We start from the raw sequence: 114002 nt of genomic DNA, 5'->3' as shown, positions 1-114002 counted from the left end.
CTTCACCATCGCCAGCTTGTCGAAGCTGAAGACGCCCGCGTTCAGCGCCGCTTCCAGTCTGAGCGGCAGCCCACTCGGGGCAACCGCCTTGGCTATCAGCTCGTAAGCGGCGGTCAGTTGGTGCTCAGGGTCGGTGGTCTCCGCCAGCATCAGGTTCAGCTGGTCGGCGAGGGCACCGATGTCCGACTCGACGCCGTACTGTCGCTCCAGGGCGTAGAGCAACACGGGGTTGATCTCCGGAGTGTCGGAGAGTTCCAGCGTGAAGTCGTTCTCCGTCGCCGTTCGGCTGTCCAGTGCCATTTGATGCAGGATCAACGGCGCCCGGAGCGCCGGCATCCGTGCGGAACCACGGGTGTACGGACCAACCATGCAGAGCAGGCCCCGAGCCACCCAACCAGCCTGGATGCCCTGCTCCTCCTCCAGCTCGACCAGCTTGCGGCGGAGAGCGCGCGCAGCCTTGCAGGCGGCGTCGTGGCGCGCTTGATCGGGGAAGAGTGTCCGCAGCCGGACCTTCTGCCCGCGAAGGAGATCCGCGATGCCCTCGTCGGCGGCCTCGGCGAGGTCGAGCGTGGTGGCCTGCCGGTCCTTGAAGTAGAGCAGTGTGTTGCGTTGGCCGAAGTCGATCAGTTGGTCGGCCCACTGACCGGCGGCGTGCTGGACGCGGCTGAGCACATCCGGTTGGATCATCACCATTCCGTCTCCATATCGGTCGACGCGAGCAAAGCGACCCGCCGGACCAGGGGCCCGAGGTAAAGCCCTTTAGGATAGGGCGTCAAGCGCGCTCGGCAGTGCGTCGGATTTCCGACAACAGGGCGGCCCGCGCCACCAGCCAAGGGCCAACGGCTCGGCGCGCTGCGTCTCGTGGGTTTCGGCCGGGGCGACGCTTTACGACCAGGCGGTGCCGTCTGGGATCTTGCGGCCGCCCTCCGTGTTTGGGGTGAAAGACCGCGTCGGTATCGCGTCCGCCGGAGGCGCTGGCGGTGACGCTAGCGCTGGCGGTGGCGCCGTGCCAGTAGCGGGCCCTGCTGCCCACGGACATCGGCTAGCGGCACGCGGCTAACCGCCTCGGGCAGGTCGGTGTCACGGACGGTGGCTGAAGATCCGATGCAGAACAAACTGCGGAGCCAAGCACCCAGACAATCCCCGGCATCGGAGATGCCAACCACGGACGATTCACTGCGTGCGGCTGCCGCTGGCCTTGAGGTGGCTGGTAAAGGCAGTCCACGCGGTGAGATTGAAGCTCAGCGTCTCAACGGTGCGCGCCTTAGAGTCGCGGACGTCGACCTGGGTGCCCCGGTCGCGTACCTCGACGCACTGACCGTTGCTACCGGAGCGGCTCGACTTACGCCAGACGTTGCGCTCCATGCTTGCTCAGCTCCTTGATGAACTTGACGGACTCGGCCGGCGACATGGCCAGTGTCTTCAGATTGTCGTACGCCGCCGACAGTCTCGCCAGGTCGAGCTTTGACTCAAGGAACAGTTCGCCGGCCAGGGTCTCGACGTAGCCGAGCGGTGGATCGTCCTGCGCGAAGGTCATGTAGGCGAAGCCGCTGCTGTCCGCGAGGTGCGCGCCGGCCTCGAAGCGCAGCACCTGGATCGTGACGTTGGGCAGCCGGCTCAATGTGACCAGGTGGTCGAGCTGCTCACGGAGGACGTCCGGACCGCCAACCTCCGTCCGCACGGACGCCTCGGACAGGATGGCGTGCATCCGGAGCGGGATCGGCTTCCGGTGCAGCACCTCCTGTCGGGTCATGCGAGCGGCGACCCGCTGCTTGACGGTGTCCGGGTCGGTCTCCCGACCGACCATGTTGACCTCGCGGGCGTACCGCTCGGTCTGCAACAGTCCGGGCACCAGCATCGGCTCGAAGTTTTTGAGTTCGACGGCCTCGATCTCATAGGCGATGTACGTCGCGTACTTGCCGCCGAGCCGCTGCCACCAGCCGTCCTCACGCAGCTCGCGCGCCTGCTTCAACAGGCCGCGACCCGGCTCCTCGTCGAAGCTCACGCTGTACGCGACCAGCAGCTCCATCACGTCGCCGGCCCGCGGTTTGATCTCGCCGGACTCGATCCGGCTAATCCGTGACGTCGAGCAACGAACAAGCTTCGCGGTCTCCTCGCCGGTCAGTCCTTTGGCTTCGCGGAGCTTGCGCAGCTCCCGGCCGAGCCGTCGGGAGCGTGGCGTCGCTGGCGTGAATCGAGGCATGTCGTGATTCTGCACCAATCCCGGCGGCTCGTCTGCCCCTGAACACATGCGTCTCTCGTATTGATCATGCGCACTCTCTTGTTTTGCATCACTTGATGCGCGACTCTGTTCGGAGCACACCGAGCAAACCCGCAGCGTGTGCGCCGGACGTGCCGATCACCGTCGGTGGCGTCGCCAGCAGAAATTTGTCAGACCTCCCTCGCACAGTGGTACCGGCCGGGGGTCGTGGGCGCGGCAACGCCCCGACCCCCGGCCATGCCAGAAGGTGAGAGCGCCCGTGCTCCTCCGAGTCGCGCTGACCGTGCTGGTCGGCCTGGTGCCCGGATTCCTGATCGGACTGTTCGCGTTCCGGGTCAAGTCACGCTGGTGCCCGCGCTGCGGCGCGACCACCCACACCCTGATCCGGACGACCCGCCGATGACCGCCCCCGATACGCGGGCCGCCGCCGACCTGCCGATCGGCCGCCGGGTGGCCCGACTACGGACCCGGCTCGGCATCAGCCAGCAGGTCTTCGCCGACCGAGTCGGCCGCTCGGTGAGCTGGGTCGACAAGGTCGAACGTGGCGTCCGGCGACTCGACCGGGTCTCGGTCATCGAGCTGGTCGCGCAAGCCCTCGGCGTCACCCCGGACCTCCTGCTCGACCAGGACCCCCGACCCGAGCCGGCCACCGGCACCGCCGCCGCCGTGGACCGCGTACGAGCGGCCCTGGCCTGCTACGACCCACCCGGCGCCCACCGCGGACCGCCACCACCGGCCACACCGGAACTCGCCGACCAGGTCGGCTACGCCTGGGCGGCCTACCGGCACGCCCAACACCCGCAGGTGCTGCGCCTGCTGCCCGACCTGCTCACCGCCGCCCGCCGCACCCCACGGTCCGCACCCACCACCGACCCACTGGTACGCGTCTACCGCCTCGCCGCGCACGTACTGGTCAAACTCGGCGAGCCGGACCTCGCCTGGCTCGCCGCCGACCGCGCGATCGGCACCGCCGTGTCCGACCCCCACCGGACCGGCCTGGCCGTGATCCCCCTCGCCCAGGCGCTCCGCAGCCTGGACCGAGGCCGCCTGGCGCTGGCCGCCACCATCACCGCCGTACACCGTCTCGCGCCGCCGCCGGCGCGCGAGCCCGCGCCGGCCGAGGCCGCCCTGGCCGGCACCCTGCTCGTCCAGGCCGCCCTCGCCGCCGCCGGCTGCGGCGACGCCAGCAGCGCCCACGAACTCACCGTCCGCGCCACCGACCTCGCCCACGGGTACGGGGACAAGCTCGACCACGACGGCGCCGACGAACTCGGGTTCGGGCCGACCGTCGTGGAGATCGCCCGCGCCCTGGTCGCCCTCGAACTCGGCGACAACGAGCGGGCCATCGCCACCCACCTTGAGGTGACCGGCAGCGACCGCTGGCCGCGCCTGCCCGCCGAACACCGGGCCGCCCACCTCATCGACATCACCCGCGCGTACCTCAACGTCGGCGACCACCGTGCCGCCGGCCACGCCCTGGTCACCGCCGACCGCCTCGCCCCCGCCGAAACCCGCCTCCGCCCGGCCGCGCGCACCGCGCTGGCGGCCGTCCTCCGGGCCGGACCGGCCCTCGCCGACGTCACCGGCCTCGCCACCGCCGTTGGTCTGATGCGACAGTGACGGCGCTTTTTCGTCGCCGCGACTTGGGACGTCGAGCCGGGACCATGACACAGGTGGTCGGGCACGGGCAACGGTTTCGGGTTCGGCGGGACTCGCAACTCGCCGAACACGGAACGCGACCTTGGCTCACACGTAAAGTAAGGTGGGCAGCACCGGTTCGGTAGCGAAGGTGGGAGACGGTCGTGGCTTACCCCGAAGCGTTGACAGCAGCGCTCGGTGGGGTGACAGTCCACCAACTTCGCCGCTGGCGGTCGGGGGCATCACCGATTCTGGCCCCCGAGACGAGTTCGACCAGGCCGATCCAATACAGCTTCAGGGATCTCATCGCGATCCGTACGGTCGCGGCGCTCCGAGCCGAGTTCTCGCTACAGAAAATCCGGAAGGCGCTGGCCAACCTGCAGGACCTCACCGACGTCGACCACCTCGCCGACTACCGGCTCTTCGGCGACGGACGCACCATCGTCTGGGCCACCGAGGGCGAGCAGGTCGACATCCTCAACCGACCGGGCCAGACCCTGCTCATAAGCATGAAGGACGTGCTCGGGGAGTTCGAAGGATGGACGGGAGCGCGGATCGTCCCGCTGCGCAGACCGAAAGCCGGCATCGAGATCGACCCGGACGTGCTGCACGGCTTCCCGGTCGTTGAGGACACCCGCATCCCCTACAGCACGATATCGAGCCTTGCGACGGACGGCCTGGCAGTCGCGGACATCCGCTACTTCTACCCCTCGGTCCACGAAGCGGGCGTGACCGGCGCGGTGGAGTTCGACCGCTACGTCCGGACATACAACAGGCGGGACGCCAACAAGCGGACGGCATGACAATTGAAGATACTGCTTGACGAGCAGGTGCCAGAGCCTGTGATCGAACCGCTGCGCCACATGTTCAGGTCCCGTCACACCGTCGACCACGTCTAGTCGATCGGCTGGAAACGCAAGAAGGACGTCCACCTCCTGCCCGACATGGCCGCTCGAGGGTACGAAGCGCTGGTGACCGCAGACCTAAACCAGCTCTACCACGAGAACGAATGCAAGTTGATACGCAAGCACGGCTTCCACCATGTTCGCTTCCAGCAGGTCGGGACCGGTGCCGCGGCAACCGCGAGCGCGATAGCGACGGTTGTCGTCGGCCTGACGGCCGCTCTTCCGGAGCTTGAGGCCGCTTGCGGCCAAAGACTGGTCCTGCTCAAGTCCGTGCGCAGCAACAAGAGCCAGTTCGAGATCGTGGACCCCGTGGTCAACCCGCCGCCGTACTGGCCGGGTAGGGGCCAACCCGGTAAGCCATCAGCCAGACAGACCCCCCGGCAACGAGGAAAAACTCCTACCGAGAGCCCGCGCCACCCTCGTTGATGACCACAATTCGGCTTCGGGGTCTCCAGCAGCCGGCTGCCGCCATTTCGGCAATTGGCCCCTCGGCGACCTGCCGTTGGCCGAATGCGCCAGTTCAGTCGTCGGCGGCCTGCACCGCGGCGGCGATCGGTTCGAGCCCCGCCATCAGCTCGTCGAGTTCGTCCGAGCTGAGCACGTCGTACGCCGGCGCAGCCAGTTCGTCGGTGCGGGCCTCGATCCGTTCCTTGACCTCCCGGCCGGCGTCGGTGAACTTGCCGGCGTCGTCCACGAGGCCGCGGCCGCGCAGCCCGTCGACGACAGCGGCCAGCTGCGCCTTGGGCAGGTGGTGGACCCGGCCGAACTCCTCCGCCCGCATCCCGAGGGACAGTGCGAGGAGGACGTGAGCCTCGGTGCCGCCGATGCCGTGGGCGACGAGGGCGGCGTTGTGGCCGTCCCCGCGGTGTTCCCGCAACAGCGTCGCCGCGTGCCAGAGCCTGGCCACCGGCTCCTCGGGCACCTTGAGCGCTCGGAGCCCGGCGTACAGCACCCGGCCCTCGATCGGCGCGCTGACCGCCGCGCGGGTGGCGAGGTCGGCGACCCGCACCAGACCCGGGGAATCGGCGAGTTCCCCCATCTTCTGCCGCAGCGTCGCGGCGCTGGCCCGCTCGCGTACGGCGATCGCCTCCTGCGGGGTGATCTTTCCCCAGACCCACGGGATGTGCCGAGCCACCTCGCCGTCGGCGAAGTTGTAGAAGACCGCGTGCACCACCTCGGCCGGTGCCAGCCCAAGCGGCGCGGCCCGACCCGCGAAGTATCCGTCCCAGTAGTTGCGCATGCCGAGAGCCAGGAACGCCTCGTTCGGCCCCTCGGACAACGTGACGGTGGCGATGGGCTCGATGAGCTCGAACATGCGGTGGACCTGGGCCTGTGGGTGCCGCATCGGTCGGCCTCTCCTGTGGTCGTGACAGTGCCTGCGTGGACTGCCTATCACCCTCGCAACGAACAGCGCGTCCCGGATTCGACAGTTCCTCAGCGGGAGGTGTCAACGTTGGACGTCATCAGGGTTACCGCGCTCTCGGAGTGCTGTCAGGTCCGGCAAGCCTGCTGGCCGAGGGATTTCAGGCCGACCACGGCGGTTCGTACACCGCCTGGCCAACCGGCATTCTGACGGATGCCGGACCGTTTTGACGCTGACCTTAAGGACCTCGTCGATGCCTCCATCGCGTACTCTCTGGGCGACGCAGCGTTATATCGGGGGTGCGGGGTGCCGGACAGCGGGAAAGATCTCGGCGTTGATCGTTATCGGCTCTGGCAGGCGGGCTCGAAGGACTGGCCGATGGTCGCGTCGCACTACACCAAGGCCGGGCACAGCCTCGACGAAGCACTGCACGGGCTGGCCCAGGCGTTCCTGCGGTCGCCTCGGCTCGGCGGCCCGTACGGTCCGGCCTACGAACCGTGGCGGGCGTTGCGGGACGAGATGCGCAAGATCCTGACGCAGACCGCCTCGAATCTCGAACTGACCGGGGATGCGCTCTGCATCGCCGCCGAGAACTACGAGCGCAGCGACACGGCCGCCGAAGCGGAGTTCAACCGGCTCCGGAACGGCGGGTAGCGACAGCTCGCACCTGAACTTCGACAAGGGACGATCGAGCCACCACGGGGAGGCTAACGGTGAGCTTCGACCAGTTGATGCAACACGCCCGCGACATTCAGCAGAAGGCAATCATGCTGGCCAAGGCCGACGCCGACGCGCTGTCCATCGGCAGTTTCACCGGGCTCGACCGAGACAAGCACCCGCTACAGCGGGCGAAGGTTCACCAGCGGATCGAGGAGAGCTTCGCGGACGTACCGTCCATTTTCGAGCCCTTCGCCGAGATGCCCGATCCGGGCGCGTTCGGCGGCCTCATCGACCCTTTGAAACAGGCGTTGCAGAGTCTGGCGCTCGACTCGGAGAGGGATCCGATAAGCAACGTGGTGTATCCCGGCGACGCGGTCATGGGGAGGATCTCGGCCTCGGGGAGCTTCATCGGGGAGTGGACCGGCAAGGCGGCGAGGGAGTTCAAGGCCAATTTCGTCGATCCGTTCCCGGTGATGGCCAAGAGTCAGTTCGTGATGATCGCGGTACTCAGATCCGCCCTGGAGGCCGAGCGAGAGATCTGGACGAACGCCCGCAATGACATCGACAACGCAGCCCACCAGGCGCTGGAAGCGTTGGACCGTATCAACGAGTGTGGCAAGAACGAGTGGAACCTCGCCTTCACCGTCGCCGCCTCCGTCGCGGCGATCGGCGCGTTGCCCATGGCCGGCAGCGCCTTGACAGCGGTGACCGCGGTCGGCGCGGCATCTCAGGTCGCCGCGGCGGGCACCTCCAAGATGAAGGATTCCGAGAAGCTCCAGTTTAGCGGGGAGAGCCCGGAGGCAGTCATCCAGGAACTCCGGGTGGCCGCGGACAAGCTGGCCACGTTGATCGACGAGCAGGAAACAATCATCGCGCGGGCGATGATCAGCAACCAGCAACTCGTCTCGGCCCGAATGGACGACATGGTCGCCAACCGTCCGGCCTTGACCGGAATGACGCAGAGCAACGTCGCGTCGCCCGAATACATGGGCTACAGCACCTGATCAGGAGGTCCGATTCCATGGGTGTCTTCGCTGATCGGATGGACAGCATGCGGGTTCGAGCCGTGTTTCCGGGTGGTCACCTCGCGGGTGAACTGCGGGGGCGCAGCGACGTCGTCGTCTCGTTCACGCCCGGCAGCTACGCCCGGTTCGACGAGCGGGAGATCGAGCGGCAACTGGCCAGCGTGGCCAAGCTGCTCTGGACCGCGCGGATGAAGGAGTACTACCGCGCGGTCAGCGAGTCGGTAGGGCAGGAGGTGACCCAGGAGCCACCGGCCGTGGGCCGGCAGGACCAGGAGTACTACGCCGCCCGCGACGACCTCGTCGCCGAGGGATGGTCGACGGATGGTCGGGTGCGGATCGTCACTCAGGGCATGCTGCGATGGTCGGTCACGGTCGCGGACGGCACCCTTCGGACATTGACCGAACAGGAGTTCGCCGACCGAGTTGGAGAGGCCGCCGCGCGGCTGATCGCCGATCAGATGGCGAAGATCCGGGTGCTGAAGGATCGCTGCTACGGCCGGGAACTCCACCGATACGTTGTCGAGGCATTGGTGGTTGACCGGTGACCGGACCCGTTGACAGCCGGCCGAGTCGATCTCGCAGACGCTGGCCGCTCGTGCTGGCCGGCGTGATCGCCGTCGCCATCGCGGCCTCGATCGCGGGCGCCGCGCTGACCCGGGCGGCGCGGTCACCGGCTCCGGCATCCTCCTGTCTACGGCCTAATGCGCCGTCGACCGCAGACTCGAAACCGGCAGCCCAGGCACCCGACAGCGGTGGCATCCAGGTCGCTGAGCAAGGCTTCACCCAGATCAAGGAATCGAAGCCCTTATTCTCCGACAGGTGGGTGAGCATCGGTGCAGTGCTGGCGAACACCAGCGCCCACGTCGCCTATCGCACTCATGTCGTGGTGCGGATGCTGGACAAGGAGGGTAGATCTGCACTCGCCGAGACCGCGGCTCCGGTCGCCAACCTGGACATCCCGCTGATCATGCCAGGGCAACACATCGGCCTCGGGAGCAGACTGCCGGTGCATGAAGACGACCGTGGCAGGTTGGCCAAGGTGGCCCGAGTCGAAGTGACCCTTGGCAGCACGCACTGGCTACCGAGCACGGGCGACCAGGGACTGGCCCAAGTCGCTGCTCATCACGTGCGTACTGAACGCGACTCGGAATATCCGACAGATTCGATGACGTACTACTCGATCGAGTCCACGTACTGTGAAAAGTTGTTTCCGCGCGGCGTCTCGGTCGTCTTCAGAGACGCTACCGGCAGGGTCGTAGGTGGCAGCTTCGACGGCGCCAGCAGCCTTCGATGCGATCCAGGCGCCAACAAGGGCCAGGTCTCCACCGCGGATGTTTTGCCACCGAATTTCGACGGCCCCAAGACCACCGTCTCGGTCTATTGCGACCTCCAGCCAAGGGACCGGACGATCTATATCCAGCCGACAGGCCAAACCGTCCCACTCCCGAGCAGCGAACCGTTCAACTGATTCGCTCGATCGTGCGGGAGGTTCTGCCGGTGGTTGGCACCATCCTGCCGGTGACGCGGCACCGCCCGACCGGACACGCTCCGCTATCGTTATCGATGAGGTTCGTGACGTCGTGAACGGGGAGACGGTTTCATGGCAGAGGTGACCGACGGCCTGGAGATCCGGGTCGAGACGGCCGACCTGCGGGACGTCGCGGGCCGGTTACGGGGTGACCGGGCGGCCACTCTGTATCCGCGCTCCGCCCAGGTCAACGCCGACTTCGCCGGTGATCCCCCGTTCGGCGGCAACTCGGCCAGCGGATACGTCTTCGTCGCAAAGACCGTCTACGCGCAGGCGTTGCGGCGGGCGCAGGCGACGGTGGCGGCGTACACCGCCGAGGTGGACCGGATCGCGGGCGCGACCGAGGCCGCCGCCGGCAACTACGACCAGGTCGACTCGAATGCGGCGCTGCGGGTGTCCAGCCGCGCCCCGGAAGTCGCGATTCCCGCGCCACGACAGGACGACTCCGGCAGGGCGTCCGGCCCGGGAGCTTCTGGCGCCACGGTAGAAAGGCCGGCTGGAGCCGCCCCGGCTTCGGTTGCTGGCTCGGAAAGTTTCGAGCGGCCGGCGACGTGGTGCGTGAATTGGGACGCCTACGACATCAACGCGTTGTGGGCGATGGTCCAGGGTGACGACATCGCGGCCGGGCGCAGGCAGGTGCAGACCTGGGCAGCGGTGGAGTCGGCGCTGACCGATCAGCTCGCCCGGCTGAAGAGTTATCGGCAGACAATCGAGGCCGCCTGGCCACCGGAACGCAGCCCAGCCGCGAAACAGTTTATGGAGCGCCTGGACGACTTAACCGCCAACATGTTGGAGACCGCGGCCGCAGCGGGGCGCACCAAGCACGCCGCGAACGGCATCATGGATGCCCTGGAGACCGCGCGTACTCAGTTGGAGCCACTGGTGGTTGAGTACAGGGCATCGGCAAACGATCTCATTCCGCGTCAGCTCGACGGCTCCGAGGACGACATCAATGTCAAGGGCCGCAAGATCATGGCCGAGGCCGAGTCGGCCGTCGGCCACCACAGCGCCGGAATTACCCCACCGCCGTACTTCGGGGCAGGTCCTGGTGACTACTCGGGCGGTGGCGATCAAGGGTTCGGCCATGGCGAGCAGCCAAAGCCGAACGCAAACGCTGGCCAATCCTGGTCGGGACGCTCCATGGTGTCGCACAATCCACCTGCGCCGCTTCCCGGTGTGAATCCGATGATGCCCGATGGACAGCATTGGACGCCCGGCGGCGCCGGAACCTCCGGGCCGATCCTCAGCGGGATCGGCAACGGCACGGTTCCGTCCTCGGGCCTGCCCGGTGGCGGGACTGGTTCAGGTCCGGTCACTCCGGGCGCTGGTGGTAGTGCGTCGCTCGGTGGTGGTCTGCTGGGTGTGCTGCCCGGCGCGGGTGCTGGCCGGAATGGAGTGCCAGGTGGCTACGCTCGTGGAGTGCCGTCCAGGGGTGCAGGTGTCCCCGGAGTCGGCGAGGGCACGCCCGGCCGCGGATCCGGCACGGGCACGGGACGCCCGGGTGCGGGCCGGATAGGAGCACCGGTCAACGGAGTGATCGGCGGTCAGCCGACAGGAGGAATGGGAGCCAGCGGACGCGGACGACGTGGGCGCGACGGCTCCGACCGGCTAGGCGATCCAGACGTAGTCTGGGAGGTGGCGGAGGGTGTGGTCCCGGTGATCGAGGCGGGACCGGAGCCCCGGCACGACCTCGGACCTGGTGTCATCGGGATCGACCGGTGACCCAAAAATTTCCCACCCGTTCGGCCGGGCGGACGCTGATCGCTGCATTAACTGCCCTGACCGCCGTGACCATCGCCGCCCCACCCGCACTGGCCGACGCGACCCGCGATGCCCAGTGGCATCTAAAGTTTCTGAAGGTCGCCGAGGCTCACCGAATTACACAGGGAGCCGGCGTCACCGTCGCGGTCATCGACACCGGAGTGGACGCCACCCACCCCGACCTGATCGGGTCGGTGCTTCCTGGTAAGGACTTCTCGATCCGCAAGGCCGACGTGCCGGACGGGCGCACCGACACCGCCGGGCACGGCACGGCCATGGCCGGGCTGATCGCCGCCCACGGACACGGCAACGGCGCTGGTGCGCTCGGCATCGCGCCAGCAGCCAAGATCCTCCCCGTTCGCTATCACTCCACCATAGAGGGCATGTCTCAGGACACACCGGCAGCCATTCGCTGGGCGGTGGCCCAGGGCGCCAAGGTGATCAGCATGTCCTTCGGGGGCGAGAATGAAATCGAACTGCAGGAGGCGATACTCGCAGCGCGGCGGGCCGACGTGGTACTCGTCGCCGCGACCGGCAACCGTCCAAGGGATCGACAAGTGGGCTACCCAGCAGCGTATGACGGAGTGCTCGCCGTCGGCGGGGTCGACCGGAACGGCAACCACGCCGACATATCTGTCACCGGTCCGCAGACCGCCATCTCGGCACCGGCAGTCGACACCCTTTCCACCGACACTCGCGCCAACGGTGGCAGTGGCTACAGCACCGAAACGGGCACCAGCGGTGCCACCGCGATTGTCGCCGGGGCCGCCGCGCTTGTACGTGCCAAATACCCCACCCTGAGCGCGCCCGAGGTCATCCACCGGCTCACCGCCACCGCCACCGACAAGGGCGCACCCGGCCGCGACCCCGAGTACGGCTACGGCGTACTCAATCTCGTCGCGGCCCTGACCGCCGACGTGCCGCCGATACCCGCGGTCAGCAAGCAACCCGTGCCGGACCCCGACGCCACCTTCACCCGGCCCGGCCCGGCCCCCAACGCCCAACCCGACGGCGGCAGCCGGCAGTGGCCGATCGGCGGTCTGGTCGCACTCGGCGCCGGCTGCCTGCTCTTCGTCGCCGCGGTCGTCGGCGGCGGCATCTGGCTCATCCGCCGCAATCGGCGCACCTGACGACCCGGCTCACCGGGCACCGTCAGGGCGCGAGTCGGATCGGCCACCTCCATCAGCGTCCGCCAGCCAGGTGCGCAGGGCCCACCACCAGCGCAGCGTCACCGACACCGGCCAGCGCCCACCCGGTTCGGCCACCGTCGGCGGCAACCCCACCAACTCCTGCAGCCGCCGGATCCGGTACCGCACAGTGTTCGGATGCAGGTGCAACGCCGCCGCCGTCTGATCCAACCGCTGCCCGCAGTCCAAGTAGGACAGCGCCGTGACAGCAAGCTGACGGTGGAACTCGTCAGCAGGGTCGAGGTCCGCCAGCAGGGTCGTACTCAGAAGATTGGCCAGCGCCGGTTGGGCCGCCAGCGCGGTCTCCCCCGCCAGGTCGACCAGGTCGCGCTCGCCCCGGAGGCCGGTGGCCGCGGCGACCCGCAGCGCGGCGACGCAGAGCGGGTGCAGCGTGGGCAGCCGGTCCAGCGGCCGGGCCGGCGCCGTGATCGCGAGCGTGCCGGGTTCGAGCGCGCCGGCCGGCAGCCGGCCGGGAGCCAGCCCGGTCAAGCGGTCGTCGACCGTGCCGAACAGGGCGCCGCAGCGGGTCAGGCTCCGTTCGGCGGTACGGATCCGAGCCGGGTCGGTCACGTCGGTGACCACGCAGTGGTAGCGGCCGTCCGGGCGCAGTCCGAACCGGAGCAGGTCCTCCCGGTCGGCGGAGCCGTCGGCGAGCAGCCGGCGCAGCACCCGGTTGCGGGCGTCCTGCTCGGTACGGCTCAACTCCCGTTCGGCCGCGTGGTAGCCGTCGACCAGGGCCCGTTCCAGGGCTCCCGCGTACCGGTCGAGGTCGAGCAGGCCCTCCAGCAGTGCGGTGTCCGGGATGCCGGCGGCCCGGCCGCGGCGCAGCGCGGCCTCCACCACGACCCGCCGGCCGGCCTGTACGCCCTGCAGCAGCGCGGTCACCGAGATGCCCTGTGCGGCGCGGGCGGCGCCCAGCCGGCGGGCCTCGGCGAAGTCGCGTTCGCTCGGGTCGGCGAGCAGCTCGAAGGAGGACAGTCCGGCGGTGAGCAACGCGGCGACGTGCCGGCGGTTCTCCGCCCGGGGCAGGCGGGCGATCTCGGGTGACCCGTCCCGGGCCGCCTGCACCATCTCGTCGACGATCCGCGGGTCGGCCGCCATGTCGCGCAGCAGCTCCCCGAGGGAGACGGTCCGTTCCGGCAGCACCATGGGTCCGCTCCTCGGCGGCGGCTGTAGCCGGCACACAACGAGCCGCCCGGGTCTTGGCCCTCGGCGCCTACCGATGGGCCGTGTCCGACTGCTTCCCTTTTGTTACCGCAAAGTAACACCGTGCCGCCGCGAGCGGAATGCCGGCACGGCACCCATCGGTCAGGAGCGGTCCATGACAGCAGTCAGTCTCCCATCCCCGCGCGCCCGTGGTCGCCGTCGCTGGTACGGCGCGACCGCCGCCGCCCTCGCCCTCGTGGTCACCGCCGGGCCGGTCCCGGCCGGTGCGGCCGGACCGAACGGTACGACCGGTACGGCCGGCGCGGTCAACAGCACCGCCCTGCGGGAGGTGATGTTCGTCGGCAACAACTGGGACGGCACCGTCGACGTCATCGGGTCCCGGCGCGGCTACGCCAAGCTCGGCCGGATCAACGTTGTCCCGGACAAGGCCCAGCGGCTCACCGAGATCTACCTGAACCCGATCCGGCTCGCCTTCTTCCTCGGCATCCGCAGCGGCGTCGGCGAGGGGCACGACCAGTTGGTCGACGACATGTACACCACGCCGGACGGCACGGCCCTGGTCGCGTCCCGGCCGAGCTTCGCCGACGTGGTCTCGATCGACCTGGCCACCGGCCGGCTCCGCTGGCGGTTCCCGGTCTCCGGGTACCGCTCCGACCACATGGCGGTCTCCCCCGACGGCACCCGGGTCGCGGTGTCGGCGTCGCTGAGCAACAAGGTGCACGTGCTCGACATCCGCACCGGCCGGGAACTCGGTTCGTTCGCCACCGGCGACAAGCCGCACGAGAACATCTTCACCGCCGACGGCCGGATCTGGAACATGTCCATCGGTGACGTGAACACCGCGCTGGACGGCCCCGAGTGGGACTGGACCAAGGGCGACCGGAAGATCACCGTGGCGGACGCGAACACCTTCGCCGTGGTGAAGACCATCGACATGCGGCCCCGGCTCGACGCCGCCGGCCGCAGCGATCTCTCCGACGCGGTACGGCCGGCGGTGTTCACCCCGGACGGGAGCAAGCTCTACTTCCAGGTGTCCTTCTTCAACGGCTTCGCCGAGTACGACGTGGCCGGCGACGCCATCACCCGGATCGCCACCCTGCCGAAGAACCCGAACACCAGTGAGGACCGGACGACCTGGGTGAACGACTCCCGGCACCACGGCCTGTCGATGAGCCCGACCGGGTCGAAGATCTGCGTGGCCGGCACCATGGACGACTACGCCACCGTCGTGGACCGGGCCACGCTGGCCAACGGGCCGCTGGTCCCGGCGAGCAAGCCGTACTGGGCGACGGTGAGCGGCGACGGGCGGGACTGCGTGATCTCCGAGTCGGGCGCCGACCAGGTCACCGCGATCGACTTCGCCACCGGTCAGAAGGTGGCCAGCATCCCGGTCGGTAACCATCCGCAGCGGGTGCGGATCGGGCACGTACCGGATGGTTGGACCCCGCCCGCCGGCTGACCCCCCCCCGGTGCCGGTGCTCCCCACTGGTTCCTGTGGGGAGCACCGACACGGCCGGCCAGTCGCTGATCCGTACGTCGTCTGGTGCCATCGCCGCCCCACGTTCGGGGGCCCGGTCGGCGCGGGCCGGGGCGGATAAGCTGCCGCCCATGTCGCTGAAGATCCGGACCGCGTTGCCCGAGGATTCATCGGCGGTGGCGCCGCTGCTGGCGGAGCTGGGCTATCCGCAGCAGGTGGACACGCTGCCGGAGCGCATCGCACAACTGGCCGACACCCCCACCGACGCCGTGCTGGTCGCCGAGCTCGACGGTCGGGTCGTCGGGGTGGCATGCCTGCACGTCACGGTCTTCTTCCACCTGCCCGGTGCCGGCCGGGCCCGGCTCACCGCACTGGTCGTCGAGTCGGCGTACCGCGGCGCGGGCATCGGTGCCCGGCTGCTCCGCGCGGCCGAGACGGCGGCGGGGGTGCGTGGCTGCAGCGCCCTGGAGCTGACCAGCGCGGCCCACCGGGAGGCGGCACACCGCTTCTACCGCACCGCCGGATACGAAGACCTACCGCACCGCTTCATCAAGCACCTGAACACCGGATGACACCCGTGGCGGCCAGCCGCCGGTTGAGGTAACGCTGCTCGGGCAGGCTCGCGGTCAACCCGGCGGCCCGCCGGTAGTTCTCGGCCGCGCCCGCCCGGTCGCCGCCCAGCTCCAGCAGGTGCGCGCGCACCGCGTACAGCCGGTGGTGCCGCCGCAGCGCCGGGTCGGCCAGCAACGGGTCGAGCAGGGCCAACCCCGCCGCCGGGCCGTACGCCATGGCCACGGCGACCGCCTGGTTGAGCGTGACGAACGGCGTGGGCGCGACCCGACTCAGCATGTCGTAGAGGATGCTGATCTGCCGCCAGTCCGTGGCCGGGTAGGTCGGCGCCTCCGCGTGGACGGCAGCGATCGCCGCCTGGAGCTGGTACCGGCCCACGTGCCCGCGCGGCAGGGCCTGGTCGAGCAGCGCGACGCCCTCGTCGATCAGCTCGCGGCGCCACCGCGACCGGTCCTGCTCGGCCAACGGTACGAGATCACCGCCGGCGTCGGTCCGCGCGGGCGAGCGGGCGTGGGTGAGCAGCATCAGCGCCAGCGCGCCGGTCACCTCGTCGTGGTCGGGCAGCGCGACGTGCACCTGCCGGGTGAGCCGGATCGCCTCCTCGGCCAGTTCGACGTCGACCAGCGACTCGCCGGCGGTCCGCGTGTAGCCCTCGGTGAACACCAGATGACACACGTCGAGCACGGCGGCGACCCGGTCCGGCAGTTCCGCCGCCGACGGCATCGCGAACCGGGCACCGGCTTGCCGCAGCGCGGTCCGCGCCCGGCTGAGCCGCTGCGTCATCGTCCGGGCCGGCACCAGGTACGCGGCCGCGATCTGCTCCACCCCCAGGCCGGCGACGACGCGCAGGGTCAGCGCCACCTGTGACGGGCGGCTCAGGGCCGGATGGCAGCAGAGCAGGAACAGCCGGAGCGTGTCGTCGGTAGCCGGTCCGGCGATGTCGTCGGGGGCCGGTGCGACGTGGGCGTCGTCGGGGCGGCGCGTCGCGTCGAGCGCCTCGCGCCGGGTGCGGGCCGAGTCGGCGCGTACCCGGTCGATCAGGCGTCGGGACGCGACCCGGATGAGCCAGGCCCGCGGATCGTCGGGAACACCCGCGGTGGGCCATCGGCCGGCGGCGGTCTCCGCCGCGTCCTGCAGCGCGTCCTCGCAGTCGCCGAGGTCGCCGTACCGGCGCAGCAGCGCGCCGAGGACGTGCGGCGCCTCGCGGCGCCACACGTCCGTCAGGATCGACCCATCCCTACTGATCGGGACCGCCCGACCACATCACCGGGCGCAGCTCCACCGTCTCCCCGGGGCCGGCGAACCGCGCGGCGACCTGCTCCGCGCGGGCCCGGTCCTCGACGTCGACGAGGAAGAAGCCGGCGAGGTGTTCCTTCGCCTCGGAGTACGGCCCGTCGCTGGCCAGCGGCGCGCCGTCGCGCCACCGGTAGAGCCGGGCGGCCGCCGGGTCACCGAGCGCCTCGCCGCCGATCAGTTCGCCGTTGGCCTGCAACTCGGTCATCACCTGCTCGAAGTCGGCGTTCAGCCGGTGGCGTACGTCCTCCGGCAGCTCCTGGTGGGCGGCCAGGTAGTCGGCCGTCGGGTGCCCCCACGGCTGCGGGTTGGAATGGATCATGATCACGTATTTCACGGCTGTCCTCCGGGTGGTGCGCCGGTCCGTCCGTCGCTCCACAGGAACGTCGGAGCCGGATCGCCCATGTCTACATCCGGAGGCTCGGCCGGCGCACCACCACTCCCGGACGGAGTCGGCGGCCCGTGCCGCCGACCCGAGGGGCGGCCGTCGTCCGGGCCCCGCCCGTGCCGGCCGGCACGGTCAGGTGGTGACCGTGAGGTGGACGAGCCACGGAACCTGCGGTGACGGACACGGCGTGGGCTGGTGCAGGCATGCGCCGTCCGTCTTGGTGGTGACGTCCGCGCGTCCCAGCGCCGCCGCCTGGTAGCGGGCCACGAGCGGCTGGTCGGTCGGGTAGCCGCCGGTGACGTCGCGCTGCACGAGGACTCCGTCGGGGGCGACCTTCGGCGGCTGGTAGTCCCTTGGCAGGCTCACCACGAGCGTGTCACCGACCCGCAGCGCGACGTCCCGCTGGTTGTCGGCCCGGGTGACCGTGACGGTCCGCCCGGTGCCGGTCGGCGACACGTCGACAACCCTGACGTGCACCGTCCACAGGAGGGTGGGGAGTGCGCACGGCGGTACGGTGTGCCGGCAGGCGTAGTCCGTGTGGCTGGTCAGGTCGACGGTGCCGGTGGTGACCGCGCGGTACGTCGCGGCGAGCGGCTGTCCGGTCGGGTAGCCGCCGCTGGTCGCGACGTTCACCAGGGCCGGCCCGCTGACCGCGGGCGGGACGAAGTCGGCTCCCAGTGCCACGCCGAGTCGCTGCCCGACGAGCAGGGTGACCGTGCGCTGGTTGTCGGCCTGGGTGACGGTGACGTCGGCTCCGCCGGGCGGCGTCGTGGCGGGTGACCCGGAACCGGTCGGCGCGGTGGCGTCACTGACGCAGGTCGGCGCGGGCACGGGCGCCGTACCGGAGAGCTGCACCCCGAAGCTGGTCGCCGCGCCCGGGGCCAGCGCCCCGTTGTGCGCGGCGTTGGTCGCGGTCGCGGTGGGACCGGTCGCGCTGACGGTGGCGTTCCAGGCCGACACGACCTGCTGACCGTCGCCGAGCGGCCAGGTCACGTTCCACCGGGTGGCGGACGCCGTCGAGGTGTTGGCGACCGTGATGGTGACGATCTGGCCGCCGGTCGCCCCGGCACCCCATTGCGAGTCGATGTGCGCGGTGGCGTCGCAGGCGCCGGCCAGGGTGGCCCCGGCGGGCGCGCCGCCCGCGACCGCCGGCGTCACGGCGGCCAGCAGGCCGGTGCCCGCCACGATCCCGCAGACCGTCAGGAGGGAACGTCTGGAAACCGTCATGACACCCCGTCCTCTCCGTCCGGGACGAACCTTCCCGGCGTGCCTCGACCTCGGCCGGCAAGCGGGCCGCCGGCCTACCCGACCGAGTAGGACCCTAGGGCCACCAGGGGCGACCCGTCAATAGATGAACTTCCATCTCTATGGTGCATCGTCGGGGCCGGTCGGCGCCCGCGCGGCGCCGACCGGCCCGACGTCGCGGCGTGGCCGACCGGGCGGGGAACCGTCAGCCGGCGCGCTGGTAGCTCCGGTACGCCCGGGTCACCAGCCAGCCCATCACCACCGCCAGGACGAGCAGCAGCGCGAGCCGGTCCCGCACCAGTGCCCAATCCGGGTCTGCGCGCAGCGCCTCCCGGCTGGCCACGGCAGCCCAGTCCACCGGGTTGAACCGGGCCACCCGGCCGACCCAGGCGGGCATCAGCGCCGGCGCCATCATCACCGAGGACAGGAAGGTCAACGGCAGGACCAGGAACTGCGCCACGGCGATCAGCGCCTCGTTCTGCCGGACCAGCAGCGCCACCGCGTCGGACAGACCGGCGAAGACCATGGCGAGCAGTACCGCGCAGGTCAGCACGACCAGCACCCCCCGGGCGCCGCCCGGGTAGCGGGCACCGGCCAGCAGTCCGGTGCCGAACACGATCAGCGACTGCACGACGGTGAGGACCGTCTGGTACGCCAGCGACCCGTTGACCAGTGCGGCGCGCCGGACCGGCGAGGTGAGCGCGCGGTCCAGCACCCCCCGTTCCATGTCCTGGATGATCGACGTACCGCTCCAGCCGGCGGACATCATGGCGGTCATCACCACCACGCCCGGGGTCAGGTAGGCCAGGTACGACCCGTCGCCGAAGCCGGGCAGCTCGGCGACGCGCCGAAACAGCTGGCCGAACAGCAGCAGCCACACCATCGGCTGCACCAGGGTGAAGAACAGGTACGCCGGCTGGCGGGACAGGGTCCGCAGGGACCGGGCCGACAGCAGGCGGGTGTGGGTCAGCACGGTGGTCACGACCGCACCTCCTCGCGTACGGCGCTGGTCCGGTCCGCGTCGGCGAAGCTGCGGCCGGCGTGCCGCAGGTAGACGTCGTCGAGTGACGGTCGGGCGACGCTGACCGCGGTCAGCTCCACCGCCGCGGTGTGCAGCGCGGCCAGCATCGCGGGCAGGGCGGCGGCCCCGTCCGCGACCCGGGCCCGCAGCACGGCGCCGTCGGTGTCAACCTCGGTGACCGCGGGCAGCCCACCCATCGCCCGGTGCGCCCGCGCGGCCTGCGTCCGATCCGCCAACCCCAGCCGTACGGTGTCCCCGGCCAGGTCGTTCTTGAGTTGGTCCGGGCTGCCGGCGGCGACGACCCGACCGGCGTCGACGATCACCAGTTCCGCCGCGAGCTGGTCGGCCTCCTCCAAATAGTGCGTGGTGAGCAGCACGGTCAGGCCGTCCTGCCGGGTCAGGCCGGAGATCTGGGTCCACAGTTCGCGCCGGGCCTCGGGGTCCAGGCCGGTGGTGGGTTCGTCGAGGAACAGCACCCGGGGCCGGTGCATCAGGCCCATCGCGATGTCGAGCTTGCGTTGCATCCCGCCGGACCAGGTGCCGGCGGGCCGGCGGGCGGCCGGGGCGAGGTCGAACCGGTCCAGCAACTCACCGGCCCGTCGGCGGGCCGTCGCGGCGGACGCGCCGTGCAGGCGGCCGTGCAGGACGAGGTTCTCCAGCCCGGTGCCGACCGGGTCGAACGCCGGTTTCTGCGACACGTACCCGATGAGCCGGCGGACCCGCGCCGGATCGCGTCGCACGTCGACGCCGGCGACGCGGGCCTGCCCGGCCTCGGGGCTGGACAGGGTGGCGAGGATTCGGACGGTGGTCGACTTGCCGGCGCCGTTCGGGCCGAGCAGCGCGAAGACGATGCCGGGGCGGACGGAGAAGGTCACCCCGTCCAGCGCCCGTACCTTCCGGGCAGCCCTGCCGTACGTCTTGACGAGGTCGACCGCTTCGATCGCGCGGTCCGGTGCGGACATGCGTACTCCTTCTGAACGGCCCGGCGGGTGTGGCCGGGCGGAATGGTGGAAGGAGTCGACGGTCCGGGCGGCGGGTGGGCTACCGTTTCGCTTGCGGGCACGCACGGCAGGACCCGGCCCTCGCCGGCCGGCGACTCCGGGGTGTGTCACCCCGCCGTGGCCGCGGTGTTGGCGCACCGCGGCCACGGCTCGCGGTCAGGGCTGCGGGACGAACAGCATCCGGGCGATCATGAGCATCATGGCCACGAACCCCGCGACCACGGCGAGCCAGGACCAGGCCCAGCCGATCGTCAGGGTCAGCACCACGAACGCGGCGGCGACCAGCAGCCAGGTGCACACCACGTACAGGCCGAAGCGCGCCGCGGCGGCCGGGTCCCTGGTGAACCGGTCCCCCACCGCGGCGTGGGACGCCTGCATCCGCACCACCCAGTCCTTGTGCCGGTTGGTCTGGGTGGCGCCGAGCCAGGTGAACAGCGCGGCCGAGGCGACCACGCCCATCCCGCCGGCGACGAGCCAGGGCAGCTCGGACTCGCGCAGGTAGAGCCAGCCGGCGCCGAGGCCGGCCACGGCGAGCAGCGCGCCGACGCCGTACCCGATCGCCCGGCCGGCCGGCATCGGATGGTTGCCGGTGGTCTCCTGGCGCAGCGCGTCGGCGGTGACCGCGCCGGCCACCAGCGCGACGACGGCGACCGCGGCGACCTGGCCACCGAGCGGTACGGCCAGCAGCGTGGCGGCCAGCGCGAGCACCGCCAGCCCGACCACGGCCAGGGCCGACAGCAGGACCGTGCGGACCAGGAACGCCGGCGCGGGTCGCACCCGCTCGGACAGCCAGGCGGCAGTGGCGGCGTCGGGCGTCGGCGGCAGCCCGTCGAGGATGTCCCGTACGTCGCCCAACTCCTGGACGGCCTGCCGGGCGGCCCGCTCGGGCGGCACCCCGGCGGCCGTCAGCTCGGCCACCCGGGCGACCAGGTTGGCCCGCATCTCCTCCTTGAGGTCCTGCCGGTCCTGGTCCATCTCGACACCGGCGAACGCCTCGTCGAGCAGGCGGTGCACGTGCATGTCGTAGCCGCCGCGGGTGGTGTCGTGGGGAATGGTCATGATGACCGCCTTCCGGATGCCGGGCCTGCGGACCCGGTGCGCTTGTCCAGACCGAGCAGTGCGTCGATGACGTCGCGGGTGGCCGTCCACGCCGCGACGTTGCGGCGGTAGACGGCGCGGCCGGCGTCGGTGATGCGGTAGTACTTGCGGCGGCCGCCCTGGCTCTCGTCCCCCCAGTACGCCTCGATCAGGCCGTCCTTCGTCAACCGCCGGTACGTGGCGTAGAGGGTGGCTTCCTTGATCTCGTAACGCCCGCCGGTGGCGTCCCGGATCTGCTTGAAGATCTCGAAGCCGTAACTGTCGTCGCCGCGCAGCACCCCGAGCACGATCGTGTCGGTGTGCCCGCGCAGCAGGTCGGCGGCGAGGACGTCCGCGCCCGACGAGGTGTTGCCCGACCCGTTGTCAACCATGCCCAGTACTGTATCAGGCACAGTAGTTTGCGTGGTAGCCCTACCGGGAGTTTCCGGCATGCTGCGCCACCGTTGCCGGCTCGGCCTTGAAATTCTTGGTTATCGATATGACACTCATGGATTGTTAACGCTAACAGGCCAGCACCATGGAGACGACCCGACCAGACCAAGGAATGAGGCCATGCCACCCCATCCACGACCCCCCTCCTGGCGCCGCCCGCTCGTGCTGATCCAGGCGAGCCTGTTGACCCTGCTGACGATCGGACTGGTGGTGATCGGACATTCCTCGTCGGAGGCCGCTCCCAACAACGTCGTGACCACACCGCCCATGGGCTGGGCGTCGTGGAACACCTTCGCCGCGAAAATCAACTACAACGTGATCAAGGGACAGGTCGACGCCCTGGTCTCGTCCGGCATGAAGGACGCCGGCTACCAGTACGTCAACATCGACGAGGGCTGGTGGCAGGGCACCCGCGACGCCGCCGGCAACATCACCGTGGACACCAACGAGTGGCCCGGCGGCATGCAGGCCATCGCCGACTACATCCACAGCAAGGGCCTCAAGGCCGGCATCTACACCGACGCCGGCCGCGACGGCTGCGGCTACTACTACCCCACCGGCCGGCCCGCCGCACCGGGCAGCGGCAGCGAAGGTCACTACGACCAGGACTTCCTCCAGTTCTCCCGCTGGGGCTTCGACTTCGTCAAGGTGGACTGGTGTGGCGGCCAGGCGGAGAAGCTGAACCCGCGGACCGCGTACCTGGCGATCAGCGACGCGATCGCCCGCGCCACCGCGCAGACCGGCCGGCCGATGGTCCTGTCCGTGTGCAACTGGGGCGTCGACAACCCGTGGGACTGGGCACCCGGCATGTCGACCATGTGGCGGACCAGCCAGGACATCATCTACTACGGGCAGAGCCCGGCGATGAGCCGCGTGCTGGGCAACTTCGACTCGGCGCAGCACCCGGCCGCGCAGAGCCCGGGTCACTACAACGACCCGGACATGCTCGTGGTCGGCATGCCGGGCTTCTCCGCCGCGCAGAACCGCAGCCACCTGAGCCTGTGGGCGATCTCCGCGGCTCCACTGCTGGCCGGCAACAACCTGGCCACGATGAGCGCCGAGACCCGGGCCATCCTGACCAACCGCGAGGTCATCGCCATCAACCAGGACCCGCTGGGTCGGCAGGGCACCAAGGTGGCCGAGGACCGGTCCGGACTGCAGGTCTACAGCAAGGTCCTGAACGGCACCGGCCGCCGAGCCGTGCTGCTGCTCAACCGGACCGGCGCCGCCGCCAGCATCACCGCCCGCTGGTCGGACCTGGGCCTCAGCGGTACGGCCACCGTCCGCAACCCGTGGACCGGCACCGACCTGGGCACCTCCGCGTCCAGCTACACCACCTCGGTACCGGCGAACGAGGCGGTGCTGCTGACCGTCTCCACCGGCAGCACCACCCCACCGCCCACCACACCGCCGCCGACCACTCCCCCGCCCACCACACCGCCGCCGACCACGCCGCCACCCACGACGCCGCCACCCACGACGCCGCCGGGCCAGTCCGGCTCCTGCGCGGTGGACTACGCGGTCAACGCCTGGAACACCGGCCTCACCGCGAGCATCAAGATCACTAACCGTGGCACGTCGGCGATCAACGGTTGGACGCTGTCGTTCACGCTGCCCGGCGGGCAGACCATCACCAGCGGGTGGAACGCCACGTACTCGGGCAGCGCGGGTCCGGTGACGGCCCGCAACGTCGCCTACAACGCCACGCTGGCCCCCGGTGGATCCACCGACATCGGCTTCCAGGCCACCCACACCGGCAACACGGCCGAACCCACCTCCTTCACCCTCAACAACACCCCCTGCACCCTCACCTGACCCCGACCGCCCCCACCCCCACCGGGTCCGAGTCCGCGTCGCGTCGCGTCGCGTCGCGATCCGCGCAATGTCCCCGGACTTTGCTGCCTCCGGTCGCCATCGAGGCAGCAAAGTCCGCGACATTGCGCGGATCATGGCGCGGGGCGCGCGGCGCGGACCGCAGGACGGGCGGGGCGCGAGACGCTGGGCGCGGGCGCGCGGCGCGAGGCACTGGGCGCGCGGCGCGAGGCACTGGGCGCGGGCGTGAGGCGCTGGGCGCGCGGGGGCCGGCCGCTCGGTGGGAGCGGCCGGCCGTCGGCGGTCGGTACGTACCGGTCCGGGTGGCGGGCCGGTGGCGGATCTCAGCGGGTCAGCCGCGGACCCACTGCTGGTTGCTACCGCCGTTGCAGGTCCAGATCTGTACGGCGGAGCCGTTGGCGGTGCCCTGGCCGTTGACGTCCAGGCAGAGCCCCGAACCGACCCCGACGATGGTGCCATCGGCGTTCAGGCGCCACTGCTGGTTGCTGCCGCCGGTGCAGCTCATGATCCGCGCGCGGCTGCCCGACGCGGTGCTCGCCACGTCGAGGCACTTGTTGCCGTAGACGGTGAGTTGGTTGTTCGTGCCGGCCGACCACTGCTGGTTGGCCCCGCCGTTGCAGTCCCAGATCTGCACGACCGCGCCGTCGGACTGGCTGGCGCCATTGACGTCCAGGCACCGGTTGGAGGCCGCGCTGCGGATCTCTCCGGTCGGGTTCGGGTTCCCGGAGCCGTCGCCGGGGGTGATGGAGAGGTTGTCGAACTGGGCGGTGACTCCCTGGCCGGTGCCGTAGCCGATCTGACCGGCGACCCAGGTGGAGTCCGTCGCCCGGCCGACGGTGGTGCCGTCGACGGCCGCGGTGAGGGAGCTGCCGTTGAGCGTCAGCGCCAGGGTGTGCCAGCGGCCGGTGCCCAACGCCGAGGTGTTGCCGCTGGCCAGGGTGCGCCAGTTGCCGCTGGTGTTGTTGCTCAGGATGGACCAGGCTCCACCGTCGGTGACCCGGAAGTAGTAGCCGTTCATGTTCTGCGGGCCCTGGTGGTTGTAGGTGTTACCGCGCCCGATGAGCTGGACGTAGCCGGGCTTCTCCAGCAGGACGTCCGAGGAGACAGTGTAGTTGCGCCAGGTCAGGTCCCCCAGCAGCGTGAACGGCTCGGCGTGGCCGGACGTCCAGTAGATCGGCGTCTGGTCGGACATCTGGCGTACGCACTGGCCGGTGCGGCCGGCGGCGCAGCCGGCGATCTCGAACGAGCCCTGCTGGTCCATCAGGTACTTGGCCTCACGGCCGGTGGCGTAGCCGTCGAAGTTGTCGCTGTACGGCAGCTGCAGGTTGCCCTGCGGCGGGCTGACCGCCGTTCCCTTGCCCTGCCCGCTCGTGGTGGTGATGCTGTAGACGTAGCCGGGTTGGACGGTGAGCGAGAAGCGACCGCCGTTCGGCGTGACGTCGTTGCCCCGGACGAAGAAGTCGGCGCTGTTGTTCGACCGGACGTTCGTCGACCAGACGTGCACCGTACCGGTGGACAGGCCGCCGGTGACGGTGAAGTCCAGCGTCTGCGCGCCGCCCGCGTCCATCGTCTCGATGATGGTGCTGTAGTCGCTGTTGTTGGTGGACTTGAGCGAGACGTAGCTGCCGTTGTTGCGGTTGCCGCCGAGGTAGCCGCTCGACGAGTCGAGGTAGCGCCAGCCCGGTGCGGTGAACTGGGTGGTCTGCCCCATCACCCACGCGCTCTTGCCGATCGAGTAGTTGCCGGACCAGGGCTGCTGGGCGACCGCCACGCCGGTGGTCGCCCAGGGGATGTTGGGAGTGATGGCGGCGAGGACCGGCCAGTTGATGTAGCCGGTCATCTTGCCGTCGATGTAGTCGCGGTTGATGCCGCGGGCGAGGGCCTGCGCACCGGCGTTGTAGTCGTCCGAGCCGTTCTCGCTGGCCCACAGCGACTTGCCGGTGGAGATGGCGTTGTTGGAGCTGGGGCAGTTGTTCTGGGCGCTGCGGTAGCCGCAGACGTAGTGGCTGCCGAAGACCTGCACGGCGTTGGCGAACGCGGGATCCCGGAGTGACTCGTCGGCGGCGCCCCAGCCGAAGTCGTCCGAGGCGACGATCTTCACGTTGCCGTAGCCGTGCGAGTTGAGGGCGGAGCGCAGGTTCTTGTACCAGGTGGCGTTGTAGCCCTTCTCGTTCCAGCCACCGAGGTAGTTGATCGTCAACCCGTGCGTGCCCGCGCAGTCCAGCCAGGCCACCAGGTAGTCGATCGAGTCGTTGGACCAGAAGTTGCCGTTGCCGATCCAGCCCGGCGCTCCCCAGGCAAGGCCGGCCAGGGCGATGTTGGCGTTGCGCGCCTTGGCCTGCTCCATCAACCACCACTCGTAGCCGCGGTTGCAGTTCACGCTGCCGCGGGTGTGTTCGTGGCTGGGCTCCGCGCCGGAAGTGGAGTTGGTGTCCCCGCCGATCTCCACCTTCAACAGTTGCATGGCCGCGCCGTAGCCCGGCTTGAACAGGTAGTCCAGGATGTCGCTGCGCTGCGGCTCCGGGTAGTCGATCAACAGCCTGCTGTTACCGCCGCCACCGCTGACCGCGCCGATGCCGTCGAGCGCCCGGCCGCCGGACCCGCCGTTGATCGTGATGGCGGTCGCCGCCTGCGCCGGAGCGGCGAACCCGGTCAGCACGGCCGCGGCCGTGGTCATCGCGGCCGTCACCGACACCGCGATCCGGTGCGGACGCCACCCGGTCCACCACGACCGGCGGCGTACCCCACCGGTGCCGTCACTGCGCGGATGACTCACTCTGCTGAACATCTGATCCGCCTCCCAGCCGGTTTCCGGCCCCGAAGCCGAACGGCACACGTCGAGCCGCCCAGGCCTCGCGCAGTATTACTTCGATGATCGTCAATGATCGGACGTCATATGTTAGGCACGCTAATGGTGGACGGTCAACGCCCCGGCCGGACGGCGATCCCGATCTCGGGGCCACATCATCGGTGCCGTAGCTACTACTTGCTCGATGTGGCGCGAGAATCGGGACCGCCGGCCGCACGGCCGTAGAACGTGGTGCCGGTCAGTCCGGCAGCGTCACCTGCGCCGGGGTCGACCGGGCGGTGGTGGTGCCGTCGCCCAACTGCCCGGACATGTTGTTGCCCCAGCACCACAGCCCACCGTCGGTGCGGACGGCGCAGGTGTGGTAGGTGACCGCGAAGCCGTCGGTCCAGGTGGTGGCGGTGCCCACCCGGACCGGGGCGGACCGGTGGGTGGTGGTGCCGTCGCCCAGCTGTCCCGACATGTTGTTGCCCCAGCACCACAGGCTGCCGTCGGTGCGGACCGCGCACGTCGAGTCGACACTCGCGTCGACCCGGGTCCAGGTGTTGGCGGTGCCGACCTGGACCGGCGAGGTCTGGAAGCCGCCGGCGACGCCCAGTTGGCCGTACCCGTTCTCGCCCCAGCACCACAGGGTGCCGTCGGCGCGGACCGCGCAGGTGTGCGCGTACCCGGTCGTCACGCCGGTCCAGGTGGCCGTGCCCACCTGGGTCGGCGTCGCCTTGTAGCCCAGGATGCCGAGACCGAGCTGCCCGTCCGTGCTGTCGCCCCAGCACCACAGGGTCCGGTCGGTACGGACCGCGCAGGTGTGCGCGTAGCCGGTCGTGACGCTCGCCCAGTTGGTCTCCGTGCCGACCCGCAGCGGGGTCAGCGCCCGGTACGGGGACGCGCCGACGCCCAGTTGGGCGTTCCGGTTGAAGCCCCAGCACCACAGGCTGCCGTCGGTCCGGATGGCGCAGGTGTGGTTGGTGCCGGTACTGACGCTGGCCCAGTTGGTGGCGTCACCGATCCGCACCGGGCTGGTCCGGTTCGTCATGGTGCCGTCGCCGAGCTGCCCGTTGTAGTTGCCGCCCCAGCACCACAGCGACCCGTCGGTCCGGACCGCGCAGGTGTCACTGGTGCCGCCGTCGATCCGCGCCCAGGTGGCGGTGGTGTCGCCGATCCGCACCGGGCTGGTCCGGCCCGTGGTGGTGCCGTCACCGAGCTGGCCGCTGTAGTTGTCGCCCCAGCACCAGAGCGCCCCGTCGGTGCGGATCGCGCAGGTGTGGGTGTTCCCCACCGCGATCCGGGAGACCGTCGACGCGGCGAGCGCGGCGTCCAGCGCGCCACGCTGGGCCGGACCGACGCCCGCGGCGGCCGCACCCGCCGCGCCACCGATCGCGGGTACGGCGATGGCGAGGGCCGCCACCGCGGTGGTGGCGACCGTTCTGAGTCTGCGCCGCCAGCGGGACCACAGCCGACCGTCCTGATGTCCGTTCATGTGCTCTTCTCCCCGGAAAACATCGGTTTCTGCATGGTGGAGGCGGCATTGCCCCGGCAGGTCGAGCATCGACCCATCACTTCATAGCATTGATTAAGGTCAATGTCATAACCTGCCGGGGCGCCGTCCTGCCATGCCGTCCGGAGAATCAGCCGCGGGTCCACTTCTGACCGGCCGCCCCGGTGCAGTCCGAGATCTGGGTCCGCGTGCCGTTGGCCGTACCGTTGCCGACCACGTCCAGGCACCGGCCCGAGCCGACCCCGGTGATGGTGCCGTCGGCGTTGAACCGCCACTGCTGGTTGGACTGCCCGTTGCAGTCCCAGATGATCACCGAGCTGCCGTTGGCGGTGCTGGCACCGTTGACGTCCAGGCACTTGCCGCCGTAGACGCGCAACTCCTGGGACGCGGTTGCGGTCCAGCTCTGGTTGCTCTGCCCGTGACAGTCCCAGATGATCGCCGCAGCGCCGTTGCTCTGCGACGCGCCGTTGACGTCCAGGCAGCGGCCGGAGGCGGTGTTCCGGACGGCCGAGGTCCCGCCCGGCGGCGGGGTGGTCGGACCGGCGGTGGGCGAGGTGGTCGGCGAGGTGGTCGGGCCCGGGCCGGAGCTGTCGAACTGGGTGAAGAACCGCCACACCTCGCCCTTGGTCCAGGTCCGGACCCCGCTGTCACCGCCGCCGTCGACCGGGCCGGGGGTGTGACCGCCGTCGAACGCGGCCCACACCACCGGATAGCCGGCCCGGCAGCCGGAGTAGGTGGTGGTGATGTGCGTCAGGCTGCCCGACCTCGGCTCGGGCGGGTTCTGCGCGGTGCACCCGTTGGCCCGTACGAAGGTGTCCCGCAGGGAACGGCCGGCGGAGATGTTGAGCACGGGGTCCCCGATGCCGTGGATCCCCATGTACGCGATGGGTTGCGTGCCACCGCTGCAGCCGCTGAGCTGCCCGCCGGAGTAGACCGCGACGGCCCGGAAGACGTTCGCCCGGGAGCAGGCCAGCGAGTAGCTCATGCCGCCGCCGTAGCTGAAGCCGAGGGCGAACAGCTGGGACGTGTCGACGCACAGATCGCCCTCGATCAGCCGGATCATGTCGTCGACGAAGGTGACGTCCTGGCCGCCCGGATTGGCCCACCCGTTTCCGTTGCCCTGCGGCGCGACGAAGATGGTGCTGTTGTTGGCCTGCGCCCGCAGCCCGTAGTACGACCAGGCATCCCGGTCGGACCCGCCGGAGTCGACGTCGTTGGCGGTCCCGCCGTTCCAGTGGAAGCCGAAGATCAACCGGTAGGGGTGGTTGCGGTCGTAGTTGTCCGGGATCCGCAGGATGAAGCTGCGGTTCTGGCCGCTGCTCTGGATGGACCGCTGCCCGCTGGTCAGCGTGGGTGCCTTGCCGCACCCGGCGGTCGCCGCGGCGGTACCGACCTGCGCGGCCGACGCGGTTCCGTCCAGGCCACCGGCCAGTGCCGTCGCGGTCGTGGCCACGACGAACACCGCCACGGCCGCGAGGGGTCCGAAGATGGTTCTGCGCCTTGTCATGATGCGGTTCCTACTTCCTCGTGTGAGTGCCGTCCCGCAGGATCCATCGCTGGTCGACCTGCCCATGGCCGGACCAGACGATGAGTCGATTCGACTGCTGCACAGGCGGCCAGCAGCCCTTCGGGGCGGACGTACCGAGGAGTATCGAACCGATTCGGTCGGACTTTATGGCGTCCAGTGAGGCATGTCAATGTCGTGGCCATCTGACACCGTCGTCCGCCCGCTCTGCGGTGCGCGTCGTGCTGGTGCGCCACTTGTATCCTCGCGTGGTGACCATCGGTGCCGGGCAGCCGCTGGACGCCGCCCCGCGACGCGATCCGGCCATCGGGTCGGCCGAGTCGGCACTGCGCGCCGGGCGGCACGACGAGGCGCTGCGCCACCTCGCGGAGCTGCCGCCGGACACCCCGCTGCCCGCGGCGCTGGCCTGGCGGCTCGGCGTACGCCTGCACCAGCGCGGCGAGTTCGAGGCCGCGGAGTCGCTCTACGCCCGGGCCTCGTACGACGCCGACACCGACCCGACCGTCCCGACCGACCCCGCGGATCCGGCGATCGGCGCCGACCGCGTGGACCCGGCGGACCGCGTGGATGCGGCAGATCCGGCCGACCCCGCGGACCGCGCGGATCCGGCGCCCGGGTCGCGGGACCGGGCCCGGGTGCTGGCCGGGTGGGCGGCCGCACGGTGGGCCCGGGGTGACCGGACCCGGGCCCGGCTCCTGGCCGACGAGGCGGTCCGGGTGGCGGAACGCAGCCGGGACGACGCCGCGGTCGCGGCGGCGTACCTGGCCCAGGCGCTTGTCGCGTTCAGCGAGGGCGACCGGGCCGCCAACGAGCACGCGTACGCCCGCGCCCTGGCGGCGGCCGAACGGGCCGGCGACGTCGAGCAGCAGTTACGGATCCGCTCCAACATCGGGTCCCGGCTGCTGGAGGAGGGACGATTCCGGGCGGCCGTGGACCAGCTCACCGCGGCGATCCGGCTCGGCGGACCGACCGGGCAGCCGACGCTGCTGGCGTTGGCGCTGCACAACCGGGCCGAGGCGTGGCTCGGGTTGGGCGACCTGGCCGCGGCCCGGGCCGACGCCGACGAGTCGCTGACCCGCTGGCAGCGGGACGGCTCCCCGCTGGCGGCGCTCGGGCTGCTCACGACCGCCCGCGTGCACCAGGCCCGTGGCTCGGCCCGCCAGGCGGCCGCGGCCTACCGGGAGGCGGTGGCGATGGCCGAACCGGACGACAACACCCAGGTGCTGGTCCCGGCCTGGGCCGGGTTGGCCCGGACCTGCCACGCCGACGATCCGGTCGCGGCCCGACGGTACGCGCACCGGGCCCTGACCGTGCCCAGTGCCGCCGGACCGGTCGTCGGGGAACTGGCCGCCGGCTGGGTCGCGCTCTGCGACGGCGACAGCGGGACCGCCGGCCGGCACGCGGACGCGGTGCGCGCGGAGGCCGGTCGCCGCCGCGACCCGATCGGTCTCGCCGAGGCGCTGGAACTGGCCGCGCTCGCCGCCTACCGCACCACCACCGCCGACAGCTCGGGCCGCACCACCACCGACGCCGGCAGCTCGGGCCGCACCACCGCCGCCGGCAGTTCGGGCCGCGCCGCCACCGACGCCGGCAGTTCGGGCCGCGTCGTCACCGGTACCGGTCGGAGCGCCCACGGCGGTACCGGCCGGGGTGTCGGCCGGTTCGCGGCCGGACTGATCGAGGCCGCCGCGATCTGGGCCGACGCGGGCAACGAGGTCGCCCTGGCCGTCAACGCGCTGCTGCGCGCCCGGTGCGGGGGCGACCCGCTGGCCGAGGACGTGGCCCGGGACCGGTTGCACCGGCTCGGCGTACGCGAGGACGCCTGGCAGATCGCCGGCCCGCTGGCCGCCCTCGGGCCTCCCCCGGTCCCCGAGGTGGCGGTGCAGACGTTGGGCCACTTCGTCGTACGGCTGGCCGGGACCCCGGTGCCGGCGGCGAGCTGGCAGTCCCGCAAGGCGCGTGAGCTGGTCAAGGTGCTGGCCGGGCAGTTGGGCCGGCCGGTCGGCCGGGACACCCTCGCCGTCCTGCTGTGGCCGCAGGCGCGCCCGGAGGTGGCGCACCGCCGGCTGTCGGTGCTGATCTCGACCGTACGGGCGGTGCTCGACCCCGACCGGCGTCGGCCCGCCGGGCACTACCTGGCCACCGACCCCGCCACCGTACGGCTCGACCCGGCGCACGTGGCACTGGACACGCACCGCTTCCACGAGGCGGCCCGGGCGGTCGTCGCCGCGGACGCGGCGGCGCCGGCGGACGGCCGCGACCCGGCGGCCGGCGTCGAGCTCGCGGGCCGGTTGGAGGCGGTCGCCGGTCTCTACACCGGGGACTTCTGCGCCGACGGCGAGGCCACCGGCGAGTGGAGCGACCGCCCCCGGGCGACCCTTGCCGAACTGCACCGGGACGTCCTGCGCCGGCTCGCCCGCCGGAGTCTGCGGCTGGGCCGGCCGGAGGCCGCCGCCGGGTGGTACCGGCGGTTGACCGTCGAGGACGACTACGACGAGCCGACCCACCTCGGGCTGGTCGCCGCGCTCTCCGCCGCCGGTCGGCACGGCGAGGCCGGCCGGCGCTACCGCGAGTACGTCGAGCGGATGCGGGAGATCGACGTCGAGCCGGCCCCGTTCCCGCCCGCCGGCACCGCCTCGGTCTCCGCCCGACCGACCCCCTGAACAGGCCGGTCGGGACGGCCCGGTCCACACCGCGCACGACGGCCCGCGGTCCCGGGGGCCGCCCGGGCGTCGACCCGCGGTCGAGACGGTCGCCGGCGGTGCGTCGCCACCGCGCGGCCGGACGCCTGAACAAAACCGGAACAGGTCCCGAACACGCCCGCCGATGATGTTGTCGCGGACGGCGGCGGCCGCCGCGTGGGGGCGGCTGAACGGGACGGCGGATGACGACGAGACGACCGTGGCGGCTGGTGATCGCGACACTTCTGGTCGTCGGGACCGTGGGGTGCGACGCCGGGCCCGGTGCCACCACCGCCGAGCCGGACCGGACGGCGGCGCTGACCTACGGCACCGGACCGGTGCGGGACGGGTCGGTCACGTACCAGCCGGACGTGGTTCTCGTCGAGGGTGGACCGGCGGTGATCCGCTCGGCGAGCGGCAACGGTCTGACCTGGACGATCGACGGCCGGGCGCGGGGTGCGGACGGTATCGCGGTCGGCCGGGTCGTCTACGTCACCAGCCGCGCGGTGGGCCGGGTCGTCGACCTGCGGCCGGTGGGCGGGGACCTGGCCGTCACGCTGGCGCCGGTGACGCTCACCGAGGTCTTCCGGGACGCGCACTTCACGTTCGACCGGGAGGTCGACGAGGACGCGCTGCGCTACCAGGAGGTCCCCGACCCGCCCGGGGCGGTCACCGTACCGACCGGGGCGGCACGGTCGGACGGGCTGGTGGCGGTGCGTCCGATCCGGCTCGCCGCGCCCGGTGGCGACCTGCCGCCGGTCCGCGAGGGGAACGCCACCGTCGGTGTGGCCGGCTGGGAGGCGCAGCCGTACCGGAACCCGGGGGTGTTCGGCCTGAAGTTCGGACGCCAGGCGGGCGACGCGCTCAAGGTCTTCGTCGACGTCGCGGTGAAGACCGACAAGCCGCGCGTGCGACACGACGTACGGATAGCCGGCGGTCTGGTGGACCCGTCCTCCACGGTGGCGCTCGACGGGCTGCGCGGCATCGCGGTCAGCATCTCCGCCGGCGCCGCCAACGGGGCCGACGACAACCGGAAGATCCGGTTCGAGGTGCCGATCGAGATGACCGCCCCGGTGCCCGGCACGCCGTTCGCCTTCAGCACCAGCTGGAAGATCATCGTGGCGACGGCCCTCAGCGGGAGGAACACCACGGTCACCGCCGGTGGCGAATGGCGCGTCGACGGCGCCGTGGGGCTCGTCCGGGGCAAGCCGGCGACGCCGGGATTCAGCGTGACCAAGAGCATCCTGGACTCGATCGGCGGGCTCTCCGTCGGGGTCAGCGGGGTGGCCGTCGCGATCGAGTTCAAGGTCCAGTTGGGCGTCGGCGTCCCGGGCGCCCTGGCCGGCCCGTACGTCAAGCTCGTCGTCGACGTCGGCGTCACCAACGGTTCGGCGCTGGGCGCCCCGGTGGCCCGGTGCGTCGGCGCGACGCTCGACGGCCGGGTGGGCGCCGGCGTCGGCATGACGTTGTCGTCCACCGTCGCCGATGCGCTGGCGAAGCTGCTCCGGAAGGCGAAGTTGGAGCTCGAGAAGGAAACCCTGTACCCGTTCGTCCACAAGCAACAGGTCCGACCGGACGTACCGCTGTGCCGAGCCTGACGAAGGAGACCGTACCGATGAATCCGCACCGTGGTCGATCGTTGTCGACCGTCGCCGTCCTGACCGCGCTGGCGGTCGGTGGCGTCGCCGGCTGCGGCGCGCCCGCCACGCCGGCCCCGGCCGCCGGCGGCGCCGCGACGGACGCGCCGGCGCCCACGGACACCGCCCCGGACCCGACCGACGCGAGCCCGTCGGCCACCGCCACGGCGCCGGACCCGTGCGCGCTGGTGTCCCGGCAGGAGGCACAGCGGTTGGCCGGCACCCCGCTCAACGCCGGCAACCCGGTCCGGGACACCTGCACCTACACCGGCCCGGTCTCCGGACCCACCGCCCAGGTGGAGGTGTTCGTCGGCGACGGCGCGAAGAAGTACCTGGACATCGAACGCGACCTCGGGCATCCGCTGCGGCCGCTCGCCGGGATCGGCGACGAGGCGTACGCCGAGGACGACGCGGTCTTCGTCGGCAAGTCCGGGACCTGGGTGTCGATCAGGCTGGTCCGGCTCAACGACCCGGCGCAGAACCGCAAGCCGCTGGAGGAGCTGGCCCGGACGGTGGCCGGCCGGTTCTGACCGGCCGAGAGAGAGTGGGGTGACTCTGGTGAGTACCGGATTGGCGTTCCTGGCCGTGCTGGCGTTGCTCGCGGTGGCGGTCGTCGGCTGGGCGGTGGCCACGTACAACCGGCTGGTCCGGTTGCGCACCCAGGTGCGGGCCTCCTGGGCGCAGGTCGACGTGCAGCTCAAGCGGCGGCACTCGCTGATCCCCAACCTCGTCGAGACGGTACGGGGCTACGCGGCGCACGAGCGCGGCACGCTGGAGGCGGTGACCGCGGCCCGGAGCGCGGCGGCGGGCAGCGCGGGCCGGGACCCGGGGCAGCGGGCCGGCGCGGAGGCGGCTCTCGGTCAGGCGCTGGGACGGTTGTTCGCGCTGGCCGAGGCGTACCCGCGGTTGCGGGCCAACGAGAACTTCCTGGCGTTACAGTCCGAACTGTCCGCCACCGAGGACAAGATCGCCTACGCCCGGCAGTTCTACAACAGCGCCGTACAGTCGCTCGACGTCGCCGTCGGGTCGATCCCGACCAACATCGTCGCCGGGCTGGGCGGCTTCCACGCCGAACCGTACTTCGAGGCCGTCGGCGACGAACGGGTCGACGTGCCGGTGCGGTTCTGACCGGGCCGGGGCGACGTCATGCGGGATCTGCTGGTGGAACTCGGCCTGCCGGTGGCGAGCCTGGCGGTGTGGCTGGCCGCGTACGCGGGCGCCCGGCTGGCGACCCGGCCCGCCGGGGTGCCGGCCGAACCGGCCACGATGGAGCTGCCCGGCGCCGAGTCGCCGGCCGTGGTGAGCCTGCTGGCCAACGGGTGGCGGGTGACCGTCGACGCCGCCGAGTCCACCCTGCTCGACCTGGCCGCGCGGGGCCGGGTCGAGCTGCGCCAGGCCGGCCCGGATCCACGGCACACCACCGTGCACCTCACCGGGCGTCCGCCGACGGACCTGACGCCGTACGAGAAGCAGGTGCTCGACCGGGTCGAGGAGCGCGCGGTCGGCGGGGTGGTCCCGCTGACCGCCCTCGGCTTCGCCGACCCGAAACGGTCCGCCACCTGGTCCCGGCGCTTCCGGACCGCGGTGGTCGCCGAGGCCCGGCGGGCCGGCCTGTCCCGGCGGCGGTTCTCGCCGGCCGTGGTGACCGCCCTGTCGGTGCTTGCCGGTTTCGCGGCGGCCGGCGTCACCGCCGGGGCGGCCCATCACCTGTGGCGCGACGACGGGGACCTCGGTGCCGCACCCGGGCTGTTCCTGGTGGTCACCGCGGCGCTGTGCGGGGTGGCCGGCCGGGTCGGTGGCGAGCGGGACACCCCGGCCGGCCGGGCGGTCGCGGCCCGGTGGCTCGGCGTACGCGGCTGGCTGACCGGGCACGAGTCGTTCGCCGACCTGCCACCCGCGGCGGTGGCCGTGTGGGGCCGGTACCTGCCGTACGGCGCCGCGCTCGGCGTCACCCGGGTGGCCAGCCAGGTCATCGACCTCGGGATGGCCGACCGCGAACGGCTCTGGTCGGCGTACACGGGGCAGTGGCGCCGGGTGTCGGTGTGCTACCCGCGCCTGCTGCCCCGGTACGGCCAGCGGTTCGGTTGGATCCTGTTCCGGGCCGCCATCGGCGCCCTGCTCGGCTGGACCTTCGCCGCACCCCGCGACCTGCCGGGGCGGCTCTCCGACGGCAGCCCGGTCACCCTGGTGTTCACCCTGACCGGTCTCGCGCTGCTCGGCTACGCGACCTACACCGTGGTACGGGTGCTGCTCGACGCCGTCGCGCCGGTGACGGTCACCGGCGAGGTGCTGTGGCACCAGGTGTGGCGGACCCGCGAGGTGGGCGGCGACAGCAGCCGTCGGCACGTGCCGGACCTGTACCACCTGGTCGTCGACGACGGCCGGGCCGACCGTACCCGGGCCTGGGCGCTGCCCGCGACGCTCGCCGACCGGTGCCGGGTCGGCGAGCGGGTCACGGTCCGGATCCGGCCGTGGACCCGGCGGATCGTCGAGGTCGCGGCGCCGGTCAGCGCCGGTGTTGCGGCAGGACGAGCAGCGTGATGGAGTTCGCCGGGTACGTGGCGTCGACGCCGCCCCGGGTCACCCGCAGGTCCGCGCCCCGGACGATCGAGCTGAGGTCGGCCGGGCCGTAGGTGTACCGCTGCGCCTTGTCCCGGTCGCCGCACCCGGCCAGCGACAACCGTGAGGTCAGGGCGGTGCCGGTCTTGTTGACCACCATGACGGTCAGCGCCTTGTCGGACGAGCGCTGCGCGGCGTAGACCGCGAGCTGCCCCTGGTCGCTGCTGACCGCCGACACGCTCACGTCGCCGAACCGGCTCTTCGCCCCGTCGTAGTTGCGGTACATCCGGAACGCGTACGCGGCCGGGTCGGTCGGCTTGGGCTCGCCCCAGATGGTGGCCAGGTCCAGACCCTCGCGGCCGAAGATGCCGAGCACGTCGGCCTGCGCCAGCGCGCCGTTGATGTCGTCCAGCGCGCCCCAGTTGTACTCGGTGATGGCGGTCTTCGTACCCGGGTAGTACTGCGCGATCCAGGCCTTCATCTGGCGGATGAACTGCAGCGGCGGCGCGTTCACCCCGCCGGCGCCGATCCACGACTCGTCCTGGTACGTCGGGTCCCACAGCGACCGCGTGGACCGCAGCCGCAGCGCGTTGGAGTCCGGGTCCTTGCCGCCGCTGATCTGCGGGTAGTAGTGCTGGTCGAAGTAGTCGAGGAAGCGCTTCCCGCCGTGCGCGGCGCTGAAGTCCCTCATGTTCTTCAGGTACCACTGGGAGAGGTTGAGGCCCCCGTGCGCCGCCGCGTCCGCGCCCGGCCCGCAGCCGTCCACCCCGGACGCGACCCACTCGCAGTAGCCCCAGCCCGACGGGCCGAGCACCGCGGCGCGCGGGTCGGCGGCCTTGACGGCCGCGGCGGTCGCCGTGCCCTTGCCGCCGAGTTCGTCGTAACTCACCGGGTCCGGGTGTACGTCCCGGTGGGTGGAGTTCCACAGCACCGGCTCGTTGTCCAGCTCGTAGATCGGCACCCCGCCGCGCCCCGCCGGGCCGAACTGGTTCACCAGGTGCGACACCTCCTCGCCCGCGAACGCCGGGCCGACCGGGATCGAGGTGTCGGTGGGGTCCGCGCCGGTGATGTTCGCGTCGGCGTGCCGGCCGTTGCCGCAGTTGGGGTCCCACTGGTCGAACGAGTCCTGCTGCGGGAAGCGGGTCGCCGGGAACCCGCAGGCGAACGGGTGCTCCGCGGGCGAGTCCTTCGCCACCCACCCGCTCAACGGCAGGGTGACCACCTGCTTGCGGCCCTGGTTGCGCTGGACGAACGCCTCCAGCGTGTTGTCCGGACCGGCCACGATGTTCTCGAAGTACCAGTCGCTGCCGGTGTTGTAGGTGTGGTTCTTGAAGTTGTACCGGCTGGTGGCGTTGCCGCCCCAGCGGGCCACCGGCGTGCCGAGTTCGGCGACGAGGGCGGGGTCACCGCCGTTCATGCCGTAGATGTCCGGGCTGATCGCGTGCCGGGCGGCGGTCACGTCCACGGACAGGGTGAGCGGGTCGGCGGCCATCGCCGGGACGGCGGCGGCCTGGGCGGTCAACAGCCCCACCACGAGAGATCCGGCCACCCCGACGACCGTGGCCGATCGTGGCTTGCGCCGTCGTTGAACACCCATCAGAGACTCCCACCGTCCGACCGGCCCGGAGAACACCGGGCACGATCCTGGATATTAGTCTCTATCTATCTTTAGTCAATCGGTACGGACCACGACAACGGCGAGGTTCACCCAGACCGCTGACACTTTTTCGGTCGTCCCACCGGCGTGTCGTACCGGAAAAGCGCCAGCGTCGGCCGATGACCGGAGCGGGTCGACGTCCTCGGCGACGCCGGGACGTCGACCCGGTCCGACGGGTCAGTCGGTCTCCGGTGCCGGCAGGTACGCGCCCGGCACGTTCTCGGGCGCGAAGATCCTGTCCTCGCCGGGGTACGGCTTGGTCCAGCCGCTCGTCTGGTACCAGGTGAGGTGGTTCAGCTGGGCGGGGTTGGCGAAGTCCGCCCTGGCGTTCGGCCCGGAGAGCCGCTGGTGCGCCTTCCAGGCGTCCCACTTCGCCGCGAGCTGCTGCTTGTCCGCCGGCACGGTGGCCGACGGCACGGGCGCGGCGTTCGGGTTCGGCGGTGCCGGGTTGTCGGCGCCGCACGGTGGCAGGGTGGCGAGGCCCGCCGTGAGCGAGGTCCGGTTCGGCAGCGCGTTGAACGCCGTGAGGTTCGGCTGCCGGGTGAAGGCTCCGGTCATCGGACTGGCCGCGCTGTCCTTCTGGTTCATCGGGTGGATCCCGAGGATCTGCTCGATGGTCCGGATCATCGTGATCTGCGAGTAGTAGCGACTGTCCACGACACCACGCCGGGCGTACGGGCTGATGATCTGGATGGGTGCGCGGTGGCCGTCGACGTGGTCGAGGCCGGCCTGCGAGTCGTCCTCGACGATGAAGATCGCCGAATCCTTCCAGTACTTGCTGTGCGAGATGGTTTCCACCATCTTGCCGACCGCGAGGTCGTTGTCCGCGACCTGGGCGGCGGCGTTCGGCGGACCACCGGTGTGGTCGCTGGACAGCCAGAACATGTTCAGGTTCGCCGGACCGTTCCTGACGAAGTCACGCTTCCAGATCTCGTACCGGTAGATGTCCGGGACATCCGTGTCGAACTTCGGGAAGGCGTGCACCGACACGTCGTTGAGCGACGGGATCGGCGAGGACGAGATCATCGGGTACGCGGTGTCCTGGCCGGTCCCCGCCATGTGCAGGGTGTCGCAGTACAGGTTCTGCCAGGTGGCACCCGCCGGCTTGGTGAGGAACTGGTGGAACTCGCCGAAGTTGCGCACCGACCGGCCCGCCGCCTGGGCGCCGGTCCAGAGGAAGCCGGTCCGCTGGTGACCGAGCGCGTCGTCCTCGGTGTCATAGCTGCGGATGTACTCACCGGCCGAGGACTCGGTGTATTCGGGGTCGTTCGCCTGCATCAGCCAGTTGTGCCCCTCGGCCGAGTTCGTGCCGATGTCGTACGTGTTGTCGTACAACCCGAACTGCTGGGCCAGCGCGTGCTGGTTCGGCGTCACGTTCTCCCCGAACTGGGCGAGCGCCGGAGCGCCGTTCCCGCGCGCCACGTCGCCGAAGACCTGGTCGTACGTCCGGTTCTCCTTGACGATCAGGAACACGTGCTTGATCGTCGAGGGGTCGCCGAGCCGGGCCGGCACCGGCACCGGCTTGGCCCTGCTCCGGCCCTGGGCCTGCTTGACCGAGCCGGCGGTCCAGCCGTTCTGGTCGAAGACCACGCGGGTCTGAGACTTGATCACCTTGTCGCTCGGCAGCCGGAACCGCTGCAGGCTCGACGTCGTGTCGTGCGTGCCGTGGCCCTGGTTGGTGGTGGGGCGGCGGGCGTCGATGCCACGGGTGTTGGCGACCAGCACGTCGCGGCCGACGGTGGTGATCTCCGCCGGGAAGTAGTCCGTGGGGAGCAGACCGACGTAGCTGACCGGCTCCTGCGCGGTGGTGTACCGGTAGACGGCGACCGCGTTGGCTCGGCCCAGGGTCACCAGCAGGTGGCCGTCGGCGGTCAGCGTCACCGCGTTCGGTTCGTAGCCGACCGACGCCTCCGGCCACGGTTGGGTGGCGATGGTCTGCACGACCTTGTCGAGGCTCGGGTCGATGACCGAGACGTCGTTGGTGGCGGTGTTGGTGACGAACAGCGCCCCGCCGTGCGCGTACAGGGCGGTCGGGTGCAGGCCGACGGCGATGCTGCCGACGGCGGCGGCCGGGTTCGCCAGGTCGATGACGCTGACGGTGCCGGTGGTGGTGGCCCCGGTCACCGGGTCGGCCGGGACCTGGGTGTTGTAGGAGTTGAGGGTCGGGTCACCCGGTGCCGCCGGCCGGCCGCCCTCGTTGCTGACGTACAGCTTGCTGCCGACCACGGCGAGGTCCCGGGGGGCGTTGCCCACCGGCCAACTCCGCGTGACGGCTCCGGTCGCGGCGTCGAGGGCGACCACCCGGTTCTGACCGTTGAGCGCGGCGTAGACGGTGGACCCGTCGGTGGAGAAGACCGCGCCGCTCGCCAGCGCCCGCTTGGCACCGTCCGCCGGGATACGGACGAACGCCGGGTTGGCCAGGGTGCCGTCCGGGTTCACGGTGAAGGTCCGGTAGCCGTCGGCCTGGCCGAGCCACAGCCGCGAACCGTCCGGCGCGTACGTCGGCCCTTCCTGGCCCACATCGTTGCCGCTGATTCGCAGGTCCGCCGCGGCGTTGTTGCCGACGAGCTGCTGCAGCTGCCAGGTCCGCAGGTCCAGGATGGCGAGCGCCATCCCTCCGTCGGCCAGCGAGGCCGCCACGTGTGACCCGTCGGGGCTGACCGTCGAGGACATGATCTTGCCGTTGTTGACGACCAGACGCTCACCGATCGGCTTGACGTACTGGTCGTCCGAGACCACCAGGCCCCGGCCGGTCACCTCACCGACCCGGTCGGTGCCGAACTGGTCGGTCTTCGCGACCCCGACTCCGGCGCCGGCGACCACCACCACGGCGGTGGCACCGGCCGTCAGGAGCGGCAGTCTGCGGCCGATGCGCCGGCCGAGGTCGGACCGACCCCGGTCGACCCGCCGTCGGCGTGTCACCTGCATTGAACCTTTTTCAACCTCCCCTTGCGGGCCGTCGTCGGCCGAGGTCGAAGGCGGTGCTTGCGCGCCGCGCGGTTCAGGTTGAAAAAGGTTCATTGGCTCATCCCTTCGACGTCGCCGACAGCTCGACGTTGCCGTCGAACTGCCACAGCGGGTTCGACGCGTCCCCGGTCGGGGTCCGCACCACGAAGTAACCGTTCACTTCCTTCGGCCCGTCGCCGTCGGCCATGTACCGTCCGTCGGGCGCGACGTCGAGCTGGTAGATGGCCTGCCCGGTGGCGGCGACGCCGGGCAGCCGCCAGGACACGACGCACCGCCAGTCGTTGCCCGGCCCCTCGGCGGCGACCGTGCCGCCCCCCTTGGTGCAGGCCGCCGTGGTGGCCAGTTGCGCCTCCGTGACGTCGGGGCGGTGCAGCTGCCGGGTCTGCAGGCGGTAGAGATGGGCGAAGGTGGTGGCCACCGACCGTTGCACGGCGTCCTGCCGGATCCCGGATCCGGTCGTCGTGCCGGTCGCGGCCAGGACCGCGACCGTCGCGGTGGCCAGCCCGGCGAGCGGCAGCGCGCCGACGGTGAGCGCGCGACGACCCGACCGGTCGTCGGTGGGGTTGGTGAAGTCGCGGCGCAGGAAGAGCCGGTACGCCGCGGCGGTCGCGGTCACCGTCCACAGCAGACTCGCCACGAGCCCGGCCAGGATCGGACCGGCCTGGGCGGGGGCGGTGAACAGGCCGGCCCAGGCGGTGAACAGGTAACCGGGTAGGGCCAGCCGTACGGCGACGGGCAGCGGCAACAGCTGGGCCAGTTGCATCGCGAACGCGACCAGGGCGGGCAGCAGCAACCCCATCGGCGACCTGCCCAGCGCGACGGACCCCAGCAGCCCGATCGCCGCCAGGGCGAGGGTCGGTGCGAGCGCACAGGCCCAGGCCAGCAACACGGTGCGCGCGGCATCGCCCGGAGCCAACAGGTGACCGTCGAGGCCGACCAGCGCGTGGTTGCCGACCGCCGCCAGCCCGCCCGCCGTGCTGGCGCAGGCCAGCCCGGTCACCATCAGCAGTACGACGGTGACGGCGGCCAGCGCCTTCGCCACGAAGATCCGTCCCGGTGACCGGACCGCGACCAGCAGTTGCCGCCAGGTGCCCAGCCGATCTTCGGTGGCGAACACGTCCCCGGCGACCACCGAGGTCAGCAGCGGAAGCGCCCAGGTGCCGGCGAAGCCGAGTATCACCAGCGGACCGGCCCAACCGGTGGCGTGCATCCAGCGGCCGAACAGCGTGTCGACCGGGAGGGTGCTCTGCTGGCTCACCGCGGCGACGAACAGGGCCGGCCCGATCCAGCAGGCGCCGACGAGGACCCGTACCCGCCACTGGGAGACCAGTTTGACCAGCTCGAAGCGGTAGCCGCGGGCCACCGAGCCGCGCCGGAGCGCGGGAGCGCGGTCCGCGGCGACGCTCGCGGTCATCGGGCCACCTCCCGTTGCCCGGTCAGGGCCAGGAAGGCCGCCTCCAACGGCGACACCACGGGAGCGAGTTCGCGCACGGCGACGCCCGCGTGGACGAGCCGGACCACGAGGTCGTCCAGGGCCGGGGTGCGGGCGGTCACGGTGAGCACCTCGGTGTCGTACCGGGTGATGACGGTCGTGGTGACGCGGACGCCGGCCGCGTCCGCGGCGAGCCGGCGGGCGGCGTCCGGATCCGAGGTGACCAGCCGGTAGTCCAGTTCCCGGTGCTCGGTGGCCAGCTTGCGCAACGGGCCGGAGAAGACGACCCGGCCGGTGGCCAGGATGGTGACCTCGGAGCAGAGCGCCTCGACGTCGTCCATCCGGTGGCTGGAGAGCAGGACGCTGGTCCCGGCCGCGGCGAGCCGGGTGAGGACACCGTGTACGTGTTTCGCGCCGGCCGGGTCGAGCCCGTTGGCCGGTTCGTCGAGGACGAGCAACCGGGGTTCGCTCAGCAGGGCGGCCGCCAGTCCCAGCCGTTGCCGCATGCCGAGGGAGAAGCCGCGGGTCCGGTCGTCGGCGACGTCGGTGAGGCCCACCTGGTCGAGTACGTGGTCGAGCTGGGCCGCCCGGACCCGCCGACCGTCCAGGTCGGCCAGGGCGGCGAGATTCTGCCGAGCGGTCAGTGAGGGATAGAAGGCGGGGCCGTCCACGAACCCGGCCGTCCCGTCCGGGGTGGCGAGGGCCCGCTCGACCGGCGTACCGAGAATCTCCAGGCTACCGCCGTCGGCGACGGCCAGGCCCAGCAGGAGGCCGAGCAGCGTCGTCTTGCCGGCGCCGTTGGGCCCGACCAGTCCATGGATCTGTCCCGGCGCCACGTCCAGGTCGACGCCGTCGAGTGCGACGACCGCACCGAAGCGCTTGGTGAGCCGACGAGCCCGGATCGCGTGCGTTTTCGCCACCGTTCCCTCTTCCTGCCGCTAAGGAATCTAGGGAGGAGAACGGACATGGATGGCGACCGCCGGTTGAACTTTGATGAAACTGAATACAACGGGCGCATCGGCCTTGCGCCGCCGGGCCCGCCGGTATCCGCCCGGGCCGCCCGGCGTCCCGCGGGGACGTCCGCCGGACGGGTTACGGCGGCGGCAGGAACGAGACGGTGAAGGTGACCGGCGCGCTCTGCCCCGACTCGTTGCCGGCGGCGTCCACCGCCAGCACGGTGACCGCGTGCGTCGGGCCGCCGGGCAGGCGCAACGTCACGCTCGTGGTGTCACTGGTGGCGAGGAGCGCGCCGCCCTCGTAGAGCCGGAAACCCGCCGGCGGGTCGTCGCCGGCCGGCTGCGTCCAGGACAGCGTGACCGTACCGGTGAAGTCGGAGTTGGGGGTGTTTCGCGCGACGGTCAGGCCGGTGGGTGCGGCCGGGCGGGCCGCCGGGCCGGCGGGGGTGCCGACCGTCAGCGGGTCGCTGCGCGGCGAGGACCCGCAGGCGGCCGTCGTGGCGACCACCGCGTAGCCGGCGGTGCTGCCCGGCGGGAGGCCGCTGATCAGGGCCGAGGTGGTGCGGGTCGTGGCCACCGGTCCGAGCGGCAGGCCGGCGCCCGCGACCCGGTAGACGGTGTACGAGGTGGCCGCGAAGTCCTGCGTCCAGGACAGCACCACCGACGAGGACGCGGTGGCGACGGCGGTCAGCGCGGTGGGCGCGTCCGCCCGGCCCGGCGGGTCCGGGCACGGCTGGGTGCCGGTCTGCACCGGGGCGGAGTGCGTGGACTCGTTACCGGCGCCGTCCAGCGCGGCCACCGTGAACTCGTACCCGGTCTCCCGCCACAGGCCGGTCACCCGGGCGGCCGGGCCGGTGGTGGTGGCCACTCGCGTGGCACCGGAGTAGACGGCGTAGCCGGCGGCCGGGGCCGCGCCGGCGCCCGGCGCCCAGCTCAGCTCGACCGTGGTCGCGGTGCGCGCGCCGACCGTGACCGCGCCCGGCGGCGCGGGCCGGGCGGCCGGTCCGGCGCCGGTGGTGAAGGTGACCGGTTCACCGGGGTGCGACTGTCCCACGCAGTCGCGCCGGGCCACCTGGACGGTGTGGGTCGAGCCGGGGGCGAGGCCGCCGATCCGGAACTCGTCCATCGTGGTCTGGGCGACCGCCACCGAGTCCAGCAGCACCAGGATGGTGCCGGCCTGGTCGTAGTAGGGGACGGCGTTGGACCAGGACAGCGACGCTGCCGAGGCGGTCACGGCGGTCACCGACAGCCCGCTCGGGGCGGTGATGCCGCAGGCCATCGGCCCGCCGATGAAGGCGCGCCGGGTGACCGGGGCGCTGGGCGCCGACTCCCGGCCCGCGCGGTCGACCGCCGTCACCCGGTACGTGTGGCTGCTGTTGAACGGCAGGTCCGGGACGGTGACGTGGGTGGTCGTGTTGCGGGCGACCACGGTGGACCCCTCGTACACCCGGAAGCTGGCCGGCCGGGTGCCGGCCGGCGGCTGACGCCAGGTCAGGGTGATGGACGAGGCGTTGTTCGTCGCCGACAGTCCGACCGGCGTCGCGGGGGCGGGGGCCGCGGCCTCGGCGACCGACGCGGCGACCGGGACCGCCGTCCCGAGCGGGACGACCGCGAGCGTGGCGACCAGCAGGAACCCGGCGCGTCCGATGTGCCGCATCGACACCTCCATCGACAGAGTTCGATAATAGGCTCACCATACCGCGTCCCGCGCCCGCAGAGAAATCCATCTGTACGCCCTGACGCACCTCCCCCGCCGGCCGAAGCTCGGTGGAGATTGGTTGGCCGGTTACCGCCGATTGTCCCGCAGCGAATGTCGCCGCGTCTTGGGTGAAAATACCTAAAGGCGATGTGGTACGCCCTCGGTATGCCACGTCCCGCAACGACCGGCATTACCACAAGGCCAGGCAGTTCGGGTTAGTGGTGACTTCCGCTATCCATTCCGGGCACGTCAGTCAGCACGCCAACACCGGTTCCAAAGGGTCGCCGAAAGGCGCCGGTGGGAGCCGAAATGGTCCGGACTGAGCAGGAATGAGGAGAACGCGGATTCAATGACCCAGCGTTAACAGATTATTAACTGCTCGCCTCGTCTTCAGGTCACCCAGGGTGAGAGTCCCGGAAGATCGTCCAAGTCCAAGCGCCCGATTCGACTCACTCGTCGGGCAAAGACATGGGCATTCATCGATATGTCTCCTTCGACCGATTCGGTGGAATGCGCAGCCGGAAAGCTACCGCAAGCACTCAATTATTTCCGCGCCCTCCCGGGCCGGCAGCGCAACAGGAATTGACCGGTTGACATGAAGGAGCAATGAATCAGAATCATCTTCACCGCCGCACGGCGGAAATGATCAATAGGTCCTCGAGGAGGATGTGTTGAAGCTATCCAAGCGTCTCGCGGTGCTGACCATGGCCACGGCCATGGTCAGCACGGCGCTGGTCACCGGCGCCGTCTCCACCGCCCAGGCCACCACCACCGGCGGGGTCTCCACCGCCCAGGCCACCACCGACGCCAGCCTGACCAGCGGAACGGCCCGGCTCTCCGCCGACGTCGCCAGCACCGTGAAGGGCTCCGGCGTCGAGGCCCAGCAGCAGGCGCTGGCCGCGTACTGGAGTCCGGAGCGGATGAAGAGCGCCCACCCGGACAGCGAGCTTCCCTCGGTGAAGCGGGCGGCCGCCGCGGCCCACCCGTCCGCCGCGTCGGGCACCGCCACGCAGGGCTCGCAGGGTCCGGCCACGTCGATTCCGGCCGCGCCGCCGGTGACCCAACCGAAGGCCACCGCCGGATCGGACGCGTCCACCGCCGGATCGGACGCGTCCACCGACTCGTTCTACCCCAACTACCCGGTCGGCCACCCGGTGGCCCGCACGAACGGCAAGGTGTTCTTCACCAGCCTCGGGCTGAACTACGTCTGCTCGGGCGCCATCGTCAACACCGAGGGCAAGTCCACCGTGTGGACCGCCGGCCACTGCGTCTCCGACGGCGGCCAGTGGAACACCAACTGGATCTTCGTGCCGAACTACGCCAGCGGTTCCGCGCCGTACGGAAGCTGGTCCGCGTCGGCGCTCTGGACCACCAGCGCGTGGTTCTACAACAACAACGACTTCGCCAACGACGTCGGCGCGGCCATCATGTACCGCAACAGCGCCGGCTACCGGATCACCGACTACCTCGGCGGCCAGGGCATCGCCTGGAACTACGCGGTCGGCCAGTACGCCTACGCGTTCGGCTACCCGCAGGCGTCCCCGTACAGCGGGTGCTGCCTGGTCGAGGCGACCGGCACGGCGCCCAGCGGTGGGACCAACATCATCTACATGGCCAACGACATGACCGGCGGCGCCTCGGGCGGCCCCTGGCTGATCAGCTTCGACGGTAACTGGGGCTACATCAACGGTCACAACGACTTCAAGTACACCAACCAGCCGCAGTACATGTACTCGCCGTACTACGGCAACCAGGTCAGCAGCCTCTACAACCAGGTACGGAACATCTCGTCCTGACCTCGCCGGCGGGGACGACCCCGCGGGTGATCAGGTGCCGGGCGCGCGCTCGAACGCGCGCCCGGCACCCGGCGTGTCCCGTCCTCGTCCAGGCCGATCAGCCGCAGGTTCCAGTTGTGCACGGTGAACCTTTTTCAACCTCCCCTTGCGCTCCGGCGTCGGCCGAGGTCGAAGACGCCGCTTGCGCACCGCGCGGTTCAGGTTGAAAAAGGTTCAGTGGCCAGCCCGATCTCGCTGGGCGGGTCGAGTGGGGCGGGGCTGCTGCCCCGGCACGACGTCCGCTCCGGCCCGATGTCGAGGCCCGCCGAGGCGGCGTCACGGGACGGGCGCGGCGAGCCGGCTGAGCCGGTTGGTCATCGCGGTCCGGGACCGGACCCCGAGTTTCGCGAACACCCGGGACAGGTGCGACTCGACGGTGCGCCGGCTCAGGTGCAGGCTGGCGGCGATCTCCTGATTGCTCAGGCCGGTCATGACCAGCTCGGCGATCTCCCACTCCCGGCTGGTCAACCCGGTGTCCGCCGGCGACCGCCCGGCAGCGGTCGGCTCCGGCGGAACGGCCGCCAGGTCGCGGGTCAGCACCCGGGACAGCCAGGTGGCGCCGCACCGCCGGTAGCCGACCAGGGCGCGCTGGTAGGCCGCGCGACCCGGCCGCGGCGCTCCCGCCCGCAGGTGGGCGGCGCCGGCCAGGTGCTCCGCGAGCGCCGCCTCGAGCGGGGCGCCCGCGGCCAACAACCGCGTCGCCGCCGCACCCGCCCGGTCGGTCGCCTCCTCGTACCGGTGCGCCCGGGCCGCCACGTGCGCCCGCGCGTATCCGGCGAGGCCCAGCTCGTACCCCAGACCGGTGTCGACGGCGACGGCCTCGGCCCGGTCGGCGGCCGCCCGGGCGGCCGCGCCCTCACCCAGGCGGGCCGACGCGATCGCCCGCAGCGTCTCCCGGAACACGGCGATCGAGAGGTTTGCCGGCCACGCCGTCGCGGGCCCGGCCAGTACGTCGAGGCAGGCGCGCGGATCGCCGGCGACCAGCCGGGCGACGGCCAGGTTCAGCCAGCCGACCCGCCGCCACATCGCCGACCGGGGCCGGTCCTCCCCGGCGAGCCGCCTCGCCACGGCAATCGCGGTGTGCGGGCCGGCGGTGAACACCAGCGGGAGGATGCGCACCGCGTCCGCCATCGCGCGCATCTCGGCGCTGCCGACCGGTTCGGCGGCCGCGGCGGCCTCGTCGGCGAGCACCACCGCGGAGCTCAGCCGGCCGGTCCTGGCGTGCAGCGTGCTCGCCACGACCAGCAGGTACGGCAGGGCACTGCTGTGGCCCATGCTCTCCGCAATCTCCCGGGCGCGGACCAGGTGCCGGTCCGCCGCGGAGAGCAGGCCCAGCTGGATCTCCACCCAGGACAGCGGTCCGAACAGCTCGACGTGCGGACGCAGCGCCGCGTCCCCGGTCCCGTCCACGATCCGGGCAGCCGTGGTGATGTGGTCGTGCGCGGCCGCGACGGCACCGCCGTAGAACGCCCCGAACGCCCGCAGCGCCTGGGCGGCGGCGGCCAACGCGGGACGTTCGGCGTCCAACAGGGCGAGCGCGCGGCTGGCGTGGTCGACCGCCGCGGACCAGTCCTCCCGTAGGGCGCCGACGGCGGCCAGTTGGACGCGGAGTTTGCCCTCCGCCGCGGGGTTCGGCGACCCGCGTCTCAGCCGGGTGTCGAGCACCGCGGCCGCCTCGTCGATGTCGCCGCGCAGCCGGGCCACGACGGCACGGAACGCCTCGGCCTCGGTCCGCACCGGCTCCTCGGCGTGGTCCAGGTCGACCAGCGCGGCCCGGGCCGCCTCCAGATCACCGCCGAGGCCCAGGGCCCGCGCGTACCAGAGCTGGACGGTGGGCCGCCGGGCCTGCAGCGGGCCGCTCTCCGGCATGATCCGCAGAGCGGTACCGAGCCACCGGGCGGCCTGCAGCGGCGCGGAGCAGGTGAACGCCTGGCCCGCCTCGATGAGGGTGGCCGCCGCGAGCCGGTCGCCCGGCCGCGCCGACCGTTCCGTGTGATGGGCCCGGATCTGCAGCGGGGCGTGCCGCTCGTGCAGGTGGGCCGCGGCCCGGGCGTGCACCTCGATCTGTCCGGCCGGCCCGGTCAGCGCGCGCACCGCGGCCCGCATGAGCGGATGCCGGAACCGGCACCGGTTCCCGTCCACCTCCACGTGCCCCAGCCCGTGCAACTGGTCGACGGCCCGGATTACCTCGGCCGGGGGCAGCCGCGCCACGTGGCCGAGCAGATCCATGGTCGTCTGGTCACCGATGACGGCGATGGCGAACGCGACCGCCTGCGCGGCCGGGTCGAGGGTGAGGATCTCCGAGGCGGCACCCGCCAGAATGTGCTGCCCCGAGTCGCCCGCCCAGGGCCGGTCGTGGCCGGGCCCGCCCGCCAGGGCCGCGAGGGCGTCGTCCGGCAGCCGGGACAACACCTGGACGTAGAGCGGGTTGCCCTGGCCGGCCCGCAGGATCATCGCGCGGCGCCGGGCGGTCGCGTCGGCCAGCCACGGGGCCAGCTCGGCGGGGTCGAGACGGGACAGGTCGATCCGCAGGGCCGCCGGCCCGTGCCGGGCGATCGCGTCGAGCAGCCGGGCCGGCGGCCGGGCGTCCCGGAACGCCACCCCCACGACCATCGGGATCCGCGGCGGCTTGCGGATCAGGTACTCGGTCAGCTCGAGCGAGGCCTGATCGGCCCAGTGCAGGTCGTCCAGGAGCAGCACCGCGCCGGGTCTGGCGTCCTCGGCGAGCAGGCGACGGACCCCGGCGTAGACCCGACACGAGTCGACCCGCCGGCTCGACGCGCCCGCCTCCGGCTGCGCGTCCGGCCGGCCGCGCAGCGCCGCGACCGCGATCCGGACGTCGTCATGGCACCCGGGACGCTCGCCGCCGAGGAGCGGGTCGAGCGCCTCGGCGTACATGCCGAACGGGACCTCCTGCTCGAACTCGGTGGGATGGCCGGCGTACACGGGCAGCCCGGCGGTGCTCGCCCGCGCGCCGAGTTCCCGCAGCATGCGGGTCTTGCCGATGCCCGGTTCGCCGCAGACCGCCACCACGGCGAACCCGCCGGCGGACGCCTGCGCCACGGCGCGGTCGAGAAGGGCGACCTCCCGGTCGCGCGCCAGCAACGGCGTCGCGGCGGACGGCGGTGTCCCCATCGGCGGCACTGCCTGGCTCGATGATGTCTGCGCGGTCGGGGGTGAGACGATCATGGCGCCCTCCGGACATCCGGCCGTCGCGGTGTCGGCACGGGCGCGTCCACCGCCGGGTGATCTCCGTCGAACTCCCCTCAACCACCGTGGCCGCACCGCGTCCCATCCTCGCACCGATCACTCCGGTCGCCTAGAAAGGTCTTTACGCACATCGATCAAGATGGGACGGATGCCGATGGCGCGACCGCCCCACCCCGGTGACCGGGGCGGGGCGGTGGGGGGACCGGCTGGCTGGTCAGCCGCCCCACTTCCAGGTGTAGGTGTGGTCCGCGTACAGGGTGACCGTGATCCACGGGTAGTCGTTGGTGCACGGGATGGCGGGGATCGAGCACTGCTTCAGGTGCCGCTGCACCGTCGAGGTCGTCCACGCCCGCGGGGTGGCGCCCTGCACGTTCTGGACCAGCTCCAGGAACTCGACGGTGCCGTCCGCGATCCGCAGGAAGTCGCGGCGGGAGAGGAACCGGGTGACGTTGACGTTGTCGCTGCACGCCTCGACGTGGTGCCACCACTGCCAGATGATGTTGCCGAGAATTGAGATGTACTGGACGCCCACCTCGATGGCACCGGCGCAGTTCTCGGCCAGCAGCGCCACGCCGTTCGTACCGGTCGGACCCGCCTTGCCGGTCGGGGCTCCCGCGCCGGTTGCCAGGGTGAAGCCGGTGGACCGGACCGACACGGTGGGTCCGGCCGGGTCCGGCACGGTGCGGGCGATCTCCGGCCGGCTCCTCACCAGCGCGAGGTCGGCGGCGCTGTGCCGGTGGTTGACGATCCGGCCGGCTGCCGCCGCGACCTGGGCCGTCGTCGCCGACGGGGCCTTGGCTGCCGCCGCGGTGCCCGGCGCCGACAGCAGCGCGGCCATCGCGACAAGCGCGGTGAGCAGTACGTTCCTTCGTCTCACGACGATCCTCCCCGGTCGTGGGTGCTGGCTGATTGCCTGCCATCGATCGTCCTGGGGAGGATGTCGCCGCGTCTTGCGTGGAAACACCTAACCGGACACGGAACGAAAAGGGGGGCGCTCCGGTCCGGAGCGCCCCCCTTTCTCACCGGTGCCTCAGCCGGGCTGGACCACTCCGTTGACCTTCAGGGTGTACGGGGCGTACTGCTGGACCTGCTCGGTCGGCTCGTCGTAGGCGACCACGGCGACCACCTTCGGGAACAGGTAGAGCAGCGCCAGCTGCAGCGGACCCAGCGACACGCTGGACTTGCCGTCGAACTCCAGCTGGAGCGCGACCGAGTGCTTCTCGTCCAGGCCGATCAGCCGCAGGTTCCAGTTGTGCACGGTGGCCGGCTTGATCTCGCTGGGCGACTTGAACGGGGCGAGGCTGCTGCCGTCGCTGACCGTGCTGCCGCCGACGGTGACGTCGTCGATCAGCAGGCCGCCCTCGTTGACACCGCCGTCGCTGACGTAGCGGAAGCCGAGCAGGATGTTCTTGCCGGCGTACGCGGACAGGTCGTAGGTGTGCGGCTCGAACCCGTCGGTGGTGCCGTTCAGCCCGGGGCCGAGCGGACCGGCGACGGTCTTGTCGCCCGGGATGGCGGTGTAGGTCGCGCCGCCGTCGGTGGAGACGGTCACGTAGCCGTAGTCGAAGCCCGCCTCGGCACCGTACTTCGCGAGGAAGCGCAGCGTCGGGTCGGTCGTCGGCACGGTCACCGGGGTGACCGCCGCGGCGTCGGTGTTGTTGGCGTTGCCGGAGAACAGCACCGGGTTGCCGGGCCGGTCGGGGTCGTTGTTGACGACGGTCCAGGCCAGCGGCAGCGACGGCAGGGTCTTGGCGCCGGTGAACGACAGCGACCGCAGGTCACTGCCGCGCAGCACCTTGCCGGCCGCGTTCTGCAGCGGGACGAAGTCGGCCCCGTTGGGCGCCGCGCCGGGGGTGGCGTAGGCGGCCAAGTTGGCCAGGTTCACCGTCGAGCGCAGGCTCTTGGCGGTCACCCGGCTCTTCGGTACGCCCAGCATGACCCCGGTACGCGAGTCCCCGACGATCTTGTCGACCAGCGTCATCGTCTGGTAGTCGTGGATCACCTGGTACATGTTCTTCGCGCCCTCGGCGGCCAGCGCCGCCTGCAGGCTGACCAGGCCCTGCCGCGCACCGTCGCGGTGCAGCCGGGACAGGATGTCCGCGCCGAACCGGTCGAGCAGGAACTGCATGAACGAGTACGCGTTGCCGTAGTCGGCGAGCACCGCGTTCGGGTTCGGGCTCTCGCCCCACAGGGTGAGCGAGTTCTCCGGCCCGCCGCAGTCGCGCGGGTTGGTGTTGTACGGCGTCTGCACCGTGCCGAAGCCCTGGTAGCAGTAGAGGTGGCTGTCGGCGCCCCGGTCGTAGACGGTGGCCGCGGGGTCGACGTAGCCGACCAGCGTCTGCGCGTAGTCCGACAGGCCCTCGTTGATCCAGGACGTCTCGAACGGGTCGGTGTAGTAGTGCGCCAGGTGCTGCCACTCGTGCGCGAAGGTGCCCTCGTACGTGTGCGGGCGGGCCGGGCGGCTGGTGCACAGGTCGTCGGTCGGCTCGTTCGGCGGGTTGGCGCCGGTGCGGTGTGCCCAGTCGAACGCGTCGATGGTCATCACGTTCCGGTCGAACAGCTCGTTGAGCTGCGACGAGAAGAAGCCGGCGATGTAGGTCGGGGCGGCCGGGAACTGGTAGTAGTTGTCGTCCCGTACGTTGTCGACCAGGGTGACCGTCTTGTTGCCGCCGCCGGTGTAGTCGCCGCCGTTGCCGTTGGCGTCCGGCCCGAGCAGCGCGTTGCTGCCGTCGCGGTCCGGCGGCGTGCTGAAGGCCACCGTCTCCTTCGGGTACATGTTGTTGTCGAACTCGTTGGCCAGCGCCACCGCCTGCGCGTCGGTGACGTCGGTCGAGCCGGGGATCTGGGTGCGGCAGTCACCGGCGGGGAAGGCGAGGTCGTTGGCGACCCAGACCTCGATGTTCTTGCCGACGGCGCGCAGCGTGTAGTTCTTGCGGTAGTACGAGCCGTTGAAGTCGTCGAGCCCGAGCCACTGCCGGACGGTGCCGACCGGCGGGGTGTTGGCCGCCGCCTGCCGCTGCGACCGGTTCTGCGCCCGCGGCTGGTACCGGGACGGGGTGTCGACCTTCTTGCCGTCGACGGCGAATTCCTTGCGGGGCAGCTCCCGGACGTCGCTGGTCCGGGACTGCTTCGCCGCGGCGGGTGCGGCGGGCGCGGCCACCGCGGCCGACGCCGGAATGACGCTGAGTAGCGGTACGACGAGCGTGACGGCGGCTGCGCCGGCGATCCGGCTGCGTGCCATTAGGCCCCCTTAGGGTGAAGTCGGTCCGATCCGCCGGGAAACTGCGTCCGCCCGGCCGGAAACGCTGGTCACGTTCGTACTGCCAAAAAGTGTCCTTGGCAACATCGACGCCGGGCCAATCTCACCGGCGCAGGTGGACGCGGGTGCCGCGCGCGGCGTGGCCGCATTGATCACGTGGGTAGGCTGGGTCCTACCGCGACCGAGGCGCCGATCCGAGGAGAAGCCACGGGTGAGCACCCATTCGACGTTGTTGCTCGTGCTCGCCGCCGTGGCCGTCATCATCGTCGTACGGTGGGTGGCGGGCCGCACCGGGCTGCCGGCGGCCGCGCTCCTGCCGCTGGTCGGCATCGCGTACGCGCTGCTCCCCGGCCCCAACGTCGGTCTCGATCCCAACCTGGTGCTCATGGTCGTGCTGCCCCCGTTGCTCTACAGCGCCGCCCTGGACTCCTCGCTGCTGGACCTGCGCCGGAACCTGCGCATCGTGGTCAGCCTGTCCGTGGTGCTGGTGCTGCTCACCGGGATCCTGGTCGGCGTCGGGTTCCACCTGTTCGTCGCCGGGGCGACGCTGGCCGCCGGGATAGCGGTCGGCGCCGCCATCGCGCCACCCGATCCGGTGGCCGCCCTGGCGGTGGGCCGCCGGGTGAACCTGCCGCCAAAGATGATCACGATCATCCAGGGCGAAGGGCTGCTGAACGACGCCACCGCGTTGACGATGCTCAGCGTCGCGGTGGCCGCCGCGGTGGGCGGGAAGTTCTCGTTCCCCGCCGCCGTCGGGCAGTTCCTGCTGGCCGCGGTCGGCGGCGTCGCGGTGGGTGCGGTCGTCGCCTGGGCGAAGCGGCTGGCCCGGCCGCTCCACGCGGACCCGCTTGTGTCCAACGCCATCTCCCTCGCGACCCCGTTCGTGGCCTACCTGCTGGGCGAGGCGCTGCACGTCTCCGGGGTGCTCGCCGTGGTGGTCGCCGGGCTGATCGTCGGCCACCAGACGCCCCAGATCGGTTCGGGCGCCGCCCGGCTGCAGACCAGCGCGGTGTGGCGGCTGGTCGACTTCCTCCTCGAGGGCTTCGTCTTCCTGCTGATCGGCCAACAGCTTCCCGAGGTCGTCCGGGGCCTGCGCCAGTACGACACGTCGACCATCGTCATCGCCGTCGCGGTCTCGGTCGGCGTGGTGCTGCTCCTGCGTCCCGCCTGGCTGGTGCTGACCCAGTCGCTCCCCCGGTCGCTGCACACCCGGCTGGGTGGCATCGCCGAGCAGGACGACTCCGACGAACCCGGGACCGCCCGGCAGGTCGCCCGCGCCGACCGCAACGCCCGCCGCCTGACCTCCCGCGAGGTGGTGGCGTTGAGCTGGTCCGGCACCCGCGGCGTGATCAGCCTGGCCGCGATCTTCACCCTGCCGTTGACCACCCACGACGGGTCACCCTTCCCCGACCGGGACCTCCTGCTGTTCTGCGCCTTCGTGGTCGTCCTGGTCACCCTCGTCGGGCAGGGCCTGACCTTCGCCCCGCTGGTGCGGAAACTCGGCCTGCGGGCCGACGACACCGACCGGGCCCGGGTACGCAACGAGGCTCGCTCGGCCGCGGTCGAGGCCGCCCTGTCCCGCCTCGACGCCCTCGCCGCCGACGAACCGGACAGCGCCAAGGCCGTCGACATCACCCGGACGCAGCTGCGGACCAGGCTGGCGCGCTACCGCGGCCGGCTCGACCTGCTCCAGCAGAGCGAGTCGCCCGAGGTTCCCACCTCACCCGAGTACGAGACGGCGCTGCAGGTCCGCCGGACGGCCATCGACGCCCAGCGCGAGGAACTGCTGCGCTGGCGGGACTCCGGCCGGCTGCCCGACGAGGAACTCCGCGTCCTGGAACGCGAACTCGACCATGAGGAACTGCTGCTCCCGAGGCGGACATCGAGCTGACCGACCGTGCGCAGCGGTCCGTCAGGACGCCCGGAGTAGCCGGATCTCGCAGCGGACGCCACCGGCCTTGGCGAGCCGACCGTCACTGGTCACCAGCGGGCAGGCCATCAGCTCCGCCGCCGCGACATATGCCGCGTCGTACGCCGTCACATTGCCTCGTAACTGCCACATCCGGTCAGTCAGCATCGCGACGCCAACCTCGTCGATAACCAGCGAAGGCAGGGCGTCGATCGCCTCCTGAGCCCGGGCCGGGCCGAGCTTGCCACCGAGGAGCTTGCCTCTGAGCACCGACACGACCTCGACCAGAAGATGGCCCGGCGCGGCCCAGTGCGGATCTCCGGTCAGTTCCGCCCGCGCCGCGTCGCCGACCGGCCCGTCATCGACCAGCGCATCGGCCAGGACCGACGCGTCCACGACGATCACGCGGCGCTCCCCCATGGCCCCCGCTGCTCCCGCTGGTCGCTCAGCTCCGCTGCGCTCTCCCCCGGTAGGGAGTGCGTACCGTCCGAGCGGCCGGCGAAGCGATCAAGTGCTGCCGGGTTGCGCAGGCGCCGAGCCTGCGTCTCCACCAGCTCCAGCAGGTAGGCCTGGAGGGACTGCCCGCGTGCCTTGGCCTGGGCCGCGAGGGCGTCCCGCACTTCCTCGGGCACGTCCCGGATCTGCAGAGCAACCATGCATTCATTATGCATGCGTCCGGGCCAGCAGCGCACCAAGACCCCGCAATGCCGTTGCGCGGTATCAATACGCTGTGGGCCGCTGGACTTTCGCTGCGTGAGGTGTCGATGGCAGAGCGTACCGGGCGAGGCAGGTTCCTGCGGTCGTTGCTGACCGTGGATGTCGTACTCCGACTGGCCGCCGTCGTGCTGGCCGTCCTCATCGTGATCCGGGCGTTGTTCGCGGGCGCCGCCGGGTTCTGGTCGATCGCGCTCGTCGGCGGCGCCACGGTGGGACTCTACGGCGCGATCCGGCTGGTCGACCGGGCCCGCGTACTGCTGACCCGGACGCATCCGGAGGCGGTGGACTGGCTGGCGACGTCCCGGGTGACCTCGACGGTGGCCACCCGGTCCCGGTCCCGGCTGTTGGCCGTGCTGGCCCTGCTGATTCTGATCGTCCACGCGGCGATCACCGGGTACGTCGGCGGATGGACGATCCTGGTGGCGGTCGTCCTGGCCGCCATCGCCACGCTGCTGAGTCCCGACCTGCGGCTGGTGGCCCTGCTCGGTGGCATGGCGGTGGTCTTCGGGACCGCGACCGTGTTCGTGGCGAGCATCTTCCAGGGCAGTACCGAGGGGCGGGCGCTGGCGGTGTCGGTGGCCGCCATCGTGGTGCCGATGCTGGTCTCGGACAAGCTCGTCGCGTTGGTCCGGCAGCCCGCCCTCACCACCGCCCACCGCACGATTCTCGCCGTGCTCACCCTCGTGCTGGGCTTCCTCGGCTGGACCCGCGCGGACTGGCTGCCCGGCGTCACGCACGGCTGCTACACGCTGCCGACCTCGACCGGTGCCACGGTGCTGCGGGCGACCCCGGGCGGTGACCGCTGCTACGGCCTGATCGACACCGCCGACCCGGGGGTGTTCGCGTCGCCCGCCTTCGGTCGGGATCCGGTCACGACCGCGCTGCAGCGCCGCATCCTGGCCAACAACCGGCCGCTGCGCGACGGTGACCTCACGGTGGTGTGGCTGGGCGCGCTGTCCTGCGATCCGCTGCCGGCCGACGGCACCCGCTGCCGGGACGGTCGTGACTATCCGGCGGAGCGCGACCAGCTCCGGGCGCTGCTGTTCGCCCAGACCCGGATCGCCGCCACCGATCACCGGCTGCACGTGGTCATCGCCGACGCCACCCAGAACGTCGAGCACATCGACGAGGTCGCCCAACTGATCATCGCGCACCGCGCGGCGCTCGGTCCACGGCTGGCGGTGATCGGGGGCGGCGACAGTCGGGACACCACCCAGCTCGCGATCAACCGGCTGCTCGACGCCGGTATCCCGTTCATCGCCCCGAACCTGCTGGCGGACCTCGGCGCGCCCGGAAAGCCGTTCGTGGACCGGGCCGGCTACCTCCAGTTGGCGCCCACCAACCTGGACTACGCCCAGGACACGGTCGCCCGGTTACGGCACCGGTTTCCCACCGGGTTCCGGCTGGACGTCTTCCAGCCCGTCGACCCGACCGACCAGTACACGATCTCGCTGGTCAACGACCTGCTCGCCGCGGTACGGGCCACCGGGTCCACGGCCCGGCACGTACCCACCCTGGACCGGATCGACCAGACGGTCTGCCTGTCCGACCCCGGCACGCCGCCCACCGTGCTGTACTTCGCCGGTCGGTGGACCGGTTTCGCCGACTTCGTGCAACGGATCAACGAGGTCTGTGGCCATTCCCGGCCGCGGCTGGTCGTCGCGGACGTGTCGGTGAGCCGGTTCATGGCCAGTTACCAGCTGCGCGCCATCAGCACCGCCGACTGGCCGGTGGACTACCACGTCGGCGGGCCGACCTGCGCCGACCTGACGGCGGAATCGTTCGCGGCGATCACCACCGCGCTGGACGCCTCCCGCGACCTGCTGAACCTGCGCCCCGGCGAGACCTTCGCCTGCGCGGACCGGGCCGGCGACGCCCGGGACGGGCGGCTGACCAACGCCTGCACCCTGGACGCCGCCGTGAAGTTGACCAGCCAGCCGTGCCGGCCCAACGACCTCGGCACCTACCTGATCCCGGCGTGGGACGCCGTGCTGCTCGCCGACGCACTCCTGCCGGACCGGCCGCCCGCCGGCCGGGACTATCTCACCAGCCTGACGGTCGGGCCGGTCACCCTCGCCGCCGGCACCCGGGCCACCGTACGGGACGGCCGGCTGGTCCGGCCCACCATCGCGGTCCGGCTGTTCCACGTCGACGCGCTCAACGATCCCGGCCTGGTCTGGGAACGACCGGGTGAGCAACTGCGGTTGCCCACCGATCCACCGGCGGCCGCCGCCCCACCGGACCACCCCTGACCCGGGGACCCGGGGTTACCCGATGATCAACCGGTGGCCAGGACCTCCCGCAGCCGCGCCGCGAACTCCGCGGGCTTGCCTGCATACGGGCCGTGGTCACCGAGGAAGCCCCCGTGATGGCTGGGGAACACCGTGGCCTCCTGGCCCAGCAGGGTCGCGGTGCCGGCGGCCGTGCGAGCGGTGTACGTGTTCCCGGACTCCTCGCCGACCGCGACCACGACCCGGGTCGGCGCGGCGGTGAGGGCCGCCGCGTCGGGCCGGTAGTCGCTGACCGCCCACGACCTCTTCGACAGCAGCGGATCGTCGCGGTTGCCGTCGTCGTCGGTCGACATGCCGAACATCGCCGGATCGGGCGCGGGCCGGGCGAAGTAGTCGTCGGTGAACTCGCCCTCCCAGGACGTCATCGCGATGAACGCCGCCATGCCGGCGCCACCGCCCTTCGCCTCGTACGCGTCGTTGAACCCGGCCCGGGCGCGGACGGCGGCCTCGGCGTCGGGCAGCACGGCGTTGATCGGCGGCTCGTGCGCCACCAGCGTGCGGACATCGCCGGGATGGGTCGCGACCAGCTCCAGCGCCGTCACCGCACCGCCGCTGCTGCCGAACACCTCGACCGGCCCGACGCCCAGCGCCTCGATCAACGCGTGCAGGTCGGCGGCCTGCTGCTGCGGCGTGTAGTCGGTCCCGCCATCGGTGCGTACGCTGCGGCCCAGGCCGCGCGGATCGTAGGTGACGACCGTACGGTCCGGCAGGTGCCCGGCGAGCGCGTCGAAACCTTCGGCCGTCATCGGCTGGCCGATCAGGAACAGCACCGGACGGCCGTCATCGGGCGGCAGCGGGCCGCGCACGTCGTAGACCAGGTCCACCCCGGGCAGCGCCAGAATGTGCGTCTGTTTCTGCGTCATGACCTGACCGTAGGGCAGCCCTCTGACATGCGCCGACACCAATCGCCGCGCCCGGTCGGCCGCTTCGTCGCCGGGACGACGCGGGCCGGGCCCCGCGCTGTCCGCCCGCCGAGCGGCTGGCCCGTCACCTCGCGCTCAGGAAGCGCAGCACCGCCAGAACCCGCCGATGGTCGTTGTCGGTCGGGACGAGGTCGAGTTTGGTGAAGCCCGACCTGGTGGACGCGCTGCGCCGGCTGACGCAGCGGTATCAACGCGCCATAGACGCCAGCCAGCAGGTACCCGGCTGACGGGTCCCATGGGAGGGAACGGCCCCGAGCGGCACCGTTGCACCCAGGCAATACCTACCAGTACTATGCATCACACTTCTAGGGTTAGGGACGGAGGTGGGGTCTCGTGAAGGTCGCTAAGGATTTGGTGGCCGCCTCGGCGACACCGATGGTGCTCGGCATCCTGGCCGAGCGCGAGAACTACGGCTACGCCATCCTCAGGCGGATCAACGAGCTGTCCGGGGGCGAGCTGGCCTGGACCGAGGGGCTGCTGTACCCGTTGTTGCACCGGCTTGAGCGCCTTGGTTATGTGGAGTCGAGCTGGCAGTCGACCACCGGCGAGCGCCGGCGCAAGTACTACCGCATCACCGACCGGGGCCTGGCTGAGCTGGCCGAGCAGCGCCGGCAGTGGGACACCGTCGTGGACGCGCTCAAGGAGATCTGGCATGACCGGGCACCGCTGACGGTGCACCCGCTGGAGGGCCTCGCGTGACGGCGCAGGACGGGCCGGAGGGGTTGGAAGCGCAGTTCGCGCAGTGGCGCCAGTACGTGCTTCGCCGCAGGGAGCTGCAATCGTTCGACGCCGACGAGCTCGAAGACCACCTCCGCGGCTCCGTTGACGAGCTCGTCGCAGCAGGCCTGAGCCCGGATGAGGCGTTCCTGGTCGCGGTCAAACGGATGGGCAGCCTCGACGAGCTGTCCCGCGAGTTCGCCCGGGAGCATTCGGAACGGCTGTGGAAGCAACTGGTGCTGACCGCCGGCTCCGACAGTCCGGTCGCCGGCCCGCGCTCCCGGCGGGAGCTGTGGGTCATGGCCGGCTGCGCTGCGGGTGCGGTGGCGTCCGTCAAGGTGCCAGCACTGTTCGGGCTGGGCTTCGCGGACGACGGCGCGTTCTACGCGCGGAACTTCACCCTGTTCGCGCTGCCCTGGCTGGCGGCGTTCCTGGCCTGGCGTCGGAAGGCCCGACGGTCGGTGATCGCGATACTGGTGGTGCTGTTCGCTCTCGGCGCCGTGGCGGCCAACGCCTACCCCCTGGCGGACAATTCGCAGTCCATGGTCGTCACCAGCATCCACCTGCCCATCGCCCTGTGGCTCGTGGTCGGTCTGGCCTATGTCGCCGACGACTGGCGCTCCTCCCGTCGTCGCATGGACTTCATCCGCTTCACCGGCGAGTGGTTCATCTACTTCGTACTCATGGCCCTCGGTGGCGGCGTTCTCTCCGCAATCCTGTTCAACACCTTCAACGCCATCGGCATTGTCCCGGAGGAATTCATCTCGCAGTGGCTCCTGCCCTGCGGCGCCATGGCCGCGGTCGTCGTCGCCGGGTGGCTCGTCGAGGCCAAGCAGAGTGTCGTCGAGAACATCGCGCCGGTCCTCACTCGGCTGTTCACCCCGCTGTTCACGGCCGCCCTCCTGGCCTTCCTCGTCGCTGTCGTCTGGACCAGCCACGGCATCGACGTCGAACGCGAAGCGCTGATTCTGTTCGACCTCCTGCTGGTCGTGGTGCTGGGGCTGCTGCTCTACTCGCTCTCGGCCCGCGATCCGCTCGCCCCGCCCGGCCCGTTCGACAAACTCCAGCTCGCGCTCGTGGTCAGCGCGTTGGCCATCGACGTACTGGTACTGCTGGAGATCGCCGGACGCATCACCGACGAATACGGCAGCACGCCCAACAGGGCGGCCGCGCTCGGCGAGAACGTCATCCTGCTGGTCAACCTCGCCTGGTCGGCGTGGCTGCTGCTGACCTTCATCCGTCGGCGCACGCCGTTCGCGGCGCTCGAACGGTGGCAGACCGGCTACCTGCCGGTGTACGCCGCGTGGGCCTGGATCGTGGTCCTCGTCTTTCCCCCGTTGTTCAACTACCGCTGACCGAGAAGGTCCACCCCGATGACAGCGAGGTCGCCCACGCCTGGCGAGGACCGGGCCGGCATCAAGGAGAGATTCAAAGACCGTCATCTATTCGAACGGCTGATGTCCAACTGCGCCAACCCGCCTAGCCTCGATTGATATGAAGTTATCGATGAAGTCGAGCGGCCGGGTGGTCCGAGCCGCGGCAGCGTTGATCCTGGGGGGCGGCACGGTTGCCCTACTGCCCGTACCGGCATCCGCCGCCACGGCGGACTTCAAGGTCCAAGGCGAGTGGACCACCGGCTACACGGCCGCGATGACCGTACGCAACAACGAGCCGAACACCATCACCAGCTGGCGGGTGGAGTTCGATCTGCCCGCGGGCACCACCATCCCGTACCACTGGAGCGTCCAGGGCGGCGTGATCGGCAACAACCACTATGTGTTCACCAACCAGGCGTGGAACGGCACGCTCGCTCCGGGCGCCTCGACCACCTTCGGCTGGCAGGCAAACGGCACCGGCAAGCCGTACAACTGCCTGGTCAACGGGCAGCCGTGCGGCGGCACAGGGCCCGAGCAGATGGACGTGAACCCGCCGAGCACGCCGACGAACATCCAGGTCGACGGCGCCGAGGACGCCCCCGGCATGCTGATCGTGAGCTGGGACGCGGCCACCGACGACCGCGGCGTGGTGGCGTACGAGATTCACGGCAACGGCGGTCGGATGGCAACCACCACGGAGACCAGTTACCGGATGCCGGTGCCCCCGCCGGCGCTGATGGCGTTCGGGATCCGGGCCGTGGACGCGGCGGGCAACCTCTCCCCCTCCGGCATCGTCGACTTTACCGGCGGGCAAGACAGCCAGCCTCCGACTGCCCCGGCCAACCTGCGCATCAACGGTCCGCAGGGCGGATACCTCAAGGTGGGCTGGGACGCCTCCCAGGACAGATTCCTGGTTGCCGGCTACGAGCTGTACCTGAACAGCCAGCTGATCAGCAAGGTCGGCGGCACCAGCGGCTACGTCCCGTACCACGGGTACGGGACGTACTGGGTCGCGGTGCGGGCGTTCGACGGCTTCGGGCATTTTTCCCCACTCACCCAGATCGGCCTGGCCATCGATCCGCCGCCGCCGAGCCCGTCACCCACTCGATGAGCGCCAGCCGGTAACGATGGGATGGTCCGCCAACTGTGGCAGGTCGGCGAACGGTCTAAAACTGGTCGAAGATCGTTCCTGGGCGCTCCGCGTAGAGCGCGACCCGGATCGCGCCGAAGGAGACGGACGGCGCCCGCATGCACCGGGCATCGTCCCGAACGACCTTCGCGATGCACCCGAGACGGGCGCGGCTCTCGGTCCTCACCGTGTCCCACCTGGGCGAATGCGGAGTGGACGGAGATGCCCGGCCCTATCAACCTGCGCTCAGAGGATTCGCCAGCGGCGGAGTTCCGCGCCGTCCTCGGCGAGGCCGGCGATCCGGTGACGCACCTCGTCGGCGGCGTCAGTTCCGGGCCGGGACTTGCGGGCGTTGGTCGCGATCATCTGCAGTTCGCGAAGCTGGCAGATTTCCTCGAACTTCGGCCAGGAGGTGGCATCCCAGCCGTAGGCGGCGCTGAAGTGGGCGAATGCACTCGGGCCGGGAGGGTCGAAACGGCGGCAATGGACAGCGACCGTTGCGAGGTCCCACTCCCGGGCCCCGAGAGCGGCACCGTCCCAGTCGGCCAGCACGGGGGCGCCGTCGAAGCGCCGGAGCGCGTTGCGGATCTGCGGATCTGACTGGATCACGCTCGTACCGTGGGGAAACCGCATCGTCTCCCAGCCGTCCGCCAGCGCCGTGAGCCGGCCCAACAGGAGATCCCGCTCTTTTCCGTTCAGGATCTCCGAGCGGGCGACGGACCTTTCGATGCCGTGGATCGGTCGCAGTAGCGGCAGCCGCACCGGCGGAACGGGCAGGGCGTGCAGGTTCCGCAGCAGCGTTCCGAGTTCGGAGACGGTGACCGGATCGTCGTGCGCCGGATCCAGACGCTGCCAGACCGTGACGGCGTGACCGCTCACGTGCAATGGCTGGACCAGGCCAGGATGAAGCCCCACCGTGGGAAAGCCTCGGGCCACCAGCCAGTCGACCACGGCCACCATCTCGCGCACCCGTTCCAGATCGAGATCGCCAGGAGCGATCTTGATCACCACGTCACGAACTGCGTAGACGGCGTTGGTGTGATGCCGGAGCAGGACCGCGTCCGAGTCGGGGTAACCGAGACGACGACACACCTCGGCGAGCACCGGGCGGGTGCGCGCCTCGACGAACATGGGGCTCCTACCACGGACCGAGTGCGGCTGTCGTCCCCAGCCTACGGGCGCACTCGCGGCACGCCCGTACGTAGTCCGTCAACGCGGTCACCTCACCGTGGGGGTTTCCGCCGGGAATCGCCGCAACCACGTCGGTGGCCCGGGTCAGGATGATCTCCGTCCGCTGCGCCTCGGGCAGGTCCGCGACGGCCTCGCGTGCGGTTGCCGCCGCTTCGGTCACCCGCCGGTCCCGCGCGAGGCACATCGACCTGTCCAAAGCGATGAGCGCGACGTCGATCGGTACGGCCGGCGCCGCCCCGTACAGCCGCAGCGCCTCGTCCTGGAACCGGTACGCGCCGGTCATGTCGCCGAGCCAGGTGTACGCCCCGGAAAGGTAGAACAGCAGCCGCTTCGCCGGAAACCTGAACGCCACGTCGGTGTCCTCGTCACCGGCCCGGTCGAACAGCCGGCGTGCCTGACCGATGGCCGACCGCGCCTGATCGGTGGCACCGATCCGGGCCAGGGCACGCGCTCGGCCAGCCGCCGCCAGGGCACCCGAGGACGACGCGAACGACGTGATCGCCAGAGCCGCCTCGGTCAGAGCGACGGTCCGGTACGGATCCCCGAAGTAGTACGGCAGCATCGCCGCCTGGGCCCGCACCAGCACCCGCAACTGGGCCTGCCCACTGTCGTCCGCGGCATGGATCGCCGTGCCGTACCACCGCCGGGCCTCGGTCACCTCTCCGAGCCGCATCAACGCATCGGCGCACATCGTCGCCAGCAGCGCCGCCACCCCGGACAACCGAGCCTGGACCGCCGCCGGCTGTCGCCTCCGCGACAGCACCTGAACCTCCCGGCAGTCACCGGCCAACAGTGACAACATCACCCGGGGCGAAGCGGAGGGGTATACCCTCATCTGCTCACCGGCGGACTCCTCGATCAGTTCAAGCTGTCCCGGAGCGACGCTCGCCGACGCCAGTGCCTCGTCCAATCCCAGCCGGAGCCTCGCCAGATCGCCGGCCTCCACGCTGCTGCCGGCGTCGGCCGATGGTCGGTCCACTCCGCCCTCGGCGGATGTGCGTTCGTGGTCGCCCATATGGGCATCCTCGTCACGGCCGAGTCCCATGGCCGGACGCGGAATGTTCAGCCCGACCGCGATGCGTTCCAGCACCTCGTAGGCCGTGACCTGCCGGACGCCCTTGGCGACCTCAGCAGCGCGGTTGGGCGAGACGCCAACGAGAGCAGCGATGCGGCCGTATGACACGCCCCTGGAGTGGAGGAAGCGGAAAACCGCTGTGACATCGCGCCGACGCAGGAACTCACCGATCGGCCGGCCGTTCCAGACCCCCGAACCCCACCACTCAGGATCCACCTGCGCGGCCACGATCACCCCCGATCGGACGACGACCAGCTGTCAGCACAGCGCATCCACACCATCACACCAAGTCAAGCGCTGCTCGAATCGGCGGGCGTTCACAACGGGGTCGGGGCATGCAGCCTGCCTCGGAAGACCCACGATGGCCACTCACATTGTTCCAGCAAGGAATCAAACACAGGTCCGGGCGCCAGGAAGCGTCCTCCGCCGGGATTCGCTCGCTCGGCCCCCTAACGTGGAGTCATGCACCGAATTGCCATCACCGGCTGCGGTAACCGCGCCAAATCCGCCCTCGACCGCCAGCTCGCGCAACTCCTCGACGCGCCACTCACCCACCTCGACGCGATCTACCACGACAAGCACTGGACCGGCCGGGACGCGAACGCGCTGCTGGATGCCCTGCGGATGGACGTGACCGCCTTCGCCGAGCACCGGGAGCCAGGTGACGGTCTATGACCGGCGACCATCTCCAGATCGTCGTCTGCGGTGCGGGTCCCGCCGCCGATGTGACCCAGTTGGTCCGCGCCGCGCACGACCGTGCCTGGACGGCGGCGGTCACGGCCACGCCGAACGCGATGAACTTCATCGAACCGGAGACGATCGAGAGCCTGACCGGTCAGCCGGTCCGGTCGACGTACCGGTCCTCGCCCGGTGCCCGCCGCTCGCTCCCCGCCGCCGACGCCCTGATCGTCGCCCCCGCGACGTACAACTCGATCAACAAGATCGCGCTCGGCCTGGCCGACAACTACGCCATGACCTCGGTCGCCGAACTGATCGGACGGCAGGTTCCAACCGTCATCGTCCCGTTCGTCAACGCCGCCCTCGCCGGCCGTCTGCCGTTCCGCCGCGCCGTGGCCAGCCTCCGCCACGAGGGCGTACGCGTCCTGCTCGGCCCCGAGGAGCAGTGGGAACCGCATCCGCCCGGAGGCGGCGACGAACGACAACGGGTGTTTCCCTGGGCGAATGCCTTCGAGGTGGCGGCCAAATGTGCCCATGAAGTCCGGGTGTCGGCCGCCGGCCAGCAATGACCGCTGCCGGGACGTCAGCACCCCCGCGTACCGGCTCGGAAAGGCAGCGGCGGCCTCACGGCAGCGCCGGCGTGACCTGCCCGGTCGCGGCTCCGGGCAAGTCCACCACCAGGGTGTACGTCCCGGACGCCGGCAGCACGGCGGGCGACTCACGGTGCGGTGGCGTCGACGAGGACGGCCGGTGGCGAGAATCCGGCGGACCATGGCATTTTCGCCTCTCGTCCCCGACGGCCGGCCTTCCTAGGCTCCTTCCCGACACGCTTCAACGGGAACGGAAAAGGGCTGGATCGTGCTTCGCTATGTCATGCCCGTGGTGATCGGGATGGTCTACGTCGGGCTCAACTCCCTCGTGCCGGAGCCGCACCGGCGAAGGCTGAACGCGCTCGTGGTCACCGGCGCCGGGGCCGCCTACATCAGCGGTGGTGGGTTCGGGCTGTGGGAACTGGCCTTCTGCGCGCTGCTGCTGGTGGTGGGCTACGCCGGGCTCACCTCGTACACCTTCATCGGCGTCGGATGGCTCCTGCACACCCTCTGGGACGTCATGCATCACCGACGCGGCACCCCGATCATCCCGTCGCTGCACGACTCGTCCTTCGGCTGCGCGCTCTGCGATCCGGTCATCGCGCTCTGGTGCTTGACCGGTGGTCTGTCGGTCAAAGACCTGTACGACCGGGTCGCTCGGCGGGCGGCCGATCCGCGCTCCCGGGTCACCGCACGGTCCTGACTGGTTGAATTTCCGCCATGCACACCGTGGCCGTACTCGCCCTCGACAGCGTCGTCCCGTTCGACCTGGCCACCCCGATGGAGATTTTCCACCGCACCCGCCTGCCCGACGGGCGCGCCGGCTACCGCGTTCTCGTCTGCGCCGCCACGCCCACGGTCACCACGGGCGCGTTCAGCATCGCGGTGCCGTGGGGCCTGGACGCCCTCGCCGACGCCGACACCGTCGTCGTGCCGGGTGTCTCCGACCCCGCCGCCGCGACGCCCCCGGCGGTCATCGACGCGCTGCGCGCCGCCGCCGCGAACGGCGCTCGGATCGCCTCGATCTGCGGCGGCGCGTTCACCCTCGCCGCCACCGGCCTGCTCGACGGACGCCGCGCCACCACACACTGGCTCGCCACCGACCGGCTCGCCGCCCGACATCCGCGGATCCAGGTCGACCCCAACGTGCTCTACGTGGACAACGGCCAGTTCCTGACCTCCGCCGGCGCCGCCGCCGGGCTCGACCTGTGCCTGCACCTGATCCGCCGCGACCACGGCGCCGCCGTCGCCGCCGACGCGGCGAGGCTGTCCGTCATGCCACTGGAACGCGCGGGCGGACAGGCGCAGTTCATCACGCACGAACCACCGGCCCCCGAGGGGGCGACCCTGGAGCCACTGCTGGCCTGGATGCGCGACAACACCGGGCGTGAGCTGACCCTCGCCGACATCGCGCGCCACGCCGGCGTGAGCACCCGCACGCTGAACCGGCGCTTCCGCGACCAGACCGGCACCACCCCGCTGCGGTGGCTGCACCGGGTCCGCGTCCACCGGGCGCAGCACCTCCTGGAGACCACGGCCCATTCGGTCGACCTGGTGGCGACGCGGGTCGGTTTCGCCTCCACCACCGCCTTCCGAGATCACTTCAAGCGGATCACCGGCACCAGCCCGCAGGCGTATCGGCGTAGCTTCCGTAGCGCGTGACCACGGGTCGGCTGGCGGCACGGTCGCCGCACTCCTCGCGGCTGTCGCGGCCAGCGACCACGCCCGGGTGCGCGCAGAGGTGCGCCGATCGCTGGCGGACACCCCGGGGCGGCCGAGTCGGCGACCGGACGACTCCTGCTGGGCGACCCGGCCCGCGTTCTCCGGACGCTGGTCTCCACCGTGCGGCGGGCATGGGAGTGGGACCAGGTCGTCGTCATCGTGGACCGGCCGTGGCAGCCGACGGTGATCTATCCGGCGCGGGGGCTCGGAACGCTCTAGCAGCCCCTTTCCACCGACCGGCACGCGGCGCTGGGCCGGCTGATCGGAAAAACCCGGGCGGCGCTGCTCCTCGACCTCGACGAGCCGGCCAGCACGACGACGCTGGCCCACCGCCACGCGCTGGCCGCCGGCACGGTGTCGGGGCATCTGTCGGTGCTGCGTGATGCCGGGTTCGTCACCGGACAACGCCACCGACACGAGATCCGCTATCGACGGACGCCGCTCGGCGAAGCCGCGCTCCGTTAGCGCGGTGTCCCACCGTCGCGCACCACCCGCCCGCTGCTCGGCCGGGACTGCTACGAACAGCCGCGCGAGGTCGAACCCGGGATGGCCGAAGCGGCGAAGCCGACCCGCTCGCACAGTGCCCGCATCTGTTGCGGTGCGGCGAGGACCATGACGCTGTCGTAGATCCGGCGCGGCTCGCGCTCGAAGCGGATGTCGTACCAGCAGCGGGGGTCGTCCGGATGGGCCGTCTCGGCGATGGCCGCACAGGCCGCTGCCGGGTCGTAGTAGTCCTCCGCGTAATGCTCGGCGGAGATCGTCACAGGCCGACCGTCCCGTTCGAACTCCAACCTGTCGTGGCGGCCGTCCTCGAGGTCGCCCTCGACCTCGACGATCCGGACGTTGCCGATGACGGCCCGATCGCCGGCCACCTTCGCGGCCCGCTCCAGCAGGAAGCAGTAGCCGTCGTGAATCGAACCGATGCCCTCGGCGTGGATGGAGACCGCCACGCCGAACTCCTCGAGGGCGAGCGCCGCCTCATACTGGCTCAGGTGCAGATCCACGTGGCCGCCGGAGTCCTCGACGACGCTGCGCACCGTCTCCTCGGACGTCATGCCGATCTCGTGGAGGATCCCGCCCAGTCGTGTGTACGTCATCGGTGCAGTTGTGGACACGGGTGAATGCTCCCAGACCGGAGCCGCCGCACGCCCACGCCCGTGAGGGCGGTCAGGGCGACCACCGCGCGTATGAGAAAAGGCCCCGACTCGGCAGGGATCTGCCTGGTCAGGGCCTTGCTCGTTGGTGCGCCGCCAGGGACTCGAACCCCGAACCCGCGGATTAAGAGTCCGCTGCTCTGCCAGTTGAGCTAGCGGCGCTCGCTGACAACGGGGGAAACTCTAACACGCCCTCAGCACCCCACTCCAACGGGTTCCCCGGGGGTCGAACGACCCGCCATCCCGCTGTGAAAAACGGATGAAATCCGGCATGAACTTTGTCCGGGGTGTGGACGGCGCGCCCGCATGGGGCACGATGGTGACAAGAACGCGAGTGAACCGAGGTGCGCATGAGGAAGGTCACGGGGGCCCGGGGCTGGGCGAGGGTGGTCGCGGTGGCGGCCGTCGCCGCGCTGGGGCTGACCGGCTGCGGGTCGGCGGGCCGGTCCGACCTGGTCTCCACCCGGAAGGAGCCGGTCGCGGTCGAGGCGAAGCTGCCGGTCACGCTGGCGGTGACGCCGGCCACCGGCGCGAAGAAGCTGCCGGTCAGCACCGAGATCGGCACCACCGTGGCCAACGGCAAGGTCACCGACGTCGCGCTGGCCGTCGCCGGCGGCGGCCGGGTGGGCGGTTCGCTCCGCGAGGACGGTACGTCCTGGGTGCCGGCCAGTCCGCTGAAGTACGGGAAGACCTACACCGCCACGGTCACCGCCACCGGTCCGACCGGTGAGACGACGAAGCAGACGACCACGTTCAGCACGATGTCCCAGCCCTCGCGGGAGATCGGGTCCGGCCTCTACATGTTCGACGGCGCCACGTACGGGGTGGCGATGCCGGTGGTGGCGGAGTTCACCCCGGGCATCCCGGCCAAGGACCGGGCCGCGGTGCAGAAGCGGATGTTCGTCGAGACCAACCCGCCGCAGCCGGGCACCTGGCACTGGATCGCCAGCGGCACCCAGGCGTACTACCGGGCCCCGGAGTACTGGAAGCCGGGCACCACCCTCAGCGTCCGGATCGGGCTGGAGGGGATCCCGCTGAGCAACGGCCGGTACGGCAACCAGGACTGGAAGGCCAAGGCCAAGATCGGCGAGCGGCTCGAGATGAAGGTGGACAACGCCACCAAGCAGATGTCGGTGTACGCGAACAACGCCCTGGTCAAGACCATGCCGGTCAGCCTGGGCAAGAAGAGCACGCCGTCGTCCAGCGGGACCATGGTGGTGATGGAGAAGAAGGCGCAGACCGTCTTCGACACCCGCGACGCGCCGGACCCGGCCAACCGGTACGTCACCGACGTCCAGTACGCCCAGCGGCTGACCTGGGGCGGCGAGTTCATCCACGCCGCGCCGTGGTCGGTGAGCGACCAGGGCAAGCGCAACGTCTCGCACGGCTGTGTGAACGTGTCGACCGGCAACGCCAAGTGGCTGTTCGACCGGACCAAGATCGGCGACCCGGTGACGGTGAGCGGCACGGATGTCCGGTTGGACCCGGGCAACGGCTGGACGGCCTGGAACATGTCATGGGCCGAGTTCGTTCGGGGTAGTGCGATACCCGTACCGGCCGAGCTGGCCGGGGCGGGCGCCACCACGGCCAACTGATCCACCGTGCCGGGCGGTGTCCGTACGCCGACAGCGAGTGAAACAGCGGTTGGGACAAGACCACATCAATAGCAATAAGTCGGTCTAACCGTTCGGCTGGTTCCACGCCCGGTGGCCAGCCGGGGCTGGCGTCTGTGCGCGTTTAGGGCACGATAGTCGCGGGGATCAGGACTGTGAGGGGATCATGGGAATCCGAAAAGGGCAACAGCAGCGCGCCGGTGGACCGCGCGCGGCCCGCGTGTTGACAGCCGCAGTGCTCGCGTTTGGACTGGCCCTGACGTCTGCGGCGTGTTCCAAGGGCGGCGGGGGCAACGCCGGCAGTTGGAAGGGCGGCTCCTCGCCGGAGGCACCGCCGCCGAAGGCGTCCGCGACCATCACCGCCCCGGCGGCGGACGCGAAGGACGTGCCGGCCTCCACGGACATCGCCTTCACCACGCAGGAAGCCGTCGACTCCAAGTTCGAACTCAAGGACGCCAACGGCAAGGTGGTCAAGGGCAAGCTCAGCTCGGACGGCAAGACCTGGCAGCCCGACTCGGCCCTGGACTGGGGCACGACGTACACCGCGACCGTGACCGCGACCGGTGACGACGGGCGCCCGGCAACGGTGAGCAACAACTTCACCACGATGGCGAAGCCGGGCAAGCTGCTCCAGGTCAGCAGCTTCCTCGGCGACGGTCAGACGGTCGGCGTGGGGATGCCGCTGATCGTGAAGTTCGGTCGGGCCGTCCCGGAGAGTTACCGGGACGACGTGCAGCGCCGGATGAGCGTCAAGAGCACCCCCCAGCAGGAGGGTGCCTGGCGCTGGATCAGCCCGACCGAGGTGCACTACCGGCCGAAGACGTACTGGAAGGCCAACAGCGACATCGTCTACAAGCTGAGGACCAAGGGCCTGCCGATGGGCGACGGCTGGTTCGGCAGCAACGACCTCACGGTCGACATCAAGACCGGTTCCGCGCTGGTGATGACCGTCGACAACGCCACCAAGAAGATGACGGTCACCATCAACGGCAAGGTCGCCAAGACGCTGCCGGTCAGCCTCGGCCGGGCGAAGTTTCCGTCGTCGCACGGCACCATGTTGGTGATGGAGAAGCTCCGGAAGACGGACTTCGACACCCGGAACGAAGGGACGGACCCGGACGCCCAGTACCTGGCGAAGGGCATCGAGTACGCCCAGCGGCTGACCTGGGGCGGCGAGTTCATCCACGCCGCGCCGTGGTCGGTGGGCGACCAGGGCAGGCGCAACGTCTCGCACGGCTGCGTCAACGTCTCGCTGGAGAACGCCGCCTGGCTGTTCAACAACACCAAGATCGGCGACCCGGTCACGGTGAAGGGCACCGAGGTCCCGCTCAAGAACGGCAACGGCTGGACCGACTGGAACCTGAGCTGGAGCGAGTACATCCAGGGCAGCGCCCTGCCGGTGAACTGACCCGGGGCGACGAGGGCACGGCGAAAGGGCCGGTCAGGAGATCCTGACCGGCCCTTTCGCGTTGCTGGGGTGACTGATGGGATTTGAACCCACGACACCCGGGACCACAACCCGGTGCTCTGCCAACTGAGCTACAGCCACCATGCCGCCACGCCCGGACAACCAACCTCCCGGGCAGTGCGCCGACCAATGATAGCCACACCCCCACCCGGTCCGTCGACCGGGTTCCGGCATCGACCGAACCGGGGCGTCCGCCGCCTCCGGCGGCCCGGCCGCCCACCCGGGCCGCCCGGCCCATCCGGGTCAGAGCTGGGACGCGATGCCCTTGGCCGTCTCCACGTCCGGTCCGGGCAGCGGTACGAAGATCGTCCGCCGGTAGTACTCCAGCTCCCGGATGCTCTCCCGGATGTCGGCGAGCGCCCGGTGGGCCAGGCCCTTCGCCGGCTGCCCGAAATAGACCCGGGGGTACCAGCGGCGGCACAGCTCCTTGATCGACGACACGTCGATCATGCGGTAGTGCAGGTGCTCGTCCAGGCGGGGCATGTCCCGGGCCAGGAACCCCCGGTCGGTGGCGATCGAGTTGCCGCACAGCGGAGCGGTCTTCGGATCCTTGACGTGGCTGGTCACGTACTCCAGGACGCGGTCCTCGGCCTCGGCCAGCGAGACGGTGGAGTTTCTCGCCTCCTCGGTCAGCCCGGACCGCTCGTGCATCGCCCGGACGATCTCCGGCATCCCGGACAGCACGTCGTCGTCGGCGTGCACCACCACGTCCACGCCCTCGCCGAGCACGTTGAGGTCACGGTCCGTCACCAACGCCGCGACCTCGATCAGCGCGTCCCTGCCCAGATCGAGGCCGGTCATCTCACAATCGATCCAGACAAGAAGATCAGCCACGGGCACAGACTACGCGCAGCCCAGCAACCCGCGCCTCAGCACAGCGGACAGATCGGACCGCTAGGGTTTCCACCGTGCGTGCCGATCCCGTCGCCCCATCCACCGTCACCGCGGACGTCTCCCGGCAGCGGACCCGGCGCGGACTCATCGCCGCGGCCGTTCTCGTCGTCCTGGTGCCGCTGCTGTACGTCCTGGGTAACCCGCACAACTTCTACGACCTGCACATCTACATGCGGGCCATGCACTGGTGGGCCGACGGTCATCCGCTCTACGACTACGTCCAGCCGGACCGGTTGCAGGGCGCCCTGTACTTCACCTATCCGCCGCTGACCGCGCTGCTGCTGCGTCCGTTCGCCGCCCTGCCGTTGGGCGCGACCGTGACGATTTTCACCGCGTTCACCATGGCCGCGCTGCTGGTGACCACCTGGTGGCTGGTAAAGCCGGTGGCCGACCGGCGAGGGATCCCGCACTGGCTGGCCCTCGGGGTGTCCGTGCCGTTGGTCTTCGCCCTGGAGAGCACCCGCGAGACGATCACCTTCGGGCAGATCAACATGCTGCTGGTGGTGCTGGTCCTGGCCGATCTGCTGATCGCCGTACCGAAGGGGTCGCGCTGGTCCGGCGTGGGCATCGGGCTGGCGACGGCGCTCAAGCTCTATCCGGGCATCTTCATCGTCTACCTGCTGGTCACCCGGCGCTGGCGGGCGGCGATCACGGCCGGCGCCACGGCCGCGGTCGCGACGCTGCTCGCCGCGGCCGTCGCGCCGGGCGACTCGTGGCGGTTCTGGACCCACGAACTCTGGATCACCGACCGGGTGGGCCGGCCCGACTACACCGGCAACCAGTCGCTGTTCGGCATGCTCAGCCGGTTCAGCGTGCCGTACCCCGCCGACAAGGCGCTCTGGCTCGCGCTGGTGGTCGTGGTGGCGGCCTACGGCCTGTGGCGGGCCGCCCGCGCGGTCCGGGCCGGCGACGAGCTGGCCGGGCTGGCGCTGACCGGCCTGGTCGGCGCGCTGGCCAGCCCGATCACCTGGACCCACCACGTCTACTGGTTCGTCCCGGCCCTGGTGGTGCTGGTCGACGCCGGCCTGCGCCGGCCCGGCGCGCCGACCGTCCCCGGCCGCCGCCGACGCCGCTTCCGACTGGCACTCGCCGCCGTGGTCTACGCCCCCATCGTGTACGGCGTGGTCTCCTTCCACGACTGGGACAAGATCCCGCAACGCACCGACAATCCGTTCGAGTTCGTGGCCCGCAACCTGTACGTGCTGCTGGCCGTGCTGCTCGTCGTCGTCCTGCCGATCCGCCGCCCGGACCGCAGCGCACCCGACCCCGATCCGCCGGCGGGACACCCCACCCCGCCCCTACCCCACTGACCCCCCGCGCGAATCGGTGGGCTGGGGCAGTTCGGGCCGGTCGTCGTCGGGTTGGGCCTGCCGGGGCCTTTTCGGGGCCGGCTGGGCCGCCGGGGTCGGTTGGCTCGCCGGAGTCGGCTGGTCCGCCGAGGTCGGCTGGTCCGCCCGGGTTGACGATGGGCCGTTGCCCGGGCCGACGGGTACCGGTCGATTCGGCGGCGGAGTAGGCACTGGTCGGGCCGGCTTGGTCGGAGGTGGACCGGGCACCGGCGCGATCGGCTTGGTCGGTGTGGGCTTGGTGGGCGGTGGGGCGGGCACCGCCGGAGCCGACGCGGCCGCCGAAACCGCCGGTGCGGGTACCGCCGGCGCGAACCGCCAGCGTCGACGGGGTGGGACCCGGCCGATGTCGTCCAGCGCGATCACGCCGAGCCGGGCGGCCAGCGTCGGCACCTGGCGGGGTTCGACCACGAAGACCACCTCCCGGGGCAGGCGAGGCCGGATCAGCAGCACCGCCGCCAGCCCGACCAGCAGCAGACCGCCGGCGATCAGGCCCCAGGCGACCGGGTCGAGCCAACCGGCGCGGGCCTCCACCCGCAGATCGGCGGCCACTCCCGGTCGGGCGTCCGCCCGCATGACGACCAGGCTGAGCCGCTGGTCGGTCAGGTCGGCCGGATTGACGTCCAGCCACCCTTCGCCCTGCCGGATCCAGAACGACTGCCCGCCGGGCACCGCCGGGCTGGTCAGCGCCAGCGGTCCGGACGCCACCGCAACCCGCCGCGACGAGCTGACGAATCGGTCGGCAACCGGCCCGCCGGCCACACCACCGGCAGCGGGGACGGCGGAGGTGTGGTGAGCCGCGGGCAGCCCGGGCGCGCGATCGATGGACGACGCGCCGAGCGAGCGGTCGTCGTACCCGCCGGGTGGCCGGTTGTCGGAGGTGGCGTCCGGAGACCGCTCCTGCGAGGTGCTGTCGTCGGAGCCGGGGGTCGGCGAGCGGCCGTCGGTGGTGGCGGTTGGTGACCGGTCGTCGGTGGACGGGGTGTCCACGCTGCCGACGATCTGGGTGAGCCGTACCGGCAGCGGGCCGCGGGCGACGGCCAGGCCGTCGACCCGGGCGTACGGCTGGCCGGTCAGGTAGCCGTCCACCGCGTCGGCCGGCGCGAGGCCGAGGAAGGCCGGCCCGCGCGAGCCGTCCACGGCCACCCGGATCCGGGCGTGGGCCGTGCGGGCCAGTGCCGCGTCCCGGCGCAGCAGGGCGTCCAGATCGGGTACGACGATGGCGTACCCCGGGGTCTCGACCCGTTCCACGGCGCCGCTGAACGCCCCCGCGGCGTCCCGGTGCCCCATTACCGTCCACAGTGCACCGCCGGCCACCAGGGCCAGCAGTCCCACCGTCAACAGTGCCATTCCGGCGATCGTCCGTACGAACCGCATGTCGCGCTTCCCCCTCTGGTCACGGCTTCGAGCCGACCATATCGAGGCAAAACGTCTAAACAGGGACGATTGCCCAAAACAACCGACCCGCCGGCGAACGCCGGCGGGTCGGTCGGGGCTGGGACGTACCGTGGGCTCAGGCGGCCGGCGGGGTCCCGGTCCGGCGGGTACGCGCGAACGCCAGTCCGCCGAGCACCAGCCCGCCGAGGCCGGCGACCAGTCCGATGGTCCCCAGGACCAGGGCGGCCGAGCCGTTCCCGTCGTCGTCCTTGTCGTCGGCGGCCTTGGCCGTTTCCGGTCCCGCCGAGGCGCCGGCCGACGGCGCGGCGGCCGCGGTCAGGGTCAGCACCGGGGCCGGCTTCTCCGGCTCCTCGCCACCGGGCTGCGGCTCCTCGATCCACCGGGCGATGGAGCCGTCGGAGTAGTACTGAAGCACCTTGAAGATCATCTTGTCGGCCTTGGGCAGCGGCCCCATCGAGACCGGGAACTCCTGGAACTGGCCGGCCTTGACCGCCGCGTCCCCGGTCGCGGTCCAAGTGATCTTGGATGCCACCTCGGCGACCTTGCTGCCGTGTACGTCCAGCGGCGGGTCCTGCTTGCGCTTCTCGACGGTCACCGTCCACCCCGGCACCGGCATCGTGGAGACCGAGGCCACCGGCGCGTTCTCCGGCAGCGTCACCTCGATCTTGGTGGTCGACGCGGTGTCGCTCTCGTTCGGCACCCGGAAGGCGAACCGGCCGTAGCCGCCCTGGACGGCCTCCTTCGGGTTGACCGTGACGTGCGCGGACGCCGGCCCGGCCAGTCCCAGTACGCCGAGGACGACGGCCCCGAGTGCCAGGGCCGCCGCGGTACGCCGGTGACGGATCATCGTGTTTCTCCTACTTGATCGGGACGGTGGTGGTCACCGTCGCCTGGTCGATGTCGGACGTGCGGAGGGTGAACTTGAGCTGCCACTGGCCCGCCGTGGGCAGGCTGATCTCCCCGGTGGCGTGGTAGTCGACCAGCGGCAGTAGGGGGATGTCGACCGGTTCCACGCCCTTGTCCGGCAGCGCCGCGGTGGCCTTCCACTCCACGACCCGCTGCGGCTGGTTGTCCGGCGTGTACGCGTACAGGTGGATCGTGTTGTTGCCCACCTGGGCCGGGTCGATCTGCACCTCCAGCCGGTAGAGCGAGCTGGTCGCGGAGGCGGTGAAGGGGCCCTGCCGGCCACCGGTGGCGGAGTTCGCGACGGCGGTCCGGGCCGGCGTGGTCTGCACCAGCGTCGCGGACACCGCGAGGATCACGGCCGTAACGGTCAGCTCGACCCAGACCGACCGGCGCAGCCAGCGCCTGCCGGCCACCCCGGCTGCCTCCGCCGTCGGCTCCTCGGTCGGCAGGTCCGCCGCCGGCTCGTCGGTCGACGGCCCATGCCCGGACAGGGCTGCGGCGTCGGCCGCGACCCGGCGGCGGACGAGTTGCCGGGCGTAGGCGGCGGCCACCAGCGCCACCGCCAGCAGGCCGATCTTGGCCAGCAGCAGCCGGCCGTAGGTGGTGTCCAGCAGCGCCTTCGGGGTACCGATCTCCAGCAGGCCCTGCACGGTACCGGCGAGCACCAGCGCGGACACCGCGGTCGCCGCCCAGCGGGACCAGATCGGCAGGATCGCGCCCAGCTCCCGTTCGTCGGTCTGCCGGAGCAGGAAGCCGACGAGCATGACCAGCCCACCCAGCCAGACCGCCATGGCGGCCAGGTGCACCACGTCCACCACGACGGACACCGCCGGCACCGCCGCCGCCGCGGCGTGCCCGGCCAGCGGCCAGGTGGCCAACCCGGCCGCCAGCAGCACGGCCAGCAGGATGTTGTCACTGCGCCCGGCCCGACCCTCGAGCAGCGGACGCAGCAGGATCGCGGCGGCCAGCAGGACGCCCAGCCGGACCAGGTGCACCGCGCCGAACGTGCTGGCCAGCACGTCCTGCAACTCCGACCCGGTCACGTCGAACAGCCCGCCGCCGTTGGTGTAGGGCATCTGCAGCCAGAGCCCGGCCACGGTGGCGACGGTGACCAGGCCGAGTCCGGTCCAGACCAGTCGGGCCGGGCCCCGCCGGGGCAACCGGCGGGGCCAGAGCAGGCTGAGCACCAGCACCGGGCCGATCAGCAGCACCAGGCCCGCGTACCCGAGGTATTTGGCCACCGAGACGGCGGCCGAGACGGTCGCGTCGACCCGGGTGGCGTTCGCGTCGTCCGTCGGCGGGGTCGACGGCGCGCCGACCGAGTACGTCAGGCCACCGGCCACCGGATGACTGTCCGCCGAGATCACCCGGTAGCTGACCAGGAAGGTGCCCTGGGGCGCGGAACCGTCCACCGCGATGGTGACCGTGGTCCCGCTGAACTTCGGCTGTCCCCGGTCGACCCGCGAACCGTCCGGGCCGAGCACCCGGATCTTGTCGGGCACCTGGTTCACCGACTCGCTGAAGATCAGCACCACCTCGGTGGGCGCGCTGGGCAGCACCGACCCGTTCGCCGGGGTGCTGCCGACCAGTACGGCGTGCGCGCTGGCCGGGCCGGCCGGGCCGAGCAGCATCCCGAGGGCGGCCAGCAGCAGGCCGAAACCGGCCGCGGCGCGGGCGAGCCATCGACGATTCGCAGCAGTCATGGTCGACATGGTCGCCGATCGTCCGGATGGTCCGCGAGTCGGACCGAGGGGCGGGCGGTCATGAGCGAGTAGTCGGCGGGCGGTGCCGAAAAGTTCCCGGCAGTGTGCGATGCCATCAAGGGTCCTTCGGCCCGCCCGGTGCTCAGCGGGCGCGCGTACTCTCGGTTACGTGAGTGCCGGCCAGCGTGACCTGCCCGACGGGGCACGTCCTGACGACGCGGTACCCGCCGACGTCGATCCGTCCACGTACTGGGCGTTGGCGGCCCGGGACGGCGATCCGGCGGCCCAGGCGCAGTTCGTCCGGCTCACCCAGACCGACGTCCGGCGGTTCGCCGCCGCGCTGGTCGATGCGGATAGTGCGGACGATCTGACCCAGGACACGTACTTGCGGGCATTTCGGGCGCTACCCTCGTTCCAGGGCCGGTCGAGCGGTCGTACCTGGCTGCTCGGCATCACCCGGCGGGCCTGCGCCGACCACCTGCGCGCGCTGGTCCGCCGGCGCCGACTGGACACCCGGCTGGCCGCCGACGCGTACGCCGACCAGGCCCACCCGGACCCGGCCGGTCACCTCGGCACCGCCGACCTGCTGCGCCGGCTGCCCCCGCAGCGGCGGGAGGCGTTCGTGCTGACCCAGGTGATGGGCCTGCCCTACGCCGAGGCGGCGCAGGTCGCGGGCGTACCGGTGGGGACCATCCGGTCCCGGGTGGCCCGCGCCCGCGCGGACCTGGTCGACGCGGTCGGCGACGCGCTGGCGAGCTGACCACGGCGGAGCCGCTGGAGGGAACACCTGGAACGTGCGGGGAACACCGGGAACCTCGGGATGGAAAGAGGCGACTAAGGGACGTGGCTCCTACCATCGGGCGAAACTCAGGTTGGTCGACCGTCGGACCGTGGCTCGGCACCGTGGTCCGACTCGGCCTGGCCGCGGTGTGGCTGGTCGCCGGCGGTTCCAAGGTCGGTGACCTGGCCGCCTCCGGCCGGGCGGTGAACGCGTACCGGCTGTTCCCGTACGAGGTGGCGACGGTGATCGGCGCGGCGCTGCCGTTCGTGGAGATCGCGCTGGGCCTGCTCCTGCTGGTCGGGCTGGCCACCCGGCTCACCGCCGGGGTGTCCGCCGCGCTGCTGCTGGTGTTCATCGCCGGGATCGCCTCGGCCTGGGCCCGCGGCCTGGCCATCGACTGCGGCTGCTTCGGCAGCGGCGGCCAGCTCGGCGCCGGAGAACAACCCACCTACGGCCTGGAACTGCTGCGCGACCTGGGCTTCCTGGCCCTGGCCGGGTTCCTGCTGGTCCGGCCGCGCAGCGCCGTCTCGGTGGACGGCTGGCTGGCCGACGACCCGCGCGGGGACGACGACATCCGCGCCGGAGACGACATCCGGGCGGAAGACGAAGAGGGAAGTGGACGGCGATGAGTAGTCGCAAGGAGCAGAAACGCTCGGCCCGGGTGGTCCGCGAGCAACTCGCCCGGGAACGGCGGCGCCGGCGGACCATGTTCATCTCGATCGCCGCGCTGGCCGTACTGATCATCGCGGGCCTGATCGGTTGGGGGGTCTGGGCCAACCAGCGGACCACCAGCTTCGCCGCCCCGCGCGGCGCCAACGACGGCGCCACCGGGATCGTGGTCGGCTCCGGCCCGGTGACGATCGACATCTACGAGGACTTCCTCTGCCCGATCTGCAAGCAGTTCGAGCAGACCTCCGGCGCCACCGTCGACCAGCTCGTCGCGCAGAACAAGGTCAGGGTCGTCTACCACCCGGTCGCCTACCTCAACCGGGCCTCCAGCACCGAGTACTCCACCCGCTCGTCCGCCGCGTCCGCCTGCGCCGCCCAGTTCGGCGACTACCGGGCGTACGCGAAGGCGCTGTTCGAGCAGCAGCCGGCCGAGGGCGGCGCCGGGCTGCCCAACGACCAACTGGTCGGCATCGGCGCCGGCGCCGGCCTGACCGGCAACGACTTCGCCTCCTGCGTCCGCGACCAGACCTACAAGCCGTGGACCGACCACGTGACCGAGGCGGCCAGCAAGGCGAACATCACCGGCACGCCGACGGTGCTGGTCAACGGCAAGCAACTGGACCGGCCGACCCCGGAGGCGATCACCGCGGCGGTGCAGGCGGCCGGTAAGTGACCTGGCCGGCCTACGCGGGACGGCACCTGGTCGGTCGGCTCGGGTTGCTGCTGGCCACCGCGACCATCGCCGTCCTGGGGGTGGCCGCGCCGGCGTGGGCGCACGCGTCGGACGCGCCGGACGGCACCGACTACCGCACCGGGGTGATCGGGCCCGCCCCGGCCGTCCCGGGCCTGACCGCCCGGACCGTCGAGTCCGGCGCCCGGCTGGAGCTGACCAACCGCACCGGCCGCACCGTCGAGGTGCTCGGCTACCGGGGCGAGCCCTACCTGGAGATCCGCCCCGACGGGGTGTACGAGAACGTGCACTCCCCCGCGACGTACCTGAACCAGACCCTGGACGGCGACACCGCCGTGCCCACCACCGCCGACCCGGCACTGCCGCCGCGGTGGCGGCGCATCGGCACCGAACCGGTGGCCCGCTGGCACGACCGGCGCACCCACTGGACCGAGGAAACGGCCCCCGACCAGGTACGCGCCGCCCCCGACCGGCCGCACCGGATCCGCGACTGGGTGGTGCCGCTGCGGGACGGTACGACCGTCGTCGAACTGCGCGGCATCCTCGACTGGCTGCCCCCGCCCGACCCGGCGGCCTGGTGGGCGTACGCCCTGCTCGGCGCGCTGGCCGTGGCCGGGTTGAGCCTCCTGCCCACCCGGGGCCCGCTGCTCGTCGCGGCCCCGGCGGTCCTGGTCGGCCTGGCCGGTCTGGGTGCGGTCGCCCTCGCCGTGGGGCGACAGCTCGACGGACCGACCGGCGGGGTGGGCACCGTCCTGGGCGGCCTGTTCGGCGGGCAGCTCTGGACCACCCTGTCCGGCCTGGCCGCGCTGGCCGCCGCCGGCCACGCCCTGGCCCGACGCCCGACCACCGCCGGCCACGCCCCGGCCCGGGGCTCGACCGCCGACTTCGCCCTGGCCATGGCCGGGACCTGTCTGGCCGTGTTCGGCGGCGTGCTCAACGCTGGGGTGTTCACCCGATCGGTGGCGCCGGTGCCGTGGCCGGGGTCGGCGGCTCGGACGCTGGTCGCCCTGGTGATCGCCGTCGGCGCCGGAACGGCCGCCGGCCGCGCCCTCCGGCTTCACGCCGCCGGTCGTGCCGGCGCACTCCGGTCGGGGGTGGCGGCGAGGCGGGCGGCGGCCACCGCCGGGTCGAAGCCGTAGGGCAGCTCCAGCCGGTGCCGGGCCAACAGGTCCGCGTCAGCGAGCAGGTCGGGCGTGGTCCCGTCGGCCACGATCCGGCCGCCGTCCAGGATCACCGAACGTTCGCACAGTTCCAGCGCGTACGGCAGGTCGTGGGTGACCATGAGCAGGGTCACCGGCAGGCCGCGCAGGATCGTGGCCAGTTCCCGGCGGGCGGCCGGGTCCAGGTTGGACGACGGCTCATCCAGCACCAGGATCTCCGGGTGCATGGCCAGCACGGTGGCCACCGCCACCCGGCGACGCTGGCCGAACGACAGGTGGTGCGGCGCCCGGTCGCGGTGCTCCAGCATGCCCACGGCGGTGAGCGCCTCGTCCACCCGGGCCGCCAGTTCGGGACCGCGCAGGCCCAGGTTGGCGGGCCCGAAGGCGACGTCCTCGGCGACGGTGGGCAGGAACAACTGGTCGTCCGGGTCCTGGAAGACGATGCCGACCCGGCGGCGGATCTCGGCCAGCGTGGCCCGGTCCGAGTCCACGGTCAGCCCGCCGACGGTGACCGTGCCGGCGGCCGCGGTGAGGATCCCGTTGAGGTGCAGCACCAGGGTCGTCTTGCCGGCGCCGTTCGGGCCGAGCAGGGCCACCCGGTCCCCCTTCGGCACGGTCAGGTCGACCTGTTGCAGGGCGACGTGACCGTCCGGGTAGGCGAAACGCACGCCGCGCACGTCGAGCGAGGGGGGAGCCGGTTGCACGTACCCGATCATGACATCAGCAGGGCGGCGGTGGCGATCGCGGCGGCGGTGACCGGGACGGTGGCCGCCGCCGCCCACTGGCCGGCGGTGGCGGCGTCGGCGTCGGTCCAGACGGCCGGCATCCGGCCCTGGTAGCCGCGGGACACCATCGCCAGGTAGACCCGCTCGCCGCGCTCGAACGCGCGCAGGAAGAGCGCGCCGACGCCGGCCGCGAAGCCGCGCAACTGCCAGAGGAAACGCGGGTCGTCGCCCCGCGAGATCCGGGCCACCCGCATCCGGCGGGCCTCGCCGACCAGCACGTCGAGGTAGCGCAGCATGAAGGTGGCGATCTGGGTGAGGATCTGCGGGCAGCGCAGCCGGTCCAGGCCGAGGATCAGGTCCCGCATCGTGGTGGTACCGGCCAGCAGCAGCGACGCGAGCACCCCGAGGGTGCCCTTGGCCAGGATGTTCCAGCCGCCGTAGAGGCCGTCGACGGAGAGGCTGAGGCCGAGTACGTCGACCCGCGCACCGGTGCCGATGACCGGCAGCGCCACCGCGAACAGCACGAACGGCACCTCGATCGCCGAGCGGGTGAGCAGCCAGCGCGGCCCGATCCGGGCCGCCGCCGCCACCGCGACGACCAGTGCCGCGTACCCGGCGAACGCCCAGAAGGCGTGCCGTGGGGTGGCCACCACCGCGATCGTGAAGGCCACCATGGCAATGATCTTGACCTCCGGCGCCAGCCGGTGCACCGGCGAGGCGTGCTCCCGGTACAGCAGGTGGGCGTGTCCGGCACCCATCCCGGCCGGCCTAGCCCGCCCGGCGGTCGTCCACCGCCGGCGCCTCGCCCGCGACCGCCGGCGCCTCGTCCGGGGTGGCCGGGCCGCGCCGGCGGACCAGCCAGAAGACGCCGCCGCCGATGGCGAAGGTCAGCAGGACGCCGATCACCCCGGACAGCCCGGTGGACAGGTACGGGTTGTCGATCCCCTTGATGCCGTAGTCGGCCAGCGGCCCGCCGAGTTCGTGGTCCCTGGCCCGCTGGGCGGGGCAACTGCCACCGGTGACGTGATCCTCGGCGTCGACCGTGCAGCCCTGGCGCAGCGACGAGTCCAGCCCGTCCGGGTGCGGCGAGGCGAAGTTGCTCACCACCCCGGCCAGCAGCAGCGCGACCAGCAGGCCGCCGACCAGGAACCCCCACCGCCGGGTCACCGGGCACCTCCCGCGGCCGTCGTCGACGCGGCCGGACCGGTGCCGGTGACCGGCTGCTGCGGGGGCGCGGGCTGCGGGCGTACCGGCGAGGTGCCGGACCCCGACGCGCCCGGCGGCGACGCTTCCGGCGCGGTCCGGCGCAGGCCGCGCAGGGCGTAGACCAGGTCGGGGCGGACCTTCGCGACGGTGACCACGGTGGTCGCGGTGATCAGGCCCTCGCCGATGCCGATCAGCAGGTGCACGCCGGCCATCGTGCCGGCCAGCCCGGCCAGGCCGCCGCCGAGGTCGGTGGTGCCGCCCAACCAGTACTGCAGGATGAAGCCCTGCGAGGCGGCCAGCACGCTGACCACCGAGGCCACGAAGGCGGTCACCGCCAGGCCGGTCCGGGTCCGCGGCAGCACCCGCAGCAGCAGCGCGATCAACAGGTACGCCGCGGCGGTGCCGATGATCGCCATGTTGCTGATGTTGAGGCCGAGCATCGCGACCCCGCCGTCGCCGAAGACCAGCGACTGCACGACCAGCACCACGGCCACGCAGAGCGCGCCCACCCACGGCCCGACCAGCATCGCGGCGAGCGCGCCGCCGAGCAGGTGACCACTGACGGCACCGGTGAAGATCGGAAAGTTGATCATCTGTACGGCGAAGATGAACGCGGCGACCAGCCCGGCCATCGGCGCCAGCCGGTCGTCGAGGTCGCGCCGGCCACGCAGGACGCAGAGCGCGAGCACCGCCAGCGCGAAGGCCGCGTACAACGCGGCGACCGGACCGTTGATGATCCCGTTCGAGATATGCATCGCGAGCGTCTTCACGCGACCTCCCCTGCCCGGCCGGGCCGTCCGCACCGACGCCTCAGCCTATTGGGACCGAATCCTTGTTGCCAACATCTTGCAACAACCACCGGCAGGACGCGAGACGCACCGTCGATCTTGTGACCGACGGAACGGACGAGCCGTCGGTCAGTCGGGCAACTCGCGACGGGAGCGCAGGCGGGAGCAGAAGACCGGCAGCCAGCTCGACGCCGCACCGGCGGCACCCAACCAGAGCGAGGTACGGACGCTCCCGTACGCGCCGAGCAGGCCGGCCAGCCCCGCCCCCACCGCCAGGGCGCCGGTGAGCAGGAACCGGAACGTCGCGTTCATCCGGCCGAGCAACGCGTCCGGGGTGGCCCGCTGCCGGAAACTGACCCCGACCACGTTGCCGATCCCGGTCCGCCAGGCCAACGCCAGCCACCCGAACCCGGCCAACCACAGCCGCGGCCCGCCGTCCACCAACGGCACCAGCGCGGCCGTCGGGGCCACCAGCAACCCGGGCAGCCACAACGCCCGGCCGTACCCGATCCGGGCCGCGAGCGGCCGGGCGACGAGCGAACCGAGCAGCGCGCCCACCCCGCCGCAGCCGAGGAACGCGCCGAGCACCCCCGCGCCCAGACCGAGATCCCGCAGGAACACCACCGGCAGCATCACCGTCATCAGCTGCATGGTCAGGTTGGTGAGGGTGTTCGACAGCACCAAGGGCCGCAGCAACGGATTGCCCAACACGTGCCGCAGCCCTTCGGCGAGCTGCCGGCCGAAGCCACCGCCCACCCGCCGGGACCGGTCCGGCACCGGCGCGACGGTCCCGGGCCGACCCGACGCACCCACCGCTGCCGACGCCGGGACGCCGCCCGGCACCGGCGCGGCGGCCGGGTTCGGACACAGCCGGGCGATCAGGCCCGCCGACAGCAGGTACGTGACCGCGTTGAGCGCCACCGCCACCGGCGCGCCGACCGCCTGGACGAGCAGCCCGCCGAACCCCCGGCCGGCGATCTGCAGGACGCCACCCGTGCTGACCAGCACCGCGTTCGCCCCGATCAGCCGGTCCCAGCCGACCAGCTCCGGCAGGTAGCTCTGCGCCGCCACGTCCGCGAAGACCGTGCCGACCCCGACCAGTGCCACCACCACGTACATCTGGCCGACGGTCAGCGCGCCGGCCCACCAGGCCAGCGGCACCGAGGCGAACAACGCCGCCCGGCCCAGCTCTGCGACCAGCAGCACGGTACGCCGGGGCAGCCGGTCCACCCAGACTCCGGCCGGCAACCCGATCAGCAGGAAGGCGACGGTGCTCAACATGCCCAACAGGCCCACCTGACCGGGGCCGGCGTCCAGCACGGCCACCGCGAGCACCGGGACCGACAGGAAACTGACCTGGTACCCGAGGCCGTCCAGCAGGCTCGCGGCGTACAGGAATCGGAACGGACGCGGCCAGCCGGCGGCCCTGGTCGGACCCGGCGCCCGCGCGGGCGGAGTGGTGATCGTCATGCCGGTCAGGCTGCCGACCGACCGGACCGACGGCGATAAATTTGACCCTCGCCGAATCCACGGGAGGTACGCCGGTGCTGCGGGTCGGTCTGGGCGTCCGGGATCTGGCCAACGTCCGGTTCGCCGTCTCACCCCTGTGGGAGGCCGTCGCCAGCGTGCGGGTGATCAACAACCCGCGACGGTTCCCGCAGCACCTGCCCTGGGCCGACCGGGCCGGACCCCGGCTGGCCGAGGTGGACTGGCGGCCGTTCGGCGACCTGATCCCGGTGCCGGCCCGGGTGATCCCGAGCTTCGTCTGCCCGCCACCGGCCACCAGCCGCCCCACCCTGGAGCTGGAACTCGCCGCCCTGGTCACCACCCCGCCCGACCTGGTCCGCGCCGACCTCGACCAGCGGCCCGGACCGCGCCCGGCCGGGCTCGCCGACCTGTACGCCGACCCGCCCGCCGGACTCGCCCGGCTCGCCGACGCCATCCGGGTCTACTTCGACGCCGCCGTCGCGCCGTACTGGCCGCGGATGTCCACCCTGCTGGACCGGGAGGTGCTGATCGGCGCCCGGCGGATGGCCGGCGACGGCGTACACGGCCTGCTCAACCAGCTCAACCCGTACGTCCGGCTGGTCGACGACACGCTGCGGGTCGACCTGTTCAGCACGTCCGGCACCGTGCGACTCGACGGCTCGGGACTGCTGCTGGTCCCCACCGTCTTCGGTGGCCCACGGATCTTCACCAACCTCGGCACGTACGGGCAGCCCGTGCTGCGCTACCCGGCCGGCGCGGTCGGCACCCTGTGGGAACGCCCGAACCGACCGGCCGACGCGGCGTTGGGGCGGGTGCTCGGCCGGACCCGGGCCACCCTGCTGCACGAACTGGCCGTACCGGCGTCCACCACCGAACTGGCCGGGCGCTGCGACCTGACCGCCGGCACCGTCTCCCAGCACCTCACCGCGCTGCGCGACGCCGGACTGGTCACCGGATACCGGACCGGCCGGTACCTGCTCTACGCCCGTACCGCCGCGGCGGAGGCGCTGCTCGTCGGTGCCGAGCGGTAGGGTTTCCGACATGACCGCGCCCAACCGCCTCGCGCCCGGCGACGCCGCACCGGCCTTCGACCTGCCCACCGACACCGGCGACAAGGTCTCGCTCGCCGGCCTCCGCGGCCGCAAGGTCATCCTGTACGCCTACCCGGCCGCGATGACCCCCGGCTGCACCAAGCAGGCGTGCGACTTCCGCGACTCGCTCGCCTCACTCCAGGCCGCCGGCTACGAGGTGGTCGGCATCTCCCCCGACAAGCCGGCCAAGCTCGCGAAGTTCCGGGAGCACGACGCGATCACCTTCCCGCTGGTGTCGGACGAGGACAAGACGGTGCTCACCGCGTACGGCGCGTACGGCGAGAAGCAGCTCTACGGCAAGACGGTGACCGGGGTGATCCGCTCGACGTTCGTCATCGACGAGCAGGGGCGGATCGAGAAGGCGCTGTACAACGTCAAGGCCACCGGCCACGTCGCGAAGCTCCGCAAGGACCTGGGCCTGGACTGAGGCCGCGGCGGCGGCGTCCGGCCACGAGAAATGTCGTAGCCGGACGCTACGGTGCGTGCGTGGTCAGATACAAGTACACACCCGAGATGCTCGCGGAGGCCGCAGCCCAGGCCCACAGCGTGACAGAGGTGATGCGCCTCCTCGGCGTACGGATCAGCGGCGGCTCACACGCACACATCAGTCGGCGGTTGCGGCATCTCGGCATCGACACGTCGCACTTCACCGGCAACGCCCACAACCGCGGAAGACCGGGCCCTCGCCTCACTCCACCGCAACTGTTGATCAAGCTGCCGCCGGGTTCCCGGCGAACGCCGGGCCACCGACTCAAACGTGCCCTTCGACTGATCGGCTTGCCTGAGCAGTGCGAGCGGTGCGGCGTCGGTTCGACCTGGCAGGGCGCCTCACTGACCCTGCACGTCGATCACATCAACGGCGACTTCCTGGACAACCGACCGCGCAACCTCAGGTTCCTGTGCCCCAACTGTCACAGCCAGACTGCGACCTACGCGGGCAGTCGCCGTGCGGCCAGCCTCGTACCGGATGTGATCTATGACGACGAGGCGACAACGCCGACCGGCATCCCACTCGGCAGGCGCCTGCCGAGTACGGCGAAGCGTCCGGCCGTGCGGTGGCCGTGGCGGGTCCGCCTCTATCGGTTCCGATCCGAGGTCGAATGTGGAGCCCAGGCCCGGCAGTCCGCGAATTCTCGGGAGCGGCTCTGAGCCTCGTGCTTCGCACGCTCTAGACTCATGGGGCCAGCGGAAGTGGCGGAATCGGCAGACGCGCGGGATTTAGATTCCCGTGCCTTCGGGCGTAGGGGTTCAAGTCCCCTCTTCCGCACCAAATGCCCCAAGGGCACAGGTTCGACGCGCGCCGTCCCGATGCCGAATGGCCGATGGGTCGGCCCCTGGTCACCGCCGAGCCGAAACGATACGAGCAATACCCCGTCGCGGTGATCCCCGTCCGTTAGCCCCGGTCAGCCGCGCCAGCAGTAGCGGCGTTCGGGGCGGCCGGCGGCGCCGTACTTGAGGGTGACCTCGGCGCGGCCGGTGTCGGCGAAGTGTTCCAGGTAGCGGCGGGCGCTGACCCGGGACATGCCGACCCGGCCCGCGCACTCGGCCGCCGAGAGGGTGCCGGCGGCGTCCCGGAGCGCGTGCTCGACCAGTTCGGCGGATTCCGGGCTGAGGCCGCGGGGCAGGGCGGCGGCGCCCGGCGGGTTACGGACCCGGGACAGCACCCGGTCGACGTCGGCCTGGTCGCTGACCACGGTGGCGCGCAGCGTGTCGCGCCGGTTGGCGTACTGCTCCAGTCGGGTCCGCAGTTCGTCGAAGCCGAACGGCTTGAGCAGGTAGTTGACCGCGCCGTAGCGGACCGCGCGGCGGACGGCGTCGGCTTCCCGGGCGGCGCTGATGACCAGGATGTCGCAGTCGTGGCCGGCGGCCCGCATCCGGGTCACCACGTCGAGGCCGAACATGTCGGGCAGGTAGAGGTCGAGCAGCACCAGGTCGGGGCGGAGTCGGTCGACGGCGGCGAGCGCCTCCTCGCCGGTGCTGGCGGCACCGACCACCCGGAACCCGTCGACGCGTTCGACGAAGCCGCGGTGGATCCGGGCCACCATGAAGTCGTCGTCGACCACCAGTACGTCGATCATGCGACGGCCGCCGGGGTGGTGATCGACATCCGGGCGGTGAACATGGCGCCCTCGTCGGTGTTGGTCACGGCGATCTCGCCGCCGCGGCGCTTGCAGACCAGCCGGGTCAGGGCCAGGCCGATGCCGCGTTCGCCACCCCGGGCGGCCTTGGTGGTGAAGCCGTGCGCGAAGACCTCCTGGGCGAGTTCGGGCGCCACCCCGGGCCCGCAGTCGCGGACCGCGATCTCCACGCTGGAGGTGTCCTGACGCAGCTCCACCTCGACCCAGCCGGCGGCGTCGCCGACCGGGGCGGTGACCGCCTCCAGGGCGTTGTCGACGAGGTTACCCAGGACGGTCGCCACGTCGGCGGAGGCCTCCGGGTCGAGCCGGTCCAGCCCGGTGCGTTCGGAGACGCGCAGTTCGACCCGGCGTTCGGCGGCCTGGGCGGACTTGGCCATCAGCAGGGCGGCGACGGCGGTGTCGTGGATCCGGCTGGTGACGGTGAGGTCGAGCGAGGCGCGGTGCCGGCTGAGCGCGTCGACGTAGCGGACCACCTCGTCGTGCTCGCCGATCTGGATCAGGCCGGAGATGGTGTGCAGTTGGTTGGCGAACTCGTGGGCCTGGGCCCGGAGCAGTTCGGTGGTGCTGCGGAAGGAGCCGATCTCGCGTTCCAGCCGGGCCAGTTCGGTGCGGTCCCGCAGGGTGGTGACCGAGCCGAGCCGGCGGCCGTCCTTGGTGACCGTCATCCGGTTCATCACCAGCACCTTGCCCCGGCGGACGACGACGTCGTCGCGGGAGTCCGGGTCGCCGCCGGCGCCGGCCAGCACGTCCCGGAGCCGACCCTCGACGCCGAGGTCGGCGAGGCTGCGGCCGAGGCAGTGGGTGGGCAGGTCGAGCAGCCGCCGGCCGACCTCGTTGACCAGGGTGACCCGCAGCTGCGGGTCGAGGGCGATGACGCCCTCGGCGATGCCGTGCAGCAGCGCCTCGCGGTGTTCGGCCAGGCCGGCGATCTCGCGGGGTTCCAGGCCGAGGGTCTGCCGTTTGATCCGCCGGGCGAGCAGCCAGGAGCCGACCACCCCGAGGGCGCTGGCCAGGCCGAGGTAGCCGATCAGGTACGAGGAGGCGCCGACCAGGCGTTCGGACCAGGTGGGCGCGGCCTCGCCGATGATCACGGCGCCGAGGTAGCGGCCGAGGTTGCCGGCCCGGTCGCCGAGCACCGGCACCTGGGCGACCAGTTCCCGGGATCCGTTGACGTCCAGTTCGCCGACCCAGCTACGGCCCCGGGCCACGGCCGGGTCGCCGAAGACGACGGGTGACCCGATCAGGGTGGGGTCGGTGGAGCTGACCACCTGGCCGCGGGCGTCGGCGACGGTCACGGTGGTGACGCCGGCCTGGGTGAGCACGGTCTGCAGCAGCGGTGCGACGGCCTCGGCCGGCGCGGGGCGGCCGAGCCGGTCGCGCAGCAGCGGGTGGACGGCGAGTTGTTCACCGAGGGCGGCGACCCGGCGGCTCTCGACCCGGTCGAACGTGGCGGCCGACTGGGCCAGGGACACCGCGGCGACGGCGACCAGCACCACGACGATGATCGCCAGCTGCAGCACCAGCAGCTGGCTGGCCAGCGTGCGTCGGCGGCCGGTGATCGTGACCACAAAGACCTCAATTTCCGCTGCTGACAGAAGGCAGACTCGGTGCCCGCCGGGGGGCCATCATCATGCCGCCGAACTCCTGCGAAATGAAAGTGAAACAAGATGGCAACTCGGAGAACCGCCCTGGTGGCGGGCCTGGCTGTCGCGGTTCTCGCGGCCGGCGGGTGTGGTGCGACCGCGAAGAAGGACGACGCGGGGGCGGCCGGTGACGGCAAGCCCGCCACCGGACTGCGGATCATGGTGCCGAACACGCCCGGCGGCGGGTACGACACCACGGCCCGGACTGCCGCGAAGGTGATGGAGGACGCGAAGATCGCCACCGGGGTGCAGGTGTTCAACCTGCCGGGTGCGGGCGGCACGGTCGGCCTGCAGCGGGTGGTGAACGAGAAGGGCAACGGCAAGCTGGCCATGCAGATGGGCCTGGGCGTGGTCGGTGCCTCGTACACGTCGAAGTCGGCCGCGACGCTGACCCAGACCACCCCGCTGGCGAAGTTGATCGAGGAAGCCGGCGCGATCGTGGTGCCGAAGAACTCGCCGTACAAGTCGATCGCCGACCTGGTCGCGGCCTGGAAGGCCAACCCGAAGTCGGTGACGGTCGGCGGCGGGTCGTCGCCCGGCGGCCCGGACCACCTGCTGCCGATGCAGCTCGCGAAGGCCGTCGGGATCGATCCGAAGCAGGTCAACTTCGTCTCGTACGACGGCGGGGGTGAGCTGCTGCCGGCGGTGCTGGGCGGCAAGGTGGCCTTCGCTGCCAGCGGCTTCGGCGAGTTCCTGGACCAGGTGGAGGCCGGTCAGATCCGGGTGCTGGCGGTGACCAGCGAGCAGCCGATCGGGGCGTTGAAGGACGTGCCGACGCTGAAGGGTTCCGGGATCGACCTGGTCTTCACCAACTGGCGGGGCATCGTGGCGCCGCCGGGGATCAGCGACGCGGACCGGAAGGTCTGGGTGGACGCGCTCACCAAGATGCACGACTCGGACGAGTGGAAGGCCGAGCTGACGAAGCGGGGTTGGACCGACGCGTTCGTCACCGGTGACCAGTTCGCGACATTCCTCACCGACCAGGACAAGTCGGTGGCGGATCTGCTCAAGCAGCTCGGGCTGGCGTGACCGGGTCGTCGACCGGGAGCGGTGACCGGGTCGGCGCGCTCGCCGGCCCGGCCGCCGCGGTACCGGAGCCGGAGCCGGAGATCGGGCCGGCGCGGGGTCCGGACCGGGCGCAGTACGGCGTGTGCGCGTTCCTCGCCGTGGTCGGGGTGTTGACGCTTGTCGACGCGGCCCGGACCGGGCACAGCATCAGCAGCGCCGACTCGATCGGGCCACGACCGGTGCCGATCCTGCTCGGCGTGCTGCTGCTGGTGCTCGCGGTCTGTTACGCGGTCGACGTGGCCCGGGGTGGCACCGGCGAGCCGGAGGCCGGCGAGGACGTCGACCTGACCAGCCGGATCGACTGGCGCACGGTGCTGCTGCTGATCGCCGCGTTCGTGCTGAACGCGGTGCTGATCGAACCGCTCGGTTGGGTGATCAGCGGGACGCTGCTGTTCTGGGGTTCGGCGTTCGCCCTCGGCAACCGGCATTACGTCCGGAACCTGCTCATCGCGGTGGCCCTGTCGCTGATCACCTTCTACACGTTCGCGATCGGGCTCGGGGTCAACCTGCCCGCCGGCATCCTGCAAGGAATCCTCTGATGGACAATCTCGCCAACCTGCTCGACGGTTTCGCCAGCGTCGTCACCCCGATGAACCTGCTGGTGTCGCTGCTCGGGGTGACCATCGGCACGGCGGTCGGGGTGCTGCCGGGGATCGGCCCGGCGATGACGGTGGCGCTGCTGCTGCCGGTCACCTACGGGATGGAGCCCACCCAGGCGTTCATCATGTTCGCCGGCATCTTCTACGGCGGCATGTACGGCGGGTCGACCACCTCGATCCTGCTGAACACCCCCGGCGAGTCGTCGTCGGTGGTGACGGCGATCGAGGGGCACAAGATGGCGAAGGCGGGCCGGGCCGCGCAGGCCCTGGCCACCGCCGCGATCGGTTCCTTCGTGGCCGGCACCATCGCCACCCTGCTGCTGGTGCTGGTGACCCCGGTGGTGGTGGCGTTCGCCATCAGTCTCGGCGCGCCGGACTACTTCGCGTTGATGCTGCTGGCGTTCGTGGCGGTGACCGCGGTGCTCGGCGCGTCCCGGATCCGTGGTTTCGCCTCGCTGCTGATCGGCCTGGTGATCGGGTTGATCGGGATCGACTCGGTGAGCGGCCAGCAGCGGCTCACCCTCGGCCTGCCGCAGTTGGCCGACGGCATCGACGTGGTCGTGGTGGCGGTGGGCATCTTCGCCATGGGTGAGGCGCTGTGGATCGCCGCGCACCTGCGTCGCAAGCCGGTGCAGGTGGTCCCGGTCGGGCGGCCGTGGATGGATCGCCGGGACTGGCGGCGGTCGTGGAAGCCGTGGCTGCGCGGGACGGCGTACGGGTTCCCGTTCGGGGCGCTGCCGGCCGGCGGGGCGGAGATCCCGACCTTCCTGTCGTACGCGACGGAGAAGAAGCTGTCGAAGCATCCGGAGGAGTTCGGCCGGGGCGCCATCGAGGGGGTCGCCGGACCGGAGGCGGCGAACAACGCCTCCGCGGCGGGCACGCTGGTGCCGATGCTGGCGATCGGCCTGCCCACCAACGCCACCGCCGCGGTGATGCTGGCCGCCTTCCAGGGGTACGGCATCCAGCCCGGCCCGCTGCTGTTCCAGCGCGAGTCGGGCCTGGTGTGGACGCTGATCGCCAGCCTGTTCGTCGGCAACCTGCTGCTGCTGGTGCTGAACCTGCCGCTCGCGCCGGCCTGGGCGAAGCTGCTGCGCATCCCCCGCCCGTACCTGTACGCGGGGATCGTGTTCTTCGCCTCGATGGGCGCGTACGCGGTCAACGCGCAGCCGTTCGACCTGTTCCTGCTGCTGACCCTGGGCCTGTTGGGCTTCGGGATGCGCCGGTTCGGGCTGCCGGTGCTGCCGCTGATCGTGGGGGTGATCCTCGGGCCGCGGGCCGAGTTGCAGGGCCGGCGGGCGTTGCAGTTGTCCGGCGGGGAGCTGTCCGGCCTGCTGGGCGGGCCGGTGTCGTACCTGATCTACGCGGCCGTGGTGGTGGTGCTGGGGTGGCCGCTGCTGAGCCGGTTCGTGGTCCGGCCGATCCTCGACCGGCGGGTGGCGGCCGGGGCGTGAGCCCGGCCACCGGTCGAGCTGACCCGGCGCCCCGCCCGATCGGGGCGCCGGGTCAGCCGCAGCGGGCCGGGGTCGGGACCGGGGCGGCGGCCGCGAGCGGCGCGGCCTGGTCCGCCACCGCCGGGTCCGCGGCGGCCGGGGTGCTCGACGGGGTCACGGCCGCGGTGGGGGACGCGGTCGCGACCGGGGTCGCCCGGGCGGTGGTACGGGTGGGCTCCGCCCGGCGGGCCGCCGCGCCGTACATGGTGACCGTGGAGCGTTGCACCTGGCCGGGTGTCATCCGGATGCCGGTGGCGACGACCTGGTGGCCGTACACGTCGGTGACCCGGATCGCGTACGGGCCGGGACCGAGGCCGTTGTCGACGAGCCAGTAGTTGTAGTCCTGCCGGGCGGCGGAGCGCCAGCTCCCGCCGCCGGCAGGCCGGGCCTCGACCGACCGGAGCGGGTTGCCGTGGCTGCCGACCTGGACGGCGAACCACCACTGCGACGAGCCCTCCTTCATCCGGAAGGTGAGCGGCCCGGTCGGCGGGTCGACCACCGCCCGGTAGGTGATCGGGATGATGCCCTGGGTGGGGTTGCCGATCGCGGCGAACGCCTCCTTGGACAGGTCGAGGTGGCCGGGCGCGCACTCCGGGCACTTGTCCATGATCAGCACCCGGACGGTGCCCTTCGGGCCGGTCACGTCGAGGTAACCGCCGCAGGCCGCGCCGGCCGAGTACTCGCTCGGGCCGAGGGCGACGTAGCGGTGGTCGGCCGGGGCGGTGGGCAGCGAGCAGTTGCCGCCGTTGCCCTGCGAGTCGTAGTAGGTGGCCTTGCCGGTGTGCGTGCTGGTCCCCGTCGGCGGTGCGGCGGCCAGCCGGGCCGGTGCGGCGCAGGCCGACGCCGCGCCGAACTGGGCGGTCAGCGCCACGCCGACGACGACGGCGGCGGCCGTGGTGGCGCCGCTGGCCAGCAGCCAGCGTCCCATCCGGCGCCGGTCGGCCGTCCGCCGGTCGACACGCGGCGGCCGGGGGTCGTCGGCCTGCGGTGGCGTTCCGCCGGTGTCGCCCCAGGCGGGATACCCGGTGTCGGTCACACCGGTGCATGCTTCCGGACCGGGTGGCAACCGGACAACGCATCTAAGACAAACCTAAGACGGACCGGTTCCGGGCGTGCGCCGGCGGGCGTCCCCCGACGGCCGGGTTCACCGACGGTCGGCGTCCGGGCGCAGCATGCCCGGGCCGAACACCTCGTACGCGATGTCCCCGCCCGGTACGCCACGGGCGAGCAGGCCGCGCCGGACCACCGCCATGAACTCCAGCGGTCCGCACAGGTGCACCCGGACCCCGGGGACGAGCGGGATGTGGTCGGGGTCGACCAGGCCGGCCTTGACCCGGGCGCCGGGCAGCCCGTGGTCCGAGGTCACCCGCTCGTACCAGAGGTCGACGGTGGCGTCCCGCAGGTCGTTCACCAGCCCGCCGAGTTCGGCGCGCAGGGCGTGGGTCGATTCGCTGCGGTCGGCGTGCACCAGCGCCACCGGGCGGTCCGGGTCGGTGGCGGCGAGGTGGGCCAGCGCCGACATCGCCGGGGTGACGCCGATGCCTGCGCTGACCAGCAGCAGTGGTCCGTCGCCGGGCACGGCGCTCACCTCGCCGAACGGTGGGCTGAGCCGCAGCGTGTCGCCGACGGCGACGGTGTCGTGCAGGTACGTGGAGACGGTGCCGGCCGGGCTGTCGGCGGTGGCCCGGATCCGCTTCACGGTGATCCGCCAACCGCCGAGGCCGGGGCGACCGGAGAGGCTGTACTGGCGGATCTGCCGGTCGTCCGGGCCGAGGTCGACGGCGACGGAGGCGTACTGGCCCGGGGTGAAGTCCGGTGCCGGACCGCCGTCGGCGGGGACCAGGGTGAACGAGACCACGTCCGCGGTGTCGTCGGTGCGGCCGGTGACCCGCCAGGCGCGCCACACGTCGACGTCGGAACCGACTCCGGCGCCGTGGTAGAGCCGTGCCTCGCGGGCGACCAGCTCGCAGGCCATCAACCAGTACACCTCCTCCCAGGCCGCGGCGATCTGCGGCGTCACGGCGTCGCCGAGCACCTCGGCCACGGCGGCGAGCAGGTGGTGGCCGACGACGGTGTACCGGGCCGGGGTGATGCCCAGCGAGGCGTGCTTGTGGGCGATCCGGTCGAGGATCGCGTTCCACGGCAGGTCGGTGGCGCCGGTGAGGTGCTCGGCGTACGCGACGACGGACCCGGCCAGCGCCTGCCGCTGCGCGCCGGTGGCCTGGTTGCCCCGGTTGAACAGGTTGAGCAGGTCCGGGTGGGCGGCGAACATGCGCCGGTAGAAGGTGCCGGTCACCTCCTCGCCGTGCGCCCGCACGAGCGGCAGGGTGGCGGTGACGACGGACGCGGACGACGCCGACAGCATGGGTTCCTCCGAAGGTCTGATGGCGTTCGGCCCCCGGGTGAGCGGGCCGAACGCCATCAGACCAGCGGGACGGGCCGGGCATTCAGGGCCGAAAGTCCCGCCTGGACGGTGGCGACAATCACCCCACGGCCGGCGTTGACGGGCGTAACGGACGGTGTTGCCCGGTCGTTGGGCTTCAGGGCAGCAGTTCGACCGGGTCGCCGACGCCGATGGTGCCGAAGTCGTCGATGTCGACCGGTACGCCGTCCGCGCCGGAGCCGACCGCGCGGACGCTGCCGACCGGGACGAGGTTCTGGCCGAAGAGCAGGTCCCGCCCGAACTTGCGGCGCTCGGCCAGGATCCGCAGCGGCTGCTTGCCGCGCACCCCGGTCTCCTGGTCGGTGGTGGTGACCACGCACCGGTCGCAACCGTCGGCGACCTGGAAGACCGCCGAGCCGATCCGCAGCCGCCGACCGGTCCAGTCGTCCTCGGCCCACGGTGGCGCGTCGTCGACCACCACGTTGGGTCGGAACCGGGTCATCGGCAGCGGCCCCTCGGTGCTGCCGGATTCGGCCAGCCAGTCGTTGAGCTGGGCCAGCGAGGCCGAGTTGGCCAGCAGCAGCGGGTAGCCGTCGGCGAAGCTGACCCGGTCACCCGCGTCGAGCCGGGCGTCCGCGTCGGGCCGGTCGTCGCGCGGCTGGTGCCGGGTGGGCTCGGCGAGCCAGACCAGGCGTACCTCGCGGCCCAGCAGGTCGGCGAGCCAGCGGTCGGCGGCGGCGCCGGCCGGCAGGGCGGGCACCCGAAGCCGGTTGTTGAACACCCGTACGTCGACCGGGGCGGCGCCGGTCGGTTCCGGCACGTCGAGGTCGGGCCGGCCGGCCGCGCGCAGCACCAGGCCGCCGGTGCGTACCGCGGGTCGCAGCTGGACCATCGCGGCGACCTCCCGCTGGGTGACGCCGACCCCGGCGTCGTCGACGAGCATCCAGCGCCGGTCGCCGGCCAGGCCCCAGGGCAGGACCTGCAGGCAGGCGTGGTCCTGGCCGTGGGAGCTCTTGACCGGGTACGTGTGGATCGACGCGAGTCGCATGGGGACAGCTTTTCACGATCCGGTCGGCGGCTCCCTCGGCCGACCGGCCCACGCGGCCGGGCGGGGCGGTTCGGCGCGTCGCCGTTGCCTACTGAATGGTTTCATGCATAGAGTCTGACTGTGAATGAACAGGTGATCATGACGCCCGTCGCGCCGACGGACCGGGTGCTCGACCTGTTCCACGGCGTCCGGCTCACCCCGACCCAGCGCCGGATCGCGCACAGCCTGGTGCAGCACGCCGCCTCGGCCGGTTACCTCTCCGCCGCCGAGGTGGCCGAGCTGGCCCGGGTCAGCCAGCCCTCGGTGACCCGGTTCGCGATGGCCCTGGGCTACGACGGGTATCCGGCCCTGCGCCGCCGGTTGCGGGAGATCGTCGCCGGTGGTGGGGCGGTCCCCGCGCCGGCGTCCGGGCCGGCCGGCAACGAGCTGCAACGCGCGGTCCGCGCCGAGGTGGACAACCTGCATCAGCTCGCCGAGCAACTGGCCGACCTGGGTCGGGTCACCGCCGCCGGCGAGCTGCTCGCCGCCAGCCGCCCGTTGCCGGTGCTCGGACTGCGCGCCGCCGCGCCGCTGGCCGCCTACTTCGCCTACTTCGCCGCCAAGGTGCACCCCGACGTCCGGGTGCTGGACACCGGCGGCAGCCTGCTCGCCGACCGGTTGGAGCAGGCCCGCGCGGCCGGGGCGAGCGCGCTGCTGGCCATCGTGTTGCCCCGCTATCCCCGGGAGGCGCTGGACGCGCTGCGCGAGGCGCGCGCCGCCGGGATGAGCGTGGTGGCCATCACCGACTCCCCGGTCAGCCCGGCCGCCGAGTACGCCGAGATCGTGCTGCCCGCCGCGGTCGGCGCCCAACTCGTCTTCGACCTGCACACCGCCCCGATGGCGCTGGCCATGGCGGTGCTGCAGGCGATCTGTGACGCCGCACCGGCCGACGCGCAGCGCCGGCTGGAGGAGTTCGAGCAGTCCGCCACCCGCCGTCAGTTGTTCGTCGGTTGAGCTTCGCCGACCCCCTCACCCCGGGAGGAAACCCGATGGCCGAGCCGATCCGCGCCCCGCGCGGCACCACCCGTACCGCACCGGGCTGGCCGCAGGAGGCGGCCCTGCGGATGCTGATGAACAACCTCGACCCCGCCGTCGCCGAGCGCCCCGACGACCTGGTGGTCTACGGCGGCACCGGGAAGGCGGCCCGGGACTGGCCGTCGTACCACGCGCTGGTGCGGACCCTCGGCACGCTGCGCGACGACGAGACGATGCTGGTGCAGTCCGGCCGGCCGGTGGGGGTGCTGCGCACCCACGAGTGGGCGCCCCGGGTGCTGATCGCCAACTCGAACCTGGTCGGTGACTGGGCCACCTGGCCGGAGTTCCGCCGGCTGGAACAGCTCGGCCTGACCATGTACGGGCAGATGACCGCCGGTTCGTGGATCTACATCGGCACCCAGGGCATCCTGCAGGGCACCTACGAGACGTTCGCCGCGGTGGCCGCCAAAAGGTTCAGCGGTGACCTGGCCGGAACGCTGACGCTGACCGCCGGCTGCGGCGGGATGGGCGGCGCGCAGCCGCTCGCCGTCACCATGAACGGCGGCGCCTGCCTGATCGTCGACGTGGACCGGTCCCGGCTGGACCGCCGGGTCGCCGACCGCTACCTGGACGAGGTGGCCGACTCGCTGGACGACGCGGTGGACCGGGCGCTGGCCGCCAAGCGGGACCGGCGGGCGCTGTCGGTCGGCGTGGTCGGCAACGCCGCCACCGTCTTCCCCGAGCTGCTCCGCCGGGGCGTGCCGATCGACATCGTCACCGACCAGACCAGCGCGCACGACCCGCTGTCGTACCTGCCGGAGGGGGTGGAGCTGGCCGACGCCCGGGACTACGCGACGGCGAAGCCGGCCGAGTTCACCGACCGGGCCCGGGCGTCGATGGCGAAGCACGTCGAGGCAATGGTCGGCTTCCTGGACGGCGGCGCCGAGGTGTTCGACTACGGCAACTCGATCCGGGGCGAGGCGAAACTCGGCGGGTACGAGCGGGCGTTCGACTTCCCCGGCTTCGTGCCGGCGTACATCCGGCCGTTGTTCTGCGAGGGCAAGGGACCGTTCCGGTGGGCCGCGCTCTCCGGCGACCCGCGGGACATCGCCGCCACCGACCGGGCGATCCTGGACCTGTTCCCGGAGAACGAGTCGCTCGCCCGGTGGATCCGACTGGCCGGCGAGCGGGTCGCGTTCCAGGGCCTGCCGGCCCGGATCTGCTGGCTGGGCTACGGCGAACGGGACAAGGCCGGCGTGCGGTTCAACGAGATGGTCGCCTCGGGCGAACTGTCCGCCCCGGTGGTGATCGGCCGGGACCACCTGGACTGCGGCAGCGTGGCCAGCCCGTACCGGGAGACCGAGGCGATGGCCGACGGGTCGGACGCGATCGCCGACTGGCCGCTGCTCAACGCGCTGGTCAACACGGCCAGCGGCGCGTCCTGGGTGTCCATCCACCACGGCGGTGGGGTGGGCATCGGCCGGTCCATCCACGCCGGTCAGGTCTGCGTCGCCGACGGCAGCGCGCTGGCCGGCCAGAAGATCGAACGGGTGCTCACCAACGACCCGGCGATGGGGGTCATCCGGCACGTCGACGCCGGTTACGACGACGCCCGCGCGGTCGCCACCGCCACCGGGGTCCGCGTCCCGATGACCGAGGCGTGAGGCGTGCCGGCATCGGACACCGGCGCGTTCCGCCGGCTGTGGGACGAGCTCGCGCCGATCGGGCGGGACCCGGGCACCGGCGGCTACCTGCGGTACGCGTTCACCGAACCGGAGCTGCGGCTGCGGGACTGGTTCCGCGACCAGGCCGGGCGGCGCGGGTTGCCGGTCACCGGGGACGGCAACGGCAACCTGTTCGCGGGCCTGCCGCAGGACGCCGACGACGTCGTGCTGCTCGGCAGCCACTTCGACTCGGTGCCGCACGGCGGGGCGTACGACGGGCCGCTCGGCATCGTCAGCGCGTTCCTCGCCCTGGACGAGCTGCGGGCCCGGGGCCGGACGCCGCGCCGGCCGGTCGCGGTGGCCGCGTTCGCCGAGGAGGAGGGCGCCCGGTTCGGCGTACCGTGCCTGGGATCGCGGCTGCTCACCGGGGCCATCGACGCCGGGCGGGCGGCGGCGCTGACCGACCGGGACGGCGTCACCTTCGCCGAGGCGCTGGGCGGGCCGCCGGCCGGTGCCCGGCCGGACCTGGTCGGCCGGCTCGGTGCCTTCGTCGAGCTGCACGTCGAGCAGGGTCGTGCCCTGGTGGACCTGGCCGCCCCGGTGGGCCTGGCCAGCGGCATCTGGCCGCACGGCCGCTGGCGGTTCGACATCACCGGCGAGGCCAACCACGCCGGCAGCACCCGGATGACCGACCGCCGCGACCCGATGCTGACCTTCGCGTTCACCGTGCTGGCCGCCAACAAGGAGGCCCGGCTGCGCGGCGCGCACGCCACCGTGGGCCGGGTGCGGGTAGAGCCGAACGCCACCAACGCCGTCCCGGCCCGGGTCAGCGGCTGGCTGGACGCCCGCGCCGCCGACCCGGACGTGCTCACCGGGCTGGTCGACGCGGTGCACCGCCGGGCCGTGGAGCGGGCCGACCGGGACGGTACGACCGTCGAGCTGACCGCCGAGTCGGTGACCGGGACGGTCGAGTTCGACGGTGGGCTGCTGGCCGTGTTCCGGCGGGCGCTCGCCGACGGCGTACCGGTGCTGCCCACGGCGGCCGGGCACGACGCCGGGGTGCTGGCGGCGTACCTGCCGACGGCGATGCTGTTCGTCCGCAACCCGACCGGGGTGTCGCACTCCCCCGCCGAGTCGGCCACCGACGACGACTGCGTGGCCGGCGTGACCGCCCTGGCCGACGTGCTGGAGGAGCTGGCGTGCTGACCCGCTGGCACGCCGAACACGCCTGGCTGGGCGACCCCGCCGCCGGGCCGGTGGACGACGTGCTGATCGAGGTCACCGACGGGCGGTTCGGCGCGGTCACCGCCGGGCGCACCCCGCCGCCGGACGCGGTACGCCTGGCCGGGCTGACCCTGCCGGGACTGGCCAACGCCCACTCGCACGCCTTCCACCGGGCGCTGCGCGGGCGTACCCAGGACGGGCGGGGTGACTTCTGGAGCTGGCGGGACCGGATGTACGCGGTCGCCGCCCGGCTCGACCCGGAGCGTTACCTGGCCCTGGCCCGGGCCGCGTACGCCGAGATGGCGCTGGCCGGGATCACCTGCGTCGGCGAGTTCCACTACCTGCACCACGCCCCCGGCGGCCGCCCGTACGACGATCCGAACGCCATGTCGGCGGCGCTGGTCGAGGCGGCCGCGCAGGCGGGCGTCCGGCTCACCCTGCTGGACACCTGCTACCTGACCGCCGGGGTGGACGGGACACCGCTGGCCGGCGGGCAGCTGCGGTTCGGCGACGGCGACGCCGCCGGGTGGGCCGAGCGGGCCGGCGCGTTCCGCCCGGCCGGCGGGCACGCCCGCCTCGGCGCGGCGGTGCACTCGGTGCGCGCGGTCCCGGCCGACCAGCTGCCCGAGGTGGCTCGCTGGGCCGCCGACCGGGGGGCGCCGCTGCACGTGCACCTGTCCGAGCAGCGGGCCGAGAACGACGCCTGCCGGGCGGTGCACGGCCGCACCCCGACCGAGCTGCTGGGCGACGCCGGGGTGCTCGGGCCGGCCGCCACCGCCGTGCACGCCACCCACCTGACCGACCGCGACGTGACGCTGCTCGGCGGCAGCGGCACCGGCGTCTGCCTCTGCCCGACCACCGAACGGGACCTGGCCGACGGGATCGGGCCGGCCCGGCGGCTCGCCGACGCCGGCAGCCCGCTCAGCCTGGGCAGCGACAGCCACGCCGTGGTGGACCTCTTCGAGGAGGCCCGCGCGGTGGAACTCGACGAGCGGCTGCGCACCGAACGGCGCGGCCACTTCACCGCGACCGAACTGCTCGCCGCGGCCGGCCCGGCCGGGCACGCCGCGCTGGGCTGGACCGACGCCGGGACGATCATCGTCGGCGCCCGGGCCGACCTGGTCACCGTACGGTTGGACTCGGCCCGGACGGCCGGGGTGCCGGCGGCCGGGGCGGTGTTCGCGGCCACCGCCGCCGACGTGACGGACGTGCTGGTCGACGGCCGGCCGGTGGTCCGGGCCGGGCGGCACCTGGGCGTGGACGTGCCGGCGGAACTACGAGCGGCGATCGGGGCGCTGTGGGCAACCTGCTGATCGACAACATCGGCGAGCTGGTCACCAACCAGGTCGGCACCGGCACCGGCGGTCCGCTGGGCATCCGGCGCAAGGCGGCGGTGCTGGTCGAGGAGGACCGGATCGCCTGGATCGGCCCGGCGAAGTACGCGCCGGCCGCCGACCGGCGGATCGACGTCGACGGCCGGGCGGTGCTGCCCGGCTTCGTGGACAGCCACGCACACCTGGTGTTCGCCGGGGACCGGGCCGCCGAGTTCGCCGCCCGGATGAGCGGCCAGCCGTACACCGGGGGCGGGATCCGGACCACGGTGGCGGCCACCCGGGCCGCCGGCGACGACGACCTGCGGGCCACCGTGGCCCGGCTGCGCGCCGAGGCGTTGCGGCAGGGCACCACCACGATCGAGATCAAGAGCGGGTACGGCCTGAGCGTCGCCGACGAGGCCCGCTCGCTGCGGATCGCCGCCGAGTTCAGCCCGGAGACCACCTTCCTCGGCGCGCACGTGGTGCCGACCGAGTACGCCGCCCGGCCCGACGACTACGTGGGCCTGGTCTGCGGGCCGATGCTGACCGCCGCCCTGCCGCACGCCAAGTGGATCGACGTGTTCTGCGACCGGGGCGCGTTCGACGCCGACCACGCGCGGGCGATCCTGACCGTCGGGCAGGCCGCCGGCCTGGGCGTACGGCTGCACGCCAACCAGCTCGGTCCCGGTCCGGGCGTCCGGCTCGCCGTCGAGCTGGGCGCGGCCAGTGCCGACCACTGCACCCACCTGTCCGACGCGGACGTCGAGGCGCTCGCGTCGACGTCGGTGGACGGGGTCACCAGCACGGTGGCCACGCTGCTGCCCGGGGCCGAGTTCTCCACCCGGTCGCCGTACCCGGACGCGCGCCGGCTGCTCGACGCGGGCGTCACCGTGGCGCTGGCCACCGACTGCAACCCCGGTTCGTCGTACACCTCGTCGATGCCGTTCTGCGTCGCGCTGGCCGTACGGGAGATGGGGATGACCCCGGCCGAGGCGGTGTGGGCGGCGACCGCGGGCGGCGCGGCGGCGCTGCGCCGCGGCGACATCGGGGTGCTGCGGCCCGGCGCCCGGGCCGACCTGACCGTCCTCGACGCCCCGTCCCATCTGCACCTGGCCTACCGGCCGGGGGTTCCACTGATCAGCCAGGTCCTGCACAACGGAGTGCCGCAATGAGTGAGCAACGCGAACGAATCATCAAGCACAGCACCATCGAGGCTCATGATGCCGGCGAGCGCAGCGAGGCGGCGTCATGAACCCTGTCACCGTCCAGCCCACCGGGATCTCCCCCGCCGACGTGCTCGCCGTCGCCCGGGGTGACGCCAAGGTGCTGCTCGATCCGTCCACGGTGGACGCGATGGCCGCCAGCCGGGCCATCGTGGACGGCATCGAACGCGACGGCCGCCCGGTGTACGGGGTGTCCACCGGCTTCGGCGCGCTGGCCAACACCTCCATCGCCCCGGAACGCCGGGCCGAGCTGCAGCACGCGCTGATCCGCTCGCACGCGGCCGGGGTGGGCGCGCCGATGCCCCGCGAGGTGGTCCGGGCGATGATGCTGCTGCGGATCCGGTCGCTGGCGCTGGGCCGGTCCGGGGTCCGGCCGCTGGTCGCGCAGGCCCTGGTGGATCTGCTCAACCACGACGTGACGCCGTGGGTGCCCGAGCACGGCTCGCTCGGCGCGTCCGGTGACCTGGCCCCACTGGCGCACTGCGCGCTGGCCCTGCTCGGCGAGGGCTGGGTGCTCGGGCCGGACGGCGGGCGCGTCGACGCCGCCGACGCGCTGGCCGCCGCCGGGCTGCGCCCGGTCGAGCTGGCCGCCAAGGAGGGGCTGGCGCTGATCAACGGCACCGACGGGATGCTCGGCATGCTGCTGCTGGCGATCGCCGACGCCGGGCACCTGTTCGCCATGGCCGACGTGACGGCGGCGCTGGCCATCGAGGCGATGCTCGGCTCGTTCCGGCCGTTCCTGCCGGAGCTGCACGAGATCCGGCCGCATCCCGGGCAGGCCGCGTCGGCGGCGAACATCCTCCGGCTGCTGCAGGGCTCCGAGGTGATGGACTCGCACCGGGACGACCTGGCGCACGCGGTGCAGGACGCGTACTCGATGCGGTGCGCCCCGCAGGTGGCCGGCGCGGCCCGGGACACCCTGGCGTTCGTCGAGACGGTCGCCGGCCGGGAACTGCTGTCGGTGGTGGACAACCCGGTGGTGCTGCCGGACGGCCGGGTCGAGTCGACCGGCAACTTCCACGGCGCCCCGCTGGGCTTCGCCGCCGACTACCTGGCCATCGCCGCCGCCGAGGTGGGCGCCATCGCCGAGCGCCGGGTGGACCGGCTGCTCGACGTGACCCGGTCGCGGGAACTGCCCGCGTTCCTGTCCCCGGACGCCGGGGTCAACTCCGGCCTGATGATCGCCCAGTACACGGCCGCCGGGATCGTCGCGGAGAACCGCCGGCTGGCCGCGCCCGCGTCGGTCGACTCGCTGCCGACCAGCGGCATGCAGGAGGACCACGTCTCGATGGGCTGGGCCGCGGCCAAGAAGCTGCGTACCGTGCTGGACAACCTGACCAGCCTGCTCGCGGTGGAGCTGCTGGCCGGCGTCCGCGGACTGCAACTACGGGCCCCGCTGACCCCGTCCCCGGCCGGCCGCGCCGCCTGCGCCGCGGTGCGGGAATTCGCCGGCGACCCGGGCCCCGACATCTTCCTCGCCCCGGTCATGGAGGGAGCCCGCACGGTCATCGCCACCCCCACCCTCCGCACCCACATCGAGCAGGACCTAGGCCCCCTCGCCTAACCCCCACCCACCCTCCCCCGGAGGGGGTCGATCATGAAGTTGTTGTCGCGACACGCCGAGGTCGGTGACAACAACTTCATGATCGACGCGGGGTGGCTAGGCCGGGGGCGGGACGACCTTGGCGGCCAGTTTGGCCAGGGAGCGCAGGGCCTTGCCGCGGTGGCTGACGGCGTCCTTCTCCTCGGCGGAGAGTTCGGCGTTGGTGCGGGTCTGGCCGTCGCCGAGGAAGATCGGGTCGTAGCCGAAGCCGCCCTCGCCGCGCGGCGTACGCACCAACCGCCCGGGCTGCCGGCCGTCGACCAGGTGCTCCTTGCCGCCCGGCAGCACCAGCGCGGCGGCGCAGACGAAGGACGCGCCGAGGTGCTCGTCCGGCACGTCGGCGAGCTGGGCGAGGACCAGTTCGAGGTTGGCCCGGTCGTCACCGTGCCGGCCGGACCAGCGGGCGCTGAACACCCCCGGCATGCCGCCCAGGGCGTCCACGGCCAGCCCGGAGTCGTCGGCCACCGTGGGCAGCCCGGTACGCCGGCAGCCCTCGCGCGCCTTCAGCAGGGCGTTCTCGCCGAAGGTGAGGCCGGTCTCGGGCACCTCCGGGTAGTCCGGGAAGTCGGCCAGGCCGACCAGTTCGATCCGATGTGGACGCAGCGCCGCGCCGGCCCCACCGGCCATCGTCTCGGCCAGGATGCGGCGCAGCTCGAGCAGCTTCTTGGTGTTGGCGGTGGCCAGCAGTACCCGGGTCATCCGGCCAGCGCCTTCCGCTGGGCCTCGGCCAGCTCGGCGCACCCGGCGACGCCGAGGTCGAGCAACGCGTCGAGTTGGTCGCGGGCGAAGACGCCGGCCTCGCCGGTGCCCTGCACCTCGACGAAGTCACCGGCGCCGGTGCAGACGACGTTCATGTCGACGTCGGCGGTGGCGTCCTCGGCGTAGTTCAGGTCGAGCACCGGCTGCCCGCCGACGATGCCGACGCTGACCGCGGCCACCGACCGGTGCATCACCGACTCCGGCTTACCGGATAGTGACTTGCGCCCGGCGAGCCAGCCGACCGCGTCGTACAGGGCGACGTAGGCCCCGGTGATGGCGGCCGTGCGGGTGCCGCCGTCGGCCTGCAGCACGTCGCAGTCCAACACGATCGAGTTCTCGCCGAGCGCCTTGAGGTCGACGCAGGCCCGCAGGCTGCGCCCGATCAGGCGGGAGATCTCGTGGGTGCGGCCGCCGACCCGGCCCTTGACGCTCTCTCGGTCCGACCGGGTCGTGGTGGCCCGGGGCAGCATGGAGTACTCCGCGGTCACCCAGCCGAGTCCCGAGCCCTTGCGCCAGCGCGGCACGCCCTCGGTGACGCTGGCCGTGCACAACACCCTGGTGTCGCCGAACTCGACGAGGACCGAGCCCTCCGGGTGCATGCTCCACCGTCGGGTCAACGTCACCGGTCGAAGTTGGTCGGGCTGCCGCCCATCACGTCGCGCCATCCTGGCAGCCTATGCGTTCGGTCGGGCGGGGCACGTCGTGGGCCCGCAGAAACCCGGCCACGGCCGCGTCCCAGCCGAACCGCTCGGCCCGGGCCCGGGCGGCGGCCCGCCGATCGGTCGCCGGGCGATCGAGGATCCGCCGGACCGCCGCGGCCAGGGCGGGTCCGTTGCCCTCGGCCGCCAGCCCGGCGTCACCCACCACCTCCGGCAGCGCGCTCGCCGCGTTGACCACGACCGGCGTACCGGAGGCCAGGGCCTCCAGGCCGGCGAGGCCGAAGGTCTCCACCGGGCCGGGAGCGATCGCGACGTCGGCGCTGGCCAACAGGGTGGCGACCGCCGCCCGGTCGGGCACGAAGCCGACGAACCGCACGGGCAGCCCGGCCGCCCGCTCGGTCAGGGCCGCCCGTACGGGCCCGTCGCCGACCACCACCAGGACCGCCGGTACGCCGGCCGCCCGCAGCCGCGCCAGCGCGTCGACCGCCAGCTGGGGGCGCTTCTCCGGCGACAGCCGGCCGCAGTGCAGGACGAGCACCTCGCCGTCGGTGGCGTACCGGGCACGTACCGCCGGGTCGCGCCGGTCGGGGCCGAAGGCGGCCAGGTCGACGCCGAGCGGTACCCGGGTCAGGTTGCCCACGCCGAGCCGCCGGAACTCCGCGGCCGCCCAGTCGGTCGTGCAGACGACCTGGTCGTACGCCTCCGCGCTGCGCCGGTTGAGCCGGTCGGCGAGCCGATCGGCGAGGTCGGGGCGGGGCGACCAGATGCGCAGCAGACCGCTGAGGCTCTCGTGCGACACCATCATCGACCGGACCCCGTTGGCCCGCGCCCAGTCGCCGGTCCACCGCAGGGTCGACCGGTCGGAGACCTCCAGCCGGTCCGGAGCCAGTTCGTCGAGCAGCCGACCGAGCCGGCGCCGGCCGACCAGCACCCGGTAACCACCGGTGCCCGGCAGCACCGGAGCCGGCAGGGTGATCACCCGCTCCCCGTCGACGACCTCGTCGGCCGCCGCCGCGCCCGGGACGATCAGCACCGATTCGTGCCCGGCCGCCCGGTATCCGGCGCCGAGGCAGCGCAGCGCGGTCCGCAGGCCGCCGGAGGTGGCGGTCACGAAGTTGGCCAGCCGGACGATCCGGTTCCCGGTGGGGCCCGCGGTCCCGAGGGGGTTGGTGCCGGCCGGTGCGGGGCGGCGGGTCGACCCCGGCGTCGCCGTCACGCGGCGATCCTGGGCGCCGGCGCGGTCAGCACCGTCCGGTAGTGCGCGACGAGTTCGTCGCCGACGGCGGCCCAGGTCCGGGCGGTGACGCCGGCCCGTGCCGCCGTACCGAAGCAGCGGCGCGCGCCCGGGTCGGCCGCCAGCGTCGCGACCGCGTCGGCGATCGCCCGGCCGTCGTCGGGCGGCACCAGGAACCCGGTCCGTCCGGGACTGACCAGGTCGACCGGTCCACCGGCCGCCGGCGCCACCACCGGCAGGCCGCTGGCCTGCGCCTCCTGCACCGTCTGGCCGAAGGTCTCGTGCGGTCCCGGGTGGACGAAGACGTCCAGGCTGGCGTAGAGGCGGGCCAACCGCTCGCCGTGCAGCTCGCCCAGGAACAGCGCGTCCGGCAGGGTCTTGCGCAGCTCCCGGTCGGCCGGCCCGGCGCCGACCACGACGACCCGGACGCCGGACAGCCGGCAGGTCGGCGCCAGCAGCTCGACCCGCTTCTCGGCGGCCAACCGGCCGACGTACCCGACCAGCAGCGCGCCGTCCGGGGCGAGGCTCCGACGCAGCTCGTCGTCGGCCTTGGCCGGGTCGAACCGGACGGCGTCCACCCCGCGCCGCCACAGCCGCACCCGCTGGATGCCGTGTGCCACCAGGTCCGCGACCGACCGGCTGGACGGCGCGAGCGTCAGGTCGGCGGCGTTGTGGATGGACCGTAGCCGGCGCCACGCCGCCGCCTCGGTCCACCCGAGGCGGTACAGCCGCGCGTACGCCGCCAGGTCGGTCTGGTAGACGGCCACCGTCGGCAGCCCGCGCTGCCCCGCCACCGTCATCGCCCAGGCGCCGAGGACGAACGGGCTGGCCAGGTGTACGACGTCCGGCGCGTGCGCCGCCAGCGCCTCGGTCAACCGGGGACCGGGCAGGCCGAGGCGCAGGCCCCGGTAGCGGGGCACCGCCACGCTGGGCACCCGGACCACCGGGTACGGATGGTGCCGGTCGGGGGTGGGCCGGGTCGCCGACGCGGGCGCGACGACCACCGGCTGGTGGCCCCGACGGACCAGGTGCTCGGCCACCCGGACGACCGAATGCGCCACGCCGTTGACGTCCGGCGGATAGGATTCCGTCACGATCGCGATTCGCATGCGCCGACGGTCGGCCGGGCGCTGGTTCGCCAGGCGACGTCCGGCTGACCGGCCGGCGAACAGCAGCGCACAACCTGACGCGAAGGCCGGTGGCCGTCCTGATTCGGCCGTTTCCCGCCCGGCGGTGCGGCGTCCCGGCACGTCCGCCGGCCAGGACCGGACGGCGGGGACGGGTCAGTCGCAGTCGCCGACGGTGGTCAGCAGCCGCACCTGCCGATCGGTGCCCCGGTTACCGGGCAGCTGCCGGTACGACGCCTGCACGTACACCTCGCAGTTCCGGGTCCGCCAGCCGAGGGCGCACATCGAGGTCGGATTCGCCCGCTGGTTGTCCAGGCAGCGGGTGACCTCCGGCGCGCTGGCGTCGGACTTGCCGCCGGCGACGAGCCAGCGGTGCACCCGCGCACCCAGGTCCGCCGGGCAGGCGCCCCGGTCACAGGTCAGCGAGTAGCTCGCGGCCAGCCGGTCGGTGGTGCCCACGAGCTGCGGCTCGTCCCGGGCGAACCCCTCCGGCGTGCCCAGCGCGGCGAAGACCTCCCGGCGCTGCTCGATCTCCATCTGCGGCCCGAAGTAGCCGAACCAGGCGTAGACGGCGATGCAGGCGAGCAGACCGAGCAGCCCGAGCGACCCGAGCAGCCACCAGAGCACGCCGCGCCGACGCGACAAACCGAACCGGGGTGTCGCGACGGCGGCCGGCAGCGTGGCTCCGGCGCTGTCTCCGGCTCCGGACCCGGTCGCGGGTCCGGTCGTGGAATCGGCCGGGGTCGGCGGACCGGACCCCACCTGGAGATCCGGTGGAGTGAATCTCGACCGGTCGGCCCGCGGACCGGACCCGGTCCGGACATCCGGTGGACCGAACCCCGGCCGGTCCGTTGGCGGGGCGGCCGGCGCGGCGGGGACGGGAGCGGATTGGCCGACGTGTGCCCGGCCGACGGCTCCGGACCGGGACGGTGGCCGGCCCGCGGGGCCGGACGACCGGTCCGGCGGCCCGGGGTAGGGGGGTGGAGCGCCGCGCGGAGGCTGGGTCACCCGGCGATGGTAGGACGCGAGGGCACCGCCCGTGGTCCCGTGCCGGTGGTCCGCTGTGGACGTCCCGGTCAGATCTCGTAGCCGGCGCCCGGGCGGACCACCTCGACCGGGCCGTCGAACGCCGCGGCGGCGGCCTCGTGGGTGATCGCCTCGCTGCCCCAGGCGGCGACCAGGTGGGTGAGCAGCAGCCGGCCCACCTCGGCCTTGGTGGCGGCCTCCCCCGCCTCGCGCCCGGTCAGGTGGATGTCCGGCGGGTTGTCCACCCCGTCCAGGTAGCTCGCCTCGCAGAGGAAGACGTCGGCACCGTGGGCCAGCCGCAGCAGCGCCTCGCAGGGCGCGGTGTCGGACGAGTAGCACAGGCTCCGACCGCCGTGTTCCAGCCGCACGCCGTACGTCTCGACCGGATGGTTCACCCGGTCGACGGTGACCGTGAACGGGCCGATCGGGAAGGTGCCGGGCTGCAACCCGTAGAACGTGTAGACGTCCTCCACCCCGCCCTCGTCCTGGCTGTACGCCCCGGCGATCCGGTCCGGCGCGCCACTCGGGGCGTACACCGGCAGCGGCGGGCAGGGACCGTCCGGCGCGTACCGCCGGACCACCACGTAGGTGACCGCGTCGAGGATGTGGTCGCAGTGCAGGTGGGTGAGCAGGATCGCGTCGACCGCGTTCAGGCTGGCGTAGCGCTGGAGGGCGGACAGGGACCCGGGACCGAAGTCGACCAGGAGACGAAACCCGTCGGCCTCGACCAGGTAGGCGGAACACGCCGATTCGGGGCCGGGGAAGCTTCCGGCACAGCCTAGAACTGTCAGTCGCATCCAGCAATCCCGCTGTTACTGTCGGTCACGACAGCGACGCCGACGATCACGTCGAGGAGCACTGCCGGCGTGTCTACCACGGTGCGCAGCCTACGCCGCGAGTTATCAGGGCAAGAACGATCTGATCAGAGTTGTCGCCAACGTGACACCGACCGTTCCCCGGTTCCGGACGTTACGCCCCGTTACCTCCGAGCGTTGCAGTCAGTGAGGGCCCGCCGGATCGCGGTGGGCGGCTACGGAAGCGGGACGGTGTCGGGGTGTCCAGCGAGGTCGAGCAGTCGTTTACGGCGCGGCCGGGCGCCCCGGCCGTCGAGGTGCCGCCGGTCCAGCAGGCCACCCCGTCGGCGGGCGTCGTCGCCACCGGCGCCGCCACCACCGGCGTTACCGGCGCCGGTGCCGGGCTGGTCCGCCGGGTCGCACCCCGGGCCGCCCTGGCGCCGTACCGGCCACCGGTGGTGGTGCCGGTACCGAGCACCCGCCTCGTGCCGACGGTCGGCTCGGTGACAACCGCCACCGAGCACAGCTGGAACCGGCCGTTCCGGGTCCGCCGGCCGGACGTCCGGGACGCGAACGACCGGATGCTCGGCCTGTGCGGCTGGGCGACCGGGCTCGGCGTCGTCGGTTCCGGCACCGCGCTGACCGGCCTGCTCGCCGTGCACGGCGGTCGGGCCCCCGGCTGGTACGAGCCGACGCTGGCCGGCCTCGGGCTCGGCGTGACCGGGCTGATCGTGGCGGCCTTCTGCCTCGCCCGGCACGACCGGTTGCCGTGGATCATGCTGGGCCTGGCCACCGTCCCGGTGCTGCTCGGCCTCGGCCTGACGCTGGACACCGTCTGACCGCCCGTCGCGCCGGCAACGGCCGACCCGGAGTGAACGGCCGACCGCCGACCCGGAGTGAACGGCCGACCGCCGACCCGGAGTGAACGGCCGGCCCGAGGGTGAACGGTCAGGCCCAGAGTTGACCCTCCAGGGCGTCCTCCGCCTCGGACAGCGTTCCGCCGTACGCGCCGGTGGAGAGGTATTTCCACCCCGCGTCGGCGACCACGAACGCCACGTCGGCGCGGCGTCCGTCGCGTACCGCCTCGTGCGCCACGGCCAGCGCCGCGTGCAGGATCGCCCCGGTGGAGAAGCCGGCGAAGATCCCCTCGACCTCGACCAGTTGCCGGGTACGCAGCACGGCGTCCCGGGTGCCGACCGAGAACCGCCGGGTCAGTACGGACTCGTCGTACAACTCCGGGACATAGCCCTCGTCGATGTTGCGCAGCCCGTAGACCAGTTCCCCGTACCGCGGTTCGGCCGCGACGATCTCGATGCCGTCGACCTTCTCCCGCAGGTAGCGGCCGGTGCCCATCAGGGTGCCGGTGGTGCCGAGCCCGGCCACGAAGTGCGTGATGGTCGGCAGGTCCTGCACCAGTTCCGGTCCGGTGGTCTCGTAGTGCGCCCGGGCGTTGTCCGGGTTGCCGTACTGGAAGAGCATCACCCAGTCGGGGTGCTCGGCCGCGACCTGTTTGGCGGTGACCACGGCCTGGTTCGAGCCACCCGCCGCGGGCGAGAAGATGATCTCAGCGCCGTACATCCGGAGCAGTTGGACCCGTTCGGTCGAGACGTTCTCCGGCATCACGCAGACCAGCCGGTAGCCGCGGAGCTTGGCCACCATGGCCAGCGAGATGCCGGTGTTGCCGCTGGTCGGTTCGAGGATGGTGGCGCCCGGCCGGAGCCGGCCGGCCCGTTCCGCCTCGCGGATCATGAACAGGGCCGGCCGGTCCTTGACGCTGCCGGTCGGGTTCCGGTCCTCCAGCTTGGCCCACAACCGCACCGGCGGCGCGCCGTCGGGCACGGTCGGGGACAACCGCGGCAACCCCACCAGGGGCGTGCCACCGCACGCGTCGAGCAGGCTCTCGTACCGTGCCATGGTGGCCCGCCCTCAGCGGTCGGACGCGCCGCCGGCGACGGCCGGCAGGATGGTCACCGTGTCCCCGTCGGAGACCTTGGCGTCCAGCGCGCCGAGGAACCGGACGTCCTCGTCGTTGACGTAGACGTTGACGAACCGGTGCAGGACGCCCTCGTCGGTGACCAGCCGGCCGCGCAGGCCGGAGTGCCGGCTGTCCAGGTCGGCGAGCAGCTCCGCGAGGGTGTCGCCGGAACCTTCGACGATCTTCGCACCGCCGGTGTGGCTGCGCAGGATGGTGGGGATACGAACCTCGATGGCCATGATGTCTCACTCCTGGGGATACGACGGAAGGACGAAAAGACGTACGAGTGCGGCGCCGGACCGTACGGGGGGAAGGTCAGCGACCGGAACACTCGTAGTCGACCGTCGTCGGGCTCTGCCCGAACATGTAGGACTGGACAGCGTGCGGGTCCACGCCGGCATCGACGATCCGGACCGGCTCCTCGGTCACCTTGCCGTCCACGATGCGGTACGAACGGATCTCCTCCGTGTCCGGCTCCCGGGTGGAGACGAGCAGGTAGTGCGCGCCGGGCTCGCCGGCGAAGGAGATGTCCGTGCGGGACGGGTACGCCTCGGTCGCGGTGTGCGAGTGGTAGATGATCACCGGTTCCTCGTCCCGGTCGTCCATCTCCCGCCACACCCGCAGGTGCTCCATCGAGTCGAACTCGTAGAACGTCATCGACCGGGCGGCGTTGTCCATCGGGATGTGCCGGGTCGGGGTGTCGCTGCCGACCGGTCCCGCCACCACCCCGCACGCCTCGTCCGGATGGTCCCGGCGGGCGTGCGCGACGATCGCGTCGATGATCGACCGGTCGATGCTCAGCACCCGCTCAGCGTACCGCCTGCCGCGCGGGTCGCCACGTGGTCGCCGTCACCCGCAGCACGGCGGGCCGCTGGTTTCCGGGGTGGGCCCGGGGAAAGATACTTACCGAGGACATGTCGAGGAGGCGCCTGATGAAGCACCGCCGGATAGGGAACGTCGAGGTCAGCGCGATCGGGCTCGGCGGGATGCCGATGTCGATCGAGGGCCGGCCGGACGAGGACCGGTCCGTCCGTACCATCCACGCCGCGCTGGACGCCGGGATCACGCTGATCGACACCGCGGACGCG

The 114002-nt window shown here is 72.0% G+C and carries 100 protein-coding genes, 3 tRNA genes and 2 pseudogenes (2 of these 105 cut by a window edge); 51 read left to right on the top strand and 54 right to left on the bottom strand.

The window, feature by feature from the left end; all coding sequences use genetic code 11:
- The 3 genes from ACFOX0_RS16935 to ACFOX0_RS16925 all read right to left on the bottom strand — a co-directional run.
- A protein-coding gene (locus tag ACFOX0_RS16935; protein WP_377546718.1) for an AAA domain-containing protein crosses the window boundary here: on the bottom strand, positions 1-693 show its 5' portion. It extends 3369 nt beyond the left edge of the window; 693 of the gene's 4062 nt are visible here — the first part of the coding sequence; it begins with the start codon at positions 691-693; its stop codon lies off the left edge, out of view.
- Between the two features lie 480 nt (positions 694-1173).
- The gene (locus ACFOX0_RS16930) at positions 1174-1365 is read right to left on the bottom strand and encodes a DUF397 domain-containing protein (RefSeq protein ID WP_377546715.1); all 192 of its coding nucleotides are present in this window, start codon (positions 1363-1365) and stop codon (positions 1174-1176) included.
- Positions 1343-2203 carry a helix-turn-helix domain-containing protein gene (locus ACFOX0_RS16925; protein ID WP_377546713.1) on the bottom strand — a complete coding sequence of 287 codons (861 nt, stop codon included), beginning with the start codon at positions 2201-2203 and terminating at the stop codon, positions 1343-1345. Before ACFOX0_RS16925 ends, ACFOX0_RS16930 begins: the two co-directional genes overlap by 23 nt.
- A 277-nt stretch (positions 2204-2480) precedes the next feature.
- On the opposite strand from ACFOX0_RS16925, the gene ACFOX0_RS16920 reads away from it, so the two are divergent.
- The 3 genes from ACFOX0_RS16920 (at position 2481) to ACFOX0_RS16910 (ending at position 4662) form a co-directional block, all read left to right on the top strand.
- Positions 2481-2624: a hypothetical protein gene (locus ACFOX0_RS16920; protein WP_377546710.1), complete on the top strand. Its 144-nt coding sequence runs from the start codon at positions 2481-2483 to the stop codon at positions 2622-2624.
- The gene (locus ACFOX0_RS16915) at positions 2621-3841 is read left to right on the top strand and encodes a helix-turn-helix domain-containing protein (protein WP_377546707.1); all 1221 of its coding nucleotides are present in this window, start codon (positions 2621-2623) and stop codon (positions 3839-3841) included. The genes ACFOX0_RS16920 and ACFOX0_RS16915 overlap by 4 nt, the downstream gene beginning before the upstream one ends.
- Positions 3842-4023: 182 nt before the next feature.
- Entirely contained in the window at positions 4024-4662 is a 639-nt protein-coding gene (locus ACFOX0_RS16910) for a DUF433 domain-containing protein (RefSeq protein ID WP_377546705.1), read from the top strand.
- A 622-nt stretch (positions 4663-5284) separates the two neighbouring features.
- Here ACFOX0_RS16910 and ACFOX0_RS16905 read toward each other — a convergent pair.
- A complete protein-coding gene (locus ACFOX0_RS16905; protein ID WP_377546702.1) occupies positions 5285-6079 on the bottom strand; it encodes a MarR family winged helix-turn-helix transcriptional regulator in 795 nt (264 codons plus the stop codon).
- Between the two features lie 426 nt (positions 6080-6505).
- Between ACFOX0_RS16905 and ACFOX0_RS16900 the strand changes: the two genes are divergently transcribed.
- The 6 genes from ACFOX0_RS16900 (at position 6506) to mycP (ending at position 12231) form a co-directional block, all read left to right on the top strand.
- Positions 6506-6781, top strand: coding sequence for a hypothetical protein (locus tag ACFOX0_RS16900; protein ID WP_377546700.1), 276 nt, complete (start codon positions 6506-6508; stop codon positions 6779-6781).
- Between the two features lie 59 nt (positions 6782-6840).
- The gene (locus ACFOX0_RS16895) at positions 6841-7791 is read left to right on the top strand and encodes a hypothetical protein (RefSeq protein ID WP_377546697.1); all 951 of its coding nucleotides are present in this window, start codon (positions 6841-6843) and stop codon (positions 7789-7791) included.
- A 47-nt stretch (positions 7792-7838) separates the two neighbouring features.
- Positions 7839-8357: a hypothetical protein gene (locus ACFOX0_RS16890; protein WP_377546695.1), complete on the top strand. Its 519-nt coding sequence runs from the start codon at positions 7839-7841 to the stop codon at positions 8355-8357.
- A gap of 50 nt (positions 8358-8407) precedes the next feature.
- Positions 8408-9280, top strand: coding sequence for a hypothetical protein (locus tag ACFOX0_RS16885; protein WP_377546693.1), 873 nt, complete (start codon positions 8408-8410; stop codon positions 9278-9280).
- 132 nt (positions 9281-9412) lie between these two features.
- Positions 9413-11062, top strand: a complete 1650-nt coding sequence (locus ACFOX0_RS16880; RefSeq protein ID WP_377546690.1) for a hypothetical protein — start codon at positions 9413-9415, stop codon at positions 11060-11062.
- The gene (gene mycP, locus ACFOX0_RS16875; protein ID WP_377546688.1) at positions 11059-12231 is read left to right on the top strand and encodes a type VII secretion-associated serine protease mycosin; all 1173 of its coding nucleotides are present in this window, start codon (positions 11059-11061) and stop codon (positions 12229-12231) included. Before ACFOX0_RS16880 ends, mycP begins: the two co-directional genes overlap by 4 nt.
- 9 nt (positions 12232-12240) lie before the next feature.
- Here mycP and ACFOX0_RS16870 read toward each other — a convergent pair whose 3' ends face one another.
- Positions 12241-13437, bottom strand: a complete 1197-nt coding sequence (locus ACFOX0_RS16870) for a PucR family transcriptional regulator (RefSeq protein WP_377546685.1) — start codon at positions 13435-13437, stop codon at positions 12241-12243.
- Positions 13438-13609: 172 nt separating this feature from the next.
- Between ACFOX0_RS16870 and ACFOX0_RS16865 the strand changes: the two genes are divergently transcribed.
- Together ACFOX0_RS16865 and ACFOX0_RS16860 are read left to right on the top strand one after the other, a co-directional pair.
- Entirely contained in the window at positions 13610-14914 is a 1305-nt protein-coding gene (locus ACFOX0_RS16865; RefSeq protein ID WP_377546683.1) for a YncE family protein, read from the top strand.
- A gap of 149 nt (positions 14915-15063) precedes the next feature.
- Positions 15064-15504 carry a GNAT family N-acetyltransferase gene (locus ACFOX0_RS16860; protein WP_377546680.1) on the top strand — a complete coding sequence of 147 codons (441 nt, stop codon included), beginning with the start codon at positions 15064-15066 and terminating at the stop codon, positions 15502-15504.
- Here the strand turns inward: ACFOX0_RS16860 and ACFOX0_RS16855 are convergent.
- The 7 genes from ACFOX0_RS16855 to ACFOX0_RS16825 all read right to left on the bottom strand — a co-directional run bounded on the left by ACFOX0_RS16855 (position 15482) and on the right by ACFOX0_RS16825 (position 21919).
- Positions 15482-16717 (bottom strand): RNA polymerase sigma factor, encoded by a 1236-nt coding sequence (locus ACFOX0_RS16855; RefSeq protein ID WP_377546677.1) that lies wholly within the window; start codon positions 16715-16717, stop codon positions 15482-15484. The genes ACFOX0_RS16860 and ACFOX0_RS16855 overlap by 23 nt on opposite strands.
- A 22-nt stretch (positions 16718-16739) precedes the next feature.
- Positions 16740-17132 carry a YciI family protein gene (locus ACFOX0_RS16850; RefSeq protein ID WP_377546675.1) on the bottom strand — a complete coding sequence of 131 codons (393 nt, stop codon included), beginning with the start codon at positions 17130-17132 and terminating at the stop codon, positions 16740-16742.
- A 183-nt stretch (positions 17133-17315) separates the two neighbouring features.
- Positions 17316-18410, bottom strand: a complete 1095-nt coding sequence (locus ACFOX0_RS16845; protein ID WP_377546672.1) for a cellulose binding domain-containing protein — start codon at positions 18408-18410, stop codon at positions 17316-17318.
- Between the two features lie 223 nt (positions 18411-18633).
- Positions 18634-19410, bottom strand: a complete 777-nt coding sequence (locus ACFOX0_RS16840) for an ABC transporter permease (RefSeq protein WP_377546669.1) — start codon at positions 19408-19410, stop codon at positions 18634-18636.
- A complete protein-coding gene (locus tag ACFOX0_RS16835) occupies positions 19407-20411 on the bottom strand; it encodes an ABC transporter ATP-binding protein (protein WP_377546666.1) in 1005 nt (334 codons plus the stop codon). The genes ACFOX0_RS16840 and ACFOX0_RS16835 overlap by 4 nt, the downstream gene beginning before the upstream one ends.
- A gap of 195 nt (positions 20412-20606) precedes the next feature.
- On the bottom strand, positions 20607-21509 hold the full coding sequence (locus tag ACFOX0_RS16830) for a permease prefix domain 1-containing protein (protein WP_377546664.1): 903 nt from the start codon (positions 21507-21509) through the stop codon (positions 20607-20609).
- Entirely contained in the window at positions 21506-21919 is a 414-nt protein-coding gene (locus tag ACFOX0_RS16825; protein ID WP_377546662.1) for a PadR family transcriptional regulator, read from the bottom strand. Before ACFOX0_RS16825 ends, ACFOX0_RS16830 begins: the two co-directional genes overlap by 4 nt.
- Here ACFOX0_RS16825 and ACFOX0_RS16820 point away from each other — a divergent pair.
- Both ACFOX0_RS16820 and ACFOX0_RS16815 read left to right on the top strand, forming a co-directional pair.
- A pseudogene (locus ACFOX0_RS16820) lies at positions 21918-23078 on the top strand (glycoside hydrolase family 27 protein); the annotation flags it as partial. The gene ACFOX0_RS16825 and the pseudogene ACFOX0_RS16820 overlap by 2 nt on opposite strands.
- 36 nt (positions 23079-23114) lie before the next feature.
- The gene (locus tag ACFOX0_RS16815) at positions 23115-23795 is read left to right on the top strand and encodes a cellulose binding domain-containing protein (protein ID WP_377546821.1); all 681 of its coding nucleotides are present in this window, start codon (positions 23115-23117) and stop codon (positions 23793-23795) included.
- A 349-nt stretch (positions 23796-24144) separates the two neighbouring features.
- On the opposite strand, the gene ACFOX0_RS16810 is transcribed toward ACFOX0_RS16815, so the two are convergent.
- The 3 genes from ACFOX0_RS16810 to ACFOX0_RS16800 all read right to left on the bottom strand — a co-directional run bounded on the left by ACFOX0_RS16810 (position 24145) and on the right by ACFOX0_RS16800 (position 29621).
- Positions 24145-26601 (bottom strand): ricin-type beta-trefoil lectin domain protein, encoded by a 2457-nt coding sequence (locus ACFOX0_RS16810; RefSeq protein ID WP_377546660.1) that lies wholly within the window; start codon positions 26599-26601, stop codon positions 24145-24147.
- A 259-nt stretch (positions 26602-26860) separates the two neighbouring features.
- A complete protein-coding gene (locus ACFOX0_RS16805; protein ID WP_377546657.1) occupies positions 26861-28096 on the bottom strand; it encodes an RCC1 domain-containing protein in 1236 nt (411 codons plus the stop codon).
- Positions 28097-28244: 148 nt separating this feature from the next.
- A complete protein-coding gene (locus ACFOX0_RS16800; RefSeq protein WP_377546655.1) occupies positions 28245-29621 on the bottom strand; it encodes a ricin-type beta-trefoil lectin domain protein in 1377 nt (458 codons plus the stop codon).
- Positions 29622-29890: 269 nt separating this feature from the next.
- On the opposite strand from ACFOX0_RS16800, the gene ACFOX0_RS16795 reads away from it, so the two are divergent.
- The 5 genes from ACFOX0_RS16795 to ACFOX0_RS16775 all read left to right on the top strand — a co-directional run bounded on the left by ACFOX0_RS16795 (position 29891) and on the right by ACFOX0_RS16775 (position 36498).
- Positions 29891-32302 carry a BTAD domain-containing putative transcriptional regulator gene (locus ACFOX0_RS16795; RefSeq protein ID WP_377546652.1) on the top strand — a complete coding sequence of 804 codons (2412 nt, stop codon included), beginning with the start codon at positions 29891-29893 and terminating at the stop codon, positions 32300-32302.
- Between the two features lie 221 nt (positions 32303-32523).
- On the top strand, positions 32524-33918 hold the full coding sequence (locus ACFOX0_RS16790; protein WP_377546650.1) for a hypothetical protein: 1395 nt from the start codon (positions 32524-32526) through the stop codon (positions 33916-33918).
- Positions 33919-33935: 17 nt separating this feature from the next.
- Complete coding sequence (locus ACFOX0_RS16785; RefSeq protein WP_377546648.1) at positions 33936-34487, top strand: hypothetical protein; 552 nt, start codon at positions 33936-33938, stop codon at positions 34485-34487.
- Positions 34488-34515: 28 nt separating this feature from the next.
- A complete protein-coding gene (locus tag ACFOX0_RS16780; RefSeq protein ID WP_377546645.1) occupies positions 34516-35085 on the top strand; it encodes a LemA family protein in 570 nt (189 codons plus the stop codon).
- 18 nt (positions 35086-35103) lie between these two features.
- Entirely contained in the window at positions 35104-36498 is a 1395-nt protein-coding gene (locus ACFOX0_RS16775; protein ID WP_377546643.1) for a DUF2207 family protein, read from the top strand.
- On the opposite strand, the gene ACFOX0_RS16770 is transcribed toward ACFOX0_RS16775, so the two are convergent.
- The 5 genes from ACFOX0_RS16770 to ACFOX0_RS16750 form a co-directional block, all read right to left on the bottom strand.
- A complete protein-coding gene (locus tag ACFOX0_RS16770) occupies positions 36464-38113 on the bottom strand; it encodes a glycoside hydrolase family 44 protein (RefSeq protein ID WP_377546641.1) in 1650 nt (549 codons plus the stop codon). The genes ACFOX0_RS16775 and ACFOX0_RS16770 overlap by 35 nt on opposite strands.
- 237 nt (positions 38114-38350) lie before the next feature.
- Positions 38351-41101 carry an alkaline phosphatase family protein gene (locus ACFOX0_RS16765; RefSeq protein WP_377546638.1) on the bottom strand — a complete coding sequence of 917 codons (2751 nt, stop codon included), beginning with the start codon at positions 41099-41101 and terminating at the stop codon, positions 38351-38353.
- 97 nt (positions 41102-41198) lie between these two features.
- Complete coding sequence (locus ACFOX0_RS16760; protein WP_377546636.1) at positions 41199-42554, bottom strand: ABC transporter permease; 1356 nt, start codon at positions 42552-42554, stop codon at positions 41199-41201.
- Positions 42551-43492, bottom strand: coding sequence for an ABC transporter ATP-binding protein (locus tag ACFOX0_RS16755; protein ID WP_377546634.1), 942 nt, complete (start codon positions 43490-43492; stop codon positions 42551-42553). The genes ACFOX0_RS16760 and ACFOX0_RS16755 overlap by 4 nt, the downstream gene beginning before the upstream one ends.
- 172 nt (positions 43493-43664) lie before the next feature.
- Positions 43665-45185 (bottom strand): fibronectin type III domain-containing protein, encoded by a 1521-nt coding sequence (locus ACFOX0_RS16750; RefSeq protein ID WP_377546632.1) that lies wholly within the window; start codon positions 45183-45185, stop codon positions 43665-43667.
- A gap of 713 nt (positions 45186-45898) precedes the next feature.
- On the opposite strand from ACFOX0_RS16750, the gene ACFOX0_RS16745 reads away from it, so the two are divergent.
- Positions 45899-47023 (top strand): hypothetical protein, encoded by a 1125-nt coding sequence (locus ACFOX0_RS16745; protein WP_377546629.1) that lies wholly within the window; start codon positions 45899-45901, stop codon positions 47021-47023.
- A gap of 315 nt (positions 47024-47338) precedes the next feature.
- On the opposite strand, the gene ACFOX0_RS16740 is transcribed toward ACFOX0_RS16745, so the two are convergent.
- The 3 genes from ACFOX0_RS16740 to ACFOX0_RS16730 form a co-directional block, all read right to left on the bottom strand.
- Positions 47339-50251: an ATP-binding protein gene (locus ACFOX0_RS16740; RefSeq protein ID WP_377546627.1), complete on the bottom strand. Its 2913-nt coding sequence runs from the start codon at positions 50249-50251 to the stop codon at positions 47339-47341.
- A 235-nt stretch (positions 50252-50486) separates the two neighbouring features.
- Positions 50487-51149 carry a hypothetical protein gene (locus tag ACFOX0_RS16735; RefSeq protein ID WP_377546625.1) on the bottom strand — a complete coding sequence of 221 codons (663 nt, stop codon included), beginning with the start codon at positions 51147-51149 and terminating at the stop codon, positions 50487-50489.
- Positions 51150-51302: 153 nt separating this feature from the next.
- On the bottom strand, positions 51303-53513 hold the full coding sequence (locus ACFOX0_RS16730) for a choice-of-anchor J domain-containing protein (RefSeq protein WP_377546623.1): 2211 nt from the start codon (positions 53511-53513) through the stop codon (positions 51303-51305).
- Between the two features lie 229 nt (positions 53514-53742).
- Between ACFOX0_RS16730 and ACFOX0_RS16725 the strand changes: the two genes are divergently transcribed.
- Positions 53743-55422, top strand: coding sequence for a Na+/H+ antiporter (locus tag ACFOX0_RS16725; protein WP_377546621.1), 1680 nt, complete (start codon positions 53743-53745; stop codon positions 55420-55422).
- 21 nt (positions 55423-55443) lie between these two features.
- On the opposite strand, the gene ACFOX0_RS16720 is transcribed toward ACFOX0_RS16725, so the two are convergent.
- Positions 55444-55860 (bottom strand): type II toxin-antitoxin system VapC family toxin, encoded by a 417-nt coding sequence (locus ACFOX0_RS16720; RefSeq protein ID WP_377546618.1) that lies wholly within the window; start codon positions 55858-55860, stop codon positions 55444-55446.
- Positions 55842-56096: a FitA-like ribbon-helix-helix domain-containing protein gene (locus tag ACFOX0_RS16715; RefSeq protein ID WP_377546616.1), complete on the bottom strand. Its 255-nt coding sequence runs from the start codon at positions 56094-56096 to the stop codon at positions 55842-55844. The genes ACFOX0_RS16720 and ACFOX0_RS16715 overlap by 19 nt, the downstream gene beginning before the upstream one ends.
- Positions 56097-56204: 108 nt before the next feature.
- On the opposite strand from ACFOX0_RS16715, the gene ACFOX0_RS16710 reads away from it, so the two are divergent.
- A complete protein-coding gene (locus tag ACFOX0_RS16710) occupies positions 56205-58409 on the top strand; it encodes a hypothetical protein (protein ID WP_377546614.1) in 2205 nt (734 codons plus the stop codon).
- 26 nt (positions 58410-58435) lie between these two features.
- Here the strand turns inward: ACFOX0_RS16710 and ACFOX0_RS16705 are convergent, their stop codons facing one another.
- Positions 58436-59311 (bottom strand): alpha/beta fold hydrolase, encoded by an 876-nt coding sequence (locus ACFOX0_RS16705; protein WP_377546611.1) that lies wholly within the window; start codon positions 59309-59311, stop codon positions 58436-58438.
- 393 nt (positions 59312-59704) lie between these two features.
- On the opposite strand from ACFOX0_RS16705, the gene ACFOX0_RS16700 reads away from it, so the two are divergent.
- From ACFOX0_RS16700 to ACFOX0_RS16690, 3 genes are all read left to right on the top strand, one after another.
- The gene (locus ACFOX0_RS16700; protein ID WP_377546608.1) at positions 59705-60070 is read left to right on the top strand and encodes a PadR family transcriptional regulator; all 366 of its coding nucleotides are present in this window, start codon (positions 59705-59707) and stop codon (positions 60068-60070) included.
- Entirely contained in the window at positions 60067-61443 is a 1377-nt protein-coding gene (locus tag ACFOX0_RS16695; RefSeq protein WP_377546606.1) for a permease prefix domain 1-containing protein, read from the top strand. The genes ACFOX0_RS16700 and ACFOX0_RS16695 overlap by 4 nt, the downstream gene beginning before the upstream one ends.
- 139 nt (positions 61444-61582) lie before the next feature.
- Positions 61583-62575, top strand: a complete 993-nt coding sequence (locus ACFOX0_RS16690; protein WP_377546604.1) for a cellulose binding domain-containing protein — start codon at positions 61583-61585, stop codon at positions 62573-62575.
- 264 nt (positions 62576-62839) lie between these two features.
- Here the strand turns inward: ACFOX0_RS16690 and ACFOX0_RS16685 are convergent, their stop codons facing one another.
- Positions 62840-63724, bottom strand: coding sequence for a phosphotransferase (locus ACFOX0_RS16685; protein ID WP_377546601.1), 885 nt, complete (start codon positions 63722-63724; stop codon positions 62840-62842).
- 7 nt (positions 63725-63731) lie between these two features.
- Positions 63732-65093: a hypothetical protein gene (locus ACFOX0_RS16680; RefSeq protein ID WP_377546598.1), complete on the bottom strand. Its 1362-nt coding sequence runs from the start codon at positions 65091-65093 to the stop codon at positions 63732-63734.
- A gap of 228 nt (positions 65094-65321) precedes the next feature.
- Here ACFOX0_RS16680 and ACFOX0_RS16675 point away from each other — a divergent pair, with 228 nt between their 5' ends.
- The 5 genes from ACFOX0_RS16675 to ACFOX0_RS16655 all read left to right on the top strand — a co-directional run bounded on the left by ACFOX0_RS16675 (position 65322) and on the right by ACFOX0_RS16655 (position 68314).
- Positions 65322-65534, top strand: a complete 213-nt coding sequence (locus tag ACFOX0_RS16675) for a hypothetical protein (RefSeq protein WP_377546596.1) — start codon at positions 65322-65324, stop codon at positions 65532-65534.
- Entirely contained in the window at positions 65531-66106 is a 576-nt protein-coding gene (locus ACFOX0_RS16670) for a flavoprotein (RefSeq protein WP_377546593.1), read from the top strand. Before ACFOX0_RS16675 ends, ACFOX0_RS16670 begins: the two co-directional genes overlap by 4 nt.
- 289 nt (positions 66107-66395) lie before the next feature.
- A complete protein-coding gene (locus ACFOX0_RS16665; RefSeq protein WP_377546591.1) occupies positions 66396-66830 on the top strand; it encodes a DUF6010 family protein in 435 nt (144 codons plus the stop codon).
- Positions 66831-66847: 17 nt separating this feature from the next.
- Positions 66848-67789 (top strand): GlxA family transcriptional regulator, encoded by a 942-nt coding sequence (locus tag ACFOX0_RS16660; RefSeq protein ID WP_377546588.1) that lies wholly within the window; start codon positions 66848-66850, stop codon positions 67787-67789.
- 309 nt (positions 67790-68098) lie between these two features.
- Positions 68099-68314 carry an ArsR/SmtB family transcription factor gene (locus ACFOX0_RS16655; protein ID WP_377546818.1) on the top strand — a complete coding sequence of 72 codons (216 nt, stop codon included), beginning with the start codon at positions 68099-68101 and terminating at the stop codon, positions 68312-68314.
- Between the two features lie 50 nt (positions 68315-68364).
- On the opposite strand, the gene ACFOX0_RS16650 is transcribed toward ACFOX0_RS16655, so the two are convergent.
- Complete coding sequence (locus ACFOX0_RS16650; protein ID WP_377546586.1) at positions 68365-68946, bottom strand: hypothetical protein; 582 nt, start codon at positions 68944-68946, stop codon at positions 68365-68367.
- Between the two features lie 143 nt (positions 68947-69089).
- Positions 69090-69165: transfer RNA gene (locus tag ACFOX0_RS16645), tRNA-Lys, on the bottom strand.
- Positions 69166-69353: 188 nt separating this feature from the next.
- On the opposite strand from ACFOX0_RS16645, the gene ACFOX0_RS16640 reads away from it, so the two are divergent.
- Positions 69354-70598 carry a L,D-transpeptidase gene (locus ACFOX0_RS16640; protein ID WP_377546584.1) on the top strand — a complete coding sequence of 415 codons (1245 nt, stop codon included), beginning with the start codon at positions 69354-69356 and terminating at the stop codon, positions 70596-70598.
- Positions 70599-70788: 190 nt separating this feature from the next.
- Positions 70789-72024: a L,D-transpeptidase gene (locus ACFOX0_RS16635; protein WP_377546816.1), complete on the top strand. Its 1236-nt coding sequence runs from the start codon at positions 70789-70791 to the stop codon at positions 72022-72024.
- Positions 72025-72089: 65 nt separating this feature from the next.
- On the opposite strand, the gene ACFOX0_RS16630 is transcribed toward ACFOX0_RS16635, so the two are convergent.
- Both ACFOX0_RS16630 and orn read right to left on the bottom strand, forming a co-directional pair.
- A tRNA-His gene (locus ACFOX0_RS16630) sits at positions 72090-72165 on the bottom strand.
- Between the two features lie 162 nt (positions 72166-72327).
- On the bottom strand, positions 72328-72924 hold the full coding sequence (gene orn / locus ACFOX0_RS16625) for an oligoribonuclease (RefSeq protein WP_377546581.1): 597 nt from the start codon (positions 72922-72924) through the stop codon (positions 72328-72330).
- Between the two features lie 68 nt (positions 72925-72992).
- Here orn and ACFOX0_RS16620 point away from each other — a divergent pair, with 68 nt between their 5' ends.
- Entirely contained in the window at positions 72993-74288 is a 1296-nt protein-coding gene (locus ACFOX0_RS16620; protein ID WP_377546579.1) for a glycosyltransferase family 87 protein, read from the top strand.
- Here the strand turns inward: ACFOX0_RS16620 and ACFOX0_RS16615 are convergent.
- The 3 genes from ACFOX0_RS16615 to ACFOX0_RS16605 all read right to left on the bottom strand — a co-directional run bounded on the left by ACFOX0_RS16615 (position 74277) and on the right by ACFOX0_RS16605 (position 78340).
- Complete coding sequence (locus tag ACFOX0_RS16615; RefSeq protein WP_377546576.1) at positions 74277-75674, bottom strand: hypothetical protein; 1398 nt, start codon at positions 75672-75674, stop codon at positions 74277-74279. The two genes, ACFOX0_RS16620 and ACFOX0_RS16615, sit on opposite strands and share 12 nt — an antisense overlap.
- A gap of 163 nt (positions 75675-75837) precedes the next feature.
- Complete coding sequence (locus ACFOX0_RS16610) at positions 75838-76569, bottom strand: YcnI family copper-binding membrane protein (RefSeq protein ID WP_377546572.1); 732 nt, start codon at positions 76567-76569, stop codon at positions 75838-75840.
- Positions 76570-76579: 10 nt separating this feature from the next.
- On the bottom strand, positions 76580-78340 hold the full coding sequence (locus ACFOX0_RS16605; RefSeq protein WP_377546569.1) for a copper resistance CopC/CopD family protein: 1761 nt from the start codon (positions 78338-78340) through the stop codon (positions 76580-76582).
- A 160-nt stretch (positions 78341-78500) separates the two neighbouring features.
- On the opposite strand from ACFOX0_RS16605, the gene ACFOX0_RS16600 reads away from it, so the two are divergent.
- The 4 genes from ACFOX0_RS16600 (at position 78501) to ACFOX0_RS16585 (ending at position 81611) form a co-directional block, all read left to right on the top strand.
- Positions 78501-79091 (top strand): sigma-70 family RNA polymerase sigma factor, encoded by a 591-nt coding sequence (locus ACFOX0_RS16600; RefSeq protein ID WP_377546567.1) that lies wholly within the window; start codon positions 78501-78503, stop codon positions 79089-79091.
- 83 nt (positions 79092-79174) lie between these two features.
- Positions 79175-79741, top strand: coding sequence for a MauE/DoxX family redox-associated membrane protein (locus ACFOX0_RS16595; protein WP_377546564.1), 567 nt, complete (start codon positions 79175-79177; stop codon positions 79739-79741).
- The gene (locus ACFOX0_RS16590) at positions 79738-80454 is read left to right on the top strand and encodes a DsbA family protein (protein ID WP_377546561.1); all 717 of its coding nucleotides are present in this window, start codon (positions 79738-79740) and stop codon (positions 80452-80454) included. Before ACFOX0_RS16595 ends, ACFOX0_RS16590 begins: the two co-directional genes overlap by 4 nt.
- Positions 80451-81611 carry a hypothetical protein gene (locus ACFOX0_RS16585; RefSeq protein ID WP_377546558.1) on the top strand — a complete coding sequence of 387 codons (1161 nt, stop codon included), beginning with the start codon at positions 80451-80453 and terminating at the stop codon, positions 81609-81611. The genes ACFOX0_RS16590 and ACFOX0_RS16585 overlap by 4 nt, the downstream gene beginning before the upstream one ends.
- Here ACFOX0_RS16585 and ACFOX0_RS16580 read toward each other — a convergent pair.
- The 5 genes and pseudogenes from ACFOX0_RS16580 to ACFOX0_RS16560 all read right to left on the bottom strand — a co-directional run bounded on the left by ACFOX0_RS16580 (position 81530) and on the right by ACFOX0_RS16560 (position 85821).
- A complete protein-coding gene (locus ACFOX0_RS16580) occupies positions 81530-82348 on the bottom strand; it encodes an energy-coupling factor ABC transporter ATP-binding protein (RefSeq protein ID WP_377546556.1) in 819 nt (272 codons plus the stop codon). The genes ACFOX0_RS16585 and ACFOX0_RS16580 overlap by 82 nt on opposite strands.
- Positions 82345-83115: a cobalt ECF transporter T component CbiQ gene (gene cbiQ / locus ACFOX0_RS16575; RefSeq protein WP_377546554.1), complete on the bottom strand. Its 771-nt coding sequence runs from the start codon at positions 83113-83115 to the stop codon at positions 82345-82347. The genes ACFOX0_RS16580 and cbiQ overlap by 4 nt, the downstream gene beginning before the upstream one ends.
- A gap of 10 nt (positions 83116-83125) precedes the next feature.
- Positions 83126-83524 carry a PDGLE domain-containing protein gene (locus ACFOX0_RS16570; RefSeq protein ID WP_377546551.1) on the bottom strand — a complete coding sequence of 133 codons (399 nt, stop codon included), beginning with the start codon at positions 83522-83524 and terminating at the stop codon, positions 83126-83128.
- 95 nt (positions 83525-83619) lie between these two features.
- Positions 83620-84333 (bottom strand): annotated as a pseudogene (locus ACFOX0_RS16565) (energy-coupling factor ABC transporter permease); the annotation flags it as partial.
- A gap of 147 nt (positions 84334-84480) precedes the next feature.
- Complete coding sequence (locus ACFOX0_RS16560) at positions 84481-85821, bottom strand: MFS transporter (protein ID WP_377546549.1); 1341 nt, start codon at positions 85819-85821, stop codon at positions 84481-84483.
- A 74-nt stretch (positions 85822-85895) separates the two neighbouring features.
- On the opposite strand from ACFOX0_RS16560, the gene ACFOX0_RS16555 reads away from it, so the two are divergent.
- From ACFOX0_RS16555 to ACFOX0_RS16540, 4 genes are all read left to right on the top strand, one after another.
- On the top strand, positions 85896-86870 hold the full coding sequence (locus tag ACFOX0_RS16555) for an ArsR/SmtB family transcription factor (RefSeq protein ID WP_377546546.1): 975 nt from the start codon (positions 85896-85898) through the stop codon (positions 86868-86870).
- A gap of 10 nt (positions 86871-86880) precedes the next feature.
- Complete coding sequence (bcp, locus tag ACFOX0_RS16550; protein WP_377546544.1) at positions 86881-87357, top strand: thioredoxin-dependent thiol peroxidase; 477 nt, start codon at positions 86881-86883, stop codon at positions 87355-87357.
- Between the two features lie 59 nt (positions 87358-87416).
- Positions 87417-88079 carry an HNH endonuclease signature motif containing protein gene (locus tag ACFOX0_RS16545; protein WP_377546542.1) on the top strand — a complete coding sequence of 221 codons (663 nt, stop codon included), beginning with the start codon at positions 87417-87419 and terminating at the stop codon, positions 88077-88079.
- Between the two features lie 36 nt (positions 88080-88115).
- Positions 88116-88200: transfer RNA gene (locus ACFOX0_RS16540), tRNA-Leu, on the top strand.
- 133 nt (positions 88201-88333) lie between these two features.
- Here ACFOX0_RS16540 and ACFOX0_RS16535 read toward each other — a convergent pair.
- Complete coding sequence (locus ACFOX0_RS16535; protein WP_377546540.1) at positions 88334-89008, bottom strand: response regulator; 675 nt, start codon at positions 89006-89008, stop codon at positions 88334-88336.
- Positions 89005-90636 (bottom strand): sensor histidine kinase, encoded by a 1632-nt coding sequence (locus ACFOX0_RS16530; RefSeq protein ID WP_377546538.1) that lies wholly within the window; start codon positions 90634-90636, stop codon positions 89005-89007. The genes ACFOX0_RS16535 and ACFOX0_RS16530 overlap by 4 nt, the downstream gene beginning before the upstream one ends.
- Before the next feature lie 99 nt (positions 90637-90735).
- Here ACFOX0_RS16530 and ACFOX0_RS16525 point away from each other — a divergent pair, with 99 nt between their 5' ends.
- From ACFOX0_RS16525 to ACFOX0_RS16515, 3 genes are read left to right on the top strand one after another with little or no spacing between them, the layout of a single operon-like run.
- Positions 90736-91740, top strand: coding sequence for a Bug family tripartite tricarboxylate transporter substrate binding protein (locus ACFOX0_RS16525; RefSeq protein ID WP_377546536.1), 1005 nt, complete (start codon positions 90736-90738; stop codon positions 91738-91740).
- Complete coding sequence (locus ACFOX0_RS16520; RefSeq protein WP_377546534.1) at positions 91737-92318, top strand: tripartite tricarboxylate transporter TctB family protein; 582 nt, start codon at positions 91737-91739, stop codon at positions 92316-92318. The genes ACFOX0_RS16525 and ACFOX0_RS16520 overlap by 4 nt, the downstream gene beginning before the upstream one ends.
- Entirely contained in the window at positions 92318-93829 is a 1512-nt protein-coding gene (locus ACFOX0_RS16515; protein ID WP_377546532.1) for a tripartite tricarboxylate transporter permease, read from the top strand. The genes ACFOX0_RS16520 and ACFOX0_RS16515 overlap by 1 nt, the downstream gene beginning before the upstream one ends.
- 52 nt (positions 93830-93881) lie before the next feature.
- On the opposite strand, the gene ACFOX0_RS16510 is transcribed toward ACFOX0_RS16515, so the two are convergent.
- The 3 genes from ACFOX0_RS16510 to ACFOX0_RS16500 form a co-directional block, all read right to left on the bottom strand.
- Positions 93882-94904, bottom strand: coding sequence for an expansin EXLX1 family cellulose-binding protein (locus ACFOX0_RS16510; RefSeq protein ID WP_377546530.1), 1023 nt, complete (start codon positions 94902-94904; stop codon positions 93882-93884).
- A gap of 108 nt (positions 94905-95012) precedes the next feature.
- Positions 95013-96233, bottom strand: coding sequence for a globin domain-containing protein (locus ACFOX0_RS16505; RefSeq protein ID WP_377546528.1), 1221 nt, complete (start codon positions 96231-96233; stop codon positions 95013-95015).
- Between the two features lie 175 nt (positions 96234-96408).
- Complete coding sequence (locus ACFOX0_RS16500; protein ID WP_377546526.1) at positions 96409-97299, bottom strand: MOSC domain-containing protein; 891 nt, start codon at positions 97297-97299, stop codon at positions 96409-96411.
- Positions 97300-97437: 138 nt separating this feature from the next.
- Between ACFOX0_RS16500 and ACFOX0_RS16495 the strand changes: the two genes are divergently transcribed.
- The 6 genes from ACFOX0_RS16495 to hutH all read left to right on the top strand — a co-directional run bounded on the left by ACFOX0_RS16495 (position 97438) and on the right by hutH (position 105301).
- The gene (locus ACFOX0_RS16495) at positions 97438-98292 is read left to right on the top strand and encodes a MurR/RpiR family transcriptional regulator (RefSeq protein ID WP_377546814.1); all 855 of its coding nucleotides are present in this window, start codon (positions 97438-97440) and stop codon (positions 98290-98292) included.
- Positions 98293-98327: 35 nt separating this feature from the next.
- Positions 98328-99977, top strand: coding sequence for a urocanate hydratase (gene hutU / locus ACFOX0_RS16490; RefSeq protein WP_377546525.1), 1650 nt, complete (start codon positions 98328-98330; stop codon positions 99975-99977).
- A 3-nt stretch (positions 99978-99980) separates the two neighbouring features.
- Complete coding sequence (locus tag ACFOX0_RS16485; RefSeq protein ID WP_377546523.1) at positions 99981-101183, top strand: allantoate amidohydrolase; 1203 nt, start codon at positions 99981-99983, stop codon at positions 101181-101183.
- On the top strand, positions 101180-102514 hold the full coding sequence (locus ACFOX0_RS16480) for a formimidoylglutamate deiminase (protein ID WP_377546812.1): 1335 nt from the start codon (positions 101180-101182) through the stop codon (positions 102512-102514). The genes ACFOX0_RS16485 and ACFOX0_RS16480 overlap by 4 nt, the downstream gene beginning before the upstream one ends.
- A complete protein-coding gene (hutI, locus tag ACFOX0_RS16475) occupies positions 102499-103686 on the top strand; it encodes an imidazolonepropionase (protein ID WP_377546520.1) in 1188 nt (395 codons plus the stop codon). Before ACFOX0_RS16480 ends, hutI begins: the two co-directional genes overlap by 16 nt.
- 76 nt (positions 103687-103762) lie before the next feature.
- On the top strand, positions 103763-105301 hold the full coding sequence (gene hutH, locus ACFOX0_RS16470) for a histidine ammonia-lyase (protein WP_377546517.1): 1539 nt from the start codon (positions 103763-103765) through the stop codon (positions 105299-105301).
- A 96-nt stretch (positions 105302-105397) separates the two neighbouring features.
- Here the strand turns inward: hutH and rdgB are convergent, their stop codons facing one another.
- From rdgB to ACFOX0_RS16440, 6 genes are all read right to left on the bottom strand, one after another.
- On the bottom strand, positions 105398-106039 hold the full coding sequence (rdgB, locus tag ACFOX0_RS16465) for an RdgB/HAM1 family non-canonical purine NTP pyrophosphatase (RefSeq protein ID WP_377546515.1): 642 nt from the start codon (positions 106037-106039) through the stop codon (positions 105398-105400).
- A complete protein-coding gene (gene rph / locus ACFOX0_RS16460; protein WP_377546512.1) occupies positions 106036-106764 on the bottom strand; it encodes a ribonuclease PH in 729 nt (242 codons plus the stop codon). The genes rdgB and rph overlap by 4 nt, the downstream gene beginning before the upstream one ends.
- Complete coding sequence (locus tag ACFOX0_RS16455; RefSeq protein WP_377546810.1) at positions 106751-107869, bottom strand: glycosyltransferase; 1119 nt, start codon at positions 107867-107869, stop codon at positions 106751-106753. Before ACFOX0_RS16455 ends, rph begins: the two co-directional genes overlap by 14 nt.
- Before the next feature lie 101 nt (positions 107870-107970).
- Entirely contained in the window at positions 107971-109101 is a 1131-nt protein-coding gene (locus ACFOX0_RS16450) for a glycosyltransferase family 4 protein (protein WP_377546510.1), read from the bottom strand.
- 174 nt (positions 109102-109275) lie between these two features.
- The gene (locus tag ACFOX0_RS16445) at positions 109276-109764 is read right to left on the bottom strand and encodes a hypothetical protein (protein WP_377546507.1); all 489 of its coding nucleotides are present in this window, start codon (positions 109762-109764) and stop codon (positions 109276-109278) included.
- Between the two features lie 431 nt (positions 109765-110195).
- Positions 110196-110942, bottom strand: coding sequence for an MBL fold metallo-hydrolase (locus tag ACFOX0_RS16440; RefSeq protein WP_377546505.1), 747 nt, complete (start codon positions 110940-110942; stop codon positions 110196-110198).
- Between the two features lie 257 nt (positions 110943-111199).
- Here ACFOX0_RS16440 and ACFOX0_RS16435 point away from each other — a divergent pair, with 257 nt between their 5' ends.
- Positions 111200-111778, top strand: coding sequence for a hypothetical protein (locus tag ACFOX0_RS16435; protein ID WP_377546502.1), 579 nt, complete (start codon positions 111200-111202; stop codon positions 111776-111778).
- A 109-nt stretch (positions 111779-111887) separates the two neighbouring features.
- On the opposite strand, the gene ACFOX0_RS16430 is transcribed toward ACFOX0_RS16435, so the two are convergent.
- From ACFOX0_RS16430 to ACFOX0_RS16420, 3 genes are all read right to left on the bottom strand, one after another.
- Positions 111888-112853 (bottom strand): PLP-dependent cysteine synthase family protein, encoded by a 966-nt coding sequence (locus ACFOX0_RS16430; RefSeq protein WP_377546499.1) that lies wholly within the window; start codon positions 112851-112853, stop codon positions 111888-111890.
- A 12-nt stretch (positions 112854-112865) separates the two neighbouring features.
- Positions 112866-113153 carry a MoaD/ThiS family protein gene (locus tag ACFOX0_RS16425; protein WP_377546496.1) on the bottom strand — a complete coding sequence of 96 codons (288 nt, stop codon included), beginning with the start codon at positions 113151-113153 and terminating at the stop codon, positions 112866-112868.
- 76 nt (positions 113154-113229) lie between these two features.
- Positions 113230-113718 carry a Mov34/MPN/PAD-1 family protein gene (locus tag ACFOX0_RS16420; protein WP_377546494.1) on the bottom strand — a complete coding sequence of 163 codons (489 nt, stop codon included), beginning with the start codon at positions 113716-113718 and terminating at the stop codon, positions 113230-113232.
- A 128-nt stretch (positions 113719-113846) separates the two neighbouring features.
- On the opposite strand from ACFOX0_RS16420, the gene ACFOX0_RS16415 reads away from it, so the two are divergent.
- A protein-coding gene (locus ACFOX0_RS16415; RefSeq protein WP_377546491.1) for an aldo/keto reductase crosses the window boundary here: on the top strand, positions 113847-114002 show its start. 705 nt of this gene lie beyond the right edge of the window; the window shows 156 of its 861 coding nt (coding positions 1-156); it begins with the start codon at positions 113847-113849; its stop codon lies beyond the right edge, outside the window.

The sequence above is a fragment of the Micromonospora zhanjiangensis genome (genome assembly GCF_042650605.1).
GTDB classification, from domain to species: domain Bacteria; phylum Actinomycetota; class Actinomycetes; order Mycobacteriales; family Micromonosporaceae; genus Micromonospora_J; species Micromonospora_J zhanjiangensis.
This window is presented reverse-complemented; position numbering and strand designations above follow the sequence as displayed.

Bases quoted from the DNA above. Each gene is read 5' to 3' on its own strand.
- ACFOX0_RS16930 (WP_377546715.1), bottom strand. From the start codon at position 1,365: ATGGAGCGCAACGTCTGGCGTAAGTCGAGCCGCTCCGGTAGCAACGGT.
- ACFOX0_RS16925 (WP_377546713.1), bottom strand. From the start codon at position 2,203: ATGCCTCGATTCACGCCAGCGACGCCACGCTCCCGACGGCTCGGCCGG.
- ACFOX0_RS16915 (WP_377546707.1), top strand. From the start codon at position 2,621: ATGACCGCCCCCGATACGCGGGCCGCCGCCGACCTGCCGATCGGCCGC.
- ACFOX0_RS16905 (WP_377546702.1), bottom strand. From the start codon at position 6,079: ATGTTCGAGCTCATCGAGCCCATCGCCACCGTCACGTTGTCCGAGGGG.
- ACFOX0_RS16900 (WP_377546700.1), top strand. From the start codon at position 6,506: ATGGTCGCGTCGCACTACACCAAGGCCGGGCACAGCCTCGACGAAGCA.
- ACFOX0_RS16890 (WP_377546695.1), top strand. From the start codon at position 7,839: ATGCGGGTTCGAGCCGTGTTTCCGGGTGGTCACCTCGCGGGTGAACTG.
- ACFOX0_RS16880 (WP_377546690.1), top strand. From the start codon at position 9,413: ATGGCAGAGGTGACCGACGGCCTGGAGATCCGGGTCGAGACGGCCGAC.
- ACFOX0_RS16870 (WP_377546685.1), bottom strand. From the start codon at position 13,437: ATGGTGCTGCCGGAACGGACCGTCTCCCTCGGGGAGCTGCTGCGCGAC.
- ACFOX0_RS16865 (WP_377546683.1), top strand. From the start codon at position 13,610: ATGACAGCAGTCAGTCTCCCATCCCCGCGCGCCCGTGGTCGCCGTCGC.
- ACFOX0_RS16860 (WP_377546680.1), top strand. From the start codon at position 15,064: ATGTCGCTGAAGATCCGGACCGCGTTGCCCGAGGATTCATCGGCGGTG.
- ACFOX0_RS16845 (WP_377546672.1), bottom strand. From the start codon at position 18,410: ATGACGGTTTCCAGACGTTCCCTCCTGACGGTCTGCGGGATCGTGGCG.
- ACFOX0_RS16835 (WP_377546666.1), bottom strand. From the start codon at position 20,411: ATGTCCGCACCGGACCGCGCGATCGAAGCGGTCGACCTCGTCAAGACG.
- ACFOX0_RS16830 (WP_377546664.1), bottom strand. From the start codon at position 21,509: ATGACCATTCCCCACGACACCACCCGCGGCGGCTACGACATGCACGTG.
- ACFOX0_RS16825 (WP_377546662.1), bottom strand. From the start codon at position 21,919: ATGGTTGACAACGGGTCGGGCAACACCTCGTCGGGCGCGGACGTCCTC.
- ACFOX0_RS16810 (WP_377546660.1), bottom strand. From the start codon at position 26,601: ATGTTCAGCAGAGTGAGTCATCCGCGCAGTGACGGCACCGGTGGGGTA.
- ACFOX0_RS16805 (WP_377546657.1), bottom strand. From the start codon at position 28,096: ATGAACGGACATCAGGACGGTCGGCTGTGGTCCCGCTGGCGGCGCAGA.
- ACFOX0_RS16800 (WP_377546655.1), bottom strand. From the start codon at position 29,621: ATGACAAGGCGCAGAACCATCTTCGGACCCCTCGCGGCCGTGGCGGTG.
- ACFOX0_RS16790 (WP_377546650.1), top strand. From the start codon at position 32,524: ATGACGACGAGACGACCGTGGCGGCTGGTGATCGCGACACTTCTGGTC.
- ACFOX0_RS16785 (WP_377546648.1), top strand. From the start codon at position 33,936: ATGAATCCGCACCGTGGTCGATCGTTGTCGACCGTCGCCGTCCTGACC.
- ACFOX0_RS16775 (WP_377546643.1), top strand. From the start codon at position 35,104: ATGCGGGATCTGCTGGTGGAACTCGGCCTGCCGGTGGCGAGCCTGGCG.
- ACFOX0_RS16770 (WP_377546641.1), bottom strand. From the start codon at position 38,113: ATGGGTGTTCAACGACGGCGCAAGCCACGATCGGCCACGGTCGTCGGG.
- ACFOX0_RS16765 (WP_377546638.1), bottom strand. From the start codon at position 41,101: ATGCAGGTGACACGCCGACGGCGGGTCGACCGGGGTCGGTCCGACCTC.
- ACFOX0_RS16760 (WP_377546636.1), bottom strand. From the start codon at position 42,554: ATGACCGCGAGCGTCGCCGCGGACCGCGCTCCCGCGCTCCGGCGCGGC.
- ACFOX0_RS16750 (WP_377546632.1), bottom strand. From the start codon at position 45,185: ATGCGGCACATCGGACGCGCCGGGTTCCTGCTGGTCGCCACGCTCGCG.
- ACFOX0_RS16740 (WP_377546627.1), bottom strand. From the start codon at position 50,251: ATGATCGTCTCACCCCCGACCGCGCAGACATCATCGAGCCAGGCAGTG.
- ACFOX0_RS16730 (WP_377546623.1), bottom strand. From the start codon at position 53,513: ATGGCACGCAGCCGGATCGCCGGCGCAGCCGCCGTCACGCTCGTCGTA.
- ACFOX0_RS16720 (WP_377546618.1), bottom strand. From the start codon at position 55,860: ATGGGGGAGCGCCGCGTGATCGTCGTGGACGCGTCGGTCCTGGCCGAT.
- ACFOX0_RS16715 (WP_377546616.1), bottom strand. From the start codon at position 56,096: ATGGTTGCTCTGCAGATCCGGGACGTGCCCGAGGAAGTGCGGGACGCC.
- ACFOX0_RS16710 (WP_377546614.1), top strand. From the start codon at position 56,205: ATGGCAGAGCGTACCGGGCGAGGCAGGTTCCTGCGGTCGTTGCTGACC.
- ACFOX0_RS16705 (WP_377546611.1), bottom strand. From the start codon at position 59,311: ATGACGCAGAAACAGACGCACATTCTGGCGCTGCCCGGGGTGGACCTG.
- ACFOX0_RS16690 (WP_377546604.1), top strand. From the start codon at position 61,583: ATGAAGTTATCGATGAAGTCGAGCGGCCGGGTGGTCCGAGCCGCGGCA.
- ACFOX0_RS16685 (WP_377546601.1), bottom strand. From the start codon at position 63,724: ATGTTCGTCGAGGCGCGCACCCGCCCGGTGCTCGCCGAGGTGTGTCGT.
- ACFOX0_RS16675 (WP_377546596.1), top strand. From the start codon at position 65,322: ATGCACCGAATTGCCATCACCGGCTGCGGTAACCGCGCCAAATCCGCC.
- ACFOX0_RS16670 (WP_377546593.1), top strand. From the start codon at position 65,531: ATGACCGGCGACCATCTCCAGATCGTCGTCTGCGGTGCGGGTCCCGCC.
- ACFOX0_RS16660 (WP_377546588.1), top strand. From the start codon at position 66,848: ATGCACACCGTGGCCGTACTCGCCCTCGACAGCGTCGTCCCGTTCGAC.
- ACFOX0_RS16650 (WP_377546586.1), bottom strand. From the start codon at position 68,946: ATGACGTACACACGACTGGGCGGGATCCTCCACGAGATCGGCATGACG.
- ACFOX0_RS16640 (WP_377546584.1), top strand. From the start codon at position 69,354: ATGAGGAAGGTCACGGGGGCCCGGGGCTGGGCGAGGGTGGTCGCGGTG.
- ACFOX0_RS16615 (WP_377546576.1), bottom strand. From the start codon at position 75,674: ATGGCACTGTTGACGGTGGGACTGCTGGCCCTGGTGGCCGGCGGTGCA.
- ACFOX0_RS16610 (WP_377546572.1), bottom strand. From the start codon at position 76,569: ATGATCCGTCACCGGCGTACCGCGGCGGCCCTGGCACTCGGGGCCGTC.
- ACFOX0_RS16605 (WP_377546569.1), bottom strand. From the start codon at position 78,340: ATGTCGACCATGACTGCTGCGAATCGTCGATGGCTCGCCCGCGCCGCG.
- ACFOX0_RS16590 (WP_377546561.1), top strand. From the start codon at position 79,738: ATGAGTAGTCGCAAGGAGCAGAAACGCTCGGCCCGGGTGGTCCGCGAG.
- ACFOX0_RS16580 (WP_377546556.1), bottom strand. From the start codon at position 82,348: ATGATCGGGTACGTGCAACCGGCTCCCCCCTCGCTCGACGTGCGCGGC.
- cbiQ (WP_377546554.1), bottom strand. From the start codon at position 83,115: ATGGGTGCCGGACACGCCCACCTGCTGTACCGGGAGCACGCCTCGCCG.
- ACFOX0_RS16560 (WP_377546549.1), bottom strand. From the start codon at position 85,821: ATGACGATCACCACTCCGCCCGCGCGGGCGCCGGGTCCGACCAGGGCC.
- bcp (WP_377546544.1), top strand. From the start codon at position 86,881: ATGACCGCGCCCAACCGCCTCGCGCCCGGCGACGCCGCACCGGCCTTC.
- ACFOX0_RS16535 (WP_377546540.1), bottom strand. From the start codon at position 89,008: ATGATCGACGTACTGGTGGTCGACGACGACTTCATGGTGGCCCGGATC.
- ACFOX0_RS16525 (WP_377546536.1), top strand. From the start codon at position 90,736: ATGGCAACTCGGAGAACCGCCCTGGTGGCGGGCCTGGCTGTCGCGGTT.
- ACFOX0_RS16515 (WP_377546532.1), top strand. From the start codon at position 92,318: ATGGACAATCTCGCCAACCTGCTCGACGGTTTCGCCAGCGTCGTCACC.
- ACFOX0_RS16505 (WP_377546528.1), bottom strand. From the start codon at position 96,233: ATGCTGTCGGCGTCGTCCGCGTCCGTCGTCACCGCCACCCTGCCGCTC.
- ACFOX0_RS16500 (WP_377546526.1), bottom strand. From the start codon at position 97,299: ATGCGACTCGCGTCGATCCACACGTACCCGGTCAAGAGCTCCCACGGC.
- ACFOX0_RS16495 (WP_377546814.1), top strand. From the start codon at position 97,438: ATGACGCCCGTCGCGCCGACGGACCGGGTGCTCGACCTGTTCCACGGC.
- hutU (WP_377546525.1), top strand. From the start codon at position 98,328: ATGGCCGAGCCGATCCGCGCCCCGCGCGGCACCACCCGTACCGCACCG.
- hutH (WP_377546517.1), top strand. From the start codon at position 103,763: ATGAACCCTGTCACCGTCCAGCCCACCGGGATCTCCCCCGCCGACGTG.
- rdgB (WP_377546515.1), bottom strand. From the start codon at position 106,039: ATGACCCGGGTACTGCTGGCCACCGCCAACACCAAGAAGCTGCTCGAG.
- rph (WP_377546512.1), bottom strand. From the start codon at position 106,764: ATGGCGCGACGTGATGGGCGGCAGCCCGACCAACTTCGACCGGTGACG.
- ACFOX0_RS16450 (WP_377546510.1), bottom strand. From the start codon at position 109,101: ATGCGAATCGCGATCGTGACGGAATCCTATCCGCCGGACGTCAACGGC.
- ACFOX0_RS16440 (WP_377546505.1), bottom strand. From the start codon at position 110,942: ATGCGACTGACAGTTCTAGGCTGTGCCGGAAGCTTCCCCGGCCCCGAA.
- ACFOX0_RS16430 (WP_377546499.1), bottom strand. From the start codon at position 112,853: ATGGCACGGTACGAGAGCCTGCTCGACGCGTGCGGTGGCACGCCCCTG.
- ACFOX0_RS16425 (WP_377546496.1), bottom strand. From the start codon at position 113,153: ATGGCCATCGAGGTTCGTATCCCCACCATCCTGCGCAGCCACACCGGC.